We start from the raw sequence: 115,343 nt of genomic DNA, 5'->3' as shown, positions 1-115,343 counted from the left end.
TTCCTCGGATAGATAAGCATAGACATTAAATTTTGTACCTAAAACGCGAATTTTCTCTTTGGGTGTTTCTACAATGAACGGTGTATTATTCAAATGCTTTACTTCAAAGTAAGCTTCCCCTTGCAGTTTTACGTAACGCTCATGTTTGGAAAAAGCAACATTAAATTCCAATTTTGAATCGGCATTCATCCACACCATAGTCCCATCTGGGAGATGGATTTTATATTCACCACCTTTAGGTGTGATAACAGTTGATATTTCATTATTTGATTGCTCCTTATTATTTTCTAAAAAGACAATCGAACCATCCTTTTCTTTCATATAAGCAAGTGCACCCGCCTGTCGCTGTTCACCTACCTGTAAATCATCAAAAGTGTGTTCATTTCCTTTAGCATCTTTTATTACTGCCTGTTTGTTTTCTAAATGCGCATGTTCGTTTCCGTTATTAAAAGAGAAATATAACCAATAACCAATCAGCAGCATTGCCAAAACAGCAGCACAACTTGAGATAATTCGAATAAAATTGATTCGTTTAATAGGTGGGTTATTCTTTTCCTTAATAATGGTATACAGCTTGCGCCCGAGATCCTGCAATTCCTGTTCTGATAGTTCAGTTACTTCATTATCATTATAGGAAGTATACCACTGGTCGAGTTCGATCAGTTCTTCTTCAGAAATAGTTTTATCAAGAACTTTTTTTGAAAGTTCTTGAATTCGGTTTAAGGATAATTGGTCCTTCATATGATTTGGTACTTAGGCTTATTATACTACCTACCAATCGTAAAGACCTTATCCCCTACTTCAAAATTTTATTTTTTTTTAAAATCCAATACATGTAAGAATTTACGAGGGTTTTGCAAACATAAATCTGGCACTCTGGATGAAAAAATACCGCTAAATATTTAAGAAGATCAACAGTGCTTTTAATGTACCACTAGTACCCAAAACAGTACGAATACGCTTTCTTGCTTTCAACAATTGCGTTTCTACTGTTTTCTCAGAGATTTCCAGCTCTGTTGCTATTTCTTTTTGCGTATACCCACTTTCTACCCGTAGCCGGAAAATAAGTTGACATTTTTCCGGTAATACGCACACTGTCCTTTCTATAATTTCACTTAGAAATTTAGCGTCAAGTTCTTCCTCAATCGTAAAATCCAATTGATTCCTATATTTTGAAAGCCACTCGAGGTAGTTTTCCCGATGCTTACTACGTGCATAGTAATTTATAATTTCATACTTTACAGCTTTTGCCAAATAGGGCTGAAATGAGTCTAAGATCTGAACACTAGTTCTTCTTCTCCATAGATTAAAAAAAATAGTTTGAACGATCTCTTCTGCAATTTCATTGTCACGCGTACGATTTTTTGCCACTAAATAAATACTAGCCCAATATCTATTGTAGACTTCAGTATATGCCTTTTCAGAGCCTTCATTAATCAATTGGCAAAGTGAACAGTCGCTAATATCTTTCATTGGAATAAATTTTAAAGCAGTAAGTTGTTAACCTACTTAGGCAGATTTCATATTAAGTCAAATTGGACTGTCAAATTATAAAAAAAACCAATAAACATCAAGCGTATAATTGATATTTATTGGTTTTTCAAACATAGACATTAAATGTAAATCGGTTATTCAATAAAATCCAGTTCCGCTACAGTAAGGAGTTTTCCTCCTCCAGTTATTTCTGTCGATTCAACCGTGATGTATCGTGCTTGGATATTTTTAGAAAATCGATGTGTGCGCTTTGTAGGATCATTAATTAGATTTCCAAATTCAAATCGTTCAGCATCACTCCAATTCTTTCCGTCATTACTGACTCTCACCACGCCTTTCGCCATCATCCCTTTGCCGTGTTCTTTTTGTGGTGTATAACTAAATGCTGTTAAATTATACTGCTTTCCAAGATCTATCGAAATATGTTGTGAAGCGCCATTATCATTAGATTGCCAATACGTTTTTGGGTCTGCATCGAAAGCCAATTTCGCACCATGTTTAGCAATCTCACTGCTATTATCGATAAGTTGCCATTGTTTTTTAGCAATACCAATTGTTTCTTCTGCAACTGCACCGACCAATTTATCAGCATTAATTGCCACAGCTTTTATCTGCCCACCTTTTACAGCAATCGGCTGTGTATATACAGGTGACTGTGCTGTAGGTTGACTGCCATCTAACGTGTAGTGTATTTGAAAATTGGTGTTTAGATTTTTAAGAATATCCTCACCATGCGGTTTCCATCCAAACTCACTTTTTAAAGGAGCAATAGCAACCATACCATCTACACTGCGATTAAATACCAATTGCGGAGGTCTTCCGGGAGCATAATGAGCAGAGACATTGCTGATAACCGGAGTAGCCCTACTTTCTAACACACGAATGCGGAATTTATCTGATGTCACTTCCGGGAAACGAAGAATACGTTTGTACCCCACATTAGTCGCATGGGCGATCTCTTTCCATTGACCATCGATCCAAGCATCTAAAGCATGCTTTTCGATACGTTCACCATTTGTGCTTACAGCTTCCTGAATAACAAAGCGATTTATTTTCACAGGCTTTACAGTAGTGTAAATCAGTTCCGGATTTTTATCCGACAAGATACTAAAGGATTCCATATTGTCATCCAATGTTTCTTTGCTTCCTTTTGCTCCACGCAAAAGATTCTGACCGTAGGTTTCTTTAATACGGCTTCCTACTTCATGTAGTACCTTAACATCTTCAGGTGAAAATTTTCCATCTCTATTCGGTGGTATATTCAAAAGAAATGTAGAATTACCCCCGACCGATCGTTCATAAATATCAAAAACATCATCAGTACTTCTCACTTTCTGATGCGTATCGTCTCTATAAAACCATCCTTCTCGAATCGAAGTATTTGTTTCGGCCTGTTGGTAATGTAGGTATTTAGCTTTTAATACCTTCGCCCGACTTCCCAAATCTTCATCTGTAAGATCAAGAAAATTCTGAAGTCCTGCAGGATCGTCATGATATGGAATTACATTCCATTCCGTGCTTCTGGTATTTCCAGATTCATTCCCACACCATCGGATATCTTCTTTCCCAAAAATTACGGCCTCTGGGGCCAACTTTTTGATCAGTTCACGCCACGCATCGTAATTGTATTTTTGTCCACCCTTTGTTTTCGGGTGCGCACCGTCAAACCAAACCTCGTGTACAGGACCGTATTCCGTCAATAATTCAAACAGTTGGTTTAAGAAATATTCGTTGTAATCGTCTACTTTAAAATTGAACTTTGTTTTATTTTTAAATGGTCTTCCAGCTACTTCACGAGGAATTGTTCGTTGCGTGTATTCACTTAAATTGCCATAAAGTCCATCAGCACTTTCAATTTGAAAAAGATCTGCTGGAGATAAATAGACCCCCAGTTTTAATCCATACTTCTTACAGGAAGCTGTTAAATCTTTCAAGATATCACCTTTTCCTTCTCTGAATCCAGTAGACATAATACCATGTTTCGTATACCTACTTTGCCAAAGCACAAAACCATCATGATGCTTCACCGTTATGATTACTTTCTTCATACCGGCAGCCTTCATTGCCTCGCACCATTGGTCAGTATCTAGGTTTTTAAGATCAAAGATCTTCGGGTCTTCCATACCATTTCCCCATTCCATTTTAGTAAATGTATTGGGACCAACATGGATAAAAGCAATAAATTCATTTTTTAAAGCCTGGTATTGATTTGCTGTAGGCACAACATGAACGGCTTTCCTTAATATATCTTCAGGACTATCGGTACTCTTAATTTCGTACGTATTCTTAACAGGTATTTTCTTACTATTCACTTGCGCATGACCATATATAGAGGCAAACCCTAACATAGATGTCAATAGGATAGATTTATTCATAATTCTAATAATTTGATTAACATAGTTATTTAGATTTTGAATAATAGTACTGAGCATTATTCAATGTGCAATTTACTTTGTCCTACTGAAAAAGATGAATACAAAATTAACGTATACTAAGCCTATATTACCATTTTAAACTTAAACATCAGACACAAGGAAGCAATTCGTCGTAATACAATAGTTCAAAAAAAATCTGCTATTTCCATTTTATTTATACAATAAAATGGAAATAGCAGATTAACAACCAGAAATTGATCTATTTTGCTCCAAGCCCTGCTGCTATTGGCCAGCCAGGATTCTGGTAAATAACTGAATTCGCTACCGAACCATCTGTTGAGGCAAGTTGAAAATGCTGTACCGCGATTGGTGACAAATAGTGCGCTAAAGTAAACCGTACTCCGTTATAAGAAAGCATATTCCGGCGAATTTCATGAGGACGAAGATACATACCCAAACTCGGGTCAGATACAATAGCCTTTGGTTCATCGGCACCGTAAACGAGTTGCTCTGGTTTATACCAACTCTTCATAGGTCCCCATATTTTGAAACCTTCAAAATGATCAGCTTTGCTAACCAATTGATCCATCGAGCGCCAGCGCTTTAAATCCATCAAGCGTAATCCTTCAGCCATCAATTCATTTCTTCGTTCTCTTCTGATATTATATAAGGTCGGAGAAATCAGATTTCCAGCAGAATAAGCACCCCAATCCTTTACCTCCAATCCCATCTGAGTTGCCGCTATTGTTTTCTCAAAATCTACATCAACCATTGCCCGTTGACGGATCTTTTGCCAATAGTTTCTTGCAGTCGCATCGATGCTACCATTTTTTTCATAAGATGCTTCTATGTAATTGAGGTAAGCTTCGGTTGCACGGAAAGTAATACTTCCAGTAAATCCCATACCATTATTCGTCTGTTTTCCATCATATGAAATGCCTTTTCGAATGGTATAACCAGAAATATAACGTCGTTCTGCTGTCGTTTCGCCGATACTTGGATAAGGTTCAATGGGTGTACCATGCGTTCCTACCCCCAGATTTAAAAGAACATTTTTTTGTCCTGGTTCTTTTAAAAACAGGTTCAATCTACCATCTCTCTCCTTCCGGATATCGGCAATATAATCGTCGCCATGATATCCAGATCCTGCAGCATATATGGGTAATCCATTTTTCATAAGGAAACTTTCCACCAAGCTCCGCGTTAAACCAACCGCATAGTTACCAAGTTGCGCATACACAGGAACATTATGTGTTACAAGACTTTCACTGTACTGTCTCCATAAAAGAACTTCACTATATCCTGCCATATTTACTGCTCCAAACATCGAAAAGTAAGGGTTTTCGTTATTTGGTGATTCAATAATTCCAGTGTTGGGCACCAGATCAATTTGATCTGCCACCTGCTTAGAGGCATCCATAGCTAGAGAAAGAAAATAGTTAATTTCACCATCGATGCTTCCTGTTGGATAAGTATATGTTTGCGTATACGCTTTCGTTTTTCCTGGCCAATCAGCACCATCAGGAACAAATGCCGTTCCTTTGAAATATTTCAACCAAGTTCCTTCATTTAAAGCAACTCGAGATTTCAATAATAACGCCACATTTTTAGAGATACGTTGCTTCGCACCATCTATTGATGTGCTTTTCAATAATGTAATTGCCGAATCTAGATCCGAGATGATAAACCGGGCAACTTCGGTGCGTGGATCTCGCTTTGCTGCTTCGATCAAAATTTGTGGATCTTTATCATTCATTGCATTTCTAATAATCGGAAAATCACCTAATTCCTGTAATTTCTGAAAATAGATATATGCACGTAAAAAATAGATCTCACCAATGTAATGTTCAATATTTTGTTGATTTCCCACTATTGTTTTAGCCTTCCATTTTGGTAAGACGCTGTTCAGGAAAAAGTTCATCTGATAAATGTTCGAAAACTCCCAAGCACCACCCTCAGTATCCACTCTCCATTCACCGGGAAGATATCGCTTGTTTATATCTGGAGATATCATATTATCCGTTCCAGCATCAATTCCAAATGTGCCGAAACCCCAACCGGAGTGTGATGGAAGAATATTAGGATATTGTCCTATAGCATAACTTGCTAATTGCGATTCTTCATTAAGATATTTTTCTGGGATTATCTGCGAAGGGGGTGTAATATCGAGATAATCATTGCATCCTGCTACCATCCAAAGCGGTAGCACTAAAGTAAGATATTTTAGTAATTTCATGTTTTTTTGAATTAAAATGTAAGACTTAACCCTGCTGCCCACATTTTGGTAAGTGGGTAAACCGTACCACTGGAACCTCCATCTATGGTTTCAGGATCAAACATTGTCGCGACATTTGATTTTTGCCATAAATTTTCACCAGACAAATATATCCTTCCCTTTGAAATACCGATTTTCTTCAGCACATCAGCATTAACCGTATAACCGATCTGAATATTTTTAAGTCGGATATAAGCTGCATTCTGTAGGTACCGTGTTTGAACCTCCTGATTTTTATTCGTACCAAATATTGGACGCGCATAATAAGCATCAAGGTTTTCACCAAACATATTATCTCCAGTTCTAAAATAATCCATATGTTGGGTTAACCCTGTAGATGCCCAAATATTAGAGGTGGCACCCCAAAAATAATAACCCGGTTGCCATACATCACGTTTGATTACTCCCTGTAAGAACATACTGAAATCGAAATTTTTATAATCAGCCCCAAAATTGAACCCAAAGGCATATCTCGGTGTACTATTTCCGATTACTTTACGATCCCCAGGCTCCGATTCTGTCCAAGACCCAAAATCAATTTTACCATCATTGTTCAAATCTTTGTACATGATATCACCGGCTTCCCATTGACTTCCAATGACAGACTGTCCGCCGTTAGGTAAGCTATTTAAATGACTTTCCATTTCTTCCTTAGACTTGGCAATCCCTATGGTTTCATATCCCCATATTTCACCCAACTTCTGCCCTTCTCTATAGCCTCCGTTAAATGAACCAGTTAGATTTGGATACCTTGTAACCGTAGAAGTATAATCCGACAGTAAAAACTTAACATTATATCCAAAATTGTCCGCAATTTTGTCCCTCCATCCTAATGTTAATTCAAATCCATTCGTTTTTAAATCTGTATTATTCGCTTGAGGCACCGCAGTACCCAAAGTATTGGACAGTTGTGGTGCTGGCCCCACCATATTCAATGTTTTTCTCTGGAAAACATCAAATGAGCCAAATAACCGATTGCTTAATAAAGCAAAATCAACTCCCATATTTAACGTTTTAACCGTTTCCCATGTCAGATTTGCACTCACCAATCCTGCTGCAGATGCCGTATTTGGACGCTGATTATTAAGAAGCCAACTTCCGGATGCAATACCGACGGGCATTACAACATAAGTTGGGTACCAAACATTGGTATTTTGATTTCCTAGTTCACCGTATGAGGCCCTAAGTTTGATCATATCGATGTATGATCTTGTATTCTCCATAAAACTCTCCTTAGCAAGATTCCAGCCTGCAGAAAATGATGGAAAGAATCCCCATCTACTGTCTGCTCTGAATCGAGAAGATCCATCATAACGCATACTCGCTTCCAACAAATACTTAGAATCATAATCATAATTAAACCGGCTAAAAAATCCGGCCGATGCCCAATCCTGATACTGACCAGATACTGTAGGTGCCTTTGGCTGTCCACTTGGATCTGTGCCTGAAGTCAAATCAATGACAGGTTGTCCAATAATCATGATACCATCTCGAGAAGCATTTAGGTCACGATAAGCTGCGCTTTCGATTTGGAAACCAGCCATTCCTTTAAAGTTATGCAGGTTCCAATTACGGGTCAACTCAGTGTAGGCATTGATATTATAATAGTTTTCTTTATAAGCGTATTCCGCTACATAAGAAGAATTTTTATAAAGAATCGGATTTCCTGCGACATCATGGTTATAAAGTTGGTTTGAAAAAGTATTATCAAAACGGCTCGTAATCCTGTAAGTTGCAGTCCCGTAGGTTTTCCAGTCTTTAAGGGGTTCGAAAACAAGTTGCACCTGTTGTGTATTGATATCTTTAACGGTCTTATAATCTCCCCCTTCTAACATCCCCATTACCGGTGAGGGTGAATTATAAAGAAATCCATTTGGATCCTTATAAGGTAATGTAGGCCAGCCCTGACGGCCTAGATTGTCATAAAAAGAATTATTAAGATCCGTTGGCTTTTTAAAATCTTCACGAACAAGTCTTCCTATATAATTTAAGTTTAGTTTACTGGATATTTGCGAATTTATCCTTGCTGACATCGAATATCGCTTATAGACATCCGTATTAAGCGCCATTAAACCCTGTTGATCCAATAAATTGGCAGAGACGTAATAGGTTGTCTTATCGCTACCTCCCGCAAGACTTAGGTTATGCTCATGTCCAAAAGATTGATCTTTATACATCAGATCAAAGTAATCCACATTATCATTGCCCTTCATATATCCATCGGCCCATTGTGCAGGATTGGTAGGATTAGGAATAATACTCGTACTAATTTTACCTTCTTGAAATTGCTTGATTCGTTCCAGATGTTCTTGGTCAAAATGGGGGGCGCCGTTTCCGTTGACTTGTGCTTGATTAAAATAATTTGCAAATGAATAAGAGTCCATCGTTTTCAATGTTAATGCAGGCGTACTTATCCGTAAACTATTATTGTAAGAAGCTACAGGGCGACTCCCTTTTTGGCCAGACTTAGTTGTTACAAGTATAACACCAAACGCCGCTCTAGACCCATAGATGGAAGCGGTACTCGCATCCTTAAGGACAGTGACAGTTTCGATATCTTGTGGATTTAAAGCAGTCAATGATCCCTCCGCTCCGTCTATTAAAACTAAAGGAGCTGATGACGATTGTCCTATTGTACCACTTCCGCGAATATTTAAAGCGGGGTTACTTTCCAGAGAACCGTTATTTTGAGAAATATTCAATCCTGGAGCAAGGCCCTGCAGTGCCTGCAGTGCATTCTTAACAGGTCTATTTTCCAATGATTTTTTATCTACAACAGCCACCGATCCAGTCAAATTAGTTCGTTTTTGCTGCCCAAAGCCAACAACTACAACCTCATCAATCATATTATTCTCAGAAGATAATGTAACTGTAAATTGGGTTTCTTTACCAACAGCTATCTCCTGCTTGATGTAATTAATATAAGAAAATTGTAGAATCGTTTCTTGATTTGGTACGTTTAGCTTAAAAGCACCATTTATATCCGTTTGTGTTCCGATTGCAGTTCCTTTTGCCCTAACGCTCACTCCTTCCATAACAACACCTTGTTCATTACGTACTACCCCTTGAACCGATATATTATTTTGTGCTTGAACACTAATTGTTATGGCACAAAAAGCATTAAGTAAGGCTATTTGATGCCATTTCGGGACAGACAGCCGAGTTGCCCAGAGACAACATGTTATTAAATTCACTTTCATTATTGATTTGATATTTGGTTCAAAGCAAAAATAAAAGAGTATAGGTTCGTAAAAATGTAAGAAAGAATTAAAACGATGTAAAAACAGCTCATTACTAATGAGGAATAGGTTTAGAGAAAAGAACGAAATTCCAACTGCTCGATAGTAAATAAGGAAATCAAAAAAAACGATCAAGTAGAAATGCTACTTGATCGTTTTTAAAATTATATTTAAAATAGATTTTATTCATGGACTAAAAGTCAGAAAAATAGTACGATCTATTTTCCCCCTCTATAGCCTTTTTTTAATAAATACTCTTGGGATCTGTTTTCAATTGTTCTTTATCTGTTTTAATCATCAATGCTTTAATCTGCTCCGGATTTTGAATGGCTGTTGGATTAAATTGATTGCTATTCATATAATCCAGCGTAGAGATCAACAATTGCTTTGCCACAAAACGTTCATCCAATTTTTGAGATAGATCTATTGAAACCAACATTAATTTACCCTGACCAACTTTCGCTTCATAAGCCAATGCCAATTTACGGTTATTAGCAAAGTTATCCACCATCTGAATTACTGATTGACCACCTGACAATGAATCAACGATCATTGTTGTGGAATTGATATTCAGATCCCACCATTGCCAATTGGTATGCAAGTCTGTTGGAAATTTTTTAAACATCGCGTGATTAGGATCAACCAACATTCCCATTGTTCCCGCCTGTTTAGGAAAATGAACCGGGCTCCAGAATACAGGTACAAATTTTCCTTCTAGTCCTTTTATCTTTTTCCAATCCGGATTCAATAAGACCTTTTTCCCTTGATTCAGCAGTACAAATGCTTCATTCACATCTCTTGTGTAATGCACATCGCCATATGAAACTTTTTCTGATTCAGGATATACCCAGATATCCCATTTATTGGTATATGCAGTACCTTTCAGATCAACTTCCACAGACAATTTTGATGCCGTCGGTACTTCTCCCAAATCAAACTGCAACTGTCCAATGCCCGCATTGTATCCATTGGAAAGATTACCAACAACTGTTCCGCTTTTTAAAACTTTTTCTCCGTCTTTGATGCGCCATACGATTTCCTGGTTTTTAAGTATTTTGCCACCATAATTCGATACCGCAATCTGTGCTTCAAATCGCTCCGAGTTCATATACGTTGCCTTTGGAAAATGAAGTAAAGGAACAATCGGCGCATTAAACTGGCTGAAAGTCTTCGCATCAATCACACCCTTACTATCCCAGAAAGCATCAAGCAATCCAACCAAAGCCGTTCCCTGGCCAGGAAAATCATGCAGATCCAACAATTGAAAACCACTGATTCCACCTGTTTTAAGCGCTCTTTCTATTTCTTCTTTATATAAAATTGCTGCTAGTTTTCCTGAAGCAGACGTAAAAGAATCGGCTTGCCCCAACATCCCTTTCTTTTCCAGATCCTTTTTTACCGCCTTAAAATTGATTGGTTCCAATACACCCGTATATTTATCAATCTCTTTCAGATTAGGGTATACTGCGTATTGACCGATTTCATGGGTTACAATTGGAACTTGAAAATTCGCAACCGCTTTTTCATAATTTGTATTAAATGCCGGTGATTTCGAATTAAATACACCCTGTCCCCTTACCCAACCATCTTTCGTATATTGGGTAATCAGAAAATCGTCATTATATTCAGGTCGATCTCCATGCCCACTTTCAAACGTGTAAGATGTATTAGCATACAGATGCCTTTTATCAACCGATTTCAATGAATCGACCAACTTATTTAAGGTTTTCATATCACCCTGCAACTCATTACCCATACTCCACATCATAAAAGAAGGATGATTACCATATTCACGAATCATACGGCTTGCTTCCTGGTATAAAAATGAAGTCATTCCAGCATCTTGTCCGATCGTTAAAGACCATACCGGAAGCTCTACCTGCAAGTACATCCCGATTTCATCCGCAACATCAAATGCAGCCTTTGGCGGACACCAAGAATGAAATCTGATGTGGTTCAAACCCCATTCCTTTGCCGTCATAAAAACTTTCTCCCATCCCGCTTTATCCATCGGAGGATGTCCGGTTAAAGGAAAAATATTACATTCTAAAGTACCGCGCAGGAAAACAGGCATGCCATTCAATTCAAAAGCATTGCCCCTTGATGCAAATTCGCGCATACCAAAACGAACATTTTCCTTAGATTGATGTTTTTTGGTTTTCAAGAATACCTCGCAAGTATACAGATCAGGAGTAAACTCACTCCACGTCTTCACATCACCTTCAATCGGATATTCGTATTCCAGTTCTGTTACACCGGGATTCAAAACAAGTTTCTTGTTCGGGTATATTTCATTTTTAGCTTGCTGTCCAATCTGCACATTAAGGGTCCCCTTAATTGCCTTACTATCAAAATTATGTGCCTTAACCTTTACGCGAACTATTTTTCGAACTAAATCAGGAAAAACCTGTAAATCGGAAAGGTTAACCTGATCTAATGCCTGCAGACTAATTTCACCGATAACACCATTCCAAATAATCTGTGTATGATCGGTATAAGCATGTCCCATATTATCAGTACTGATATCAAAAAGCTTACGGTTGTCCACTTTGATTGTAATCTGTTGCTCTTTTCCCGCCTTTAAATAAGGTGTTATATCATAAAAATGAGGGGCAATTAGACTATTTTCCTCCAATTCTACCTTTTGACCATCTACCCAGACATTTGTTTTCCAGATTGTTCTTTCCAGTTTTAAGATCACCCTCTTCTTGTCCCAAGCCTTGGGTATAGCGATAGCTTTACTATACCAGGCAGAACCTAGATACGCATGTTTACGTGTCAAGTGTGACACTTGTGGTTTTTGAAGAGCGGGCTTTAGCGTATTTGCAGTTCCCAAACCAGCATCATCAGTCGTACCCGGTAAAAGCATGGACTGCTTAAAATATTGTGTCGGCCACCCCTGCTTCTCGCCAATATCCAAAGAATCCAATGCAACCGACCATTTGCCGGAAAGATCCAGTTTCTCCTGCGCATAACCAACAGCACCAAGGGTCAAGCCATTTAAAAGCAGACCATAGCGAAGAAAATTTTTAATTGTTATCATAGTTTTTGCTTATTCCTTATTCAACATCGTGTATTTAACACAATCACAAATTTAGCTAGCAGACAACGGTATAGACAATAGACAAAATGCTCAAAAACATGTAAAAAAAAAGGAAAGTTCATCTATCCGGTAGATGAACTTTCCTTTTGTTGATCATTTACAATCCTTCCTAAAAAATCATAAGGAAGTATAATAATGAATTTCACATTCTGCAATAAACACGTTACCAGATCAATTTAACTACATCAACCATTCTAGTCCGATCGTGCGACTCAATATTCATTTTCAATTTCCCACTTTCAACGACAAACGGAACAGATTTACCTGTCCGAAGCAATACAGCCTTTTTAGGAGACTGGTTTACATCCATTTCTACCGTCTTATGAAAATTGGGAAATACATGTACATAAGCATCTTTTCCTTTACGGGTAACGGGTTGATTAGACTTCTCTGGAAAATCACCACTAGTGGTCTCAAACACAGATTCAGCAGAATGTTTCATCCACGTAGCCATCGTCTTCCAAGCCTCAATAGCCTCTTTAGGTATGCTTCCATCAGCAGCAGGTCCAACATTAGCTAAATAATTACCATTCCACCCCCTCAAGATGATTAGCTTTTCGATTGCCTCATCGCCCGTCATCATCCTGTCACTGGTTGAATAACTCCACCAGCGCTGTGGCCAGCAAGGGTCACAGGTCTCAAACCAGCTATTGAATCTTTTTGTTGGCAATACACCCTCCGAATCAGCATAATCACCAACCTCTCCATTCCGACGGTTGATCACGATCCCCGGTTGAAGCGCCCGGACTTCATCATTAGTCATTTCCCCTGCACCACCATCAAACCAAAGCAGATCAATCTTTCCATAGTTTGAAAGCAATTCCTTAAGCTGTCCTCTCACCAGGTCCCGTTTCTTCGCCTTATGCTGTTCGGTCATTTGTGGCAATTTACCGATCTTTTCATACGAAGTATTCATGACCGATTTTCCACTATAATCCCAATTGATATAATCCTGATCGAAGTACCAATCTGGTGGAGAATAGTAAAACCCAATCTTCAAGCCTTTTTTTCGGCAAGCATCTACCACTTCCTGAACTAAATCCCGGCCCTTCATTTTTTGTTTTACACCTAGCTCACCATAATTGCTGGGCCATAAGGTATAGCCGTCATGATGTTTTGTCGTTAAAACGATATATTTAAAGCCTGCTTGAGCAACCAGATCGATCCAATCTTTAGGATTGAAATTCTTTGGATCCCATTGATCCGCTAAACCCCAATATTTTTTAGGAACCAGCTCACCATCTTCCCAAGATTTATTAGCATACATTCCCCAGGAGAGATCGATCCCGCCATGTACAGCTGCCAATCCAAAATGGATAAACAAACCGAGACCAGCAGCAGGAAACCATTGCGCATCGGGATGGCTATTAATCCTGACATCTTGTGCTCCTGAATAGCCCGCTGCATTCTGACCAAGGATGGTATGCTGTGCTTTAGCGGCATCTGTTTCCTGTCCGTAACTAGCATGTACCAAAGCTAGACAGAGGAATAAAATACTTTTTTTTATCATTTATTCATATTATATATCCAGACACACTGAAATTTTCATTATAAATCAATATTCCCACTACACATTTCTTCTGTAACCCAGCTCTGCACCACCGCTCACCGGTAAATTAACTCCCGTAATAAAGCGTGCTTTATCAGACAATAGAAATACGCAGGCATCAGCGATCACATCACCATCAGGACAGTAGCCCAATGCATGAATATCTTTCAAAAAATCAAAGACCTTATCGGGATCGGCCTGCTCCTGAGCCCATGTCTTAAGCATTGGCGTCATTACTGCTGCAGGAAGCACAGTATTAACCCTTACTCCATCTTTTGCATAGTCCAGCGCCATTGATTTAGTAAGCGCATTTATGGCACCTTTTGTCGCCGAATAAGCCGCATGATTTTCCTGTCCGATCTCTCCCACCAAACTCCCTGTATGTATGATACAGCCTTTCGACGCTTTTAAATGAGGATAACCATGACGTGTCGTCAACAAGATACTCTTGATATTCACATTCATCAAGAGATCCCACTCATCATCTGTTGTTGTATGCAAAGGTTTTGATGGGGAACCCAATCCGGCATTGTTATGAATAGCATCTAGCTTTCCAAAACGGGCTATTGTCTTTTCTACACTCTCCCGTACATCCTGGTCTTGAGACACATCACAGCAAATCCCCAGATGCTCACCACCTATTGTTTTTATCGTTTCCGCAACACTCAGCTCGTCCAATCCGATGACAGCCACATATGCCCCTGCAGCCACATACGCTTGTGTGCAGGCCAATCCAATCCCCGCTGTACCGCCGGTAATCAAGATTACTTTATCCTTCAATTCTTTCATTGAACTCGATCTTTTTTATAGCTATTTATTATTAAAAGCCCGTAAGCTTTTTCTTGTCAACTTTATGCCACAACCGTGATCACGATTATAATAATTTCTGTAAATTAACGCTTTTACCCGGTATTAGTTTTACTTCAATTGTACGCTCCTTATACTTAATCTTACATGTTGTACTGTACTTTGCTTTGACAAAAGCGGACTTCAATTTACCGCCCTGCCAATTCATATTCACTTCGACAGCTCCTCGTGCTTTTAAACCTGATACTTCACCTTCAGTCCAATCCTTAGGAAGTGCAGGTAACAATTCGATAAAATCTTCATGACTTTGCAAAAGCATTTCAGCCATTCCTGCGATCACACCAAAATTACCATCAATCTGAAAAGGAGGACAAGCATCAAACATATTATAATATGTCCCACCACCGCCATCATATTTTGTATTCATATCTCCCGTCGGTCTCAACTGTTTATTCAACATCGTCAATGCACGAGCACCATTATGCAACCTTGCCCACAGTGCAATTTTCCATGCATAGGTCCATCCCACACCATCATCACCTCGTTTTTCTAAAGATTTCTGTACCGCCTTAGCTAGCTCTGGTGTTTTATTCACCGTTATTTCATTACCCGGATAAAAGGCAAATAGATGTGACAAATGCCTGTGAGCAGGTTCAACTTCCTCAAATTCATGTGCCCATTCCATTAACCTGTCATCGCCTCCTATTGTTGGTCTTGCCAGTTTATCTTTAGCCGCCTCAACACTTTTTACAAAACCATCTTGTTCACCGCCTACTATTTTAGCCGATTTAAGTGTGTTATTAAAAAGATTGTAGATCACCTGTTGATCATGTGATGGCCCCATACTGATCTGTGCCACAGAACCGTCAGGAGCTTTAAATGAATTTTCAGGAGATGGAGAAGGACCAGAAACCAAAAAACCAGTTTTAGGATCAGCGACCAACCAGTCCAGATAAAATAGACAAGCCTCTTTTAAGATCGGATAAGCTTTGGTTAAAAAAGCTTTATCCTTTGTAAAAGCATAATGTTCCCAAATATGTTGCGCTATCCAGGCGCCACCACCAATGTGCATGCCCCAGCTCGCACTTTCTCCAGGAGAAGTATACCCCCATACATTTGTGATCGGGTGCAGGGCCCAACCCGACATTTGATATTGTGTTTTTGCAGTCTTTTGACCCGGTGCCACTAAAGAAGCAATCAGGTCCATCAATGGTCGATGCGATTCCGATAAGTTTGCCACTTCCGCCGGCCAATAATTCATCTGAACATTGATATCCGTATGGTAGTCACCATTCCACGGAGTCTGTATTTTATTAGCCCAGATTCCTTGCAGATTTGCCGGTAATCCACCATCTCGTGATGATGATAACAGGAGATATCGACCATACTGAAAATATAATGGATACAAAACCTGTTCATTCCCAGATTGCACATTACTAGCCATCAAGGTGTTTGTTGCTTGATCATTCTTTGCATTCCCCAATCGAAAGTCCACTCGGTTCATATAAGACGAGAAATCTTCTGTATGTCTCTTTTTCAGAAGCGGATATTTTTTAGACACAATCTTAGCCACGATTTGAGCATGCTCTTTTTCAAAATTTGGATTAACAAATGTTGGATATTCCTGCTTATAATTTGTCTTAGCCGTCACAATCAGAGTCAATGCATTTGCCCCAGTAATCTGGATCGCTTTACCTAATGCACTAATTTTTCCGCCTTCCAGCACCGGAGTGACCTGCGCAATATATTTCATTCCATCTCCTCCTCTACCGTTGTCCATCGTTCCTGACATCTGCAGCCTATTGTCAACCACACGTGTCTCGAACCTTTCCGGTCGATCCAGGTTCAGAGCAACCTGAATTGCTCCGGGACGATCCGCAGTCAAACGAATGACAATAGCCTGATCCGGATGACTAGCAAACACTTCCCTCGTAAACTTGACGCCATTCTGAATAAAAGTTGACCGCGTTATTCCGCTCATCAGATCCAGTTCGCGATAGTAGTTTTGATATGGTTTATCCGATCCAAAATCTAACCGCAGATCACCTAATGTCTGAAAACAACCAAAAGGCACGTTTGCCCCATTTCCGGATCCAGATCCCTTACCCTTCGTTATCTGTGTTTTATTCGTTAGCGCTGTCGCTTCTTTGTATTTTCCTTCAAAGAGCAATTGCCTAATTTTGTTGAGTGCGTTCGGTGCATCCGGATTATCGCCATCATCCATACTACCGCTCCATAACGTCATCTCGTTAAGCTGTATACGTTCATGGTTAACATCGCCAAATACCATAGCTCCAAGTGAACCATTACCTACAGGCAATGCTTTCAGCCATTCGGGATCACTTTCCCATCCATTTGCCGCATCTTTAACAAGTGCATTAGCCGGACTTTCATACCAAATTTTATTCCTTTTTGCATCCTGGGCTTTCAAAGTCGAAATACCAATACAAAAAATTAGTAAACAAGCAGCAAGTTGCTTTGTATTATTCATTGCAATTATAATTTATGAGTGTCGGTTTTAATTGGTAAAAATGAGCACATGACACTCTGTTTAATGATATATTATATAATTTCGTTTACATAAACGACATTAAAATCAAATAAATTTTTCGATAGCGAAAATTCTAAGATACAATATGCATTTTAATCCGTGTGGAAAACCTCTTCCATATCTGACCAAGTTGCACCCTTTGCTGCAGCATCCGGTAACGGAATCTGACAGGGATCCGTCTCTTTCCACCAGCGCTGTGTCTCTGGATCATCTCCCATTTTCTTCATATCCAATTCAAAATTATCACCTACATATTCAAAATAACTAAAGAGGTAGTTTTTCCCGTCTATTTTTTTTAAGTAAATGGAGTAATTCTGAATATTACATTCTTTTATCATTTTTAACACACTAGGCCATGCCGCTGCATGGAGCTTTTTATACTCCTCTATTTTCTCTTCCTTAAGTCCGGTTACAGATGCATACCTTTTCATCTTTTGAGATGAATTGGAGGCTTTACAGCCGACGAAGATTAATGAAACCATCACTACCCCGATTACAAATCGAAATAATACCTTTTTATTTAAATATTCCATATAATACCACAACAATTAATAACAATAGTCCCGATAATACCCTATAATTTCCAATACCTTTCCAAGCTTTTCCCCTAAGAGGTTCCAGTGGATTTTTCCAGTATAATTCCTTACTTTCGGCTGTATGTTGCACAGGAAAACGATAAGAAAATATGATTTGTATCAACACACAGATTATAAACAGGTAAAAGGCCATCACCATAAAGGGGATCTGGCCTATCCATGTTCCTGGTAAAAGCTTATTCGCGATAAAGACAATCACACCCAATGCAGAACCGATCCATAGTGTCCATTTCGAAGATGCCGCAGAAGCCTTCTTCCAAAAGATTCCTAAAAGAAATACACATGTTATCGGCGGTGCGATATGTGCAATTACATCGTTGATTCCATTAAATATACTTTCGTATTTATCTAACAAAGGAAGAAGAGCTAAAGAAAAAGCCATAGCTACTACTGCCGAGATTTTACCTGCAGTTATAAGCTGCTTATCTGTTGCATGTGGTCTCTTCTGCTTATAGATATCATAGCTGACCATAGTGGAAATAGAATTGAGTGCACCTGATATCTGACTCATTAAACCCGATAGCAAAGCTGCGACCAATACCCCGATCAAACCAGATGGCAACAATTGTGTAATCATCAACGTATAGATACCTTTTGAATTTACATTTCCGGCAACGTCAACACCTAAGCTTGTCAGATCCAACTGCCCCGTTTTAAATAAAGTGTAGGCAAATAATCCAGGAAGAACAAAAATAAAAACCGGCAAGATTTTAATAAACCCACAAAAAAGTGCTCCCACTCGGCCATGATTTTCATCCTTAGCACCGAGTACCCGTTGCACAATCGTCTGATCCGCACACCAGTACCAGATACCTAAAATGGGGTAACCTAAGATCACGGCATACCATGGCATACCACTGCTGTCCCCATGGGGACGCAACATCGATAATCGTTCAAGCTGACCTTCATCAACCAAAACATCCTTCATCGAAATCCATCCGCCCATCTTATCGTAAGCAGCAAAACTGATAATAAAAGCACCAGCCAAAAGAACAATAGTCTGGATAGATTCCGTTATAACCACTGCCCGTAAACCTCCGAGTATCGTATAGATGCCCGTGATAATACAGATGACGGTAATACTCAGATACATATCAAAACCGAAAAGTGTTTTGAGCACGATCCCTCCTGCCAACATCGAAAAGGCAATGTGAATCACAATTGCCGATACAATGGAGATCATCGTCAGCCATTCACGGCTTGCTTTATCATACCTACGTTCTAGGAAATCAGGTAAAGTTGAAACACCTGACTTCAGATAAAACGGCACAAAAAACAAAGCCAGCAGAATAAGCGTAAAAGCAGCCATCCACTCAAAATTACCATTCAACAACCCGGTATCAAATCCGCTCTGTGCGAGACTGACCAAATGCACAGTAGATATGTTCGTTGCAAAGAGTGCAAGTCCTATTGCCGGCCATTTCAACGATTTGCCCGCTAAAAAATAGTCACTGGCAGAACCTTTATTTTCGAGTTTCTGACTCACCCCTGCCCATATCCCTACCGCTAAGATGAGTAATATATAAATGATGGCAATACTTAAGTCTAACGATCCTAACATCAAATTATTAATTAAAGTAAATCACAACTACTTCCTACTTCCATAGGAGTTTTATACACGCCCCCTTCAATCTGTACAGGATGTACAAAATGGGATTTTAAATGCGGAATATGTTCTAAGAATAATGCTTCATGACCCATGGAAATATGATTAAAAAGCACCAGATGCTGATGCAATTGTCCCATATCGCCCACATGTGGCACTACCGGAATATTATATTTTCGACATAATAAACTTACACTGATAAATTCACTAACACCACCTACCCTGACAGCATCGACCTGCACAAATCCAGCGGCATTTAGCTGTAGATAATTCTTAAATACAATACGATTGGGGACATGTTCACCCATTGCAACCTTAATTGGCGCTATTGCATCTGTTAATGTCTTATGTGCTAAAATATCATCTGGATGTGTAGGCTCTTCAATCCAATATGGATTCATCGCTTTCAGTTCATCACAGATCGACAGTGCCTGCGGAAGTGTCCATTGCTGATTTGCATCCAACATAACTGTAGCGGCATCGCCGACTACCTCCCTTACAATATGAGCACGTTTAATATCACGGAGCGGGTCAGTACTTCCAACCTTCAGCTTCATCGCACTAAAACCATTATCTAAAGCCCTACGGCAATTCTCCCGCACTTGCTCATCCGAGTAGTTAAACCAGCCCACTGAAGTATCGTATCCCGTATAGCCACTATCAATGACACCCATACGGCTATCCTTCGTGGCCAAATTCGTTTCTAGCAAAGCAATCGCTTGCTGAGCGGTCAATTCATCTTCTAAATACGATAAATCAAGTGTATTCACAATCTCCTTAGCTGTCAGATCGGTCAACAATTTCCATAGCGGCACACCTCTGGTTTTTGCCCATAGATCGTAACAAGCATTGGTTACTGAAGCCAGTGCCAAATGCACAATTCCTTTATGGGGGCCCAACCATCTAAACTGCTGTTCATTGCTCAGCGCATTGAATATACGACCAAAGTCGGCCATCGTTTCTTCTATCCCTTTGCCCACTAAGCGTTCAGCATAAAAGGCCGCAGCCTGGCATACTAATTCATTACCAGCCCCAATAGTAAAGGCTAATCCAGTACCCACACGGCCTTTGTCATCCACTAATCGGGTTACGGCATAAGAATAAATTGGGTCTTTATGCACAGCATCACTTCCAGCTCCTGTATTCAAAGGAAAGCGTTTATCTTCGATATCAAATCTCGTTATCATCTATTTATTTAAACTGTTATTTTATTATTATATGTTTATTTCGTTAATGTCAATCTTGAACATATGAAAAGGGAGAGGGGACTCCTTTTAATCACCATTTTTAAACCTTTCAATACAACTAATTCATAATATATTTATTCAAAAATTCTTTTGTATACTGACAGCTCGGAATACTAATATGGATAAAGAGAACTTATTCATCCAAAAATCATAATAAGTGTAGTCCGTAAACACTGCTAGTTACCACGATGTGGCATTTTTTTATCATTGGTTATTTAATGATCATAAAATTAACGTAAATAAATACGTATGATTGACGGATTATTAATCAGTATTGATACTATATTAACATAAAATCTTACCAAAACCTTAAATCTTCCGTAAATTTATTCAAGCTAATTACCAGACTTCTTAACTGCTTAAAAAATGTAAATAAATAATAAGTGTTTATGAATTCAAGAAACTCTCAACAACTTAAACAAAAAATGTGGCACAGAATTTCTCCTGCACCACACACTAACCATCTTTGAAATTTCCTTACTCATTTGGGAGATCTTTATTCTAGCTTTCTTAAATCCTCCTTCATATAAAACCACCTGCTCCATTGCTTGGTTACTGTATCAAAAGTTTTATACCTATAGTACAGCAAAAATCGCTCTTTTTCCTTCGTGGGTACATACGTATTTAAGTAAACAAAATCCGGTTCATCTGCTGGTCGTGCCAGCTGTTGTACCATTAATCCTGCTTCACTTTCTTCATAAGCTCTTATATTGACTGAATTATTTTCATTTATCTTCAAGACAAGGGCATTACGTTTAATATTCGGTACAGTTGGTGCAGTCAGGTTCGTATTACCGATATAGATACGCACTTCATTCTTATTCAGTGGTAACATCTGTTTTGATGTAGAAGTCATGAGGACATTGTTAACCGTATTTCCAACTGTATCAATCTTATATCCTTTAAGACTATAAAAAGTCTTTTTCTTCGTTTGTGCATATCGGTTACTGGTCTGCACCCTGAACAACACATTTTTTTTCTTCTCATTCACAGTGTAGTGTGATACATTACTGATCTGTAACGGAATAAAATATATAGAATCAGGAGATAATTTCTCCATCTGTGATGCAGTCATAAAAACAGGAAGAGAAACATTCGGTTCTCCTTTTTTTAATATGACTTGATTGCTTCCCAACTTATAATACGCAGGATTCAAGATCTTAGCAAATTTCTGCTCATCTTGATCAAAGTTTGCTTTATTATAAATTGGCAAAAGCACATCATCAGGTTTGACATCAATAATGATATCCTGATCGATATCTTCACTACCACTGCTTGAAAATGAAATATTACGCACACTTTCTTTCTCCTCGAAAGAAAACTCCTCAGCATCTACATTATACTGGCCACTCACGATATAGATCATCTTTTGATAAAGCTCTTTGTCAAAAAATTCTTCTTTATTGCAGGATACCAGAGTCAGCAGGATTAACATCCCGCATAACAGTGTTTTTTCTTTAAGCTTGTTCATTATCTTAAAATTAATTTTTCAAATATTGGTTACCATCCCGGATTCTGATCAAAATCTTTTACCTTCCGCACTTCATTCTGAGAAACAGGGAGAAAGATCATTTTACGATCCACAACCCGCTCTCGCACAATACGGCTATTGACCGAAACACGCTGAAAATAGCCATTTAGCGGAGCTTCTATGTTCATTCCAACCACAGGTTCACGTTCACTATCTTCATATGTTGCCCATCGCCTTACATCATAGTAGCGTTTATTTTCAAATAAAAACTCGATCATCGACTCCCTTTCAATAAGTTCCTGAACCTTGGCCGCTGACGCCACCTCACCCGCACTAAGCCCAGGAAGGCCTGCACGGTACCGCACCTGGTTGAATGCGGCCTGGATTTTACCCTGATCTCTACCAACAGTATACGTATTTTCACCCAGTGTAATATTGTGCGATTGCGTAAGCTGATTGAGCGCTTCCGTATAGATCAACAAAATTTCAGCGTACCGTATAATGGCATATGACTTATCCATGACCACTCCGCCAGTTCCTTTCCAGGCATCGTCCGGATGAACATATTTTGTCAAAACATATCCTGTAAGCGGATAATCCTGGTTAGAAAGCGATGATGCTGTTTTTCCTGAGTTTCCACCAAGGAAATATTCAATGATCTGATTTTTGTACCGCGCTTCTGTGGTCGTATTCGCTTTCCACAGTCTACCTGAAAATCCGACATTGGCGTAAAAACGCATCTCGCGGTTGTGGTACATACTATCGACTTTATTCGGTCGCAATGTATAACCTGAAAACTGAATATCCCCACCTTTCCCCATCTTATTTTCCATATATGGAAACTCTTTACTGGAGTTGCTGATATCACGTCCATCGACCATGTAATAAGCATCGACCATCTTCTGCGATACCGCTAGACCGTTCCAGCCTCCCATCAGATCGACGTTAAAGGAATGCTTTGTCGTATTTCTTACTGCATCAGACATACGTGCCCAGATAAATTCCTTATTCCGAAAAGCTACTGTCTCTCCGGTAAACATATCATTGTATGATCTGAAAGGGTCAATATCTGCTGCACCATTAGGAAATGAAGAACCGGTCAGATTTCCATCTCCCGTATTTTGTGGCAATATTTTCGTGTCTGCTTCGCGCGGTACAGTATTCAACTGGTATGCACCCATTTCCATTACCCGCTGTGCGGCAGCGGCGGCAACCGCATATTTACGTTCATCATAGGTCTGCGAAACATAGTGGACCCCATCGGTACTTCTTGTCCAGCTTCCAAAATAAAGTTTTGCACCCTGAACCCCACCATTAAACATTGGACTGGCCTGCTGTAATCTGAGACGAGCAATCAAAGCATAAGCAGCACCCTTGCTTGGTCTTCCAAAAACATTGACAGCCAAAGCCTGAGGCATAAATTTAGCAGCCTCTTCCATCTCTGCACAGATATAGTCGACAGATTCGTCATAAGTAGCCCGCTGTGTATTATAATAGTCCGAAGGCTCATTATTCTCCATGACCTTGTCATCGACTAAGACAACAGGGCCGTAGTCCATTACTATTTTATAATAAGCATAAGCACGCATAAATCTGGTATAGCCGATAATATCCAGTTTCTCTAGATTGGTCAGATCTTTTGCTTTGTCCATATTGGCCAGAATTGTATTACATTTCCTGATAATTTGGTACATGCCCGTCCAGACCCCCAATCCTCTAGAATCCGTAGCAGAAACTTCGCCCAATACAAAACCGATTCCTTTAAATTCTCCGGTGCTAAATGTACAGATCCCTTCATCTGTGGCCATTGGTCCTGGAGTCCAGGGACCTGAAAGAATTTGGCCTTCATCCGGAAACATGGAAGCTGTCCCCCACATATAGCGTTCAATATAATCTTTACGGGTCCAGATAGAATCGAATTTCAATGTATCGTCAAAATGTTTCTCCACATTGAGGTAATCACATGAGGTTAAAGTAACTGTTGCAAGTAGTACTGAAAATAGTATACGTTTCATAAGTAATTGTAATTAGAGGTTAAAATAAAGCTGAAAAGAAAATCTGCGTGGAATTGGGTAAACCAGACCATTTCGGTCGGCCTGTTCTGGATCCCACATATCAACTTTGTCCCAAACAAAAAGATTAGAAGCCACAAGCGAAAAATCAATGGAATTAATACCGATGCTCTTATTCAAAAAAGGTGTAGCAAAATTATAGTTGACATTAACCTCCTGCAACCTTAAGTATTTAGAATTTCCTTTCCAGAAAGTAGACAATTGTGAGTTATTGGTGTTATTGCCATAGCTAAGGCGTGGAAAACGGGCATCCGGATTTTCAGTAGCAGGATCACCAGATATACTCGCCGGTGTCCAGCGATTAGCAGGATCTGCAACTGTAGTCAACACATTACCCAGTTTTTCTCCTTGAAATGGTATATAACCCACATCAAATCCCTTACCGACATGATAAAAATCAGTATTTCCTGTCCCTTTAAACAAAAGACCTATGGTCAATTTTTTATACATAAACTCACCTCCGAATCCGTACATAAGACGTGGATAATTGGAGTAAGAAATCGGCACGCGGTCATCCGTGTTGATTGTACCATCACCGTTCACATCCTTATATTTGATATCTCCGGGAAGGTATTTCCCAAATCCGGACTGATCGGCACTGTTGGCGATATCCAGATCATCTCTGAAAAGACCCATAGAAATATAACCGCGTTCGATGTTATGCGGATTGCCCGTAATTTTTTGGTAATCGTACAGTGGAAATGCCTCTTCCCAGTTCTGCACCTTATTTTTTGCAACTGTAAAATTACCCCTCACAGTAAAACTCATGTTTTCACTGACACGCTGGTTGTAACTGATACTTCCGTCAGAACCATAGCTTTTCATCCTGCCCACATTTCCGAAAGGCATCGCTATAAGCCCTACATATTCAGGAATCTGAACCCGTTGCTGGTAGATACCGTCACGCTGATCCTCAAAGAAATCGACCACAAAACTCAGACGGTCTCCAAACAATTTCCCTTCTATCCCTAGATCAAACTTTTTAGCCTTTTCCCAGGCCAGATTATCGGCACCGATCGAGCTTTCTGTAATACCTCCCGTACCGCCCCATCCAGCAATACTACCTTCATTTATGATTGTGAGGTATGGAAACCTGGTATTACTGATACGATCATTACCGACCATTCCATAAGAAGCTCTGATTTTAAAAAAATCTAGCCAAGGTAATTTTTCATCGACCCATTTGTAGGCAGTAGGAACCCAACCTCCCGATACAGAAGGAAAAAATCCGAACTGTTTTCCCGGTTCAAAATTTTCAGATCCCGTGTAGCCAAAATTACCGTCGATCATATAGGTGTCATCGAAGCTATAGGAAAGTCTGCTCGAAATTCCCTGGTAACGCTTAGGAATAGCCGCCATACCTGTAAGGTGTCCTGAAGCCTTATTATCACTCATGTAATAATAACCTAGTGCAGAAATACGATGCTTTTCCGCTATTTCAGTTGAATAAGTCAGATTACTTTCAAAGTGGTAATTACGTGCTTGGTAATTTTTTGTTTCACTGTAAGCTGTTCCCGATTTGGCAATCTTTTTGGTCAGCAACAGCTCACCATTGGCATTTCTTCCTGCGGCATAAAACATATCGGGCATGACCGAGCGTGTTTCAGCATGTTCCGTATTGTTCTGAAAAGCACCCTGGGCCCGGAATTTCAGTCCTTTTATAAAATAGGATGAAAAATCATGGTTAAAAGCAAGTGTATAATTCCCTCTATAGGTATTGATAGATGCCAAACCAGTATAATTCAACATCACATAAGGTGAATAAGCATCATCTGGGCCAAATGCTGGTAATTGACCTGATGAATATCGCGTTGGAATAGTAAGGGGTGTCAATTTAGATTGTGCACTCCAGAGAAAATCAGTATTGGCATTACCAGGTTGCGTGTTATTTGATAAAAATCCATCAGCTCCAAAATAAAGCGTGGATGCCTTACCCAAATTCATATCAATATTTGCACGATAATTATAAGTATTGTAGTGCACATCCTTAAAGTACTTACTGTCTGGCGCATTGCGATAAGCTGCAGATTCATTACTGGTACCCAGGCTCAAGAAATAACGGGCTAGATTACCACCACCACGGGCACTTGCATAAAGAGTATTTTGATTGGAATACTTTTTTAATATTTCATCACGCCAGTTGACATCCGGATACAGATCAGGATCCAGTCCATACTTAATCACATCGAGTTCAAGATCCGAATACAAAGGTGAATCACCTCTAGCCATTTTAGCCTCATTTGCTAGTTTAGCATAATCATAGGCGCGCAGATATTCTGGCATATTATGTAACTGGGAGATGGTAGTATTAGCCCTAACATTGATATTCATTTTATCCGAAACACCTCGCTTTGTAGTCACCAAAACCACTCCATTGGCACCACGAACACCATAAACAGCGGTAGCAGAAGCATCTTTCAGCACTGAGAAACTCTCAACGTCTGCAGGATCGATGGTGCTGAGATTCCCCTCAAGACCGTCAATGAGAACAAGTGCTCCTGAATTAGCTCCAAAAGTACCAATCCCTCTAATCCAAAATTCTGAAATATTTTTTCCTGGTTCACCGCTCTTCTGCATGGAAATTACACCAGGAACACGTCCGCCCAGCATATTGACCAAGTTGGTAGCAGGTGTCTGCAGCTCCTTGACATTTACGGTGGTAACTGCACCTGTTAGAGTTACTTTCCGTTGTGTAGCACCCAATCCGGTAACCACCACCTCTTCCAGTTCTGTATCCACGCCCAGTATAATGTTCAGATCTTTAACCGCATCGGAAACATAATGTTCTTTCTTTTTATAACCGATCATCGAAAAGATCACGATATCGCCCTTGCTTGCTTTTATGCTAAACTTTCCTTCGCGATCTGTACTGGTACCAACTGGTTTATCTTTCAGTATGACTGACACGCCCTGAAGTACAGCTTCATCGCTTGTTTTCACAAAACCGGAAACCGTTATTTGATCCTTTGCTGTTTGCGCTAACATTTGACCTACAAATGTCAGGAGAAATACATGCAATATTATTATTCGCTTCATCATATTCAGTTTAAAATTCTCTATTTAAATGACAGCTTTCTGATCACTCTGTTACCGCGATCCGCAACATATACATCATCATTTTTATCAACCGCAACTCCCCATGGATTATTCAATAAAGCTTCATCAGCAGAGCCGTCCACATATCCAGCTACGCCACCCTGCCCTACTACAGTTGTTACCATACCGTTACTGATTTTACGGATACAATGATTTCCTGCATCAGCAACATAGATATTTCCCTCACTGTCTACAGTCATTTGTCTTGGATTGTTAAATTCTGCATTTGTGGCTGGCCCATCATTGTAGCCGGCGACACCAGATGTACCTGCAATTAGTTTATGCTCGAGTGTTTTTATATTGAAAGAGTAAATGCAATGTCTTGGCTGATAGGCAACGTAAATCACATCTTGGTTATTAGGATCAAAAACATGATAAGAATCCATATCTACAAATAAGGGATCAGGAAGTACTCCGGCTGTTTTTGGTGAAGCCACTAACTCTCCCACTCGAGTCTTTGGATTAAACCTTACAAATTCACCTAACCAAGACCTGGTGTAGACATATCCATCCTCTTGATTAAAAGCTAATGAAAGCTTCCAATCGATAGGGGTAAAATTTTTATCCGCATCGGTCGGATTTAATATCTGCTGCTGTCTGCTTGACCACTGTAGCTCCGGGTCAAATTCATAATACCAGGAATTTGCGGCAGAGGGCACATAGATTTTTCCATTTGCGGGATTGATTGTTGGAACTTGAGGATCACCTTGCGCACTGTTAACCACTAAAAGCTTTTTGGAAATGTTTTTGTCTTCATTGAGCATAAAAATCAATTGGCCACTTCCATGCTGCGTACCAAAAAGGTTACCCTCTGTATCGGTGACTAAAAAAGCTAAACGATCGTTAAATTCCGTTTCTGCTAAATTTCCATCGATCATGGTTGTGGCTGTACCCCCGTATTTTCCTGCTACGGTTGTAATCGTGTAGGAAGAAGCATATTGGAAGGTTTCTTTAAAAGATTGACTCTTGCCGTCTACGTCAACTTTTACCGTGCAGATCTCTCCGGGAAGCTTTGGTACTACAACGTACAATTGCTCTCCATTTGTACCCACAATACTCGCCTTTTTTTCATTAAAATAGACTTTAATTTTTGAGGTGTCAGTTCCAAAGTTCTCACCGCTGATGATTACTTTTGTTGCATATCCTCCCGATTCGGGATAAAATTTAGCCAGTACAACTGGACGACTGGGATCATAATCTGATTCCTCTTCTTTATTCTTATCACAGGAGCTCCAGGTGAAGGCAAATGCAATAATGAACAACAACCTGATCGGCTGAAAATAACTTGGCATGCTCATTTGGTTAAATTTAAATTGGTTATAGAATTAATTTTTAGAAAATAGCATCCCCTTATAGCATAATCATAGATTATCTACTTACTTATACAAATACTCATTTCTAAGTCAGGATGATTTCCTAGCCTTTACCTCGACAAAAGCAATGGCTAATAAATAGACCTTACAAAAATTGGTGCAAGTGAAAAAAGTGACTTTTCATCTCAAATAATTTGGTTATCATGAATTGGTTTACAACACCTAAGTTACTGGACATAAGAGCTTAAAAGATGTATACATCTCTCAAAAAGATGTATATTACAGGTTTTTAAAGACATTAATACGGTCATAAGTAAGAAAAATTGTGAACACAAAAAAAGGCTATTCCTTTGGAGGAATAGCCTATTAAACTAAAATTGACACTGGTACGCTACCAGCCTGTATTTTGTGGTTTCAAGTTCGGATTAAGGGTTAATTGATTTACATTAAAAACATAAACCTAAGAAAAAAAGCACCAATAATTTCTTACTCATACTTAGCATAAATTCTCATAGTTAATTTCTCATTAGCTGATGCTTTAATTCTCATGTACTGAACAGGTTTACCAGGAACTTGAACACCTGTCATAAATGTATTTAAACTAATTTCTTGTTTATCACCATAACCTTTAACAATAATTTTCTCCCATTTCTTACCATCTGTAGAAATTTGAATTTCAACATCTTTCGAACCACCATAAATTCCCACTCCAGTCAACTCCCGAACTTGTTTCAAATCGATAGAAAGCCCATCTTTAGCAAACTTCCCAGCTTCAACATTAACCTCTTTTATCATATTACCATAGCTGGGCGAATCAAAAATTGAATATTTTTTTTCTTGTAGTATTTCTTGGATGGGTGAATCAAATTCCAATTCTATAATATCTACGATCGCATCCTTCTTTCTTAGTGAACTAAGCACATAATTATCAGATTGTTGTTTCCACAAAATAGGTTTACCATCTGACACATATCGAATTTTTTTCAACTTGCTTTTTGTTAGTTTCGAGAGTTTCAGTCCATTTTCAAAAGAATTAAAAAGATAAATAAATACTTTATTTCCTTTGTACACTGCACCATAATTTTTACTTGGCATCCACGGTCCGCCTTTGGTTCCATAGTAGTAGTCACCGTTCTGCTTAAGCCAATCTCCAATTTTCAAAAGCGTATCCTTTTGCGCATGATCATACTCTCCATCAAATTTTGCGCCCCAGCTCATAAGGACGTTACCATTTCCACTTGCAGCCATCAACATTTCTTGAATTAATACTTTTGTTGTTTTTATTTTATGATCTGGATCAAAACCCCAGCTACCATTAAGTGTCATTGCACTTTCCCATGGTCTATTCTGATACATCCCTATTCGTTGCTCGGGCGTATCAAAATCACCAGGAAGACTTGCGCGATTATTGATCACAATTTCTGGTTGCAACTCCCGTATCATGCGGGTTAACCGTTCAGAATCCCACATATCAGCTGTAAACATTCCTCCCCAATAAGTAGCATCGAACCAAAAGATATCAATCTTACCATATTTAGTGAGCAGCTCACGAACTACGTTAAATTGGTATTCAATATATTTTTTATGCTTCTTTCCTGCCGTCACCTTTTTCCCTGGTAGCGCTTCATAGAATGGTGGACCAGAAATAGACCGAGCTGTGCTCATATCTACAGGTTCATAATCCGGATGGTACCAATCCCGTTGAGAATAGTATAAACCCACCGGTAATTGAGCTTCATGGCATGCATCGACTAACTCTTTCAAATAATCACGTCCAAAGGGCGTATTAGTAATCTTGAAGTCTGAAAATTCAGTATCCCACATATGAAAACCATCATGATGCTTCACGACGATAGTAATGTACTTCATTCCCGACCGCTTTGCAATTTCCACCCACTCTCGAGCATTAAATTTCTCCAATTTGAATTTAGACGGCCATTCGATCTGCCATGCACTATCTGGATAATTACCATGACCATTGTCAGGCATTTTTCTATTATATACAATTGGCCAACTCATATCTTTCTTAACAAAGGAATTAAGTCCAAAATGCACAAACATACCATACCTGGCATTAGTAAACCATGCCATCTGGTTTGCTGTCGCAAAATTACTTTTATTCCACTCTTCCTCTGTAAATTTTTGATATACAAAATATTCTTTTTCATCATATCTCGGATCATTGTTCAATATTGACCATTGTCCTTGTACAGTTATACATACGAAAAGGCCTAAGGAGGTCATTAATAATTTTATTATTTTCTTCATCACTTTACTAAGTTTAACTTTAAAGGGTTATACAATGCACAATATTCGTATACAGTTTTTTCTAGGACCAATTCTATCATATATACTTATCAGTACTGAAAACGATTAACCTGCATACCAATTTGTTTAATAACTTTAGATAGTATCTTTTGTCTTCTAAAATATTATTGGAGTAAAGCTGATACCGTTTAAGCTTGCCTCTTTTCGCTTACCTTCAACCAAACTCACTTTAATATCATATATACCTGCCTTCTCAAAATTCATCCAACCAATAGGATGCTTAGCGTATATTGCTGACGAGTTTTGTTGATTTTGAATTTGAACACCTTCGTTATGTTCGACACGCCACACCACTTTTCCTGCACCACTATAACTTAAATCCACTTGGTAATAACCTGGCTTTAAAACCTCAACTTTCCAGATCGCACTGCCATTATTCTCCCATTCGGTGATTTGGTTAATATGTTTCCATTCACCGAATTTTTCCATCCATCCTTTCTTATACTGCTTACTTTGTTGCGCCGAGGCAAAATCGGTGGTCAGCTCAGTCATCATTCCTGGGTCTAGCCCCAGAACAGGATTTACATTCGCTTTACCATCCAGATCCAATTCGATAACAGAAACCAACTTATCTGCTCTTTCGTAAGGGATATGAACCACAGTCCATCCCCCATTCTGTACAGTTTTTAGTTTTTCTGATTGCCCCCCTTTCAATAACCTGCTCTTTTCAATCTTATTCTTTAAGCCCGGTAGATACAGTTTTCCGGTAGCTGGCCACTCATATACACACAGATAAAGTTTACTTCCCTGCTGAATCACATCCCCCCAAGGCAACGCATGTCTCCAAGGTGATCCTTCACCATTATACACAACCTGCGGATATCTTTTCAACCATTCTCCTGCAGCCTGTAAAGATTTTTGAGCAGGCTGTGGAACAGTACCTTTTCCATTAGGCCCTACATTAAGCATGTAGGTTCCTCCCCTAGCCACCGTCGATATTAAGCGTTCTAATATTTCATTTGGACTTTTCCAATTTTCATCGTACCAAGCGTATCCCCAAGCGTCATTCGTAACATCTACAGTCTCCCATAAGCCTTCCTCATTTTCTACAGGAATTTCCATATCTCCCAAGGTATTATAATCCCCAAGATCATGTCCAGCCCGTCCTGAAACAAATGCATTTGGTTGATTCTTACGAACTACAGCCACCAGTTCTTCTACAAATTCCTTTTTCATATTTCCAGGAGTATCAAACCAGACAAGCTCTATCGGCCCATAGTTCCTAGTGATTTCTTCTACCTGTGGTAAGCATTTATTTCGGAAATAGCTTTCATATGATGTAGGATCCAGACCATCATTCTTACCATACACCGTTCCATAAGGAGTAGTCCAATCTTGATTATGGGAATAATAAAAGCCAAAACCAAGTCCAGCATCCGCACAAGCTTTAGACAATTCCTTCATCGGATCTCTTTTAAAAGGAGTAGCTTTCACAATATTAAAATCACTTACTTTGGAATCGTACATAGCAAATCCATCATGATGTTTGGCAGTAATGATAATATATTTCATCCCTGCATCTTTGGCCAATTGCACTAATTTCTTGGCATCAAAATCGATTGGATTAAATTCTTTTGCCACAGGAACATATTTTTCAGTTGTAAGGTTGGCCATATTTTCATTCATCATCCATTCTCCGATTCCGTAATAGGTCTTCCCGTCCCACTTGTTTGCAAAGTGTGAATATAAACCCCAATGAACAAACATGGCGTACTTCCCTTCCCTAAAGCGTTTACCTTTTATAGAAATCGTTTGATCTATCTTTACTTTTTGATCACGCTCTCCCCACATTTTATCCATTTCTTGTGCATTCGAATTTATTGATAAAAATAATCCACCAATAATAATGGAAATAATGAGCTTCAACGAAAAACTTGCACTGCTTATTTTTTTAATCATATTTTAGAGGTTATATACCAAAGGTATCGTAAATGAGGCCCCTTCATTTAAGCAATATTAACCAATACTAACACTATGTTAACTCTGCTCCATATAATATATCATTATATTTTCCGCTTCTATAAATTCGCTGACAACGATATTAAAACGCTCTACATTAACAAGAAAGTTTGGAATGGGTAACGCTATATTTTTTACAATGACTAATCTTTTTTTTTGCTATATTTTAAAAATTATTCAACGTTAATTTCCTTCATTCCAATCAATCATTAAACATAACTTTCTAACACTTTTCCTCCAGTAACATTCCGTCGCGAAACATAAATAAGCAGATTTTCCGTCAATAACTACAACAACTGGCCGGTCAATTTTTATCATTACTGCTATAGTCAAATTATCAGTCGTTTACAATAATTTTTATGATCAGCTGGTGCAGCCCAATAATCCATTATTCTACCCCATTTTTATTTTGATATATGCAAGCTTAAAATATAACCCTATTTGAAATTTCCATAAGATCATTTCCAAACATACTGTATCTGTACAGTAATTATCCGTTGAAATCTTCTTTTGGTTTCTACAATTTTAAAGCTTTGCTGTTTCTGATTAACATGCTGATTCCCGAGCTCTTTCTATATTAAGTGAAGCTCTGCGTTAAAACTTATTAGTGATATTTTAAAAATATACCATGCCCAGAAAAAAAACTGTCCCAGAAAGCAGCTAACTTTCTGGGACAGTTCCTATTTCACATGCTCTCTTCAGTAATAAATTAAAAATCGATAACAGCCTTAATCAGATTTTGGTCTGGTTGATACAAAGTTTCAAAGTCATCAATAAGATGATCGAATGGAATACGGTGGGTAATGTATCCCTCCGTATCAATAAGTCCCGCTTGTAGCAATTGGATTACTTTCTTAAAGTCTTGAGCCCGGGCAGAGCGGCTTGCTTTTAATGTAATTTCTTTCCGATGAAAATTAGGGTCATCAAAGGTAACTGTACCTACAAATAATCCTACAAAAACAATCGTTCCCCCTTGAGCAATGAGGTTAAAGGAGTTTTCCATAGATACTTTACTACCCGTTGCATCAAACAGCATAGTCGGTAACTCTCCTTGAAAAGCATTTTTGATAGCATCTTCAGTATGATCTGACAATAAGATGGTTTCTACTTCAGGAAATTTATGCTTAATAAAATCCAGCCTGCCTTGCAACAAATCCACAACCGCAACTTTCACTCCCGACAAGCGTGCGATAGCAGCAACGCCCAATCCGATAGGGCCGGCACCGATCACCAGAACAGTGTCGTCGTGCAAGATCTGAGCACGGTCCACGGCATGAGCACCAATCGCCAGCGGTTCAACCAATGAAACCTGATCATCATCAAGTCCTTCTGTGAGATGTACATTAGCAGCTTTATAGGTAATGTATTCCTGCATTGCACCGTCCTCATGAACGCCCAATACGGTTAACGTACTTCCACAATTAGTTTTTCCCTTGCGCACAGCCTGATCTTCTACCAGATTACGATAAGGCTCAACTGTGCACTTATCTCCAACCTTAAGTCCTTTCACTTCACTTCCTAATGCGATAATCTCGGCAGATACTTCGTGCCCTAAAATACGAGGATAAGTAAAAAAAGGTTGCTTGCCTTTGTAGGCATGCAGATCGGTACCACAGATCGACACTTTCTTTATCTTCAACAATACATCATCAGGTTTAAGATCTGATGGCTTTTCTTTGGTAATATATTCGAACCGGCCTGGTTCATGCAATATAATTGCTTTCATGTTTTTCTTTTATAATCTATAAATTAGACAATCTAAATCTGAACGTTAAAAATTAACAGTCGCCCCACCATCAATGGGCAATAAAACTCCGGTAATATAACGTGCTGCTGGAGAGGAAAGGAAAACAGCGGCATTCCCCACATCTTCAGGTTTTCCAAACCCTTCCATAGCAATCCGATTGACAATCTTTTCTTTTCGTTGCGGATCATCGCCTATAGCTTTAAAAAACATCGGACTTTCTATCCATCCCGGAACTAACGTATTGACCCGAACATTATATTTCGAAAATTCAGTGACCAGATTTTGCATCAAACCAGTCAAAGCAGTTTTAGAAGTGCCGTAGGCCGATACACGATCCATACCAAACATTCCGGTCATAGAGCCAATAAATAAAATAACACCATCTTTTCTTTCTACCATTTTAGCAGCACACGACCTGCTTAGGCTAAATACACTGATCACATTGGTCTGAATAATTTTTTCAAATTCAGCATCAGATGTATCCAATGCATATTTTTTTAAATGAACACCTGCATTGTTGACCAAAATATCAATTTGTCCTACTGCAGATTCTATACGATCTATCAATCCAGGAATAGCTTCTGTAATGGCTAGATCAAATACAAAATAATGAACATCCCCACCTAATTCGAGTTGTGCCTGTTGTAGCGTTTCTTCTCGACGGCCTACAATGACCACTCTCGCACCCGCCTCCAACATTGCTTTTGCTATTCCAAATCCAATACCTGTTCCGCCACCTGTTATTAAGGCTGTCTTGCCTTTTAATGAAAATGCTGTTAACATAATTGTATTATTTTAATTAATTTAAATTCTTCTAAAACTTATATCATAATCAGTTTCCAACGCCAATTTCACTGACAATGGCTTCTCCCACAGATTCTACAATCTCAAATTTCACATAACGCGTTTTTACTGAAGCAAAATCCGATATCTTTAAATTGGTGTTTTTCTGCCACTTCCCTTCCGTTATCTTTTTAAAGTTTTGACCATCCAAACTTGTGGAGATCATATATTTAGTTATTATCCCATTATAACCTAACCAGCGTGCCGGTAGATAATACAGCTTCCTTATATCTTTGGCTGTTCCCAGATCAAGGACAAGGGAACGGGATTTATGAGGAGCAAATTCCCAATAAGTCTGAAAAGGAGAAAACCCGCCGTTATCAGGAATCTCGTCACTACATCCATCGATCATCACGTTTGCAGTGGTCTGGGTCAGCAGTTCTGCGATCGGCGAGCCATCATTTGCTGGAGGTGCTGGCTGGGTGACTGCTTTACCAGCAGTAGCGGTAATTGCCACAGGTAAAATGTAACTATTCACGGTTTCGGGCTGTGCCGGTAGCGGTAAACGGGAGGTATCCGGTTTCCATCTTTTTCCAATTTCGACCAAGCGATCGACTACCTCTTTATCAAAAAGACCCTTACGATTAGGCGCTATATTGAGCATGAAATTGCAATATAGCGGTTCAAGACGCTGTAGCTTATCCAGCGTATAGTCCAGACTTTTGACATTCTTAGGTGAATCTTCATGCCAAAACCAGCCGTTGGTCATCGTCAAAGCCATCTGCGAAGCAAACACATTATTTCCAGGAGGAAATACCCCTTTTGGTCCTTCATAATAAATCAAATCCGTTTGAAAATTACTGTTGCCATTATGTTCAGATATAAGGCAATTGGGTTGTAATTTTTTAACATGATCATAGATGCGTTGATAAGAAATAAGGGTATGACCCATTTTCCAATTCCATCCATCGAAGATAATTTGCGGGATCTCTCCATAATTTGTTAAGAGCTCCGTGAGTTGATTCAGTATTAACTGCTCTTCTTTCAGCCCTCCGTTTTCAACACCATTGTGACGGTCCCAAATGGAAAAATATAAACAAGGCTTTATACCCCGACTACGAAATGCATCCACATATTCTTTTACAACATCTTTTTTGTAGGGACTACTTGCGACATCATAATCCGTATACTTAGAGTCCCATAGACAAAATCCGTCATGATGTTTTGTGGTTAAAATAGCATACTTCATACCTGCAGCTTTACATGCATCAGCCCATTGATTGCAGTCAAGCTCGGTCGGATTAAATTTCTTAGGATCGTGATTGGGGGAAGCCCATTCTTCATCGGTAAATGTTCCCATATTAAAATGCATCATAACCCCAAATCTCAGATCGACAAAATCTGACTGTAAAGTATACAAACTCTTATTTTCTTGTCCCTGAACATTACCCGACAGCATCGAGATTGTACTTAACAAAAGTCCTAACTTTCCAATCTTCAACTTGGAGTAAAGTCTTTTTTTTCCTATTGATGCCATATTAAAAATAATTATACACTTAAGATTTTATTCTGGTTTATATGATCACTAAGTTAAAGGCTTAAAAAATTAAAAACCAATTGGCAATTCACCAATTTATACGCTATATTAGCATATTTAAAAAACCAAACTTTAATATAGCAGCAATAGAGCATTGCTTCGAGATCATATTAAAGGTAGCTAGATATTATGAAACCAGTTCCAGCTAAAATATTAGAAGGTAAAGAAAATGATGTGTTTGACACCAAAATCGTCAACTCGCCTTATTTCTCAACGCTATTTCATTTTCATGAAGAATGTCAGATAAATTATGTCGTTAAAAGTGAGGGCACCAGAATGATCGGTGACAGCATTGAAAGTTTTAGCCAAGATGATCTCATTTTGGTAGGTTCTAACATTCCTCATGTCTGGCACAATAGTAAAGAGTATTTCATCGCTTCAGAGAATGAAAATCAAGCTAAATCTGTGACCCTATTTTTTCATCCGGATAAGATTATTAAGATTATTTCCCAATTCGGAAACGTCAAAACACTTGCTGATTTTTTTCAGCTGAGTAAACGATGTATGCGCTTTAAAGGTAAAACCAAATTGCAGATAAAAACTCTATTGATCCAATTAGCAGATGAAGTTGACGTACTCACCCGTTTGAACCTCTTGACTAAAATACTGCAGATACTGAGTGAGACTAAAGAATACGACTTACTCACTGGAGCAGGTTATACCAATACCTATCAGCTGAAGGACAATGACCGTATGGATATTATTTTGAAGCATATTTTCAATAATTTTGCTAAAGAGATTCATCTGGAAGACGTGTCGGAAATGATCTATATGAATAAGCAATCTTTCTGCCGTTATTTCAAAAGTAGAACGCAAAAAACCTTCGTAGAATTTGTCAATGAAGTACGTGTCGGACATGCCTGCAAACTGCTGACACAGGAAGATTACCGGGTAAACAATCTGGCGTACGATTGCGGTTTCAATAGTCTTTCAAATTTCAACAAGTTTTTCAAAAAATTCAAAGGATTAACACCTCGGGAATACCGAGGTAAATATATGTCCTCATCAGTAAGAGGCCATAACCTGTAAACTAAAATAGCCCCCTGAAAATAATATCAGGGGGCTTTTCATGGTCATATCGAACATGAAGGTTTAGGGATTACGGCGTGTAATCATCATTTTGTTTCAGTTGTTTATTTTTATCCAATTCATCCTGCGCAAAAGGTAAAACATTATTCTTCTCACCGAATTTCAATTGTACCCCGCCCGGATTTTTAATTTTAGAAAGAACAGTTTCCATTTGATTACGACGTTTAAGATCGTAATAACGGTGTCCTTCCAAGGCCAATTCTATCCGTCTCTCATGCAAGATAAAATCACGTAACTTGTCTTTGGTATTGTACACGGCCTCATTTACCTTCGGCATACCGACACTTTTTCTTTCCCGGATTTCATTCAACGCTTTGTAGATACTTTGGTCAGGACCGCTCACTTCATTTTTAGCCTCGGCATACATCAGTAAAACATCGGCATAACGGGTATGGATGATGTTCTGATCCGTCAGCGGTGTCTTCGTTCTGTTGAACGGCAACATCGACAGATCTACATATTTTTTCTGAACATAAGTCGTCAATAACGGATCTGACTCTTCAAATACTGATCCATCCGGATTAATATATTCTTCAGTCGGCACTTTGATCGTAAATTTTAAACGCGGATCACGATTGCTGTAGGGGTCTGATGCCACATAACCTGAGCCCATTTCATTAATCATTTTACCATTGGACATTTCATAAGCATCGACCAGATTTTGGTAAGGTGCTATACTGCCATACCAGCCGACTTCGACCAATAAACCCTCACCACCCTGTGGATTGTTGGGTGCCGAATATTTCGTTGAAAATATAATTTCTGGATTGTCCTTTTGCGTAGGTGTGAAAAAGAGATTCTGGTACCCACCTTGATAGATCTGAAATTTACCCCCTGTAATGATGTCATTCGCTGTACTTGCTGCCAAAGGCCAATTTTGCTGATAAAGATACACGCGGGTTTTTAAGGCCTGCGCACTCCCTTTTACGGCATGGCCATCTGTATATGCTAAATTGGGCAGATTGGTGATGGCATAATCAAGTTCACTGTGAATAAACTTCAGCACATCTTCTTTCGAACTCTGGACGATTTTACTTTCATCCACAGTCTTTGGCTCAGTCTCATACAGGATCACCCCGCCAAATGCCTGTACCAGGTCGAAGTAAAACATCGCCCTGATAAATCTAACCTCAGCCTTATACACTGCTTTTTGAGCATCGCTACTTGGCGCCTTATCAATATTATCTAAGAAAAAATTACATCCCGCAATCCCTTCGTAAGGTGTATTATAAAATGTGCCGGTGACGTTAGTCGAGTTGACGATACCCTGGGTCAAATCTCCAAAGCCATAAAAACTATGGCGATCCAGTGCATTATCCGAATAGGTATCCAACCATAATTTACCCTGGCCATAAAAACCAGACTGCAATCTTCTATATACGCCCGCTACAGCCAACTTCACATCTGTATCGGAAGTCCAAAAGGCTCCTCCGTCAATAGCTGTAGTCGGATCTTTATCCAGAAAGTCTTTGTTACAAGAGCTAAGCATACCGATCACGAAAACTGCGATCAAAGATATGCTGGTATATTTTGCTTTCATTGTTGCTATTTTTATATCAATATTCGTTTTTTTATTATCTCAAGAGGTTAGATTAGTATTTAATCTTGATTCCTGCTGTATACATCTTAAGCTGCGGGAATTGCGCAAATCTTCCAGAACCCGATCTTTCCGGATCATTACCTTCGTATTTTGTCCAGGTGATCAAATTGTCGCCCGATACATACACCGTAATTCCTTTAGCCGCTATACGTTTGGTAATGGACTCAGGAAAAGTATAAGATAGGTATAGATTTTTCAACCGTAAGTAAGATGCATCTTGCAAGAAGTAGGTTGACGGGTATCCCGATACGCCGGCATAACCTGACAGGTACACTGCCGGAACGGTGTTACTCGGATTGGTCGGTGTCCATGCATCCAAAAATCTCGTCGGTGGTGCTGATCCCTGCATAAAAGGATCGTAACCCCATTGGCTAACCTGCACCTTTTGTCCTTGTACGCCCTGAAAGAATGCACTTAGATTAAATCCTTTCCAACCTGCATAGACATTGAAAGAATAACTGTAATCCGGGAATCTACTGATCCGGATGCGATCTTCTGGACCGATACTTCCATTACCGTCCACATCTCGCATCTTCAGGTCACCAGGTTTAACTGCACCAGAATTTGGCTGTTTCGGTGAATTGTCGATATCAGCCTGACTCTGAAAGATGCCGATCCAATCGTATAGGAAGAAATTATTATAAGGCTGACCAATTTCAATCGTTCCTAAAGTCTCGGCCAATCTATTAGTCACTTTATTGCGGTAACGGTTGAAGATCACATTAGCACCGTAATTGAATTCACCTATCTGATTCTGATGTCTCAGCTCAATTTCTATTCCTTTATTCACCATAGCCCCTGCATTGATGATCGGAGGCATTAAACCCATACTAGCCGGAACATCCGTTCTTGTTTCCAGGATATCCGTCGTATTTTTATTGTACCAGTCGATGGTTGCACCAAAGAGCCCTTTGTAAATATCAACATCTAAACCAATGTCGGTAATCGCTGTTTTCTCCCAGCGTAAATTATTCTCAACAAGACGCCTCTTCATAACACCAGCTTCTAGATCTGCGAATGTATAGGTTGTACTGGAAAGGATATTCTGGTAAGGATAATAATCGAGATTCCCATCTCTTGTTATTTCCTGATTTCCCAACGCACCATAAGAAGCACGCAGTTTCAGATTATCCAGCCAAGTTGCATTATTTTTAATAAAATCTTCTTCTGAGATGCGCCAAGCGGCAGACCCTCCACCAAATGTTCCCCATCTATATTTTGGTCCTACCCGCGAGGTTCCATCATAACGAATATTACCTTCCAAGAAATACTTTCCTTTGTAGTCATAGTTTGCCCTTCCAAAAAAAGACTTGAGCGCCCATTCAAAAGAACTACCATTCAAGGTTTGATCTTTAGGAGAACTTCCGTCCAGTTCCATAAGAACATTGTTAGGAAAACTATAGCGTCCGCCTCCTATTGTAGTACTTCTATTATCCTGCTGTTCATATCCTCCCAACACACTGATATTATGATCTTCAGCTATCGTCTTTACATAGTTTAATGTCGAGTAAAATGTTTTGGTAATATTACGGTCAGACGATTGTCTAAGCCCATTAAAAGTTGGATTACCATTTCCCGACTGCTCATATTCGCCTTTATCGTTGGGATGAAAGGCGTAGGCAGGGCTACCAAACTGGCGCTGTTTATATTCCTGATTATAAAACGTAAACGCTGCCTTTGAAGACCATTTCAATCCTTCCATAAGGTCGACATCCACAAACGCCTGCGCATTGACATTGTAATTTTTGGTCAGCTGTGCACCTGTATTGTACACTTCCTCTGGCGTACGGTTAGTCCCGCCTGTACTCATATAATCGCGACCGGCCGATCTACCGCTACCATCTGGTAACCAAGGCGAAAATGTAGGTGCAGCCGCATAGGCCAATAATAACAGGTCATCGTTGGTCAACCAGGGCGCTTTAAAATCCTGATAGGAAAAGTTGACATTAGTACCTACTTTTATCCTTTTGTGAACCTGGTTGGTATAATCTGTTAGACCATTATATCTTTTATAAAGATATCCTTTGGTAATACTATTCTGATCCAGATAATTGAGAGAGATATTGTGCGTACTCTTCTCACTTCCACCGTTAACACTGAGATTGTGATTCTGAATAGGACCTTTTCCGAGTACATGATCTAACCAGTCAAAGTTTGGATATTCGGCGCTATTGGGATTATTTTTATAACTATCGATCTGCGCCTGCGTGTATACCGCTGGCTGTCCGCTTCTGGCTCTTGCCGAATTGTACATCTCCATATAGGTCACCGAATTGGTGATCAGATCTGGGTATTTGGTCGCTTCACTGGTCCCCCAGTTTCCTGTATATTCAATATTACTGGTTCCGAGCTTACCTTTTTTTGTGGTAACTAAAATAACGCCATTAGCTGCTCTTGCTCCATATATAGAAGCGGAAGATGCATCTTTAAGAACAGTTACATTTTCAATATCCTGTGGTGATAAGTTGGACATCGATCCAACAACTCCATCAATAAGTACGAGCGGGTTGGGTGACGCTCCGCTCGACCCAAGCCCCCTTATCCGCATGCTCCCATTGTCCCTGCCAGGCTCACCGGTAGGTTGTACCACATCAAGTCCGGCGATGCGTCCCTGCAATAGGTTTTGGACATTAGGAACCGGACGCTCAGTGATGGTCTTGCCCGATACACTAGCCACAGACCCGGAAAGGTTGACTTTTTTCTGGGTACCGTATCCTACAACCACAACTTCGTCGATCTGCTCACTACCTTCCTGCAAAGTGATACTGTACGTTTTTGCATCCCCGATCACCACATCCTGAGGCTCATAACCAACAGAGGTAATATGCAAAACATCTTTTGCGGTAGCATTGACACTAAAGCGCCCTTGTTCATCAGTTTTAACCGTTTGATTAGTTCTCTTAACCTGAACAGTGACACCAGGAAGAACTGTACCCCGCGCATCTTTAACCGTTCCAGTGATGGAGACCTGCTGTTGATAAGTTGTTGCATATGCAGCATGAACAGGAAGATACAGCGTGCTTAAAAAGAACGGTACTACCAAAGGTATGGTAGTCTTTTTTAGAAATACCTGCATGCGATATGCACCAGGAATTATAGGTTTGAATAAATACATAGGTAAATTGGTTTATAATGTAACTGGTTTGTTACCCTAAAATTATTAAACTAATCTATCCCAAATACACGTTATATTACCCGATTTGCATGCATTATTAACATCTTTAAAAAAACTTAAGTTTAGTAAGGATTATAAAATTCTTACCATAACAAAAGCCTCTCAAAAATTATCTGAGAGGCTTTTTTGTAGACCTAAAGATTTTCTCTATCCGTATGAAGATCTAATCTATTTCATAAAACACAATCAACAGCACGTGGCTTACTTTCAGTAGCAATAGCAACAACATGCTTTTAATAATCAACTATTTGATCACAATAATTTGTTTATTTTGGTTCCTATGAACACTCAAAGAAAAAGAATCTTTAGCTTCATTGCGTTTTAAAATTCGTTGTAGGTCGGCTAGATGATCTACCTTTTCATCTTGACACCCTATAATCACATCCCCTATTCGCAATCCGTTTTTATATGTTGCACTACCTTCATCTACCTTGAGTACCAATACACCAGCTATGGACGCTAGGCCAGCTGCAGATTGCTCACCTAAGCTTTCAATAGATTTGAGCGTTGCTCCTTTCCACATATAAATATCTTTCTTAGCATCTGCTATCGTTTCTGCTACCTTAGGGATTTGGGGTCCTTTGACTAACGCTTTAAGTCGAGGATTACGAACTCCCATATGTAGCATGTCAAAATTTTCAAAGCCTTCAAGTTTAGGAACATCCAACCTGAAGTCACCCGTAGCCACATCTTTAAATTTAGCTAAGATCACCTTTCCATTGCTTTCTATTCCTTTTGATTGATCGTCTAACAATGTCTGACTGCTCGTGTAGTAATTATTATCAACCGTATCTCCCCAAAATTTAACCTGGATATCTTGATGAGCCGTCATAACCACGTTATTTCTGAATACATCATGGCTATTTTTAAACCAGACATGCGGATGAAAACCATTGTTGATCATCACATTGTTATATACTTTTCGATAAAACCCTTCTCTAAGTTTGAGGCCACCGCTCAAACAAATATTATTATAGATCTTGTAGTTCGTCGAGCCATCATCCAGATCAATATCCCAACCGTGATCACACTGAAATCTGTTGTCATGTAAAAGTGTGGTCTTCACCGCATCTAACGTTACCCAATTAGGATGTAACGCTACTAGTCGATCCATTTCTTGGCGGTCAGGGTGCCAAAACCGGTCTCTTCCCCAAGAATTAAATGCACCATGATCACTCGTTTCAAGTACAGTATGAAATACATCATTATAAGCAATTTCATGGCCACCCCAATTTCCATCGCCAACATTTATTCCTGATCTAGGAACTTCATATATGGTATTGTGCAGTACTTTGATCGACGAGGCCATTGCGATCTGAACTCCAGCAACCTGTTTTTCGATCGTTCCTATTTTACGAATCAAGTTATCACTAGCCTCACAATTCATCGGATAATCCTCCGATTTAGGACCTGGAATCGTATCCATTTCATTTGCCGTTACAAAATTTTCATAACGAAAAGACGGCGATCTTACTGCATCAGGATTTCCTACAAAATTGATTGCGCCAGCACCTATGCGTTCAATCAAATTATTTGAGATTTTCACATCCCGATTATAATTACTGACAAAAATGGCATTACCACCTAAGTCAACAAATTCCGATCCTTTGATCTCACAACGCTCCGCTCCTTCGATTTTAACTGCTCCTTGCCGATAAATAGTCCAATCACTTCTCAGTAAAGGCTCGGAAGTCTTCATAAAAGTAGGCGCCGTGTAGACAAAGCGAATACCTGCTACATGTACATCATGCACATGTTGTGTTAAACTCCCCTGAATGGTTAAGATATTCTCCAACTGTGGTGCCTCTAATTGCAGGTTATTAGGATTTACTCCTGTGGCAGGATAATAATATAATGTACCAGAACTTTCATCCAGATACCACTCATTAACTGCATCCAACTCCTCAAAAACATTCTCGACAAAACGATAGGTATCGTGCATAGCACTAGGTCTATTATTCTGTTTCCCCCCTTCCAGTTTCAGTTTTCCTTCAGCATCCTTACCTACAACACGATAATGAAACCCACCCCATCGGCCGATATGCAACGCATGTACATAAGCACCTACAGGATTTTTCCAGCTCTTCACACGTTCTGGACTAATTGCATCAGTGGCATACCCATTGAACGGAAGTATTGCTGGATCATAATTTGGATATCTTGCACGAATGAGCTGCTTTCCATTTGCAAATAGGCTTTGGAAATTTATGCCTTTTGGTACCTGAGTTTGCCAGATACCGTTAGCACCTTTTGTCCAAGATAGCTTAAGTGGTACAGCCCCACTCCAAGTAACACTTCCCCCATCAATCGCTTTAATCGTAAATGGTGCATCTGCTGTACCAGACAATTCAGTTCCAACGATAAGTGGTTTGTTAATATAATATTCACCTTTGCTAATCAGCACCTCAACCGCTCCTTTATAGCCAGTTTTCTTCAATTTAGCAACACTTTCAAGCGCTGCAGAAGGACTTGCATAAGGCTTATCTACAGTTCCTGGATTGCTATCTTTACCCGTCTTGGCAATATAGATTTTTTTAGGCACAGCAGACTGAGCAATAGCGGTACTCCCCTTCCAAACGATACTAATTAGCAGTATTACCAATATTCGAGGAAAATACGTTAGAACATAATTCATAAGATGAAAAATTTATTAAATTGATTATTTTATAATAAGTTATAGTTTTTAGCTTATGGTAGTTAAAAATTGGACTACCTTCTCAATTGGCGTAAAATAGCATTAATACACGTTTCATTAAAAACAGGTGCTCCCAAACGCCATTCCATTAATTCTTCAGAAGCTTCTTTTGTATATCCAATAGGCTGTTCTCTCGAAAAACAGACTGTAAAACATTGGATCCTATTTTTTTTAAAACAAACAAAATCCTTCGTACATCTCCATTCTTCTTATCCATAAGATTTATGATGATCAATTACTACATCAGGTTAGCAACACGATTAAAGTTTTCGAAACCAATTTAACAAAATTTACACAAAGTATAATTAACTAGTTTTTCCAAACTATAAATGGATCTGGCATCGTATTTCAGATCGCTACTCATCACAATATAATAAACAAAGAGGAACAACAGTTTTCAGTATAAATAACAAGCCTATCAAGCAAGTGAAGCCTGAAATTGTTATAATAGAATGCTTTACTTTGCATTTGGTTTGTTGCCCTAAAATTATTGAATTAATAGCTTCGTAATACATCTTAAATTATCCGATTTGCATGTATTATTAACATTGTTTAGGAATTAAAATGCTTTTAGCAATAAACTTCTAAAAAAATACCCTTCAGTTCATAAAGAGGGCTTTCATCTAAACTATATCATATTCTTTTTACTTATTTACACCAATATGAGGCCTGTCGCATTACTGGTACTTGTTAAAACTTACATCCTTTTTTAATATCACGAGCCAACCCATATTAAAAAGGATGACTCGTACCTACCAAAGTAGCATCTTATACGTATGCATTATGAAAAATTTCAAGGTATAAAGTTTACCTCCTTCTGGCCTAACCACTCCGAAGAAGGAATCAGGAATATCCCTGATTTCGTATCCAACAGCTGTTGCTAATAATCTGTAAATACCTCGCCTATGAGTTCGTAGATACCTGGCCAGTTTTTATCGGAAGATTGCATTTCAAAATGTTTCCCGTGAATTTGATACAAAATTCAATAGAATTCCGCTATAAAACAGAAAATCCTAATTCCCCCTAGTACTAAACTGTTGAGACTATATATCTATTGTTGATTAACAGTTTTAAAATTTCATAAATAATAAAAAAAATTTATTAAAGAAAAAATATTTTGATTTTAAATAATTTTAACTTATCTTTGTGATAGAATCAAGCATGATTGTGATTAAGAAAAATAGTGGGCTATTCCTACTTTATCTGTTTACTCCTTTCAATTGCTAATTTTTGTTATTCATAAAAAGTGAGCAGTACTCTAAGAGCTTGACTCCAATCAACCTTCAAATTACACACATCCTTTTTCTTTCTAGCAGATCGATTAACTTCTGTAAGTCATATTTTATGTCTTTTACAGGTGTTCAGAATTAAATAATTTATAATAAAAACAATAATATAATGCAACAAGGAACAGTAAAATTCTTCAACGTTACCAAAGGTTTCGGTTTTATCACACCAGCAAACGGTGGTCAGGATGTATTTGTACATTCAACAGGTTTAATGGATGATATCCGCGAAAACGAAAACGTTACTTACGAAGTAGAAAACGGTCAAAAAGGTGTTAACGCATTTAATGTGCGCATAGCAAGATAAAAGAATTCGGGAATTATCTTAATTCTCGGTATTTTGATGTAGTAATTAGCATCTGTGCTAATTAACTACATTTTTTTAATGTACCTCTCCCATCTTAAAGCAGTTTCATCAACCACGACAAGAATGGTATTTATCATGTACTTGTGATTAATTTCCAAAAGAATATACTTGTATTAATTACTTCAACAGATCAAATCCCATATTGAACAAATGAGGAACTTCATTTATCGATCTACACTACTATTTTTCAATTGTACATATTTTAAGGATTATGATCACTATGATGATTTGCAATGAAAAATATAATTACTAACAAACTAAACTATAAATTTATTAATAACATATCATTTTTAGATCATGTACTTCAACCACCTTCCTATGGGTGGCAAGATGCTACAGGAAAACTTATTAAGCCTAGTAACAAAGAAATCATTACTGAATTCTTTAGGAGACTTAACATCTTTAAGGACCGTAGAAATTGGCTTCCTTTTTTCAGCTGGTTCAAGATTGCCTGCCTTATTCCCTTTTTCTTTATTTTTTTAACGAATTATCTGACATGGTGGACAGTTCTAGCGGCCTTTGTATACAGTATGATCATTATGGGAACCCATGGAACTATCTGGCACCACCGCTACTGTACACATGGAGCCTATAAGTTTAAAAATAATTTTTGGCGATTTATTACCCAAAATCTCACGATCAGTGTTATTCCGGAAGAGATATATGTCATATCACATCATGTACATCATGCAAAATCAGATCAGCCGGGTGACCCTTATAATGCCCAGGCCGGATTTCTTTATTGTTTTCTGGCGGATGTTAATCATCAGCCGATCTCAAAGAACCTGAATGAGCAGGATTATAATAGAGTTAAATCCCTGATGTTACATACAGGTGTACCGGCGAACTCTTATCATCAATATAAAAAATGGGGTTCATATGTATCTCCTGTTTATGCTATAGTAGCATCATTATTAAACTGGGTATTTTGGTATGCTACTTTTTTTCTAATAGGTGGTCATGCACTTGCATGCAGCCTCTTTGGTGCGGCAGCTTTCTGGGGAATCGGTGTACGTACTTTTAATTATGAAGGACATGCCAAGGGAGAAGATAAGCAACGGGAAGGAACAGATTTCAGTGTGAATGACAAATCGATCAACCAAGTATGGCCCGGAATTGTTGCGGGAGAATGGCATAACAATCACCATTTATTTCCTAAAAGTGCACGCAGTGGTTTCAAACCTCATCAGGTAGATCTCGCATGGTACTATATCAAACTATTACATAAAATGGGAGCTATCTCCAGCTATAGAGATGACAAGAAATTGTTTTACAAACGTTATCACAATCCCTATCTGGAAGCTAAATCAAATAAAAAAAATAAAGATATTATTGCATAAACTGTCATCATAAAATAGCGTACAAATTATTATCGCTTTTGTTTTCGGAAATATTATTGTATTGTAGAATTCAATCCAGATAGTTATTCATAGAATGAAAATTAATGTAAGAACGCCTAACTTTAATTAATAAGTTAGGCGTTCTTACATTAATTATTTATGCTCATTTAATGTTGATGTCCATAGTGTTTTCCTTCCTCATTACCTTTCTCTCCCTGGGCTACGTCGACAGTAAAATCTGCTGTGTGTACTTGTCCGTCAATTTTAAACTGTGCCCACATCCGGTACAATCCCGCTTTTTTAATATTGGTTTGCGCATATATCGGAAAGCGCTTGTCTGATACCGGATGAATATGAAGAAAATCTTTATCTTTTGCTCCGATCATAACAATATGAGCCGTTGCTCCCAAATAATTTTGAAAATCACTTTCCTTTAATTTCTTGCCATTCTTTTCTACTGAAAATTGCAGATCTTGTGTTTGATTTGTTTTTAAATCAGAAGCGTTAATTAAAGTTACCGTATATCCAGCTGTTGTTGCTATTGCTTTTGGATTCAATTCAAAAGTGCTGGCACCCGCGGTACCTGTTACTTCTAGTTTCTTCATCGCAACTTCTCCAGCCAATCCCTTAGGTTTATAATCTGTAAACAGCAGGTATTTGCCTGCAGCAGGAAATGTTTCTTTCACAGTATAACTACCATCCTGCTGTTCTACGGGATGAATATGATCAAACCAGGATAAATCTTCACTTACTACCAAGAGGTGCATTTTCATTTCATGAACTTCCTCTAATCCTACATTTTTCTCATTCTCCTTTATTGAGATAGAAAGTGCTGTGGGTTTTCCAGCTTCTATAGGCTGCGGTGAAGCTAAAATGCTGACCGCTAACTTAGCCGCATCCTCCTTATGAATAGGCTGTAATTCCATACCGCATTTGGTACATTTTTCACCTTTATGTCCTGTTACTTCAGGGTGCATCGTACAGGCATAAGTATGTTCGTGATTGTGAGTTGAGTCTTGTTGTGCTGTCATGGTTTCTGTTTTACTATTTCCGGGATTGTTACAAGCTGCGACTGTTGTCATGGCCGTCAACCCTAAAAATATAATTTTAAAATTTTTCATATATGCATAGTGTTTGTAGATTAAATCTTGAAATCTACCTTTTTGTTTTCCATCCAACTTAAATATCTACTATCGAAAGGACAATACAAAGATGAGCAAAAGTTGAGCTTGCTATTTTACGGTATTTTGTGTTTGATTTGTAAAATTTACTGATTCCACTTTTGGTCCCACCCTATAGCATTTCTCTGCATCCTATGCGCCATCACTGCAAACTGTATTAACTGAAGATTAAATTAGGGCTATTTGGCACGATTTTCAACGTACTTAAATTCAACAAATTAATATGATGAAACTTATTCTATTAACAGGTATCTCTCTTTTTACACTCAGTTTTAGTGCATGCGCGCAACAAAATGGAGCAAAAAAGGAAAGTACGGCTATATACACTGATAGTCTGGAACATGATCATGAGCTCGGATTAACTCCTCAACAGGAAGAAAAAATTAATGCGATAAATAAAAGTACAGCGTCTAAGTTTGAAGCAATAGGTCGCAATTCATCTTTATCTGGCTATCAAAAGGGACAAAAGAAACGTGAGCTTGCATTGCAACATAAGAAAGAAATTTTTAACGTATTAACTGCAGAACAACAAAAAACCTGGTTGGAAAAATATGGTGATGAACGAGCTTCCATTAAGGATAATGTGACAGATCAGGCAGATCAGGCATTAAAAAAGCTGGAAGACCGTTATGATGCCGACAAAAAATCCATTGAGGATGACCATTCATTAAGTAAAAGCGAAAAGAAAATACGTCTCGAGAAGTTAAAAGTCAACTATAAAAATGAAAAAGAAAAGTTAAAAGAAGCGAAAGAGAAAGCGACAACGAGTGGTTTGCTTCAAGGAAGATAATGGCACAGGAAGATAGTAATAAGACCTACATCCAAGCGCCATCAATCAATTTCATTCGCAATTCATAGACTTATAAAAGCTAACTTATTTCATTAAAACGGTTTGCTCTTCTAAATGTTCCCATATCATTAAAACGGACACCATGTGCTTTCATAATTTCATATGCTTTTTTACGGGCGATATGCCTTACATAGAAAGATTCATTAACGACAAAATGATGAATACCATGTGTCCATCCAAAAAAGAAACAGAAAATCTGAAATGGATAAGTCCACCAAACGGTTAATATCTGTGTCTGTTCGATTACGTTTCCTTTCTCTACATCTCCAAAATAATGTAAATTTGAAGTGATAAAATGGAGGCAGAACTGACGTAATAAATTTGGTAATAGAATAATATAGATGATAGGATTGCACCAACTTAATATTGATTTAATCACTATTGGGAAAACAAAGCCAATATCAAATTTTCGATTTAAAAAGTCAAGTAATAAATCTGCACAAAAAAAATATAAGAGGATATGTGAAACGATGGTCAGTGGAATTAATCCAAAGACACCGCAAAGCTTAAGTTTATGAGCAGTTTCAAATTTCAAATTCCCATTGTCTACTTCACGTTTGATATCGGAAAACAATCCTCTTACGCGAAGTAAATTTCCTAAAACCAAATCGGGGGTAAATAATAGGCGTTTCAATGTCCATTTTTCACCATTAGTGACACCTCTTTCTTCGACATCATGTAAGGTTCCCGAAAAACGATGGTGATGTAGATGCAAGGTACGCCTAAACCAAGGATTTAAAGTAAGGGGTCGTAAAATCCATACAGAAAATAACATCAGATTATGAATAGCTTTATTACCTTTAAAATACATATAATGAATTAAATCATGTTCCAATTCATGCAAGACTCCAAATAAAAATGCATTTACAACGATTAAAATCCATGCTGGAACAACATCAATATACCACAGATATCCCATGAGTAGACTGAAGCCCACACAGAGCAAAAAAATACTGAGTCCGATTGCATTTTGATATTTTAGCAAAGGGTATTTACATTTTAATGCTTTGTAAGATTCTATTATCTCTTTTCTAATTTTACTTGTCCGTTCCTGATGCGTCACTATTTTCTTTCTTAAAATTTCCTTGCAAGTTACCTAATCTTGGACAAATAAATGGTTTTAAGCTCAAAAGCAAACACAGAGCTGACATACGCTGATGTTTAAAAGACTCTAACATTAACTTTGAAATGTTTCTTTTCCATGAGCTGCACTTAAGGTAAAACAAACTGCAGTTTCAATTTTTCATTTCACAACGAAAAAACACTGTGAATAACTTAAGCCATTAAATAATTTAATATGTTCCGGATGTTAATAAATTTTGTTTTAATCCATATTTTCAGTTACAGGATGATAATCGTCCTATAACTGAAAATAGAATTATGCATATTATTTATAATCTAACCAAGCTGTCGCTTCGCAATTCTGATCACTTACAAAACGGATCCATCTTGCCTGGAAGTCCTTCGGAAAATCAAATTTGAGTGTCTGTCCATTTTTCACCGATAGTGTTTTATAAGCCATCCAATTACCATCTCCGCCAGGATCAACCTCCAACGTTATGTTTACGGTTCCCTTTTCATTATGGGATAATATTAATGATTTCTTATCGTAAAAACCAATCAGGTAAGGATCTGAAGAAGTTCCTTTTTGAACGGCAGTTTTGTACCAAGGACCGCCATGCCCAGTTGGTTTACCCAACTTCCAAAGATCATCAATGGCACCTGCCCATACCGCAGCTTTTTTATCAGTTGAAACAAAGATGTGCTCTGAATTGGATTTTGCTTTTTCCAGATCTAACCCCGTCATGATCAGCATACCGCGATAAGAAGCGTAATCATTGATTTTCAGATTGTGTGATGATACAGGACGTATTTTTGCATATCCATCTGCATTTTCAGCAGGAAGTTCATAAAATGTACCGTGCAAATTAAACAAATCGCGCTCGGTTGCAACTTCTCTACAGATCCGCAAAGCTCCATCATTGGTCAATGATGTAAATGAATCGTCTCCTAACGGCAGTCTCCAACGGCGTCCTTTGTCATCGACTATCAAAGCCGATGATGGTTCAATATTGACAACCTGCTGTGGGATGCTGTACTTTGTTTCGATTAACTGTTCCGTTTTTGCATCCGATTTTGGAACTAAATTGAATTTATCATCCATTTCATAATAGCCGACTTTCTCCTTCTGTCCCTTATGATTATAATCGTATGCTAATAAGCCTAAACTTCTGCGATTTTGCCCCAAACTGTACAAAAGACCACCGGAAAACTCTCCATCTGTAGATATACCTGTAAATATTTTATCCGCTTTTGTTTCACGCTTATCTACATCGTGATAGGTAAAATGCACACTTAACTGAGCATCTTTGTCTGATTTGAGACGAATCCACTCGCCCTGCTCTTTTGAGGAGAAAGATTTATGAAGCGTTTCACCTGCCTTTAAAAGGTACTCTCCTATTTTTGACCATTTACCATCCCCTTTCAGATCGACCTCTGCCGTCAATACAATGGCTTTCTCACTGTGGTTGTGCATCCATGATGAACGATTGTTCCAGCCGGCGAACAACATCGGATCGGAATACACGCCAGCTTTTACATCGTCCTGTTGCCATACTGAACCTTCTGAGGCGTTTGGTCCTAAATGATCAATCGTACTGCGATCGGTAAACCAAAGATTGGAATGTGACTGCCCAGGTCCTTCCAAGTTTCCCTTTGCTTTTCTTTTATTTAAAAATTCCTTTTGCGCAGAATCGTCGGTACCAAAGACAAGTTTATCGTTCCATCTTGTGAAATCACCAATTACTTTTAGATAAGCTGACTTAGGACGTATTCCTGCTGTCGTGTTATTAGTAAATGTCGCCGGGAATAACCAGAACATACCGTGCATAGTCATAATATAGTCGTTCTGTCCTTCTTTTCCCACATTACGAATACGAGGCCACTCGGTATTCCAACCATGAGCACCATCGTAACTACGGCTTGCTTTTGGTAATCTAAAAAAGGTCCATTGTCCCGCACCTCTTACACCTAGCAAAATAGATTTATGGTCCCAACCTGTTGCCCATATAGCATCTGTCTGTGGATTTGCATTTCCTTCCACACCTCCAGGACCTGTCACTTCAACGAACTGATTTCGACGGATAACTTTCCAATTAGTTCCATCCCATTCAGATAAACTTCCAGAAGGTGTATCAAATTGTGTAAGCGCCTTATCTCCATATTCGCCATTATTACTATAAACCAATACGCCTTGCCCAGAATACAATCCTTTTCCGTGATACCCGGGTAAGTTTGCTGTTGGGACATTGCGCCTGTCAGAGGGTTTTAGATTGGTATCTGAATAGAGCCATTTCACATTTAAGCTCTTTACATCGACCTCGTAAAATCCTTCCTCCATAGTACCGTAGAAGATCTTATTGGCAGGATCTGTCAAGTGACGTGCGTTTCCTGTAAGCCTTCCAGGCATTTCTTTATTTGGGATAACCCGTACTTCACCTGTTCCGCTGATGGCATAGGGGCCAATAAAAAGTTGCTTGCTTTCTTTATGGATCATGCGATTGGCAGGAGTACCGCCAATGCTTTCTTTACGAACATTCTGATTGAGGTTGGCATCAATTTCATACAATTTATCTGAAGATCCGTGCGGTAAATGAGGCCCATAAGTAATCGCCCAAAGCTTACCAGCCCATGGCATAACAGCTCCAGTACCAGCCTCCCCTTCCTCGTTATACATCGCCAAATGTGGATAAATACCACTTACAGATTTATAGCTTTGTTTTTGTTGCGCATGTGCATTTTGATAAACCAGTGCACCTGAAAAGATTAAAGCAAAAGTTACCTTATTCTTCCAAGAAACAATTCGATTTTTCGTTAATTCAGTCATAGAGAGATTCATGTATTAAAGTGGCTTATAATAAAAGTTTTTAATTCTTATATTTGGTTTGTACTAATCAGGATATAACGCATGGAACGATCATCCTACGAGCAAAATTAATTAAGATTATCCTGATTAAGGAAGCCATTTCTGTACAAACAAAAACCATTATTAACAACAACTTAATATCCTTATTACCAATAAATTAATCATGAGTAAAAACAACTTTGGACAAGACAAAATTGGTAATGACTTCAGATTGTTGGAGCTTTGTTGTCAAGAGGTTGCTTCCAAATTTGGAAAGACGAAAAGTGAACTATGGAAGAATAGTGATTATGTTCAATTGAGTGCACAGCTGAGGCGGGAAACGAAAGTACTGATAAGTGAAAACACGTTAAAAAGAATCTTTGGAAAACTCAAAACGACTGAACGTTATTATCCACAAAAAGCGACAAGAGACGCTCTTGCTGCATTTGTCGGATTCCGGGATTGGCAGGAGTTTGAGAAAGTCCAAAATGCTAAAGAAACTTTCGAACCTTTGGAAGTTGCCGATAATAGAATAGCTCCTGAAACGAAAACAAATGAAATAAGTCCATCAAAAAAAACAGGTGTTAATCGTCTCTTTATTTTTGCGTGTTTAGTTGCTCTCGTACTGCTGACTGCTGTTTGGACATGGTGGCCAAGAAGTGAAAAAAATCCAGCTGTTTATTTGAAATGTCTGAATCCGGAGGGCCATACCCCACACTCGGCAATATTTAAACTTATACCAAAAGACGATGCACATCTCCGTTTATCAGACTACGAAATTGAATTTAAAGATGGAAAACGGGGCCGGTCTAGATTTTCAGACAGCACTTTAACACATTACTACGAATTACCTGGAGTTTATTTTCCTATACTATATTATAAAAATAGAATAATCGATACAGCAAGAGTTTTTTTAGCTACTGATGGTTGGGAGGCTACTGCTCAGATCCAATATGACACCACCCGTGTTTATCCAATTTTATTACCCAAAAGTATTAATCGGCAGATTCCCCCTAACCTTAGTATTCACCAAATATTAACCGCTGGAGTTGATACCGTACGTACTTTTTTCACACATTATGCAAACATGCAACCAACAGCAATATCTGGCGATAATATGATGCTGGAGGCTTTCATTACAACTTCTAAAGAAAGACCCGGAGTAAGGTGTTCTCAGGTGGATATTACGTTATATGGAGAAAAAGACCGGCACGAATTATCACTTATGAAACCCGAATGTACGGCATGGAGCTCATACAAGTTTTCGGAGAAGTATAAAAGTGGCAAATCTGAAGATTTACGGGCCTTAGGACATAATCTTTCTAATGGAGGACATATTAAGCTCACTATTATCAACAAAGTGGTTACGCTATATATTGAAGGTCAAAAAGTATTTCAAACCCATTATGAAAACTCAATCGGCAATATCTTAGGTGCCAATCTTATGTTTTCCGGAATAGGTAAATTTTCTAATTTCAAAATGGAAAGTCTGCCTTAGGTAATATACGATGCTATAAAAAAACATCATCAAAGAAGACCCATAGTAGTCGCTATGTCCCTTCTTTAATGATGTCAATTCCTTTGGTTAGATAAAATATGTTATTACAACCCTAGATTTACTTTTAGTTTTTGCAGTACATCAACGTCAGTATCTTTGACACGACCTTCACGATTTGGACCTACGTTTAGAATCAAAATATTATCCTGGGCAGTTGCTTTATGATATAGATCGGCTAGTTCTGCAACAGGACGAGGCGTATTATCATCCGTATGGTAAAACCATCTTTTTCCCAAAACTACTGTTGTTTCGAACGGCATATAATAAACCTGCCCTTGGTTAACAAATAATTTTGGATCTGGATCTTTAGGAAGATAGGAATCCCCTAAGCGGAAATCACTCGGAAAATAACGGATCGGGAAGTACTCCTGCTGGTCATTTGGAAGTACAGGATGCTGGTCAACATTTTTTGGAGAACCGATGGTCCAATTAACTCCTACTTGACATTGCGGCGCACGCTCTTTTACATTTGAATAAAGTTGCTGAATAGGCCAACGGTAATTTTCTTTTTCCCAACCTCCATCTAACCACAACTCGACTACTTTAGTATGTTTCTGCGCCAGCTCCAGTAGTTCATTGATTTGGTTCAGCATATATTTATTGTAGGCAAAGTCTGCTTTAACATTCTTTACATCTCCATTTTCTTTCCGGTCCCATAGTGAATAATAAAGTCCTAAACGGATACCTTGTTCCTCACACTCTTTAGCTATAGCTGCTACAACATTTGTTTTATTACCAGAATTGGCAACATCATACTCCGTATATTTACTATCCCAAAGACAGAAACCATCATGATGTTTGGCAACTAGGATAATATATTTCATTCCCGAATTTTTGGCTGTAGCTACCCACTGCTTCGCGTCGATTGTGGTCGGACTGTAAGAGGAGGCTGGTTTTGATCCATCTGTCCATTCCTCATTATGAAAAGTATTGATACCAAAATGCACGAACATGCCATATTTACGCTTGATTTGCTCCAGCTGATATTTGCTAGGCTGTGCAGATGATGCCGGCACATGTACCTTTGATTGCCCAAAGGTATAGGAACCTATCGCTAAAAGCATCATAACGAGGATGTTTTTCTTATTGATCATAATTTATTTTGAATGCTAAATTTTAAATCGTTTATAATTTCTACTTGAGCGTAAGAAAATTTGTAACATTATGGCAGATACCATCAATCATTTTTTTATCTCAGGCAATCATTGATAATCAGGATAAAGTTAGTCGGATAGAAAACAACTAAATGAAACTATATTAACCCGATATAATGCTATATTATCCGATCTTCAATAATACAGGCTACAGGGAATTTTAAAATCATGATATTTCTATGTTTCTTCATTTATACATCAGTTTGGTCGGCCTTTTGCTATATTAAAGTAACTATAAAATCACATCAAATGTATATTCTAAAAAGCATGATTGTGTCCGGATTTTTCCTTTTGACACTTAACAGCTGTAATCAACCAACTTCCAAAACCCAAGCCCCGGCAGCACCGTCCGAAACGGCACCAACATTAACCATTGATGGCAATTATGTTACTGCCGAATATGATAAAAGAGCGGAGGGATTTGACTGGGTTGGTGTTACTATTAAAAGCGAGCAGGATAGCAGTATCACGATACAGGTAAGATCTCGTGCTGACAAGAAAAAACCAACTTGTACACTTGATGCGAAAGCAACGAAAACAAAAGATAATACATACAGAGCAACTTTAGAAGGGAAAGCAGTATTATTTGCATTTGATGCAACTAGTTTGACGATTACACCAGAAAATCCTGCTGAAGCAGCAGTATTAAATTTCTACTGTTCAGGTGGAGGATCTTTAGCTGGAACATACAAGAAAAATGCTGAAGCACTGGATCCAACGCAAATAGATAAAACCTCCTATCAAAAAACTTTAAGTCTTCAAGGTATCACCTTCTATATTGAAAGTATCAAGAAAGCTGGAAAAGAACAATTAAGTATTACTCCTGCCGGTCTTAGTGTTGACAACCAAATCGTAACTCATGATATCACTGGAGAGACAGTTTTAAATGCAGAAATAGAAGATATGAATAGCGATGGATATCCAGAATTACTTATTTATACGCAATCTCATGGCAGTGGAAGTTATGGAAATGTAATTGGCTATTCCGTTAATAACGGTAAATCGATGAGTCCAATATTCTTTCCCTCAGTATCTGAAAACGCTAAGATAAATCAAGGTTATCAAGGGCATGATGAGTTCGCTATGGTAGAAACATCTCTGGCACAGCGTTTCCCGATATATAAAGATGGTGATACAAACGCAAAACCAACAGGTAAAACACGTCAAATCGAGTATGAACTAAAAGATGGAGAGGCTTCCCGAAAATTGGTAGTCAAGAAGGTTAGCGAATTTTAATTTTTTTTCATTTAGACGTAGTTTGGTCGGCCTTTTGCTATACTAAAGCAACTATAAAATCACTTCAAATGTATATTCTAAAAAGCATGATTGTGTCCGGATTTTTCCTTTTGACACTCAGCAGCTGTAATCAACCAACTTCCAAAACCCAAGCGCCGGCAGCAGCGACTGAAACGGCTCCTGCATTAACCATAGACGGTAATTATGTAACTGCTGAATATGATAAAAGAAGAGAGGGATTTGACTGGGTTGGTGTCACGATTAAAAGCGAACAGGACAGCAGTATCACGATACAGGTGAGATCTCGTGCTGACAAGAAAAAACCGACTTGTACACTTGATAAAAATGCAACCAAAATTAAAGAGGGAGTTTATCAGGCCTCACTTCAAGGAAAGAATGTATTATTTACTTTCGATGGTACTTCTTTAACGATAGCACCAGAAAAATCTGAAGATGATGGAGTTTTAAATTATTACTGCTCGGGTGGCGGATCGCTAGCAGGCACTTATAAAAGGATTGCTGGAGCATTAGATGCGACACAGGTTGATAGTCTTAAGTAAGATAACGACTATAAAAAGAGAGCGGGCTGGAATTATTTCAGCCCGCTTTACTTTTTATAGTCGTTATCCTTCGGTATACAGTTCATAAAATACAATAGTTGCCTTAATATTGTTTCTACAAAATAAACAACCCACACATTTACATTCAATCACCATTGTCTAAATATTTTACAAACTGGATCCTATTCTTATTAACGTATTTTAAGATCTGTCTTAACATCACTTTTACTCATATTATGAATACCTAGTGACAGATCATCTCCTGCTGTCGCTGTATTATTTTTGATCACCACATGCTGGCAGTTATCCAATACGATAGCTGGAACAGTCTGGTTTGAATCTACAGCTAAAGGAAAATTAGAAGTACTAACTGCTATCCGATTTCTTTCAAATTGAAGACCATCAACACTTTTTGCCCGTAACACATAAGGAGAAAAAACCTTAAAGTCATTGTCAAGAATGTTTATATTACGGTGAACATAATGTCCTTTTAGCTGCGCTTTGTTTTCAGGAAGGATGGCGATTGCATAATTAAATCCAGGTAGATTGTAGCCACATTCAACAAATGAATTATTTTTAATGGTCACATCGCTAACAGCCCCTGACTCAAACCAGCTGTTCACATCTCCTGCGATCAAAATACCGTGCATCCCTGTCCGGTAAAATATATTACCTTCAATATGTACCTTACGTGGAGTTGTTACCAATATCCCCCTTGCATTAGTCCGTTCAAATCGACTGTTACGAATATCGACTTCGGGCGTCCATGTTAAGTTTTCAACGGCATCACCAATTTTTGTATTTGTAGGTATACTACCATTCAATTTCAATCGAATTTTAGTTAAAGATAATGTTTCAATACCTGTAACCGTTAACTCTCCCAATGGTTGTATAGCCTCTCTACTCACAATACTAATCGTATCATGAAGTGTAAAAGCATCAAAGCCGTAAGATTGATGATGTTTAAATTCGACTATTAATTCTTTCGGAGATAAAATTTCAGCGATCTGTAGATACGTTCCGTGAACATTGATCGGATCATCATGCAGGCCTTTAAAATGACAGTTGGAAACTTTGATCTTCCCTTTGCAACCCGAAAACTGCATCCCGTCAGCAAAAGCAGCAATAGACCTTCCTTTAACGGGCACGACTTTTACTTGTTCATAATCCAGATTTTCGGAAAACTGAGAGGTAATACCAATGCCATGCATATAGTTCATGGTGAGATTAAAGAGTTTGATGTTTTTAGACCTATAGATAAATCCCCCAACTTCGTCCCGAACAGTATTACGCATACTTAATATACTCCCAACTTTATAATCAGCCTTTAGTTCCCCCTCAAAACGCAAGATATTGGATGCTATTTCTTTTACTCTGGCCTTGGCTAATGGTTCATATTTACTATAAAGACTTATCCCCTGTGCCGTATCTACCATCATCGTGTGTAAATGGTCTCCGGGTGTCCAACTCTCCCCATACCAAAATAACTTATCATTCTTGAGCGTGTAGGTCGATGTGGGATTTACTTGAGCGACCAGATATCCTGCACCTACTTCTTGTATAGTCATTTCGGACATCGTAGGTCGTTCAAAGGTAATAGTCAGATCCTGCAAACGAATATTACTGCTCCTGATAATCGAAAATGTGGTCATCTTACCATGAAATACAAATTCAGCGCCATTTCCTTCTACCACCAGATCATGCATATCTTCTATTAACATTCCGATATGTTTGGTTTTATCTGGCCATTCTGTTTCTGAAGAACTATTGGTAATGTATAGTTTTCTTTGCGCAGCTTTCTCTGGCCAAAAATCATAACGTCCCGATTGTAAGACAAGTTTCTTCGCTTTTTTATCTTTACACTGCTTTAACACCTGTTGCATCGCAGCAGATACATCTACAAATGTATTGGGCTGTATTCCATGCTCATTTGCTTGAATTGTCTGCGCAAGTGCTCCATGACCAACCGTTACAAAGCATACCATCAAAAAAAGAATCGCCTGGCCCAATATTTTATTCATATACATCATTAAATGTTAAAATTTAAAAAAAGAGCCCACATATTCAATAGAACATGTGGAACTCTCACCTACCTATCACTTATTATTTATACCGATCTTCTAATCTAGTGTATATTGATAGTCTTTAGCAACTTTCAATTTCTGTATCGCTGGATGCTGTCCTTTAATACTATCTACGTTGTCTTCTAAAAAAATATCTTCTGTTGAAGGGCCAAAACCTTTAATACGTAAGGTCAAGACATTGCTATTAAGTTGCTCTTTATATCTGGTAAGTCCTAATATCCATGGAGCACCATCATTATAACAATCAGTAAACGGCTCCGAACCAATGTAAGCTGTTGCCACATCTCCATAGAAGCTTACTTCAAGACGTAATTCATCTTTAATACGAGCTAAATCAGCTACACTTAATTCAAAAACACCATACCTTTCTTCCGCGGCATACTCTACCGGTTTTGTTTTATTGGATACCTTCTCACTTGGTTTTTGATCTGCATTTAACCATGTATCGTCTGTATTCCAAATGGTACGAACTCCATTTTTATATAATATTTCCACTTCAGCAACAACTGTAGGGTCACTATCTACGGATTCAAAAAGAATCTTATTTTTTCCTGAAACAACATTGCCAGTTACAACTGCCTTAAAATAATCACCTAATGATTGGGACGGAATTTCTTTGTCGTTCCAGAAGAGCTTTACTTTTTTATCCGAACTAAACCTGATCGTTGCTTCTGCAATAGCTGATAATGAAGTTGCATCAAATACCTTTCCTATTGTTTTTCCAATCTTCGGATGTACCCATGAAGCATAGTGCATAGGCCTTAATGCCAAGTAGGATGCTTGTGGTGTATTTTCTTTTTGACTCTGGTAAGTTGCATCGGTAAATCCTTTACCATCTCTTACCTTATAAAGCGCAGCCTGCTGTACAGGACTCTCTGCTGTAATATTAATTTTATTTCCATCGACGACCAATGATGATGATGTAATGGCTACAAAATCTTTTTGATGTTGCTGTCCTTTCCAGATGTAATCTGACTCTTCTTGGGTCAATGTCACCAATCTGATCTGTTGTGCATCGTTTTTGGTTATTGTTACCATTGATTCCTTTCCTGCAATCACATTGGAAACAAAGTACCCGTTTTTCTCTTTCGTTATCTTCGCTCCTTTGGCAGTGACAGTTTTAATGCCAGCCTTATCAATCAGGTATTCGGTTGCAATTGCATCATCTTCAAAGAAGAAATAACTCGTCACTTTATCTTCATGATGAGTCGTAATTGGCTGTGCGGTACCATACTTTAAAGTCACGCCGTTCATATCCAGATTAAATGGCCATAGGAAATAAGATTTGTTAACAATCGAAATCGGTTTGCGCGGAAAAGTCAACTCTTCATTTTTAAGTTTTAACTTAAATTGTACTTGATCGAATTCCGGTCTGTCGTATCGGTACAAATAATTAGAAACAAACAGGTAACCGGACTGTCCGTCAGATCTGACTGCCCATTGCAAGTTTTCTTTATTTTTATTACTTACTGGGAGATAGGCTAACATAGGGGCTAGCTTCGAACCAAATTCATTCATAAAGTAATTGAGCTTCTTGGTTTCTTTCATGACGACCCCCAATGTTCCAAACTCGCGGATGGGAGCCTGATAGTCATAGCCAAAATAAGGACCATTTCCATACGTATTCTTTTCCCCTCTCGGGTTCGTCCCGCCGACATACATATAATAACCCATCAGGTTTACACCCGTACCTAATCGTAGATTAATATTTTCACCAGCCATACCTTCAGGAACAATAGCTCTTCTGTAATAAAATGATGGAGCTCCAACTCCAATTTCACAGGTAAAAAAGGGCGAATCACTCTTAGAACCATCAAAAGACTCTACTCCACCTTCTACTTTTATAATATCCGTACCTATATTATCCGATAACCGATTATAGGTAAAATACTCAAAATTTGTAGCCGGTGTCATTTTCCCATTATTGGTTACCCAAGGTGTTTCTATATAAAAACCCGCATAAGGAACAATCTCTCCTTTAGGATATTCACTGTCCATCCAGTGCGTCATTGTATACAACGGTACATCAAACCCAATATCCACAGCTAATTTTTTTAAATTCATCAGATGTGAGACTACCAGTCCTTTTTTCACAAACTCATTTTCTAACTGTACTGCCATAATAGGGCCTCCATTTTTATAAAATAGTCCTTTGACCTGTTTATAAACACTTTGATACCACTTACGCGAATAATTTAAATAAAGGGGATCATTGCTTCTGGTAACCAAGACTTTGTTGTTAACAATCCAATCGGGTAAAGCGCCATGCTGGATTTCTGCATTACAATAAGGGCCCATCCTAAGATGTACGGTCATACCAAGTTCCGCACATAGCAGAATAAATTTTCTCAGATCATGATTTCCGGACCAATTTTCTTGACCTTCTATTTCTTCATGTAAGCTCCACATCACATAGGTGGAAACTATATTTACTCCAGAAGCTTTCATTTTCAATAAGGCATTGCGCCAATAACGGTGATCCATACGGACATAATGGAACTCCCCCATTACGGGTAATGTTGGCTTCCCTCCTTGCTCCATATAGATGTTGTTCACTCTTATCTCTTGACCTTTAGGTCCGACAGGTTCTTTATTTAAATAATTTAAAGGGGCAACATTAATTTTCTTTAAATCCATTTCATATTGAGCCTTTGCACTATGACAAAGGAACATTGAAGCTACAGCAACATACAAATACTTCATATTTTTCATTTAAAAGGTATTATTTCATCAAAGTATTTCCACCACCCTTCAAGGTCAGCTCTACTTTTGCATTATTTTTCCAAGCTCCTCTGGTGAAATCGGGAATATCGACACTATTAGATCTATTTTTAACGGACTGTTCACTCAAAGGTGCAATGACACTCCATAGAGCCGCATCGTATACGTCCTGATCCAAGGCTAGACCATTGCGGAGACAATCAATTAAACGCCAATCCATCAAAAAGTCCATGCCGCCATGACCACCAACTTTCTTGGCCATTTCTCCTACTTTCAGTACAATCTCTGGTGTATATTGTTGTTCCAATTTTTTCATTTCTGCTTCTGAAACCCAATCGTGTCCAAAGGCAATCTTTCCTGGCTCTGGCCATTTCTGTGCGAAACCCTTCGTTCCGCTTACCACGTGAATTCTTGAATAGGGTCTTGGACTCGAGACATCATGCTGCAACATAATGGTTCGACCTTTATGTGTCCGGATGGTTGTTGTATTCATATTGCCACGAAAACTCTTACCGTTAAACTGCTGATAAAAGGAATCTTTATTTGCAAGTTCCTTTGCCTTTGCAGCCATACTGAAATCATTGGAAGACATAGAAGTCAAATAATCAAATTGATCACCGCGATTGATATCCATAATCTGACTAACTGGTCCAAGTCCATGTGTTGGGTATAGATTTCCATTTCGGAGATTTTCTTTTAAACGCCACATGTCGTAGTAAGAATTCTTATCAAAATTACTATCCAATAAATCATGGATATATGCTCCCTCTCCATGTAGTATCTCTCCAAAAACTCCTTGTCTAGCCATATTAAGTGTCATCAACTCAAAAAAATCATAACAGCAGTTTTCAAGCATCATACAATGCTTCTTTGTTGCTTCTGAAGTTTCAACCAGTTGCCAGCATTCTTCCACAGTCGTTGCAATTGGTACTTCGACAGCAACATGTTTACCCGCTTTCATAGCATATACAGCCATCGGGGTGTGTAGATGCCATGGTGTACAGATATATATGAGATCAATATCGGGTCGGTCGCAAAGTTTTTTCCATTCGTCTTCTTTATCTGCATAAATTGTAGGAGCTTCACCACTGACTTGTTTAGACGTCCGTTCTGCGACATCACGACGAATATCGCTAATTGCTTTAATCTCAACACCTGCAATATGATTAATACGATAAACAGCAGAAGCTCCTCTATTTCCCACTCCAATAAAGCCGATACGTACTTTATCTAACTTCGGTGCAGCATATCCAGACATGTTAAACTTTTGTTTAGCATTATTTACGCTACAGGTAGATGTCTCATCTAATAATATTGAAGTATTAGCAATGCCCCCATTGCTTATTAAACTTAAACTGGATAAGCCCGCTATTTTTAAAAAATCTCTTCTTTTTGAATTCATAATACTAGTCTAAAAATATTCATACTAATAGTGAAGTTATGTAACTCCAAATCTGCGTTAATAACATGCTATTTTTTAAGGCTATACTGACTGTTAAAAATAACCATCAGTATAGCCTTATTACTGTCTTCCTATTTATTAAAAGTTACGACATTGACTGTCCAATCTCTTGTTGCACCATTAGCTGCGGTGACACGATACTTGAGTGGCTTAGTCGCATCGGAAGGATCCCCTGGTTTATCTGTACCTTCCAATGCTGTCATCGTTGCAGCTGTGGAAATGGTATAATAAAACCAAAGTGCACTTTGTTTCACTAATGCCTTTTCTTCGGCATTAAAGTCAGCATTGTCTCCCGTTTCAGCAGCAGGTACGGTGACGGTCAAATTTATTGTAGAAGTTGCATCATCGATCTGACTGGAGACATTAAGTCCCTTCATAATGATAATTGGTTCTCCATTTATTTTCTTTATCCTACTTTTAAAACGATGCTCTGCATTTACCACACTGATGGAATTACCATCAAACAACGGATATTCCGGAAGATCTTTCTTCAGGCATGACGATAAAAATATACACAATAACACGATTAGGATCGGTGTTATATAGGTCTTGTTATTTTTCATAAAAGTGTATTTTTAGTTATTTATAATGCGCTCGTTAATCTTATGTACTTCCTATTCTCATAAGATATCCGCACTAGCATGAATACTACCAGTTTGGATTTTGAGGTGCAAAATTTGGATTATTATCAATAAAAGATTGCGGTATTGGAAACAGGTACCGACGCTCGGGTTTAAATATTCGCTGATTATAAGCATTGTTAAAAGGTCCAGTTACAATTGCAAAGGATTTACGGTCTTTTGAAATATCCATCACTCGAATTGGCTCTGTCAACTCTTGAATGGTACCTCCTGAGGGGTTACCGTTATTTGCATTAGCGCCGAAACGCCCCCATCTCAGAAGACTGTAGTAATAATCATTTTCACCAACAAGATCTACCCTTCTTTCAATTTTATAATCTTTCCACGCATCTTTTATGTTTCCTGCAGTTGAAGCTGGCAACTGACCATGTATAACTCTGGTTTTATTAAAATTCAGAGTCGCATTTACAACGTCATTTTTCAATAAATAAGCTTCTGCAAGATTTAGTATTACCCTTCCTAAACGCATCGATACATAATGATAATCCGTAGTTACGGTATTCAAGAATGAAGGAGATACGTTGGTGTACATCCCTTTACGCCAATACATATTGCTGGAAGTAGCACCCCAGTCTCCTCCATTAATGCTAATCCAACGGCCGGAATTACCTCGCATAGTCATGGTCATAGTTTGTCCATAAAATGCACTGGAATCACTTAAAATAGAGACCTGCCAGCGTGCATCTCTATTTTCATTGTTTAATGTCCACATGGTTTCACTGCTACTTGCTTTTATTTTCCCTTGCACTAGGACATTTTCATCTGGTGCTTTTGGCACTTTATCAAATGGAAAATCTTTACGGCTGTGCGGAATCATCACACTGACTCCTTCATTTACAGCAGCTTTATATTGAGAGGTCTCATTCCAAGGCAAAGCCTTAGTAGGATCTACTTTATCGATGGTAAGGTAGGCATCAGCTAGATTCTGTGCTGGAAAATGCTCCGGCCAACACTCAAACGGTACAGGTTTATTAAATAAGGGTGAACCTTCAAATTTCTTAATTTTATCAATAGAAATATTAGGCATGCTCAGCTGCATCGGTGTACTTTGAATAATCGTATTAATGGCCTTTTTGTAAACTGCAAAGATAATCTCTGGAGATGTACTTTTGTTTTGATTGAACATACTCTCATAATCGGTTTCTAATGCATACCCCCCCTCATTAATCACAAGATTTGCATTCTTGATCACTTTTTCAAGCAATGGATCATTGGCACTTACAGTGACGGCATTGGGATAATTTTTATAGGCCAATGCCTGTAAACATACTTCTGTCAAAAATGCGGCTGCTGTATATTTATTTGCTCTACCCGCTATTTTGCTCGTCGGAAGATCTTGGATCGCCTCCTCGAGATCTTTAATGATATAGTTATAAGACTCGGTCGGTGAAGCTGTGGTCGGTAATAGGAGTTCATCCTTCTCCGTTAAGACTTTGTCTATCCATACGATTCGTCCAATTTTACGTGCAACATCGTAATAACTCATCGCTCTTAAAAACTTACCTTCAGCAATCAGGGCTTTTTTATCTGTATCAGCGATACCTGTAGATTCAGCAACTTTTTGGATGATCATATTACAACGACGTACCTGCGCCCAATTGTCAAAACCGGCATTATACGTATTACTTATAATTTCACGGAAGACCTGAAATGCTCCGCTTGCTGTTCCATCATTGGCGAGTGTATTTGAGGTATAAACATCTTGTCCAGGCCCACTATTATAGCGCTCCATAATACCGTAAGATCCAAAGATAAAGGTCTCGGCATTGGCTTTTGAGCTCCAAATAATTTCCTCACTAATCCGGTCATAGGGCTCGACATCCAGTACATCTTTACAGGAAGCCATCAAGACCAAACTGCTCAAAGCGAATACATGTATATATTTATTTTTCATGAGAATATAATTTGTTTTAATAATGAGTGGTAGCTCTTTATTATATTATTGAGCTCGTTTCACTCAGTTTTAACGGTAATGAAGCTAGCATGAGCATATTCATTGCTGTTTGTAAGTGTATGCTCATGCTGTTTTTACAAATAATTTATTAACGGTTAAAAAGTTGCATTTATACCAATGGCAATTGTTCGTTGTATCGGATACTGATAATTACTGGTGTCAGATTCAGGATCAATAAAGAATTTTTTACTGTTCGAAAATGTGAGCAGATTGGTTCCTGATAAAAACATCTTTAATTGTTGAAAAGGTATATTTTTCAAGATACTTTGCTTAAAGTCATATCCAAGTTGGATATACTTCAATCGTAAATATCTCGACTGTAAGAGATAAAAATCACTGGTCTGCAGATTGTTTCTACTATTGACACTTGGAGCGGTAACAGCTCTTGGCAATAGTGGATCGGAATTATCCGGGCGCCAGTAATCGGCTTGGAAAGCATAAGGAAACCGGCTGACGATAGCAATATCTCCCTGCAGTACTGGACCAAGATTTCGATCCCGGCTACCTGCTCCCTGAATAACAGTACTTAAAGAAAATCCTTTATAACCTAAATCTACCGTAACACCATAATTTGTGCGTGGAAATGTACTGCTTCCTATCCGTCTATAATCGTCGCTATTGATCTGACCGTCGCCATTGGCATCGTTGTACTGAAGATCACCCGCAGCAAAACCTGCTCCTGCAATATGTGCACCCAGCAACAGATCACTATTATTGGTATAAAATCCAAGATTTTGGTACCCTGTACCATAAAAACTTCCCGGGATACCGGATCTACGTGTATAAGGATTTTTCAAATTGGCTTCACTTTCATCCGGTGTTCGGGCCCATAAAGAATTGGAATAGGTAAAATTAAATCCTACTTTGTAGCTAAAACCCTGGATCTTATCATTCCAATTGATATTGAAATCATACCCTTCGGTACGGTACTCCGCATCTTCAAAATTAATTCGTGGTAAACCAATCCCCAATGTTTGAGAAAAACGAGGGTCTCCAACAACAAAGCCAGTCCGCTGTGTATAATAAAAATCAAAAGAACCATTCAACTTATTGTTCAGTGTTCCAAATTCTAAAGCAATATTGCGGCTATTGATCTTCTGCCACGAATAAGTTGAATTTGGTAAATTTGCTGGCTCAGAAGTGCCCTGAACCAGATTACCGTTGATAACCCAAGCAGTAGGATTAATAGAGTAGGCTGATACGTATTGGAAAGCGCTGATATTGTTTCCACTTGAAAAATCTTTTTTATCTCCTAAAACACCAAATGAACCTCTCAATTTCAAGAAATCAATGATATGGTTATCTTTGAGCGATTGCATAAAGGGCTCATCGGATAGGATATAGTTTCCAGAAACGGCATAGAAACTACCCCATTGGCTTTTGGGAGGAAAAAGGTAATCTCCATCCCGACGAAAGGATAATTCCACCGAGTAACGGGATTTAAAACCATACATTAAACGACCTAAAAAAGCGGCACGAGATTCTTCACCTTCACTGGCACTCACACTCTGATCTGTTGCTGGTCCAGCAACCATCTGATCATAAATAATCTGATAATTTACACGGCTTCCGCGTACATTGGAATTATCACTTTGCTGTTGTTCATAAACGCCCGTGAAATCTATTTCATGGTCTCCAAATTGTTTCTTATATAAGACATACCCCTGTAGCGTTAACATACCGCCTTCTCCCTGACCAACTGTCAAACTTGGGGCATTAGCATTGACGGGGACCTTACTCCCGATCAGATAACCCGGAGCGAGATAACTCCACATTTTACGGGTATTGTAATACGTATTATACGTACCGTTAAACTTGAATTTCAGTCCGTCTAAAAAGTGAGCGGCATATTCCAATCCAAGATTGACATTAATAATTTTCGATTTCCCCTTATTATAGCCCGATTTTGGATCAAGTTCGCGAAACGGATTATCCGGATGCGTAGAAGGAAGTCCAAATTCATTCATAGCCAAAGCATTTGTCGGCGTATTTTGAATGTGCGAGTAAATGGTGGAGTAAGCTCCACTGGGATCATCAAATCCTACATTTCCCTGTGCCGGAACTGAATTATTTTCAATATACCCATCAAAACCCGTCGTTGCGGTTAAATTTAGCTTTTCAAATGTACTGGTGGTATTCAAACGATAGGTGATGCGTTTGTTGTAGTTTTTATCTGTTTTTAAGATAGATCCCTGATCGTAATAAGAAACACCTGCATAATATTTCAATAATTTGGTACCCGAGGTCACTGAAAGATCATGTCGTTTCTCAGCTGCAAAATCTTTCATGGTCAATTTTTGCCAATCGGTATTGGGAAAATTTAGCGGATCGGATCCTGTACGGTATTTTTCCAGATCTTCCTCTGAAATAAATCGATTTCCAGTTTCATCCAAGTATAATCTGTTGATCGTAGAAGCGCGTTCATAAGAGCTGACGCGTTTTGGAAATAAAGTGGGCTGTGAGAAAATATGATTGTAGGAATAACTGACACTCATTTTTCCTTCTTTCCCTTTTTTAGTACGCACGACGACTACCCCATTTGCGGCTGAAACACCATAAAGAGCAGTCGCTGCTGCATCTTTTAGAATAGAAAGATCTTCGATATCGTTGGGATTGAGATTTGAGAAATCGTTCGACGAACGGATGACATCATCGATAACATACAATGGAGTCAAACCGCCTCGGATTGAGATGCTACTTTTAGCTCCCGGAGCGCCGCTACTTGCTGTTACAATAACTCCTGGAAGTCGACCTGCTATTCCATCATTGATAGACTGGACAGGAAGAGATGATACATTGGACATATCCAAGGTAGCAATCGAACTTGTTGTTTTTCTTTTCGTTGTTGTACCGTAAGCCTGTACCACAACTTCATCCAACTGGGATACATCATGAACCATTGTTACAGTCAAAAAACTATCTGAAGAAACAATCTCCTGTGCAACAAAACCAAGTGTTTTCACAATCAATATTCCGCCCGACTTTATCATTCTTAATGAAAAGTTCCCATCTTGATCGGTAGTGGTACCATTAGTCGTACCCTTTTCAATAATCGAAACGCCTTGCAAAATTTCGCCATCTACACTGACCACTTTTCCCTTGACAACTGTCTGAATAGCTACAGTTTCTTTCCTTGGAAAGATAATAATCATACGATCTTCAATGTTAAAATCTAAACCATAGTCCTCTGTCAGAGATTCTAAAGCCTGTTTAACATTAACGTCTTTTAGATATACATCTTTCTTCGATAACGACTCTATAAGTTCAACATTATAGAAAATATCATATCCTGCCTGCTTTTTGATTTCCTTGAGGACAGTTTTCATATCTGCATTCTTAAGATGTAGATTGATACTTTGGGAATATCCTTTTGCATAAACGGAGAATGAACATAGAAGTGAAATGACAACTGTTAGTTTCATTATTATCAAATGCTTACGTTTCCTTATTGTAAGATTAAACATACCTCGCAATAAGCAATACAAATACTTGTATTGAATTTTTAAATTCATACTTTTGTGGTGTTAGGTTAGTTAGAAAATTTTGTATTACCCTAATTATTATCCGACAGTATGCCAGTACTGTCGGAATCTTTTTTTTAAGTGTACTTTTTTGCCATCTTGTTTAATTTTCAAATTTTATAATTGATCCTGTTTTAATCATTCTTAGATTTCCTGTTTTAACGATTATATTAAGTGCTTTATCCAATTGATAATTTCTGGGAATTGTTCCGCTAAAGGTTAAATTTGGCAATGTTTCTAAATCTACATCTAGATCATACCAGCGTACAAAATCTTTCATTACCTCTTTAAGTGGTGCATTTTCATAAACAAAAAAGCCATTTTTCCAACCAAGTATTTCCTCTTCGCTATCAAGCTTATCTTGCTTTAACATTTTAGAACTCCTATCAATTATGATCTGCTCGCCGGGCTTTAAAACATATTCTTTTTGAGGAATGATGCCCACTAAGTTTTGAACGGATACCTTACCTTGAAACAATGAAGTTTTCGAATGTGGATCATCTGCATAATTACTAACATTAAACTTCGTTCCATAAACTTTAATGCGTTGATCCCGGGTATTAACAATGAAGGGTTTATTTTTATTGGTTTCTATATCAAAAAAACCTTCTCCTTGAAGCTCTACCTCACGTCGGTCTTTTGAGTATACGAGTGGAAATTTAAGTTCGGATGCTGAGTTAAGAACAACAGAGCTTCCATCGGCCAAGAAAATACGCGATTGCTTACCTTTTGCTGTTCTGATGGTCTGAAAAATTGGTTTATCTTCTGTGTAAATACTACTATCTGTCAACTGTACATGAATATCACCCATACTATCCTGAAGAATTGTGGTACCGTGTTGCTCAAATAATGTAACATTGGAGTTTCCATCAAGATTGATAGCTTTACCGTCACTGGTAAACAATACACTCTTTTGATCTAGCTTACTTATCATCAAAGGGGTATCTTTCTTTTGAAAATATATCAAAATGCTAATCGCAGATAAAACCAAAACAGAAGCCGCTACTGCAAGTCTAAGTATCGTGTTACGCTTTCTCTGTGGAATTTCTTTTTGGAAAAAATTTTGAATAAAGTATTCGTCTGTTTCCTGAATTGCCAATTGCGCATTCCTATTGAATTCAGAAGGAATGCCCTTGTCATCATTCAAATCTTCAGAAATCAATTTCTTGATAATTTTTTTATTATCTTCTTGCTGCAAACAGTCCATCAGCAAGCGTACCTCTTCCTCTGTACACTCTTTCGCGAGATATTTTTTAAATAGAGCTATAATTTCGGTTTCTTTCACAACTTGGTCGGTCTTACTTTTACTCCTATATACGTAAGCTAAAGAAAAACCAACTATGCAAAATCAAAAAATTTATTATAAAAAAGAAATCAACTAATATTCAATCATAGTAAAAAATAAAACCATGGCTCCATAATAACTCCAGTTCCAATTGGATTTGATAATTCGAGACGCTTTGACAATATGATTATTAATAGTTGCTGTAGAAATATTAAGCAGCTGAGCTACTTCATCATAACTGCGTCCCTCAAGCTTACAAAGAACATAGACTTCCCGACATCGTTCCGGCATAATATCTAATATATCGCGAAGATGTTTTTCCATATCCTTATAAGAAAGCTCTTGTTCGATATCATTGGCATAATGATTAACGGATAAAGCGATTAACTGATCTGTTTTGGTCTTATCAGATGCTATCTTACGGAAGAAATCATAAACTGCACTTTGAGTAATGGCGTATAAATATGATTTAAAACTTTTGTCCGTATTTATTTTTGATCTATTTTGCCAAACTTTGACAAAAACATCCTGAAGGATATCTTGAGCAAAATCAGAAGATTTAACCAATTTCAATATACCCCCGAATACTTTAATTCTATAAGCATAATAAAGGGTTTCAAAGGATTTTTCATTTCCTTGTGCCAATTGCTTGAGCAAAACGATCTCCTCATCAACATTCATAACGTTAATATAATTTATGCTAAATGTTTATAATTAAAATTCTAAATCGAAAAATTATGGTTTATCTGCTTCATAATTCTTGGTCAAAAATTATGTCCTTTCTAGAATACTTAGATAATAATCATTTCGAAAGTAATGCTTCCATTTAAAAATTCATGACACGATTTTACCATTTACCAATGCTATATTAGCATTACCTATATTTCCACTAAGTAAATATGAATCTGCAATACTAATTCAAAATTTGTGACAAAAAAAAGGTCGATTAAAAGAGCATTAAACTTTTAATCGACCTTTACTAATATATGCTGTATTTCTTTATTTAAACACAGATTCCAGCACTTCCCCTGTCCACGCTAAGGGCTTTTTAAGTCCAAACAAATGCAAAATCATAGCTGCCGTATTTACCGTATTGTTAGGTTCTTCAATTTTTAATCCTTTCTTAATTTTTGGTCCTGTAACTCCCCATGGTACGATCATCTCATCGACAGATACACCACCATGTCCATATTCAATACCACCATGATCTGATAAGAACATAAAATTGGTGCTCTCATATAAACCTTCTTTTTTCATTTTCTCTAAAAATATGCCTATTTGCACGTCCGCTTCTTCAATCGATTTGATGTATTCTGGAGACATCCATTTATGACTATGCCCGGCGTGATCGGTATGTACTGAGTAAAGGAATACAAGGGTTGGATCTTTCTTATTTTTCACAATAAAATTAAATGCTTTATCGTAATTTTCAATATAGGCATCATCTTTTAAGTAGCTAACTTCATCAAAATTTTTCTGATTATGCGGGTAGAAGAGATTGATCCAGTTATAGTAAAAGGCAGTTTTAACATTTGGCATTTGTTCTTTGACAACGGTAAATACAGAAGGGTAATAGCCCTGAGCATCTTTTACCACTGCCGGTAACTTAAATTTATCGATCTGCCAGCCATTATCTACTACTCCGTGCTGTTCTGGCCCACTTCCAGTAAGATGACTGGTCCAATTTGGAAGGGTTACGGAAGGCATGACCACCCTAGTAGTCATCGATAATGCTCCTTCTGCCATTAAAGCATCAAGATTTGGTGTATGTGCCTGCTTGAATCCTTCGACAGAAATTCCGTCCAATGCGATCATTACTATTCGTTTACTTTTAGGTCCACCAGCTAGCGCTGTACAAACAGTGGTCAAAATCAACAATAAATTAATTGCGATAATTTTTTTCATTTTCATCATAAATATTTGGTTCTCTAATTACCTTAATTGCCATTAATTGTAGTTCTTCCCATTATTAAATCATTGCACTTAAAGATGTAAATAGCATACAAAAAAAACAACATGGATTAATTTCAAATTTATAAACAAAAATTTAATATAAGTAAACTTTAATGTAAATTTTACATTAATAAACAGTCAATTACATATTAAAAAACATAAAATGTTTAGCAAAACTAAATACAACATATATCTATTGACGTATTACAACGTGCTCCACTGATTTAAATTTCGTTATCAAATAGGTTAATATATGATAATTTTTAATCGAGATATCCATTTTGACATATCATAAATGGATGATACGTCAAAAGGCCTTCCGAATGGGAAGGCCTTTTATAACACGTTGATATATATTATTCGACATCTTCAACAAGCGACAGCTTAGAAAGCATAATATTAGGTCCTTTCGTTCCTTTTATCTTAAGCTTTAAGTTACCATCGTTAGAATCTTCTCGCATAACGTGAAGTTTGACCCATCTGCCTTCTTTATCATGGCGGGTGAGTGTATAGTCACGTCCTTCGAAATTGATATCTGCTTCACGTCCATTACTATTCCAGTCATGGAAAAACAGATATAGAGAACCGATCATGCCTTGTGGTACTTTTAGGTCTACCTCTATTTCCTTTCCCTGCCAAGCGGCACTTGTTTCGTCCTTCCAAACACCATCTGCTTTAACAGTATAGGTTGTCCCCTTTTTACTCTCACTCTGATCTAGATCTTTAGTCCAGTCAATATTTTGATTGATTTTCTTAGACAATTTACCTGCTTCTACATATAAAACTGCCTTTGAAAATTCAGAGGGTACAGCTGTCTTTAAGGGCTCGATATAAGTAAACGTTTTACGTAACAAAGAAGCATCACGACCGTAACTAGGATCAAAATCATCTGAAGCTGCGTAAGCTAATAAGCTTGAACGAAGTTGCTGACTTACAATATTTTTTTCATCTTGTATATTAAAACCTGTCACCAATAACTTTCCATTACCCACTTTCATTTCAAATATAGATGCCAATTTATTATTTCTATGAAAATCATCTACAGGCTGTGCCAATGGTCTGTATGAGCCTGGAAAGTCATTGATATAAAATGCTCTTGCTCCACCATAAATATGTTGCCACTGCCAGTCACTATGTGAATCTGTAGGAAAACTTTTGAATGCAGGGTGCTTATCTCTTACTATCATACCAATGGTATTTTTCCCTTGCCCCGGGAAGAACGTTAACGACCAGTACAATGGATAATAACTGATGATATCGGAGGTCTCTAAGTTTCCAAGATCGGAAGCATCCAGTAATACCGTTCCTCCATTTCTAAGGACTTCTTCAGTTTTTGCATCAAACCTATTTGCAACATAGACCTTTTTCGTTTCCTCTTTTTTAACTGTAGGATATACCCATATTTGCCATTCATTTTTATTGGCTCTATTTTCCAAACCAACTTCGACAGTCAATTTACCTGCTTTTTGAACCGCAGATAAATTGCTTTTAATTTCACCAACTAGATCTGAAGTGCCTCTAGCAAATGTTCTTTTTGCAAAGGTACCTTTTGCAATTACGCGGCTCTCTTCATCTTTGATACTCCAGTAGATACCATCCTGTATATCGGTTGATCCATAATGTGCCAGTTGCACTTTGGCTAGAAATGGTTCTTCGGCCTTCCATACAAATTTGGGCACACGCAAGAGGGTAACAGTGGTATCATTATGCATTCTAAATTTCTCGGGTGTTGTGATTCCCTTACTATCGTAAAATACGTCTAACCAGCCTATCAGTGCTTCGCCTTGACCTTGATAATCCTGCATACTTAACAACTGTATACCCGCTGCAGATGGTGTTCTTAGGAAAGATTCGATTTCATGTTTATACATGATTTGATTCAATGCTCCTGATGCCTGAACAAATTCTTCATTCTGCTCCTCAATATTGTTCTTGCGTGCCTGCTCTCTGAATTCTTCAAAATTGCGCGCTTTTAATACTCCGGTATATTTTTTTATCTCATCCCATTTCGGGTATACGGGCCACTGCCCAATTTCATGTGCAATGACAGGTATTTTTGACTGACTGTATACTTTTTCAAAATCCCAATCAGTGTGCGCTCCGAGTATACCTCTCGTGCCACCAAGCTTATCAATATAATGTGTCGCGATGAACTGATCCATATCCGTGATCTTACGTGCGGATGAAACTGCGTACAATCTTCTGTTGTCATTTTCCTTATATGGTTTTAACCATGACTCCATCACATCGAAATTTGAATTACCCAACTCATTACCGATAGACATCGTTGCAAAAGAGGCATGATTACCATAAGATGCAAACATACGGTAAATCTCTTTTTGTGTAAAGGCATCTGCTGAAGGATTACTGCCCAGCCCTTGTGGTCTACCTTTTGTATTCATCTCTTCACGACCTGGGTTATCTGCCGCCATCCACCAGTCTAACCATATCACTTCAGGTTGCAGATATAAACCGAGGCGATCTGCCGCCTGAAATGCGGCTTCAGGAGGACACCAAGAATGAAAACGAACATGATTTAAACCATAATCTTTGTATATTTTAAAAATACGTTCCCATTCTTCGACGTGCATTGCGGGATATCCTGTCAGAGGGAAATGGACACAATCTAGGTTTCCGCGAAAGAAAACAGGTTTCCCATTTATCATTATTTTTGACTTAGAAGCTGTAATCTCACGAAAGCCTATTTCCATTTCCTTCGTGTCCAACACATTGTTTTTCTTATCTAGAACTTGAATAGAAAGCGTGTACAAATTTGGATTCATATCATCCCATAATTTCACTAAATCTGGCATCTGCTCTTCTATATCCAATACTTGTCGTGCACCTCGTACGTCAATATTCTTTTTTGTCTCAAAGACTTTATCCTTCGTCTTACGATCTGATAATTTGATAGATAGCGAAAGATTTCTACGCTTCCCGCCTTCATTTACGAGAGTATCTTTTATCTGAAGTTTTTTTGGAGAGATCTTCGTAAATATTTGTGGATTTTGAAATCTTGTCGCATTTTTAGCAATCAATTCTACCTGACCAACCATTCCATTCCAGATACTTTGTGTATATTCCGTATAGACGTGACCTTTATCGCCTATATTATGGATCATATCGTTATTGACACGTACTGTCAATCGGTGCTTTCCTGGTGATATATATCCAAGGTCATGAAGATGTGCAGAACTTAACGCATCGTAAGTTGCAATTTCTTTATCATCAATAAAAACCTTAGACTCCCACATAACACGTTCTAAGTTTAAATACAAACGTTTATCTTTCCAATTCGCAGGTACAACAAAGTCCATTTGATACCATGCGGGACCGTAATATTTATAAGCTCGGGTCAAGATCCCAAAATCTGAACCCGTAGTTTTTTCACCATACCTGGCCTGATCGGTTGTCCCCGGAATAGTAATACGTTTATCTAAATCTTGTTTTTGCCAAACTTGCGCCAGCCCTACATTCTTTTCATCCAACCGGAAATGCCATACCCCATCCAATTTCTGATGTTCCTGAGCTGTAGTAGAAAAATGTAGCGAAAATAGGAACAGAAAAATCCCTAGGTATTGTTTTATCATAATAATCAGTGAATATAAATTAAACTCTTATTACAAATGTAACCAAGTATTGAAATCTAATAAATGGATAAAAATATGATTATCATGCAATATATTATGAATGTCTATCCTCAGTAATATTACTTTCTATTTCTCTGATATCATTTCTGATATACAAAAAAACAGCCCCAAAATGTTTCAATTTTTGGGGCTGCTTTTTTGTATAAAAGATAATCTAATATTATGCGGAATGATTTAATCTAAATATACGATGAAACTAAAAAATTATTTATTCTTTAAAACAATACTCATCTTCCCTCCTTTTACCAAGTCTTGAAACGGCAACTCCTGACCAGACAAGATCTTTCCATTCAATTGGATCTGATCCAGATATATCCTACTTGTATCTTGATTTTTAACTTCGATCTCAAATTTATTTTTGCGTAGTGTTTTAGGCAACGAGATGGTTATACGATCAAAAAGAGGAGCCCCAACTTGAAAAGATGGGTTTTCACCGGTTAAGCTTCTTACATCAAACAACCCCATGCTTGACATGACGTACCAGGCCCCCAATTGTCCCTGATCTTCATCTTGTCCAAAACCGTAACCGTGTATTGCTTCTGTACCATAGAATTCATTACAGATTGCACGTACCCACTTCTGACTCAGGTCTGGTCGTCCTGAGAAATAAAACAACCAGGAAATATGTAAATTAGGTTGATTACCATGATTATAGAGGCTTTCAATCCCCGCAAAAGCATCAATATGTGCACCTCCTCCAAAGATATTCTTTTGCGAAATTGTAAAGATGCTATCCAAACGTCGATTAAACAAATCTTCGCCGACAAGTTTTACTAACTCCTGCGGTACGTGTGGAACGTAAAAAGTGTATTGCCAAGCATTTCCTTCCTGAAAACCGCGCCATGATTCATAGGGATTAAAATTTTGAATGAATCTCCCTTCACTATCCTTAGGTCTCATAAATTTGGTTGCAGGATCATACAATGTCCGCCATGCATCTGATAATTTATTGAGCACACTGTAGTCCGACTCATGTTTCAAAGACTTGGCAAATTGTGCTGCTGCTGCTGCTGAAAAGGCATACTCTAAAGTATGCGAAGCACCAAATGGAGACCCATTCGTTAAGAGCTCTGGATTACCTGTTTCATCTTTTATATAAGGGGAGTATCCCTTATCGACAAAAACCCCTACATCCAGTTTGCCTGCACCCGGAAGCCGATCTTTAGATTCTATTTCATTTTTTCTAACTGCCTGATAGGCTAAGTCAACATCATAATTTCTGATTCCAACATTATATGCGGCAGCGATTGCCAAACCAGTAAAATTAGTACCCACACCTGACACATATTTACTATTAGCAATACCATCTCCTAACCAACCTGCATCTTTATATACAAGCAATTGACTTTGGATCCAATCATTATAATAATCAGGATATGCAATAGACCATAATTGTGTCAGATTCCAAAAAGCTCCCCAGATTGCATCAGTATTATAATGATGATGTACCGGAATACCTTTCCCATTTAAAGGAATCTGTCCGATACTACCGTCATTCTTAGGATATGCACCATTGACATCACTGGCTAAGCCTCTTCCCAATAAGGCATGATAAAGCGCTGTATAGAACTTAGTCCGGTCTTCAATTTTACCTCCTTCAACAAGAACACGCCCCAATTCGGCATCCCAAATCTGAATCGCATTCTTCTTAGCTTCTTCAAAATTTAACTTTTTAGCTTCCTGAAGCAGGTTCAATTTAGCATTTTCAATCGAAGTATAGGATAGACCTGTCTTTAGTTCAATCGCTTCCCCTTTTTTGGTCTTAAAGCGTAAATAGAGACCTGCTCCTTTACCTTTTATCGTTTTTTTATCCGCAAAAATTTCTGAATCTAGAAAGGTACCATAAGCGACAGGCAATTTATCAATCTCAGCAAAAAAATACATTTTTATATCGGCTCCTTTTTGATATTTCTGTACATAAAGCGGACTTGTTATCACATAACCCCATACATGTTTCTGATCATAAGTAACCTCAGCATCAATGACAGGACCGCTTTCCCCCATGACATGACCAATATCAAAAATTACATTTGCTGAATCAGTTGAAGGAAATGTATATTTATGAAAACCTACCCTTTTTGTGGCCGTTAATTCTGCCTGAACACCATAATCTTTTAATTTTACACGATAATATCCTGATGTGGCAAATTCATCTACTTTATCAAAAGAAGAAAGGTAACCACTATGGGGCATATCCACTTTACCAGCATTGGTTTTTATTTCCCCAACTGTTGGTGCAAAGACAACTCCACCGATTTGAAATTCATGAAAATGAGGAAATCCTGCAATTGAATGATGTCTATCATCATAACCAACAGCCTCCCAACCGGAGCGGTTTCCATAACTACCATCTGTACTAGGTGCTAATTTAGCCATTCCAAAAGGCACTGCCGCTGGAGTATAAAAAAAATACCGACTATGAACCGAACCTATATTGGGTTTAACATATTGGGTTAAATGTTGTTTTTGCTGTGCGTAAGAGCATGTAATAAAGATCAATACTCCACAGCAATACATGATTATATTTTTTATCATCTTTATTTATAAGGTTTACACGCAAACTTATAAAATAAATTTCAAATGTATAGACATAGATTAAAATTAAAGATCAAAAAATAAAGCATTAAAAAATAAAAACAGATATGAATAATTGTAAAATTATGAATACCAAACAATTTAAAGCAGGATAATTTGGAATTAAAGATTGTTTTTTCATACTTTTGAATGTATATACATAAGAATAAACCAAAATTTAATCCGTTATGAAAAGATGCATACCGATCCTTACTTTCGCGCTACTGCTAGCAGGCTGCACATCGAAACAGAAAAGTCAAGATATTGAACTTGCAAAAACTATTTTAGCTGATCAAAAATTAGCTTTTGTTGACAGCCTAGCGAGACAGGTCATTAAAGAGGGGTTCAATGCTGGAAGCGGCTACTCGCAAATATGGGCGCGCGACTTGAATACTTTTATCGAAACCGCACTAGAAGAACGTACTAAAGAGGAGGTAAGAGGAGCTATCTTAGTATTCTTTAAGATGCAACAAAAGAACGGCGAAATGGTTGATGGTTACGTCTTGAAAAAAGACTTCACCTGGCACGATGATACTCCTTATTATTCGGAGAACGACCCTGAACATGTGGGCTTTAAAAATACCGTAGAGACTGATCAAGAAACCTCGCTTATTCAACTTCTGGGCAAATACATTACAAAAACAAAAGATCATAGTATCCTTGAAGAAAACATCGGTGGTATACTTGTAAAGGACCGCATTCAACTGATGCTGGATTATTTACATCGTGAGCGATACAATAAAGAATATAAACTCTTGTGGGGAGCAATGACCGCAGACTGGGGAGATGTCCAACCACATGATGATTTTGGTTGTGACTGGAATAATCTATCCAATGAAGCGATTGATGTTTACGACAATGCCATGTACATCATTGCTCTTAAAACACTTATTGATATTATGCCCGACGCAAAAAAAATAAACGAATGGAAAAGTCTGAAAAAGGAAATTGAGATCAACACCATGAAACACCTTTGGGATAAAAAACAACAAAAATTCATTCCCCATATTTATCCTAAAGATTCGCCACTGCCTGAAGGATTTGATGAGAATAAAATTCATTATCACGGTGGAACAGCCATAGCTATTGAATCGGGACTTTTAAGTAAAGAAGAAATTAAAACAGTCAATGATCAAATGTTGGAAAATGTACGTCTATCTGGCATGCCAAGTATCGGCCTTACACTATATCCAACCTATCCTGAAGGATTTTTCAAAGGCTGGATGTCAAAACCTTACGCCTATCAAAATGGTGGAGACTGGACCTGGTTTGGTGGTAGAATGATACAACAATTAGTATTAAACGGCTATCCAAAAGAAGCCTATGAAGAGATTCAACCGATGATAAACCGAGTGGTCAAAAATAAAGGATTTTACGAATGGTATGGAAAAAATGATGTTCCTAGTGGTTCTGGTAAATTCAAAGGCTCTGCCGGAGTTTTAAGCAAAGCGATTCTATTAATGAACGATTGGGCTAAAGAAACTTTAGATAAAAACTAAAAACTTTCTTACAAATGAATCTGGATAATTAATTATCCAGATTCATTTTATATACTAATAATCGCGTCTACTTTCTACGGTATACGTAAAACTCTCAGCACGATAATATCCAAGATTGTATTCAATAGGCCTTCCTGATTGATCAAAGACAAATCTCTTCCTTGACAAAATAGGTGCACCAATAGCTATTTCAAGCTTGTCGGCGATAAATTTATTAGCTGCCATCGCATCCAGTTCTTCCTGAGACAGATCGGCTACAATATGAAAATCGGCTTCTAATATTTCATAAAGCGGACGTTTAAAATCTTCATCTCCGGTCAAACCAATACGCGGATGGAAGTAAGAGATAAAATAAACAAACGGATCGTCTTTTTTACCTCGCAAACGTTCTAATTTAAGTAACTTCAAATCTTCTGGTACATCAAAAAATTGTGAAACTGCTTTATCAGGAATTTCCCAACTAACATGAAGTTCAAAATTTTTCACCTCGAGACCCCGATTTTTCATCTCTTGCGAGAAACTTAACCAATTTTTAGACTTTGAACTAAATTTAGCACTTGCTACCTTGGTACCTATCCCCTTCTTTCTGATTAACAGCTCTTCGTAAACCAACTTATTGATTGCCAGCCGTAATGTTGAACGTGAAATTGCCAAGCGCTTAGCCAGTTCAATTTCATTTGGCAATAATTTCCCATCAATATATTCCGGTTGCTTGATCAGTTCGCGCAACAAATTCTCGGCCTGTATATGTAATGGTATCGGACTTTTATGGTCTATTTTAAGATTCATCATATTTATTACTTAGGCTAAAGTAAGATTTTTTGCATTATTAAAAAAATAAATATATGTTTGTATGTATATACATACTAATTATAAAACCTTAATATGAATAAATTTTTCATCCTTATTCTATGTATCGTGTCGCTAGGGGGGCTACTTTTCGGATTTGATATGGCCGTTATAGCAGGAGCATTACCTTTAGTAAAGCAATTTTTTGGATTAACACCAAATCAAGAGGGCATATTTGTCAGTTCAGCTTTAATTGGCTGTATAGTGGGCGTGATTTTTACAGGTAGCTTTAGCGATAAGTACGGCCGCAAGCCTGCGCTTATCGTTGCATCTATTCTCTTTTTAGTATCAGCAATAGGCTGTGGACTAAGCACGAGCTATATAATGCTTATTCTTTTTCGTGGACTTGGTGGCATCGGTGTCGGCATTGCTTCTATCGTTGTTCCGCTATACATTGCAGAGATATCCCCAAGTCAATTTCGAGGCCGGGCAGTGACTTCATATCAACTGGCAATCACTTTTGGTATTCTGATCGCTTATATTAGTAATTATCTGATTATTCAACATCTTTCTTCACAAACTCATGGACAGTGGCGGACTATGTTCTTAGTTGGTGCAATACCTGCAATATTACTTTCTATTGGAGCATACTTTGTTCCAGAAAGCCCACGTTGGTTACTAAAAGTTGGAAGAAATGCTGAGGTAGCTGAAATAAGTGCTAAACTTAATCTCCAAAATTTACAAGATAGCCCACCTGAGACAAAAGGAAAACTAAAAGACCTTTTTTCTCCGGTTTACAGAAAAGCATTCTTACTGGGTTTACTCCTACCGCTATTCTCACAACTTAGTGGTATTAATGCCATTGTTTACTATGGTCCGACGATTCTTCTGGATTCGGGCATTTCGATGAGCAATTCCTATCATGCGCAATTGTTCTTTGGTCTTGCAAACGTACTTTTCACATGCTTTGCAATATGGAAAGTGGATAACTGGGGACGAAGACCTCTATATGTATTTGGAACATTGGGGGCTACCCTCAGCTTAATTGTGACCGGGTTTCTATTTGCAACAAATCAAGAGATTAACAATACGGCTTTAATCATTTCGATACTTTCATTTATGTTTTTCTTTGCCTTTTCTATTGGTCCTTTAAAATTTGTAGTTGCTTCAGAGATTTTCCCAAATTCGATCCGAGCGCGCGCCATGGGTATCAGTATCTTGGTTATGTGGATTTCAGATGCCATTATCGGTCAATTGACCCCCATCATCCTAGATGCTTGGGGAGCTCGCTACACCTTTTGGCTATTTGCATTCTTCTGCGCTATTGCTTTTATAACCGTACTCCTATTTTTACCTGAAACTAAGGGTAAACCCTTGGAAGAAATAGAGATATATTGGAAAGATAAAGCCCGTAAATAAGTTAGCTATACATTCAACAGATTTCAATAAAATAATTAAATATGCATACCACTAAAGACTCAGCAATAGGCCAGTACAATATTATGCCCGCTTTCCCTGCTACAGGTGAAATCTCAAGCTCATTTCAAAAATTAGTTCGTGTACTGCACGACAATAATATACGTATCATCGATGGTTTTGTTGGTGTAGATTGGAAATTTGTCATTGGAGAGATTTCAAAAGAATTTAAAAATTACGATATTAAACCACGTTTCATCGCTATTGATGAGGCACTTTTATCAGAAGAGATTATTAATAATCAGGTAGCACCTTATCTTGGTGGTAATGATCCCTTATTTGGAAAAAAATCCCCTCTTCCATTATCTTCTTATTTTAACGCTGAAAAATCAGCGAAATTCCATGATATGCTCGTAAATAACCAAGAGTATATCATCTTTTACGGACCTGGAGCAGCTCTTTTAGATAATGAAGCTTCTATCATGTATGTTGATTTGCCTAAAAGTGTTCTAATTCAGCGCATGAGAGCTGGAAAAGCATGGAACTTAGGATGCAGCAATTCAAAAGATCCAAAACAGATTTACAAACGATATTATTTTGTGGATTGGCAAGCGTTAAATAGCCACAAAAATTCAATTCTATCTCGGATAGAAATCATGGCAGATCAGCAATCTGACAACACATTACCTTGGATAAAGGGATCTGATTTAAGACAGACCTTGCATCAAATGTCTGTCAATTATTTTAGAGTAAAACCTACATTTGAATCTGGTGTTTGGGGTGGACAATGGATGAAAGATCATCTAACAGGGATAGATCAAAGTGCAAAAAACTACGCCTGGTCCTTCGAGATGATTGTTCCGGAAAATGGCTTGTCATTAAAATTTAATGATCTACTTCTGGAAATTTCATTTGATCAATTGATGTTCACTGAAAGCAAAAATGTCCTAGGCTTGGCTGAACCAAGATTTGGTGTAGATTTCCCAATTAGATTTAATTTCTTAGATACTTTTGATGGAGGAAATTTATCAATACAGTGTCACCCTAGCCCGAAGTATGCAAAGTCACAATTTGGAGAAAACTTTACCCAAGATGAAACCTATTACATTGTAGACAGAAAAGGAGATGCACAGGTATATCTAGGTTTTCAAGATGATATCAATAAAGATGAATTTCAAAGTGCTTTAGAACATAGTTTTAAAACCGGAGAAGCCATTGAGGTAGATCAATATATTCAAAAATTTGAATCTAAAAAGCATGAGTTATACTTGATACCGCATGGTACAGTGCATTCATCTGGTATCGATAATTTAGTTTTAGAAATTAGTGCGACTCCATACAATTTCACCTTTAAAATGTATGATTGGGTAAGACCGGATTTGGATGGCAAACCACGTCCTTTAAATATCGACCGTGCTTTTGACAATCTTAATTTTGAAAGAAAAGGACAAGTGGTCAACGATACCTTAATTGCGAAACCTGTTTCCCACAAAATTGATAATCAAGCAACTAAAGTTCATTTACCTACACATGAAGATCATTTTTATGATGTCGTACGCTATGACTTTGACCAAGAGGTAACGATTGAAACAAAAAATCAGTGTCATATTCTGATGCTTGTTGAAGGGGAGGCTGTGGAATTAACAACTTCAAATGGTATGAGGGAAGTTTTTAATTATGTTGAGACATTTGCCATTCCAGCTGCAACAGGATCATATACACTTCGTAACCTTGGAAAACAGCCGGCAAAAGTGATCCAGTCATACGTTAAAGATTCAAAATGCAACCAATTTTAAACTAAACATTTAAAAATATGAAAAACTTATTTTTTGCAATAGCTTCCTCTGCCCTTTTATTTTCCTGCAATCCAAGCGGAAGCAAAGGAACACAAAACAGTTGGCAGGCCGACATGAAAAAAGACAGTAGTTTTCAACTAGTCAAAGATATGGCAACCAATACCATAAAATCCGGTTTCAATGCTGGAGATGGATATGGAGAGGTATGGATCAGAGATTACAATACCTTTATCAATTTAGCTACACAAGTGCATCCTCATGAGCAAATCAAAGATCAATTGCTTATATTTCTGAAACTACAGGGGCCTGATGGGAATATTGCAGATGGCTTTGTTAAAAAAGCGAGCTTAAAAAATGGCACATCTGAGTACTATACGATAACAAATGTATTAGCTCCAGATTATGCGGGGCATAAAAATACAGTAGAAACAGATCAGGAAACTTCTTTGATTCAGGCTATTTACAAGTATGTGAACGCATCACAGGATACATCTTTCTTATCGGCCAAGGTGGGTAATAGTATCGTTAAAGACAAAATGGAAAATGCCCTCCAGTTTTTAATGAATGAACGATACAATAAAACTTATGGTTTACTTTGGGGCGCAACCACGGTTGATTGGGGTGATGTACAACCTGAACATGATTGGGGTGTCCATTTAGATGAAAATTCTCATATTGCATTAGACATTTATGATAATGCAATGTTTCTAATTGCATTGGATAACTATATGGAACTTGTTCCTGAAAAAGCATCCCAGTGGAAACCCATTCGCGATGAAATCGCTGCCAATACAATGAAGCATCTTTGGGATGAGAAAAATCAAAAATTTATCCCCCATATTTACATCAACGGATCACCATTTTCTTCAGATTTCGATGAGAATCAGATCTACTATCATGGTGGTACTGCTATTGCTATCGAAGCCAATTTACTGAGTAAGGAGCAAATAAAAACAGCCTTAGATAAGATGGTCAAAAATGTGAAAGATTCCGGTGCCGCTACAATCGGCTTGACGATCTATCCGACTTACCCTGCAGGTTCATTCAAAAATAAAGGTATGTATCCATATGGATATCAAAACGGTGGGGATTGGACTTGGTTTGGTGGCCGTATGATACAACAGTTGGTGAAAAATGGTTACGAAAAGGAGGCATATGAACAAATGAAACCGATGTTGGATCGCGTAATAAAAAATAAAGGCTTTTATGAGTGGTACACAAAGGATAATAAACCTGAAGGATCAGGCACCTTTAGAGGTGAAGCTGGCGTATTGTTTGATGCGATTTCACTATTAGAAAAATCACAGGGCTAATGATTTTTAGGAACTAAAACAGTCATAGATCCTAAGAGCAGAAAAATTACTTCTTAAAGTAACGCAATATGATTTAAAAGAGGTGTAATCAAAATGGTTACACCTCTTTTGCCTTTTTCAGATTAAATAAGGTCTTTTATTTAATATCAAATTTTAATTCGAGCACGTTTGCACCTTTAAATTTGTTTGCATAGCCTGGATCAAGTAAATCGACGCGTTCAATCGTAGCTTTTACTCCAGGCTCTATTTTACGCAAGGAATAAATTAATTTTTTAGTTTTTCCCTTATTTTCATAGCCCAACGTAAAAAATGCCTTTAGGCCTGTCATCTCATATTTACCATTAACTTTAGTTCCATCAGCATAATCCGTTTCGCGTGGTTGAAAAATAGCACCTCCATTTGTCTCCGTATTTGCATTTGCGATTAATTTATCTCCTATTAAAAATGCCTTGTATTCACCGGCTGTTGCCTGATTCTTTACAAAATTATCTTGAATTTCTATTCCTTTTTCATCGTAAACTTTTAAATCTATTTTGTAGGCGAGCTCAGCATCTAAATTAATCGCACCCTTTGTTAGAGAGTTTCCTGATGCATCAAAGTTTACAGTAATCACGGCACCCTCTTTCGCGGTAGTAACACCGTGAAAATGGTCCCCATGACCTGCTCCCTTGGTTTCCAAAAGCTCAGTAAACTGGAGAGATGCCCTTACTTCTTCACCTGCAACAGGGACATGCTCATCTTTCTTACAAGAGCTGACTCCAATTAATAACCCTACTGACGCCAATAATACTACAGCAATACGTTTGATAAATTTCATTTTCATGATTAGATTTTGATTTAAGTAAAACAATTCCAAGTCGCCATATACGCAACTATGTTGCAAATATAATAAATAATATTACAAATGCAACTATGTTGCTTTATAGAGGGGGGGGGGGGGGGGGTATTATTTGATAACCTTTATTCAGCCAATAAATCCCTTAAAATCAACAAGCACTTCATATTATATAATAGCCATTCCGTAGCCCACTCAGTCTGCAGGATGGTTTATAAAAATCATCACAAATAAGTAAAAGCACTTTATTGTTTCCCATATAAAAAACAATTATATTTAAGTTATATTTTAACCTCATATAATGTCGTATGGAAGACATGATACTTTACAATCGGTTACAGTTTGCTTTCACCATTACCTTTCATTACCTGTTTCCGCAATTAACGATGGGCCTCTCCCTGATGATCGTTTACTTCAAATGGAAATTCTTACGAACCAAAATTGAAGATTACAATCATGCTGCAAAATTCTGGATGAAAATATTCGCTTTGAACTTCACCATGGGTGTCGTCACGGGTATTCCAATGGAATTTCAATTTGGTACGAACTGGGCAAAATTTTCCGAATTAACGGGTGGTATTATCGGACAAACATTAGCCATGGAGGGCATGTTCTCTTTCTTTCTTGAATCGTCCTTTCTTGGGATGTTTCTTTTTGGAGAAAAATTACTTGGACACAAACTCCATTTCCTCTCTGGATTAATGGTATTTATCGGTTCTTGGGCGAGCGGTTTTCTCATCATTGCAACCCATTCCTGGATGCAGTATCCAGTAGGATATGAAATATTAGAAAATGGAAAATTTGTATTAAATAATTTTACAGCGCTTTTTAATAATCCATGGCTATGGCCTTCCTATTTACATAATCAGGCAGGTTCTCTGATTACGAGCTCATTCTTTATAGCGTCCATAGGTGCTTTTTACTTATTGAGTAATAAACACAACAAATTTGGAAAAATGTTCGTTAAAACTGGTGTCATTTTCGGTGTTATATCCTCTATTATAGTTGCTTTTCCAACAGGTGATATGGCTGCTAAGAATGTTGTCAAATATCAACCGGTCACCTTTGCGGCTATGGAAGGTATTTTTAAGACCGAAAAAGGGGGATCAGAAATCGTACTTATTGGTCAGCCAGATATGCAAAATAAAAAATTAGATAACAAAATTGCTGTTCCAAATGTCCTTAGCTTTCTTACCTATCAACGTTGGGATGCAGAGATTAAGGGTTTGAATGAATTTGACGAATCCATACATCCTACCAATGTACCTGGACTGTATTATGGTTATCATATCATGGCGGGCCTAGGTACCATTTTTATTGCAATAATGGTAGCGGCCACGTTTTTACTTTGGAAAAACAAATTATTTCAGACAAAATGGTTGCTTTGGATCATCATGTTTATGATTCCTTTCCCCTACATCGCTAATACTGCCGGATGGTATACAGCTGAACTAGGAAGACAACCCTGGCTTGTGTACAACCTGATGCGCATGGTAGATGGTGTTTCTCCAACCGTTTCTTCTGGCAATGCCCTATTTACCCTACTAGGGTTTGTTGGACTATATATTTTATTAGGATTATTATTTTTAATGCTTGTGTTAAAAATAATAAGAAAAGGTCCTGAGCCTCAAATCTCCTTAACGTAATTGATCATGGAAATATTTTGGTTTATTGTATTAATGGTCATGCTGGTAATCTATGTTATTCTAGATGGTTATGACTTTGGAGCAGGAATTGTTCATCTCTTTTTTGCAAAGACAGAAGAAGAAAGAAAAGCAGTAACAAATTCTATCGGACCTTTTTGGGATGCTAATGAGGTATGGCTCATCGCTTCGGGTGGGGTCTTATTTTTTGCCTTCCCAACTTTATATGCTTCAGCTTTCAGTGGCTTCTATTTACCCTTGATGCTTGTTCTCTGGTTGCTTATCTTTCGAGCAATAAGTTTAGAATTAAGAGGCCAGGTACATAACCGCATGTGGGAAGCACTGTGGGACAAGGCTTTTGGTTTAGCCAGTCTCCTGCTTGCTTTATTCTTTGGAGCGGCTTTAGGTAATGTTGTCCGGGGAGTAAATCTTGGTATGGTTGAAAATGGTGTCTCTACACAGGAACCACATTATTTCTTTCTGGCACTTTGGAACCCAACATTTGATCCACTGGCAGAACATCAAGGTATCATTGACTGGTTCACCATACTATTAGGCCTAGTCGCAGTTGTTACACTGACTATCCACGGCGCTAACTGGATTATATTAAAAACTTCTAGCTCTTTAAGCCAGCGATTAAAAGATGTCATATTTAAGCTCAACTTTGTCTTATTATTTTTAGTAATTTTATCCGCTTTTGTGTGGCACTATGTAAAACCAATTTCACTACATAATTTTGAAACTTATTACTGGCTTTGGATTTTCCCGATCATTGCTTCTATCGGACTAGTTGGGCAGTTTCAAATTAAAAAATTCAAAAAAGACTTATCAGGATTTATATTTTCCTCTCTATTTATCTTCGGAAGTTTCGGCTCTACTATAGCATCTATGTTCCCAATCTTACTTCCATCTACAAATACTGTAAACCCATCTTTAACGGTGCAAAACGTAGCCGCACACGAGTATGGATTATCTGTTGGACTGGGCTGGTTTTCTGTCGCCGCTGTATTGGTTATTGTTTATTTCATTATCCAATTTAAAGTGTTTAAAGGTAAACTGGATGATGTTGGTTATGGAGATCACTAATTGAGATTAGTTTTTTAATACAAAGGAGCTATTAGAGCAATTTCTTATTTAGGAATTCTAATTACAGCGGATTTAAAAGCCCTGTGATATTCCAATCCAAAAGCGATGATACTACATCTTGTAAAATCAACTACGGGACAAAGAAAAGCGGGGTGACTTTCGTCACCCCGCTTTTCAATAAACATAAACACATGAAATTTAGTTCTTACCATTGTCTTTTGCCCACCAAAGTCTTTTACCCCAAGCTTGGTCAACGACTCCAGCTGCTGCAGCCTCCGTATTGACCTTATTGTATAGGTATTCATTATTGGGATAAGGCAATCGCCATGGTTGATCTGAATGTTTTCCTTTAAATATTGAATTTAAAGAAGGATAATTAGTAGAAGGAATTCCAGTTCTTCTGTAGAGTGCCCAACCCTCGTAATTCTCTTTAAATAGGGCGACCCACATATCCCACCATATTCTCTCTTTTGTATCATTAAATGCACCTTTATCAGCTAAATATGTTTTTGCATCAGCTTCAGAAACGCCATTATCTTCCATGGAAATCATGACTGCTTTATTATAAGCATCTTTTGCACTAATCCCTACATTATAGCCTAACATTGCTGCCTCGGCTAATATATAATAGGTTTCGCTTGACCGGTAAAATGGTGTATATCCAGCGGCATCATTAATATAATGCTCACCAATCCAAGAAACAGATCTGAGTGGACTAGGCGATGTTGTTAATCCATTTTTATAACCCTCGTAAGTGCCAGAGTTAGTTTTTTGCGCTATTGAAGCAATTCTCGGATCTTTTACGTCTTTTAAATAATCGATAAAAATATCAAACATGCCCCAGTTGTCTATGCGCTTTTCATTGATTCCTGTTTTATACCAAGGTTCCATATAAGGCAAAGTTCCTTGATAATATAAATAACAATTTTCGGCATTAGTTTCTAAAACTGGATATTTATCTTTACTTCCTGCAATTTCTTCAATCGTTGATTTAGCGAGCGCAGGTGCTACTGATGATATCCGCATAGCCATGCGAAGTCGCAACGAATTACAAAATTTTTGCCATTTTAGCATGTCGCCATTATAGATAATGTCATAATCAGCAACATCATCAGTACCTACCCCAGCAGACATTTCGTCCGAGATCTTTTTTAAATCAGCTAATACAGCAGGAAAAACATCTTCTTGTTTATCATACTTAGGTTTTAGGAGACTGCCATCTTCCGGTCTCCCTTTAAGAGACTCAGAATAAGGAATGTCCCCCCATCCATCTAAAAGATAGGACCACATATAGTTTTGCCAAATACGTGCTATAGTTCTAGTATTCTTAAAACCTTCTGCCCGATCTGCTGTTTTCTTTAACATATCATCCATCTGCGTTATATTATAATAACAAGCAGCCCAACGATTACCAAAGGTATTATTTCCGGGCACTAATGATGTCATGTAATCAGGATACTGAATTTTGACAATATATCCTGCAAAAGTCCCATAGCCATCCACGTCACCTCCAAATTGCTCTCCTGCATTTCTAAGTACATTGATCAACATATTTTGAGGAGGAACATTCGGTAGTGCATCTGGATCTGTATTAATTTTCTCAAAATCTTTTGTGCAACTTGCTAGACAAACTACCGCGAGTATCGAAGCAAATTTTATATTAAATAGTATTTTTTTCATTTTTTTGATTCTTTAATTCAATTGAAGTACTCGTCATTTACCTTGTGTAGACTTAGAATGTAATTCCTAATTTTAAACCAATGCTTCTAGAATTTGGAACGGTAGCTTGTTCAAAGCCAACTCCTCTTGAATCACTGGACACACCACCCGATTCAGGATCCAATCGCATCGTATTTGATTTATCTACCCAAAGTAAAGCCAGATTAGACCCGATTACAGATAGATTTGCCCGCTTAATTCCCTTGATTCTACTGATTAAATGTTGAGGCAAACTATAAGTAAAATAAGCTTCTTTTAATTTCAAAAAAGAACCGTCGAAAACATACATTTGATCAATACCACCTCCTTCGTACCAGCTTTGGGCATCAGTTTCTATCGTATTTTCTATCCATCCACCCTTACCATCAGACATGGCAAAGCGTTCGTTTGTCATCATATCCCTTCCTGCAATAATTGCACGTTCCCGTACCCCATTGGCGGCTGTAATCTCTGCTACACCCGTTGTATAACCATGTGACATCGTTTGTGACCATATATCACCACCTTTGCGAAAATCCAACATAAAACCAAAACTGAAATTCTTATAGTTAAAATCATTACGTAAGCTTGCTAAGAAGTCTGGCACAACGCTACCAATATTCTGACCTGCTTTTGGTAGCACAACCCCAGTATCGGTAACTTTAATTGCTCCCTTCATTGCACCATCTTCCACGCGATCATATCCAGCTCCCACCAACGTTCCCCAAGGCTGACCTTCTTTTGCCATATTAGCAATTCCCCAAGTCCATCCAATTTGATAATCTCTTAATTCCAAAGCTGGAGATAATTCTAAAACTTTACTTTTATCTTTTGAGAAGTTTGCTGTCGCAGTCCAGTTCAAACCAGTTTCTTTCTTAAGGATATCACCTCGCAATTGAAGCTCCACACCGTTACTTTGAATGTCACCGGCATTCAAAAACATTTTTGTAAAACCTACCGTATTAGATGTACTTACTGCAAGCAATTGCTTTCTAGCATTTTTATGATAATAGGTAAAATCTGCATGCAATCGATTATTAAACAGCGCTATTTCGGCTCCGGTTTCCCAAGTTGTGATTTTTTCAGGCTCTAAGTTTTCAATTGCATAAGTCATGCTTTTATACATCTGAGCTAAATCCTTAAAACCATCAGGCTGTGCATAATAATAATTTGTATTACGATACGGATCTGTTGCATTTCCCACACCAGAAATATTCAATCTCAGTTTTAAATAAGATAGAACATCGCTCTTGAGATTAGCAAATGAAGTTGTTGGGATCCAGCTCATACTTACCGATGGATAAAAAAATGATTTTGTCAATGTTGATGACCAATCATTTCTGGCTGTAGCATCAATATATAATTGATCTTTCCAACCAACTGAGGCTTGTCCATAAATAGAATTAGAGCGATTATGTGCATGATCCATATCCACTTCTGCAGGACCAATTTTATTGGTAATCGTATAAACACCTAGCACATTAAGTCCTGTCGCACCTAATTCATTCATACTCATTTTATAATCGCGGTAATTTACTCCAGCAGTACCCAACACACTAAAATCACCATATTGTTTATTAAAATTTGCTAAAAAATCAACATTGAGTTCTGTTCTATCATTTTTATTTTCGTTAAAACTTCCATTCAAATGATCGAAATTAAAATAGTTTCGTTCAAACCTTTGCGAATTAACATAATCTAGACCAACTCTTCCCTCCAATTTTAAGAAGTCAAAAGGCTCATAATAAAGTGAACTTTTTCCAAACACACGATTTATCAATAATGAATTAATAGATTCATTCATCGTGAAATACGGATTCATGTGATAATTCGAATTCCAATTGTAATAGGTATAATTACCTTGAGCATCACGTTGATCCCAATTTTTTTTCAGATCTTTCATATCGACCTGTCTACCAAACCAAATCAATCCATTCATAGGATTTGCACCATCATAACCTTGCATGATCAAATTATCACTTTCAGTCCGCGTATAATTAGACATGATATCAAAAGAAACTTTTTCGCTTATTTTATAATCATTATTCAATTGTGCTGTATACTTCTTTTGATCTGTATTTGGCACAGTTCCCTTTTGATCACGGAAAGACAGAGCTGCACGAGTTGAAGATCTATCCGTCTTTGACAGTAAGGAAAGGTTATGATTTTGAGAAAAACCTGTTTGAAAAAAATCTCTAATATTGTTTTTATGAGAGATCCAAGGAGTTGCTTGTCTTACACCATCAACGACAGGGCTATTGAATTGCGGTAGCATTAAACCAGCATCCAAACGTGGTCCCCATGATTCATCAAATCCATCATTCACCCCGCCCCCTGCACCATCAACATACGAAAAAGCATTCTTAAGAGCATATTCTTGATAAGTTAACCCACTCTTACTAAGTAAATGACTATACTCGTCTCCTCTTGAACCCTGGCCATATGAATTTTGGTATTTGGGAATCGTTGATGCTCTATCGATACTAAAATTAGCATCGTAAGAGATTTGTACACCGTTATTAGCTCGTTTTCCCGATTTGGTTGTAATCATAATAACACCTTTACCAGCCCGCATTCCGTATAAGGCGGCCGACCCCCCCTTTAGAACCGTTATACTTTCAATATCTTCCGGATTGATGTCATTTAGACCCGAACCATAATCCACACCTCCATAGGTATTATCTCCACTTCTTTGCGTGTTATTTGTCATAGGCACACCATCAATAACAATTAATGGTTGTTGATCGGGCTGTAAGGAAGTATTACCTCTAATCGCTATGCGTGCAGAAGAACCCACTGCTCCACCAAATTGATTCACCTGTACTCCAGCAACCTTACCCGTTAAAGCCCCGGTTACACTTAATTGTCCTGCATCGGTCAATTCTTTGGCCTTTACTTCTTGTACCGCATACCCCAAAGACTTTTTATCTCTTGTAATACCCATGGCTGTCACCACCACTTCATCCAAACTTTCCGTATTTGAGGCTAAGGTAATAGAGACATTTGTTTGATTTGTAAGGTTAATTTGCTTTCGTTCATAACCGATAGCCGAAATATTTAAGATGCCGGCTTGTCTATATGAAATGGAAAAATCACCATTTGGCCCAGTTTGTGTTCCTGTACCGTCCTGTAAGGAAATGGAAACCCCTGGGATTGGTTTTCCATCTTGACCGACCACCCTACCTTTCAGTACGGTCTGTGCATAAATAGCCGAACTGACCAGCAAGTTAGCCGCTAGAAATGTAATAGCTGTTTTCTTCATAAAATAGTGATTCAAATGTTAGTTTATCCTGTCTATGTAATAACTAAGTTATCAATAGTAACCTTTGAATCTTAACCTTATCTTAACAAAGATGAGCAGTTTTTTAACATTAAATGTTAAATATTAGTACAGTTCTACAGCAGCATTATCCAAAAAGATACATTTTTATTAAATTCCAGTAAAAACAGTATTTTTGTAATTATCCGTATATTCTTTCGGATTGCACCCTCTTACTTGTTTAAAAACACGATTAAAATTAGTGATGCTATTAAAACCACAATTATAGGCAATATAGGACACACTCTCTAAATCACCTTCATTTAAATGATTACAGACTTCCTTTATACGAATGCGATTTAAGTAAGATACGAAAGTCACTCCACAATGCTTTTTAAAATACCGACAGAAGGCCTGCGGGGTTAAGTTTGCATAGTTAGCAACATCTTCTAAACTCAGTTCCTTTTTAAAATTCTCCTTTATATAATTGCATATTAAACTAATTCGACTTACACCACTTGGCCCATCCTGATTAAATTCAATTCTTTCTATACAAAGCGGATCTGTTTCTTTAGAAATCATAGCTAAAGAGCGTAACAAATAAAAGAACTGCATTAATTTATCGAGCTCATCAGCACTCTTTAATTGCACGACTCTTTCAGAAATTTGACTAAAATAAGCTTCTGGCACTTTAAATCCACGAGAATTACTGTTAATAAAATGATTCAGAGACTCAAACTCACCTAATGAAAACAAGGACTTCAACTTACCGTGCGGATCAAAGAAAATAGAAATTGATCTTGATTCATTAAATAAACCATCTTGGGACATCGATTTAAATACATGAGGCTGATTTGCGCCCAAAAAGAATATATCATTTTCTTTAAAAGGATGCAAAGTATCTTCAACAACCAAAACGCCCTGACCTTTTTTTATCCACATCAATTGTGCTTCCTGATGCTTATGCAAATGTGGATAAAATGAATCCATTACATCTTCTTGTATCGTTAAGCTTTGTCCTTGCGTTGTCGGCACATTAAATTGGAGAGTTTTCATAGCATGTTAAGAATTAAACTTTACAAAAATTTATTACTTGGTTGATCTAAATATAACAACTAGATTTTAATAAAGAAAAATATGATGTAAACATGGAACAAATAGTACTTTGCATTTTTGGATAATTCTGAGACTAAAAAACAATGCTGAAGAATCTTTTTTCTATTAAAAGAATAATATAACAACTCTAACAGCTTAAAATCAATTTCTGTAACTATTTCTAATAAAAATTACTAAAAATATTCAGATATAATTTTTTAATTTCTCTTAAATTATACAACAGTTATTGTAACAACTATGTAAAATCTAAAAGATCATATTTTTGATCAAAAAGTTACAGCATCAATTTATACATTTCAGAAAAGTAGATGAGAACAATGAAAACCTTAATAATTTTAATGGTATTGATTTACAATAAAAAGTCAAGAGGTAGTATATCTTGCTAAGAAGACAAATAATGTTTATGTCCTTATAACATGAAAAATGCATAATTTTTTCAACAAATAACAATTCTATACCAAGAATAGATAACAATGCAATAAAAAAATGCTAAAATAAGATTTAAGATCTCCAACCAATAAACATCAATCCTAAATATCTACACTTTAGGATACAAATAACCATTATGATAATTTGCTGCCAAATACTTATTCGCTTCTTTATCTGAGAACTGACGTTTGTCCTTATCCCAGTATAATTTTTTCCCTGTTCTGTATGCAATATTCCCCATTTGAGATAAAACGGCAATATGTGCACCGGCTTCAACAGGTGCTTTCAGAATACTTCTATTTCGTGTAAGAATTGCTTCCACAAAGTTGTCCATATGCCTTTCCAAACCATTATCTTTTGATTTTTGAAATGGCACCGCAGCCATCCGATCCCCTTCTGGCAATACTTCCCACCCCTGTCTATTCAGTACTAAAGTACCATTGTTTCCTATAAAAGCCACACCATGACCTTTGTTATAAGGTCCACCATCAATACCTATTGCATGTTCCCACTGCACATTAAACCCATCAAACTCATATAAAGTTGTCAAGGTATCTGGTGTCTCCTCAACATCATCGGGGTAAGCAAATTTTCCTCCTGCGGCCATGATCGAGCGTGGATCCGAAACTTTCATACCGATCAACGCAAAATCCAACATGTGTACTCCCCAATCTGTCATCAGACCACCTGCATAATCCCAAAACCACCGAAAATTAAAATGAAAACGATTTGCATTGAACGGTCTCTTGGTTGCAGGTCCTAACCATCTATCATAATGCACTCCTGCCGGAATTGCTGAATCCGGGACAATTGGAACATCCTTCTTCCAACCTAAGTAGGCCCATACTTTAACCATTCTTACCTTACCGAGACTACCAGCATGTAGAAATTTCATAGCATCCTCAAAATGCTGTTGACTACGTTGCCACTGCCCTACTTGAACAATAGCATTATACTTTTGAGCGGCGGCTACCATAAGCTCGCACTCTTTGATCGAATTGCCAATCGGCTTTTCTACATAGACATGTTTCCCCGCGGCAACGGCATCCACCATCATTAAACAATGCCAATGATCAGGAGTTCCTATAATCACAGCATCAACATTATTATCTGCTAATAATTGCTTATAATCAATATATGTCTTAACGTTTATATCACGCTTTTTCAATTCGGAAACACGGCTATTTAGAACATTTTCATCTACATCGCAAAGTGCAGTGCATACTACATTTGTATTTTTTAATATTGCGGTCAAATTGGACCATCCCATCCCATTTACGCCGATTACACCAATGCGTATTTTTTTTGAATCTGCCAATACCTTTGTCCCTTTAAAAAATAATGCAGATGCCGCTAATAATGTAGAGCTTTTAATAAATTTTTGTCTATTCATCATAATGTAGGCGTTGATTGCCATAACAAAAGTTTACCAATAAAGAGCCTCAAAAATTAAAATGAATAATTTAACATTAAAGGATCAGGATATGATAAATCAATTGATTTCAGGTTTATATTTAGTTTACTCTTCCTAAGATATAAAAAATAAAAGGAGACACAAACAGACTAAGCGAGAGCCCTTTTATAAATTTCCGACATATTTCCAGCAACTTTTCTATACAAAAGACTCTTAATCTACCTCTGAGCAAATACTATATTATTTTTCAACAAAAAAAGCCGTGCTTAGTGGCACGGCTTTAACTGCGTTATATATTAAATAAGTTACATTAAAATCTATCAATATATTTAAAAACGGTAACTTGCGCCTAGTGCAAAAATGCCTTTAAATCCATAACCGGCTTCAAGAAAACCACCCCAATCTTTACCAATTCGCAAACCCAATGGATTTACCTGAAAAGCAAAGATTATATCATTGGTAGTGGTCTTTTCATGATCTGTTCTATCACTACCGTTAGCCAATATTGCTCCAGAAGCAACTGTACCATAAAAATCAATTATTCCTCGTTTCACATATGAATATTTAGCAGTAGGCAACACCATGTAGAAATTACTCTTTCTATAGGTAATCTCATTTGTGCTCTTGTTTTTCATATCTGAAGAAGCATTAGCATAGCTTAGATCAGCTCCTATCGAAAATCGATTACTCAGCGCATAGCGATATCCCGCCGACAGCATACCAAATGCTTTTTCATTTGAACTTTCGCTTCCCGATATTGCGCTGACAAAAGTATTTGTAAAGACATCTGCTATCACCAATGGAGTCGCATCGCTATAGTCAATTCTGATTTCATGTTTCTTAGACTCTTGAGCCTGAGTTTTAAAAACAAACCCTACTACAGCAGCAATCGCTATAAAAATTGATTTTTTCATTGAATTTCTATTCTATTTTATTAAATATGGAACAAATATAGAAGAACTATACCTTTTATTTTTGTGAAAATCCATTATATTATCGGAAAAATCAATCAACTTCGATACTTGCGCTTCATCAAATAAACAGTATATAAACCTCTAATAAAAACATACGTTTTATAGAAAACTTTCTAAAGAAAAAATTCACAAGCTACGTTACCTAAAAAAAACATGATTAAAAAAAGCGCTAAAGCAGGAAATTTGCCTTAGCGCTTTCAACCTGTGTATAAAAGTAGATTATTCTACCACATACCAAGTATATCCATTTGCTGGTATTTTAACCGTCAATTCTACCGTGTAATCACGTTTCAATTGGTAAGTCGTTAAACTTCCTTCTTGTTCTCGGATTTTTGCTGTTATGGACAATCCGGTATAATAAAGCGGTACCTGAATTTTACGCACGATTTCTTTATCTGTAGGGTTAAAAAATAATGCAAAAGCTTTCTCTTTTTCATCAGGATTCACATGCATCATTCCGTCCCAGTCCCGAGCATCAGGTTTACGTAAATGGATGATATCACTGTTCAATATATTGCGATAACGCTTATACCATTTAATCACATCGACAACCATTTCTTTCGTTTTTGGTGTATCGTAAAGACGAGGCCCTCGGTAACATGCTTGCACACCTGCGCCATAATTTTGGATCATATGCATCTTATATTCATGAAGGTGGTCATTCAATGGCTCTAAAGTCGCATCTTTTCCTCCTCCCTGATATTCTACTAAGGGCACAAAACTCCATAAAGAAGAGGGAATTCTATCCCATGTACAATCATAATTTAACTGACGTGCATGCATGAGCTGACGATCGCGAGGTAAAGACCAATTAGCCTCTCTGTAGCCAATTCCCACTTTATTAGATCCGTTCAAAAAGTAAAAATCGGGTACATTCATATATATTCCTTGGGAAGACATCCAGTGATAAAGTTCAGTAACCTTATGAAATTGTTTCCATTGTGAATCTGCTAGACCCTCGTGATGTGCATGCGTAGTCGAAGCACAGAAATCTCCTGGATAAGAACCATCATGCTCAAAACATTTCATTCCTGTCTTTTCAAAAAAGTATTTTATTTTCTCAAAATATTCATACCCCCAATCACTAGCAAGACATGGGGAACTTCCAAAGCGCATACCTCCACGTTTACCTGTCTCGGGATTAATCACATCGACCTCATCACTGATCCATCTGCTGGCTAAAAGGGAATAACATCCCATATCAATGCCTTTACTACGTGCATAATCAACAAACCCCTTAAATTTCGCGATGTTTGCATCGGAGATATCTTCCGCATTTAACCCCGAACCAAAGCTAAGTATAATCATCTCATAACCTGTCGAATCGCACTGATCTATGGCTCTATGTACCACTTCAGGATCAGTGGATGTTAAATGCATAAAGATAGGATTCTCGCTAGTCCATGGCGCTATAGTCCGATACATCTTACGCGTAAACAATCCTTTACGCTCCCGATCATCACTATCAAATGGCATTTCATAAACAGTGAATGATTGGAAAGTACCTTTACTTTCTAAGCTGTAATTCGGACCAAGCTTAGGTGATACATCCAATACACAAGGGGTCTCCAGGAGATAATTACGTTGCGAGGTGTAAGCAGGATCTGTCACCCATTTTTCTGTAATATCGGTTGTTTTCTCAGTAAAGGCCCCTCCTGCGGCGAAATCACTCTCAACATGAATATTGGGTAATCTAAAAACTGAAGGATCACCATCTCCGGGTGACTCGGGTTCTGAGAATGCCAAATATTCCAATTGAAAGAAGTCAATATTGATTGGTAATGTAGATTCATTAATCACTTCCATTCTTTTACTAATTACCGGAATATGATCATAGATGCTAAAATAAAGCTTCACTTTCACCTCCTTCAACTCTCGTTCACCACGAAGGGTAAATACAAGTTGCTGACCTGATATTGGTTCTTTATTAAGTGCCCAGCGATTGCGGGCCCATTTGATTCGTTCTTCCAGTGGTTTTATTTCGAAATCTTCTACCATAAACGATTCCGGTAATGTTGTCATTTTATCTAACCACTCATTCTTAAGATATCCCCTTTCTTCTTGACCATTTAAACCGCCGATATTCCATTTTTTACCGTCAATCTGTATCGTTCCCTCACTGCTTACTGCCCTGATCAAGCTTTCCCCTAACATACGGTTCGTAATATCTACAGTCGCCAAATTAGGGAAAATCCGAAAAGTTCGTGACACCATCGCATTTGCTATTATGATATTTTTACCATCTGCCGAAGTGTAAATTCCAGCTTTAGATTTCTGAGGAGTAATTAACCAATCAAATGCCGTCTTGTCTGATGACAATTGTTTCATTAGTGGCAATGCTTTGATTTTCGCAGCAAGTTTCTTACTGATTCTAGCATCCATATTAGCACCAGGGCCCACTGTGCCAACGTCAACAAGTTGGGGTTTTATAGTTTTATAATCAATCTTCGGTGCAATCCAAACGGCGTGATCACCACTAGGACCATCATCAGTTGTTTCGGCCACAAGTTCAAGATACATCACGTCTTTTAAAGGAACGTCAATCTGCTGAGGACGATCTCCTCCTTTAATTACTGAACTTACAAAAATAGGTTTACCATCACCTTTCAAAGTAAATTTTACGGAACCTTTTTCTAAGACAGGATTACTTTTTGTGACACCGACAAACTGTTTCTGTCCTTGCTTTTCAATGAAATGCAATTTGGTACCGTCGACTAATGGTATAATGGTCAAAGATTTATCTTTAACATCAATTGTAGATTCAGCTATACCTACTTGAGCAACAAAACGCGTTGCATTTTTTTCCAACTTAATCTTGATAATACTTTTCGCTTGCACTCCAAGCACATCATCATAAACTGTCCCATTAATCGTTACAGGTTCGCCTGTAACTGATCTTCCCTTCTGCAAAATACCATACTCCTGCCAAGCATGAGATAGATCCAGATCTTTCAACTTGATAGATTCTTGTGCAAACAGAGATTGCCCTATTAAAAGCCCTGCACTGATCAATAATATAGTTTTTAACATATTTTAAGATTCCTCTTTTTTAAGGACAGTGAGACATACAACTGATCACTGCCTTTGTAAATAATATTAGGTTATAAATTCAATTTTTAATCAATAAAATTAAAGTTCCACTGTCCCCTCGCATTCTTGGCAATATTTACCAAGTGTTCCTTATTTACTAAATTGAATAGAGGTGACATTAGTTTAAGATTATAAAGGTTTATAAATGCTAAACTTAGATAATTTTGATTACATCCGCAATATAATAGCATTAAATATAATCTTAAAGTTGTATATCGACTTTCAATCAATTCAAAACCTCCATTATTCATAATTATGATCTAAAACCAACTTTCTTTATAATATTTACATTATTTTTGTTAATTACATTGATCTATTCTTATTATTTATGAATTTAATTTACAAGGGTAAAACCAAAGATGTCTACAGTCTAGAACAAAATCAAGTACTATTGAAATTTAAAGACGACGTAACTGGTGAAAATGGTGTATTTGATCCTGGAGCAAATACTGTTGGGCTAACCATTGATGGTGCTGGAAAATCAGGTCTTAAAATGACCCAGTTCTTCTTCGAGCGTTTAGCTGAGCAGGGTATTGCAACACATTATGTCTCCGCTGATTTAGATGAGGTTAGTATGGTGGTTAAAGAAGCGACTCCATTTGGGAAAGGATTGGAAGTCATTTGTAGATACCGTGCTGTAGGTAGTTTCTTGAGAAGATACGCTGCTTATTGCCAAGAAGGTGATGCGCTAGATGCTTTTGTGGAAGTAACGATTAAAGATGACGAAAGAGGCGATCCTACAATTTCGGATGATGCTTTGGAATTATTAGGTATTTTATCAAAAGCAGATTATCAAGAATTAAAATCTTTAACAAAAAAAATCTGTGGAATCATAAAAACAGAATTGGCAAAGAAAGATTTAGAACTTTACGATATCAAATTGGAATTCGGAAGAGATAAAGCTACGGGAGATCTATTATTAATCGACGAGATTTCAGGTGGAAATATGCGCGTATACAAAAATGGAAGCTATATTGACCCTTTAGATTTAGAAAAAGACTTTTTAGGAGCTTAATAGCCTACAGTCAATAGTATAAGGGCTACCATTATCTCAGGTAGCCCTTTATTATTAGCCGTTAATTCCAACCGCCGCCAAGGGCTCGATACAATTGAACCACAGCATACAATTTTTGATTTTGATCTGCTATATTTTTCAATTCTGCACGTAAGAGATTTTGCTCTGCTGTTAGTACATCGGTATAATTGGTGTTCTGGTGGTTCAGAAACAATTCTTTATTAAATGCAACGGCCTGCGTTAATGCTTCAAGTTGTTTTTTGCGGGATTTCATTTTTTTGATTGCCGTATCATATTCAAAAAGCGCATTAGAAACTTCCTGGCTGGCTACCAATAGAGATTTCTCGAATTGATACAACGCCTGTTGCTGTCTTGCTTGAGCAGTTGACAGCCTTGCTTTATTAACACCTTTATTGAAAATAGGCTGTGCAATCCCCCCTGCTATAGAACCAAATAAACTAGCACTCGAAAACCACTGATTCCAACCAAGATTTGAAAAACCTCCAGCAGCTGTTATAGATAATGCAGGATAGAAATATGTACGTGCTATATTCGTTTCCTCAAATGCCGATCTAAAATTAAATTCTGCCATTTGAACATCAGGACGGTGCGCGAGCAATTGTGCGGGAATTCCAGGATTTAAATCATAATTCACCTGTTGTTGCATTAGAGACTGTCTGAGGATGGCACCAGGATGTCGGCCTACTAAAAAACTAAGCCTATTTTCAGTTTCTTTAATCTTTTGCTCAATATCCGGCACATCTAGTTCTGCTTCATAATAGTTTGCTTTACTCTGTACTACCGCTACGCCATTAAGCATTGCATTTTCAAAAAGTTCCGCTATTGCGGCCGCATCTTCAGCACGGTTCTCAGCCGTTTTTTTAATTATCATCAACTGTTGATCCAGAGCCAGTAATTCGTAATAATCTGAGGCAATATTGGCAATTAACTGTGTTTGTACCGCACGCTTTGCGGCATCAGTCGCTAAAAGCTGTGACAACGCAACACGTTTAGCACTTCCAAGTTTATCCCAGATATCAATTTCCCAATCCGTATATAATCGCATATCATATTGGGTATTATTACGCGGATAACCAAAACTCTGAAAAGCGGGCATCTGTTGTGTATTGGCAGAGATACTAGCTTCTAATGAAGGCAAAAATGCCGCTTTTTTTAATCGCACATTTACCTGCGCCTCCGTAATCCGCTCAACTGCAATTTTGATGTCTATATTCGCTTGTAACCCCTCTGTGATCAATTGCTGCAACATAGTATCTGTAAACATATCACACCATTTCACAGTAGCTATATTGATCGTGTCATGAGCTATATTCTTCACATAACCTGAATCAAGAGCACTATAAGTAGGTGACCGAAAGCTGTCTTTAACTTTATTTTCCGGCACACTATAGGGACGGGTTACGTGACAAGAACTCCAGGTCAAAAGTCCCAGTATTGACATGAATGCCAATCTATATGATTTTTTTTTCAATTGACTATAATAATGTATCATATCTTAATTTTTAAATTTTCACACTAGCCTTTTTATGTTTGATCAATATGAAGCTAGCGTAAGACTATATGCGCTAAGCACGAAAATTTTATTTATTTTATTAAGCGACCGAATATGTCGAAATCTAGCATGTTAATGTTCATCTTCTAATATACGAGGTGTATGTCTTGGCTCCTTTACACCAAATAGTTTTTCCTGTAATGCCTGGAAAACAATAAATAAAATAGGAATAACAAACACACCAAATACAGTCCCGATCAACATCCCTCCTACAGCCGCAGTTCCGATAGATTTATTACTCAATGCACCAGCACCAGTAGCTAACATCAATGGAATCAATCCGAAAATAAATGCAAAGGAAGTCATTAAAATAGGTCGTAACCTTGATTTTGCGCCATAGATTGCGGACTGCACCAAAGTTCTTCCGCTCAATCGATGCAAAAGTGCAAACTCCACAATAAGAATCGCATTTTTAGCCAATAAACCGATCAACATGATGAGACTGATCTGTAAGAATATGTTATTATCTACCGAAAATAACTTCGCAAAAATAAAAGCTCCTGCTAAACCGATTGGCAATGATAAAAGAACGGAAAGTGGCAGGATGTAACTCTTATATTGAGCGCTTAAAAGGAAATAGATAAAAAGAAGACACAGTGAAAATATTAATACTGTTTGACTACCGCTAGACAGCTCTTCGCGGGTCAAACCCGAAAACTCATAGGTATAGCCACGGTCTAAGGTTTGAGCTGCTGTCTCCTCTATCGCTTTAATAGCATCTCCAGAGCTATATCCTTCATTCGGTATCCCTGTTATGGTACTTGAAGTAAATAAGTTAAAACGTTGAATAAATTCAGGTCCATACGTCTTCTTCAAAGTAACAAATTCAGATATCGGTGCCATATTGCCTTTAAAAGTTCGCACATAAATCTTATTAATATCTTCTTCTTTTGCTCTATAATCAGCTCCTGCCTGCATCATGACACGATATTGCTTTCCAAAGCGATTAAGGTCAGAGGCGTAGATACCTCCAAAATATCCCTGAAGTGTCGTCAGTACCGTATTAACACTTACACCTGCGGCCTTACATTGGGCTACGTTGACATTAATTTCTAACTCAGGAAAACCAATATTAAAAGAACTCGTAGCATAATTGATTTCAGGGCGTTGATTTAAAGCACCAATGAACGTATCGATATTTTTATTAAACTGTAGATAATTTCCACCTGTTTTATCTTGTAGCTGCAACTCAAAACCATTACTATTACCAAAACCCTGCAATGTCGGTGCAGCAAAGAAAATAATATTTGCTTCTTTGATATGAGCAGTTTTTTGAAATAACTTCTGTACAACAGCTGCGGCACTTTGCTCTTTTCCGGCACGTTCTTTCCAGGGTTTTAACCGAATGAACAATGCTCCATAGGAACCTCCAGTACCGTGCAATAAGTCCATGCCTGAGAGTGTAGAAGATAATTCAACTTCCGGTATACTGCGCGCAATACTGTCGACTTCAAATGCAATCTTTTCCGTACGTTCTAGAGTAGATGCCGGCGGTAAAACAACATTTCCATAGATAGCACCACCATCTTCATTAGGGACAAAACCTGTCGGTGTTGTTTTTACCAAGAAATAACATACCAGCGCAAATGTTGCAATACCTGCAAATGAAATCCATTTATAACGGATTAAAAGGCGTACGACACCAATATATTTATTGGTTACTACTTCAAAAGCCACATTAAAACTGGCAAAAAACTTTGGCAAGAAACCCTTTGGCTTTTCAACATCTGCTACATGGGGTTTTAACAGTAAAGCACATAGAGCGGGACTTAATGTTAACGCATTTATTGCTGAAATAATAATGGCCACTGCCAATGTCAGTCCAAACTGTTTGTAAAATACTCCAGCAGATCCTGTAATGAAAGTGACTGGTACAAAAACCGCCGACATAATCAAAGTAATTGAAATAATGGCACCACTGATTTCGCTCATGGCATGCAATGTAGCTTTCTTGGCCGATTTAGCCCCTTGATCTAATTTTGCATGTACTGCTTCGACCACCACAATAGCATCATCAACCACAATGCCTATGGCCAACACCAGTGCAAACAAAGTAAGGAGGTTGATGGTGAAACCAAAAAGCTTTAAAAAGAAAAACGTTCCTATAATGGCTACCGGTACTGCGATCGCTGGAATCAAAGTCGAACGCAGATCCTGTAAAAAGAGAAAGACCACTAAAAAAACCAATATAAATGCTTCAATAATTGTATAAATAACCTTCTCAACCGAAGCATCCAAAAAATCATTTGCATTCAAGAAAGTATGATATTCCACTCCTGGAGGAAAATCCTTTGACGCTTCTTTTAAAATATTTTCACAAGCAATGATCAAATCTCGTGCATTAGATCCCGAAATCTGGCTAATGGCACCTCCGGAAGAAAGCTTTCCCTGCGTAATTAGCGATGTCGTATAATCCAGGGCGCCAAATTCAATATCTGCGACCTCCTTTAAACGTAAGTAATCGCCCGCAACACCACTTTTCAAGATAATATTTTCAAATTGTTCAGGATCTTCGAGGCGCCCCGTATATTTCAATGCATATTGTAATGATTGACGGCTATTTTCACCTATTTTTCCCGGTGCAGCTTCAATATTTTGTTCCCTTAATGCTGCCATAATGTCTTCAGGTATAAGACCATGAGTGGCCATAACATCCGGTTTCAACCAAATACGCATCGAGTATTCCTGATCACTATAAATCTCTGTAGCACCAACACCCTCAACCCTTTTCATCTGAGGCATAATATTTATACGCAGGTAGTTATCGAGAAACTTCCTATCGTATTTTCCATCTTTACTGTAAAGCAAAAAACTAAAAGCCGTGCTGCTCAACTGCTTGCTTGTTGTAATTCCTGCTTTAATAACTTCCGCTGGTAGCAAGCTAGTAGCTTTACTGACCCGATTCTGTACATTCACTGCGGCCATATCTGCATTAGTTCCCTGTTTAAAAAAGATGGTAATAGTTGCAGTACCATTATTACTACCCGTAGAAGTCATGTAAGTCATATTCTCTACACCATTAATCTGTTCCTCCAAGGGTATAATCACACTTTTCATTACAACATTCGCGTTTGCTCCTTGATAAGAGGCTGTTACAACAACTGTCGGAGGTGCAATTTCTGGATATTGTGAAATAGGAAGTGACATCAGTCCCAGGATTCCCAGCATCACAATTATTATCGATATTACCGTCGATAGAACGGGATTTTCTATAAATTTTTTCAGCATTTCTTCTCTATTATTTTGTGGATACAGGGTTAGGTTGAATTTGCATACCATCTTTTAGGTTTCCAATTCCTTCAGTGATAATCATATCACCAGGCGCAAGCCCATATTGCACCACATAGTGTTGTTCTGTTGCTATCGGCAATACCTTTATTTCGGTAAGGTGTACGGTATTTTTAGCTTCTACCGTATAGACATAGTGATTTCCCTGCATTTCAAAAACCGCTTTTTTAGGAACCTTCACTGCTTCATCAATTGTGGTCGGGAGCTGTAAAGTTGCGCTCGCTCCGCTCCATAATAAACCATCAGGATTTGGAAATAATGCTCTAAAATTTGCAGATCCGGTTTCTAAACTTATGACCCCGCTCAGACTCTGAATTTTTCCTTTAGACCCGTAATCTTTTCCATCAGCAGTCCGTAAATTAACTTGAGGTATATTACTTAACTTCTCAGCCATGCTCTTACCTGGATATTGATTTAGAAAGCTATTAAGCTGTTTCTGACTCAAAGAAAAATGCGCATATACTTCCTTCGTATTCGCAATTGTGGTCAAAGCAGTTTCAGAAGTACTACTGACTAGACTGCCCTTTTTAAGTGGCAACCGTCCTACTATACCTGATATTGGGCTAACAATCTGTGTAAATGCCAGTTGTGATTGTGCATCTGACAATGCTGCTTTTGCCTGATTAAGTTCAGCCTTTTTAACCCTTTCTACATTCTTCGCTGTCGTCAGTTCAAATGAATTTACGATTTTCTTGTCCACAAGAGACTGCGTTCTCAACACTTGAATACTAGCCGTTTCCAGGGCTGCTTCCACTGCTAATACTGCCGCTTTTCGTTGATTCACATCTTGCACGAATCGATTGGCATCTATTTTAAATAGCTTTTGCCCAGTGTGCACAAGACTGCCTTCTTCGATAAAGACTTCCTCTATATAACCATCTACTTTTGAACGAATCTCTACTGTCTGCAATCCTTCTAACGTCGTTGGATACTCTACCGACAGAGTCGCTTTTTCAGATTTTAGTGTAAGTACAGGATAGGCAATTATTTCACTTGTTGCTGTTTCTTTCTTTGAATCGCAGGAGACCATTCCCGAGACGAGAAATAACAATAGATATAAGTGCATTTTTTTCATGATAATAATTTAGTAATGAAACAATAAGTAATAAACTAGGCATGAGCTTTTGCCTGAGATTCCATACATATTATCGTTAAAAGACTAGACATAGGAATCCCGCTCCCCGCTCAAACCTGTATTTAGCTTGGGGATATTTTTACTCTTTTCTAGTGATAAAAACTAGATTTTAATCTTTATAGTAGTGAAATTACCTCTTCAGTATATTCCAATAGGGAACAACAGTTGTAAAGGCAAGAAATGCTGACTGAGCAATCTTTTTCGGACGGTGTATTTCTGGTGTATCTATCCACATAAAAATAATTATTACAATTCTTACTTAGCATTTACCAAATTTGATAATCAGAAGAAGTAGACTTACAGGTATCGATTTTGATAAGTGTGACAAAAGTAGTAATTTTGAATAATAAAACAACCAAATACTTGTTTTATTATTTTATGACGACAAACCGAATTTTAATGTTACTGAAAATGCGAGGTCCGTTAACGGCACTCGACATTGCCCATGAATTAAAAATAACCAAAGAAGGTGTTAGGCAACAGCTGGTTAAATTTATGGATGAAGGCTTGATTGAAGTAGAGACAGAATCAAAGGGAGTCGGGCGGCCACAAAAATATTTCAATATTTCAGAACTCGGAAACAGCAAATTTCCGGATACCCATGCAGAGTTAACGGTGAAATTATTGACAATAATTAAAGAGTCAATAGGGACAGAAGCTTTACAGACGATCATTGAAGTCAATGAAGCAACAGGAAAAAAAAGATATCACGAAGAGATCGACCCTTTACCCAATCTAAAGTCTAAGATTGAAAGATTAGTCTCCATTCGTACCCGGGAGGGCTACATGGCAGATTATACTGAAGATGACGAGGGATATCTGCTAGTAGAAAATCATTGTCCTATTTGTGCAGCGGCTAAAGTCTGCCAAGGATTTTGTGCTTCAGAACTTCAGATTTTTCAATCCGTCTTAGGCGAATCCGTTTCCGTACAACGTACCGATCATATCATAGCGGGCGCGAGACGTTGCGCATACCGTATCGTATCTTCTGCAAAAGGTTTCGAATAGCATTATACAGAAAATCCTCCCAAATTAAATGAGAGGATTTTCTGTATAAATAGGAATTAAATAATATCGGTGACTGAATGACTTCATCCAAGCCAAAGCAAATCAATATGCTCTAAAGCGTATAGATTAAACCCTTATTTATAACATTTTATCAAAACGGTCGGCATTCATCACTTTATTCCAAGCTTTTACAAAAGCATCCACAAATGACTTTTCATTGCCGGACTCGGCATACACTTCTGCAACAGCCCGGAGTTCAGCGTGCGAACCAAATACCAGATCAGCACGTGTCGCAGTCCACTTCGGTTGACCCGATTTACGGCAAGTACCTAAATACAATTCTTTCGTTTCATCCATTGGTTTCCATTGCGTTGCCATATCTAAAAGATTTACGAAAAAATCATTGGTCAGCTGTCCTGGACGTGAGGTAAATACACCGTGTTTAGATTCATCAAAATTAATATCAAGTACACGAAGACCTCCAGTTAGAACAGTCATTTCAGGAACTGAAAGATTTAATAATTGTGCTTTATCGATCAATAATTCTTCGGTAGATACTGCTTTGTTTTTTAATTTACGATAATTTCTAAATGCATCTGCTAGTGGTTCTAAGAAGGCAATCGACTCTACATCAGTTTGGTCTTGAGTAGCATCTGTACGTCCCGAAATAAAAGGAACTTCCACATCGTAACCCGCCTGGTGTGCCGCTTTTTCAATAGCAGCCGCACCCGATAAAACAATCAGATCAGCAATTGAAACTTTTTTCCCTCCAAACTGTGCATTATTAAACCGTGTTTGAATGTCTGTTAATATTGTTAATACCTTATTTAATTGTATCGGTTTATTGACCTCCCATGCATTCATCGGAGCTAATCGGATCCGAGCTCCATTTCCTCCTCCCCGTTTATCCGAATTACGAAAAGTTGAGGCCGAAGCCCATGCTGTAGATACCAGTTCCGAAATTGATAGACTTGTATTTAAAATCTGTGCTTTTAGAGATTGAATATCTGTCTCATCAATCTCAGCATAATCAACCTTAGAAAGTGGATCCTGCCATATAAACTCCTCATGAGGCACATCTGCACCTAAATAACGCGAACGAGGTCCCATATCACGGTGCGTTAATTTGAACCAGGCACGAGCAAATGCATCAGCAAACTCTTGTGGATTATCCTTGAAGCGACGTGATATTTTTTCGTATTCAGGATCAAAACGCAAAGACAGATCTGTGGTCAGCATAGTCGGTTTTAATCTTTTATTCGGATCGTGCGCGTGCGGAATAATATCACCAGCATCTTTAGCTACCCACTGATGAGCTCCAGCAGGACTTTTTGTTAACTCCCATTCAAAATCAAACAAGTTTTCAAAAAACAGATTTGTCCACTCTGTAGGTCTACTTGTCCAGGTCACTTCCAGACCTGAAGTAATGGTATCGCCACCTCTTCCTGTACCAAAAGAATTTTCCCACCCGAGTCCTTGAGATTCTAAACCAGCAGATTCAGGTTCCTTACCAACATGATCAGCAGAAGCAGCTCCATGCGTTTTACCAAACGTATGTCCACCGGCAATCAATGCGACCGTTTCTTCATCATCCATGGCCATACGTCCAAAAGTATCCCGAATATCTTTTGCTGCCGCAATAGGATCAGGATTACCATCAGGTCCTTCCGGATTTACATAAATTAAACCCATTTGAACTGCTGCCAATGGGTTTTCTAAATTTCGGCTATGAATCTTACCATCAGCGTCATCGTCAGACACCAATACGCCATGTCCTTCCTTTACTCCCTCAGATCCATCTGCATAACGAACGTCGCCACCAAGCCATGTTTTCTCTGAGCCCCAATATACATCCTGATCTGCTTCCCAAACATCCTCACGTCCTCCTGCAAAACCCAAAGTTTTAAAGCCCATTGATTCCAAAGCCATATTCCCGGTTAAAATCAATAAGTCTGCCCAAGAAATCTTACGTCCATATTTTTGTTTTATAGGCCATAACAATCGTCTTGCTTTATCTAAGCTCACGTTATCTGGCCAGCTATTTAAAGGTGCGAAACGTTGCTGTCCACGACCTGCCCCCCCACGTCCATCACCAACACGGTAAGTCCCTGCACTATGCCAAGCCATACGAATAAATAATGGTCCATAATGACCAAAATCTGCAGGCCACCAATCTTGAGATTGTGTCATTAATTCCTTTAAATCATTTTTTATTGCATCCAGATCCAAACTTTCAAATTCTCTTTTATAATCAAAATCCAAACCCATAGGATCAGACTTTACATCATGTTGACGCAATAAATTAACTTTTAACTGGTTTGGCCACCAATCTTGATTTGTTGTACCTCCACCAGCAACAGCTTTACGCAATGTTCCATTATGAAATGGACACTTATTAATGTCATTGAATTCGTTTTCCATGGGTTTCTAATTTTTCAAAAAATTAACGTTCTATTTTGGTTATCTCAACTAACTAAATTTAAACAAAAAAAAATATCAAATGAAATTTATCTGATCTTTAAACCTTCCTAATAAATTAAGATTCAGTGAAGTATAATTACCAGAAATACAATTGTTGGAAAATCCCATAAATAGATAAACTTTTTATTTTTCTTTAATAAAAAAGAAGATAATTTTTTGCACGAACATCATTATTCCTGAAAGAAACTGCTGTACAACAATTTAAAATAAAAATAGATAGTTTCTAATAAGTAGCAATAATTACATCATAAGATAAATGATTGAATTTTATTTCGTATATTAACCCTATAATTATATACTATTTTTAAAATAAATCTAACAAACACGTTAAAGCTTATATTTCACATGGTTTGTGAGAATCAAAAAAGGATTCACGTCACGATTTATAAAGGATTCACGATCATATACCATTTATTTAATGATTAGAAAGTTTTGATACACCGAGGTACAACAAAAAGTTAGTTACCTATAAATAACCAGTATTATGAATAAAGAAGAAAACCGAAAGCCAAAATTAAGATTAAAAAAAGAAATTCAGGATAAACTTGAGGCTGAGAACATTACTCTAGAAGAATTCTTCGAGCAAAAGGAAAAGGAAAAAAATGACCGATTCACTCAAGAGCTTCAAGATTATCGTTTAAAATATCCTGAGCCTCCACAAATAGTGGCTGAAATTGAATTGACTGAAAATATTCAAAACTTAGGCTATAAAAGACAGTTTTTTAACCGTAATGATGCTAATTTTTTGGTCAAAGAGATAGAAAACTGGGAAAATGAAAATAGCTATATGGAAATAGAACCCTTCACCGGTGATCAAAAAGAAAAAATGATTCAGACTTATATCACTACTGGCATACGATATGATTTTAAAAACATCGGCATTACATTATATTATGCTCCGATATTCTACCAAAACAATTACGATAATGGTAGATCCTTGTTGAATTATGGCACTTCATTATATAAATATGATCATTTCAAAAAAGAATTTTCAATCGCTGATAACGATGATTTTCACGATATAACTTTTTCGTAAGTGAGCAGTTAAATATCTCAATTCTCAGATCTTTACCATATGTACAACAGCAAAAAAGAGCTAAATCAGATGGACATGAATTAGCTCTTTTTACTTTGACCTTTAAGCTGACTATAACTTTAGGCAAACTCACTACAAAGATAGTAGCGGTATTAGTTCTTAATATTTAAAGGAAGTTATGTTCTCTTAAAAATACCTATTTTTTTATACCACTAGATCACAGGTGTTGCTCCTTCAAACTCTGTCAATTCATATCTATTTTTATAACTGAGATCCTGCAAACAATTTATTTTCTTATCCTGATCATAAAATATTTTAAATGTTCGCGTCTCTTTATTAATTAAAGTAAGAGACATTTGAATCATATTTTGTCAGCTTCATCAGTATGCTTGAACTAATTCT

67 protein-coding genes (1 of these 67 cut by a window edge) are annotated in these 115,343 nt (G+C 37.8%); 16 read left to right on the top strand and 51 right to left on the bottom strand.

Annotated features, from left to right (window positions below; genetic code table 11):
* The 21 genes from FHR29_RS01260 to FHR29_RS01160 form a co-directional block, all read right to left on the bottom strand.
* A protein-coding gene (locus tag FHR29_RS01260) for a FecR family protein (RefSeq protein WP_183911904.1) crosses the window boundary here: on the bottom strand, positions 1–741 show its 5' portion. It extends 381 nt beyond the left edge of the window; 741 of the gene's 1,122 nt are visible here — the first part of the coding sequence; it begins with the start codon at positions 739–741; its stop codon lies beyond the left edge, outside the window.
* 153 nt (positions 742–894) lie between these two features.
* A complete protein-coding gene (locus tag FHR29_RS01255; protein ID WP_183911902.1) occupies positions 895–1,473 on the bottom strand; it encodes an RNA polymerase sigma factor in 579 nt (192 codons plus the stop codon).
* 155 nt (positions 1,474–1,628) lie between these two features.
* A complete protein-coding gene (locus FHR29_RS01250; protein ID WP_183911900.1) occupies positions 1,629–3,869 on the bottom strand; it encodes an alpha-L-fucosidase in 2,241 nt (746 codons plus the stop codon).
* A gap of 259 nt (positions 3,870–4,128) precedes the next feature.
* The gene (locus tag FHR29_RS01245) at positions 4,129–6,105 is read right to left on the bottom strand and encodes a RagB/SusD family nutrient uptake outer membrane protein (RefSeq protein ID WP_183911899.1); all 1,977 of its coding nucleotides are present in this window, start codon (positions 6,103–6,105) and stop codon (positions 4,129–4,131) included.
* Positions 6,106–6,116: 11 nt separating this feature from the next.
* Positions 6,117–9,344: a TonB-dependent receptor gene (locus FHR29_RS01240; protein ID WP_221197779.1), complete on the bottom strand. Its 3,228-nt coding sequence runs from the start codon at positions 9,342–9,344 to the stop codon at positions 6,117–6,119.
* Between the two features lie 283 nt (positions 9,345–9,627).
* Positions 9,628–12,426 (bottom strand): sugar-binding domain-containing protein, encoded by a 2,799-nt coding sequence (locus FHR29_RS01235; protein ID WP_221197778.1) that lies wholly within the window; start codon positions 12,424–12,426, stop codon positions 9,628–9,630.
* 223 nt (positions 12,427–12,649) lie between these two features.
* Positions 12,650–13,996 (bottom strand): alpha-L-fucosidase, encoded by a 1,347-nt coding sequence (locus FHR29_RS01230; RefSeq protein WP_183911896.1) that lies wholly within the window; start codon positions 13,994–13,996, stop codon positions 12,650–12,652.
* Positions 13,997–14,053: 57 nt separating this feature from the next.
* On the bottom strand, positions 14,054–14,824 hold the full coding sequence (locus FHR29_RS01225) for an SDR family NAD(P)-dependent oxidoreductase (protein WP_183911894.1): 771 nt from the start codon (positions 14,822–14,824) through the stop codon (positions 14,054–14,056).
* Between the two features lie 85 nt (positions 14,825–14,909).
* Positions 14,910–17,333 carry a glycosyl hydrolase family 95 catalytic domain-containing protein gene (locus FHR29_RS01220; RefSeq protein WP_183911891.1) on the bottom strand — a complete coding sequence of 808 codons (2,424 nt, stop codon included), beginning with the start codon at positions 17,331–17,333 and terminating at the stop codon, positions 14,910–14,912.
* Between the two features lie 152 nt (positions 17,334–17,485).
* A complete protein-coding gene (locus FHR29_RS01215) occupies positions 17,486–17,926 on the bottom strand; it encodes an L-rhamnose mutarotase (protein WP_260291447.1) in 441 nt (146 codons plus the stop codon).
* Positions 17,910–19,550 (bottom strand): sodium:solute symporter, encoded by a 1,641-nt coding sequence (locus FHR29_RS01210; RefSeq protein WP_183911889.1) that lies wholly within the window; start codon positions 19,548–19,550, stop codon positions 17,910–17,912. Before FHR29_RS01210 ends, FHR29_RS01215 begins: the two co-directional genes overlap by 17 nt.
* 11 nt (positions 19,551–19,561) lie before the next feature.
* The gene (locus FHR29_RS01205; protein WP_183911887.1) at positions 19,562–20,782 is read right to left on the bottom strand and encodes an enolase C-terminal domain-like protein; all 1,221 of its coding nucleotides are present in this window, start codon (positions 20,780–20,782) and stop codon (positions 19,562–19,564) included.
* Between the two features lie 556 nt (positions 20,783–21,338).
* Positions 21,339–22,313, bottom strand: a complete 975-nt coding sequence (locus tag FHR29_RS01200) for a DUF1735 domain-containing protein (protein ID WP_183911885.1) — start codon at positions 22,311–22,313, stop codon at positions 21,339–21,341.
* Positions 22,314–22,342: 29 nt separating this feature from the next.
* Positions 22,343–24,328 (bottom strand): RagB/SusD family nutrient uptake outer membrane protein, encoded by a 1,986-nt coding sequence (locus FHR29_RS01195; protein WP_183911884.1) that lies wholly within the window; start codon positions 24,326–24,328, stop codon positions 22,343–22,345.
* A 12-nt stretch (positions 24,329–24,340) separates the two neighbouring features.
* Positions 24,341–27,424 carry a TonB-dependent receptor gene (locus FHR29_RS01190; protein WP_260291446.1) on the bottom strand — a complete coding sequence of 1,028 codons (3,084 nt, stop codon included), beginning with the start codon at positions 27,422–27,424 and terminating at the stop codon, positions 24,341–24,343.
* A gap of 17 nt (positions 27,425–27,441) precedes the next feature.
* Entirely contained in the window at positions 27,442–28,773 is a 1,332-nt protein-coding gene (locus FHR29_RS01185; RefSeq protein ID WP_183911882.1) for an IPT/TIG domain-containing protein, read from the bottom strand.
* A gap of 507 nt (positions 28,774–29,280) precedes the next feature.
* Positions 29,281–31,062, bottom strand: a complete 1,782-nt coding sequence (locus tag FHR29_RS01180; protein ID WP_183911881.1) for an alpha-L-fucosidase — start codon at positions 31,060–31,062, stop codon at positions 29,281–29,283.
* A gap of 156 nt (positions 31,063–31,218) precedes the next feature.
* Positions 31,219–33,021, bottom strand: coding sequence for an alpha-L-fucosidase (locus tag FHR29_RS01175; RefSeq protein ID WP_183911880.1), 1,803 nt, complete (start codon positions 33,019–33,021; stop codon positions 31,219–31,221).
* 769 nt (positions 33,022–33,790) lie between these two features.
* Complete coding sequence (locus FHR29_RS01170; RefSeq protein WP_183911879.1) at positions 33,791–34,807, bottom strand: zinc-binding alcohol dehydrogenase family protein; 1,017 nt, start codon at positions 34,805–34,807, stop codon at positions 33,791–33,793.
* 45 nt (positions 34,808–34,852) lie between these two features.
* On the bottom strand, positions 34,853–35,611 hold the full coding sequence (locus tag FHR29_RS01165) for an SDR family NAD(P)-dependent oxidoreductase (protein ID WP_183911878.1): 759 nt from the start codon (positions 35,609–35,611) through the stop codon (positions 34,853–34,855).
* Between the two features lie 49 nt (positions 35,612–35,660).
* Positions 35,661–37,148 carry an alpha-L-fucosidase gene (locus tag FHR29_RS01160; RefSeq protein WP_183911877.1) on the bottom strand — a complete coding sequence of 496 codons (1,488 nt, stop codon included), beginning with the start codon at positions 37,146–37,148 and terminating at the stop codon, positions 35,661–35,663.
* A 189-nt stretch (positions 37,149–37,337) separates the two neighbouring features.
* Here FHR29_RS01160 and FHR29_RS01155 point away from each other — a divergent pair, with 189 nt between their 5' ends.
* Positions 37,338–38,237 carry an AraC family transcriptional regulator gene (locus tag FHR29_RS01155; protein ID WP_132770242.1) on the top strand — a complete coding sequence of 300 codons (900 nt, stop codon included), beginning with the start codon at positions 37,338–37,340 and terminating at the stop codon, positions 38,235–38,237.
* Between the two features lie 70 nt (positions 38,238–38,307).
* Here FHR29_RS01155 and FHR29_RS01150 read toward each other — a convergent pair whose 3' ends face one another.
* From FHR29_RS01150 to FHR29_RS01140, 3 genes are all read right to left on the bottom strand, one after another.
* Positions 38,308–39,837 carry a RagB/SusD family nutrient uptake outer membrane protein gene (locus FHR29_RS01150; protein ID WP_183911876.1) on the bottom strand — a complete coding sequence of 510 codons (1,530 nt, stop codon included), beginning with the start codon at positions 39,835–39,837 and terminating at the stop codon, positions 38,308–38,310.
* A 52-nt stretch (positions 39,838–39,889) separates the two neighbouring features.
* Positions 39,890–43,012, bottom strand: coding sequence for a TonB-dependent receptor (locus FHR29_RS01145; RefSeq protein WP_221197777.1), 3,123 nt, complete (start codon positions 43,010–43,012; stop codon positions 39,890–39,892).
* Between the two features lie 304 nt (positions 43,013–43,316).
* Positions 43,317–45,707: a PDZ domain-containing protein gene (locus FHR29_RS01140; RefSeq protein ID WP_183911875.1), complete on the bottom strand. Its 2,391-nt coding sequence runs from the start codon at positions 45,705–45,707 to the stop codon at positions 43,317–43,319.
* A 1,458-nt stretch (positions 45,708–47,165) separates the two neighbouring features.
* Between FHR29_RS01140 and FHR29_RS01135 the strand changes: the two genes are divergently transcribed.
* Together FHR29_RS01135 and FHR29_RS01130 are read left to right on the top strand one after the other, a co-directional pair.
* Positions 47,166–47,360 (top strand): cold-shock protein, encoded by a 195-nt coding sequence (locus FHR29_RS01135; protein WP_021189194.1) that lies wholly within the window; start codon positions 47,166–47,168, stop codon positions 47,358–47,360.
* 293 nt (positions 47,361–47,653) lie between these two features.
* Complete coding sequence (locus FHR29_RS01130; RefSeq protein WP_221197776.1) at positions 47,654–48,760, top strand: fatty acid desaturase; 1,107 nt, start codon at positions 47,654–47,656, stop codon at positions 48,758–48,760.
* A 167-nt stretch (positions 48,761–48,927) separates the two neighbouring features.
* On the opposite strand, the gene FHR29_RS01125 is transcribed toward FHR29_RS01130, so the two are convergent.
* Complete coding sequence (locus tag FHR29_RS01125; protein ID WP_221197775.1) at positions 48,928–49,881, bottom strand: heavy metal-binding domain-containing protein; 954 nt, start codon at positions 49,879–49,881, stop codon at positions 48,928–48,930.
* Between the two features lie 283 nt (positions 49,882–50,164).
* Between FHR29_RS01125 and FHR29_RS01120 the strand changes: the two genes are divergently transcribed.
* Positions 50,165–50,731 (top strand): hypothetical protein, encoded by a 567-nt coding sequence (locus tag FHR29_RS01120; protein WP_183911874.1) that lies wholly within the window; start codon positions 50,165–50,167, stop codon positions 50,729–50,731.
* Positions 50,732–50,810: 79 nt separating this feature from the next.
* Here FHR29_RS01120 and FHR29_RS01115 read toward each other — a convergent pair whose 3' ends face one another.
* Positions 50,811–51,776: a fatty acid desaturase gene (locus FHR29_RS01115; protein ID WP_183911873.1), complete on the bottom strand. Its 966-nt coding sequence runs from the start codon at positions 51,774–51,776 to the stop codon at positions 50,811–50,813.
* 402 nt (positions 51,777–52,178) lie between these two features.
* Complete coding sequence (locus FHR29_RS01110) at positions 52,179–54,677, bottom strand: hypothetical protein (protein ID WP_221197774.1); 2,499 nt, start codon at positions 54,675–54,677, stop codon at positions 52,179–52,181.
* Positions 54,678–54,879: 202 nt separating this feature from the next.
* On the opposite strand from FHR29_RS01110, the gene FHR29_RS01105 reads away from it, so the two are divergent.
* Positions 54,880–56,193: a hypothetical protein gene (locus tag FHR29_RS01105; RefSeq protein ID WP_183911872.1), complete on the top strand. Its 1,314-nt coding sequence runs from the start codon at positions 54,880–54,882 to the stop codon at positions 56,191–56,193.
* Positions 56,194–56,297: 104 nt separating this feature from the next.
* Here FHR29_RS01105 and FHR29_RS01100 read toward each other — a convergent pair whose 3' ends face one another.
* Complete coding sequence (locus FHR29_RS01100) at positions 56,298–57,347, bottom strand: alpha-L-fucosidase (protein WP_221197773.1); 1,050 nt, start codon at positions 57,345–57,347, stop codon at positions 56,298–56,300.
* A gap of 309 nt (positions 57,348–57,656) precedes the next feature.
* On the opposite strand from FHR29_RS01100, the gene FHR29_RS01095 reads away from it, so the two are divergent.
* Positions 57,657–58,643: a PliI family lysozyme inhibitor of I-type lysozyme gene (locus FHR29_RS01095; protein ID WP_183911871.1), complete on the top strand. Its 987-nt coding sequence runs from the start codon at positions 57,657–57,659 to the stop codon at positions 58,641–58,643.
* A gap of 68 nt (positions 58,644–58,711) precedes the next feature.
* Positions 58,712–59,203, top strand: a complete 492-nt coding sequence (locus FHR29_RS01090; RefSeq protein ID WP_183911870.1) for a hypothetical protein — start codon at positions 58,712–58,714, stop codon at positions 59,201–59,203.
* 191 nt (positions 59,204–59,394) lie between these two features.
* On the opposite strand, the gene FHR29_RS01085 is transcribed toward FHR29_RS01090, so the two are convergent.
* From FHR29_RS01085 to FHR29_RS01035, 11 genes are all read right to left on the bottom strand, one after another.
* Positions 59,395–61,224 carry a right-handed parallel beta-helix repeat-containing protein gene (locus FHR29_RS01085; RefSeq protein WP_183911869.1) on the bottom strand — a complete coding sequence of 610 codons (1,830 nt, stop codon included), beginning with the start codon at positions 61,222–61,224 and terminating at the stop codon, positions 59,395–59,397.
* Between the two features lie 99 nt (positions 61,225–61,323).
* A complete protein-coding gene (locus FHR29_RS01080) occupies positions 61,324–63,990 on the bottom strand; it encodes a beta-galactosidase (RefSeq protein WP_183911868.1) in 2,667 nt (888 codons plus the stop codon).
* 19 nt (positions 63,991–64,009) lie between these two features.
* Positions 64,010–65,410: a Gfo/Idh/MocA family protein gene (locus tag FHR29_RS01075; RefSeq protein WP_183911867.1), complete on the bottom strand. Its 1,401-nt coding sequence runs from the start codon at positions 65,408–65,410 to the stop codon at positions 64,010–64,012.
* A 131-nt stretch (positions 65,411–65,541) separates the two neighbouring features.
* Positions 65,542–66,033, bottom strand: a complete 492-nt coding sequence (locus FHR29_RS01070; protein ID WP_183911866.1) for a DUF5018-related domain-containing protein — start codon at positions 66,031–66,033, stop codon at positions 65,542–65,544.
* Positions 66,034–66,118: 85 nt separating this feature from the next.
* Entirely contained in the window at positions 66,119–68,005 is a 1,887-nt protein-coding gene (locus tag FHR29_RS01065; RefSeq protein WP_183911865.1) for a RagB/SusD family nutrient uptake outer membrane protein, read from the bottom strand.
* 155 nt (positions 68,006–68,160) lie between these two features.
* Entirely contained in the window at positions 68,161–71,487 is a 3,327-nt protein-coding gene (locus tag FHR29_RS01060) for a SusC/RagA family TonB-linked outer membrane protein (RefSeq protein WP_183911864.1), read from the bottom strand.
* A gap of 202 nt (positions 71,488–71,689) precedes the next feature.
* The gene (locus tag FHR29_RS26740) at positions 71,690–72,871 is read right to left on the bottom strand and encodes a FecR domain-containing protein (protein ID WP_183911863.1); all 1,182 of its coding nucleotides are present in this window, start codon (positions 72,869–72,871) and stop codon (positions 71,690–71,692) included.
* A gap of 93 nt (positions 72,872–72,964) precedes the next feature.
* Positions 72,965–73,552, bottom strand: a complete 588-nt coding sequence (locus FHR29_RS01050) for an RNA polymerase sigma factor (RefSeq protein ID WP_183911862.1) — start codon at positions 73,550–73,552, stop codon at positions 72,965–72,967.
* Positions 73,553–73,870: 318 nt separating this feature from the next.
* Entirely contained in the window at positions 73,871–74,785 is a 915-nt protein-coding gene (locus tag FHR29_RS01045; protein WP_183911861.1) for an alkaline phosphatase family protein, read from the bottom strand.
* 395 nt (positions 74,786–75,180) lie between these two features.
* Positions 75,181–78,414, bottom strand: coding sequence for a sugar-binding domain-containing protein (locus FHR29_RS01040; RefSeq protein ID WP_183911860.1), 3,234 nt, complete (start codon positions 78,412–78,414; stop codon positions 75,181–75,183).
* Positions 78,415–78,678: 264 nt separating this feature from the next.
* Positions 78,679–81,009: a GH92 family glycosyl hydrolase gene (locus tag FHR29_RS01035; RefSeq protein ID WP_183911859.1), complete on the bottom strand. Its 2,331-nt coding sequence runs from the start codon at positions 81,007–81,009 to the stop codon at positions 78,679–78,681.
* Positions 81,010–81,236: 227 nt separating this feature from the next.
* Here FHR29_RS01035 and FHR29_RS01030 point away from each other — a divergent pair, with 227 nt between their 5' ends.
* Positions 81,237–82,547: a hypothetical protein gene (locus FHR29_RS01030; RefSeq protein ID WP_183911858.1), complete on the top strand. Its 1,311-nt coding sequence runs from the start codon at positions 81,237–81,239 to the stop codon at positions 82,545–82,547.
* 54 nt (positions 82,548–82,601) lie between these two features.
* On the opposite strand, the gene FHR29_RS01025 is transcribed toward FHR29_RS01030, so the two are convergent.
* Positions 82,602–83,339 carry a GntR family transcriptional regulator gene (locus tag FHR29_RS01025; protein ID WP_231576925.1) on the bottom strand — a complete coding sequence of 246 codons (738 nt, stop codon included), beginning with the start codon at positions 83,337–83,339 and terminating at the stop codon, positions 82,602–82,604.
* Between the two features lie 93 nt (positions 83,340–83,432).
* Between FHR29_RS01025 and FHR29_RS01020 the strand changes: the two genes are divergently transcribed.
* From FHR29_RS01020 to FHR29_RS01010, 3 genes are read left to right on the top strand one after another with little or no spacing between them, the layout of a single operon-like run.
* Entirely contained in the window at positions 83,433–84,755 is a 1,323-nt protein-coding gene (locus FHR29_RS01020) for a sugar porter family MFS transporter (RefSeq protein WP_183911857.1), read from the top strand.
* Positions 84,756–84,796: 41 nt separating this feature from the next.
* Positions 84,797–86,548, top strand: coding sequence for a class I mannose-6-phosphate isomerase (locus FHR29_RS01015; RefSeq protein WP_183911856.1), 1,752 nt, complete (start codon positions 84,797–84,799; stop codon positions 86,546–86,548).
* Positions 86,549–86,565: 17 nt separating this feature from the next.
* The gene (locus FHR29_RS01010; protein WP_183911855.1) at positions 86,566–87,861 is read left to right on the top strand and encodes an amylo-alpha-1,6-glucosidase; all 1,296 of its coding nucleotides are present in this window, start codon (positions 86,566–86,568) and stop codon (positions 87,859–87,861) included.
* A gap of 136 nt (positions 87,862–87,997) precedes the next feature.
* Here FHR29_RS01010 and FHR29_RS01005 read toward each other — a convergent pair whose 3' ends face one another.
* Positions 87,998–88,684, bottom strand: coding sequence for a hypothetical protein (locus tag FHR29_RS01005; protein WP_183911854.1), 687 nt, complete (start codon positions 88,682–88,684; stop codon positions 87,998–88,000).
* Between the two features lie 320 nt (positions 88,685–89,004).
* Here FHR29_RS01005 and FHR29_RS01000 point away from each other — a divergent pair, with 320 nt between their 5' ends.
* Together FHR29_RS01000 and cydB are read left to right on the top strand one after the other, a co-directional pair.
* On the top strand, positions 89,005–90,342 hold the full coding sequence (locus FHR29_RS01000; RefSeq protein ID WP_183911853.1) for a cytochrome ubiquinol oxidase subunit I: 1,338 nt from the start codon (positions 89,005–89,007) through the stop codon (positions 90,340–90,342).
* Positions 90,343–90,348: 6 nt separating this feature from the next.
* Complete coding sequence (gene cydB / locus FHR29_RS00995) at positions 90,349–91,425, top strand: cytochrome d ubiquinol oxidase subunit II (protein ID WP_183911852.1); 1,077 nt, start codon at positions 90,349–90,351, stop codon at positions 91,423–91,425.
* A 198-nt stretch (positions 91,426–91,623) separates the two neighbouring features.
* Here cydB and FHR29_RS00990 read toward each other — a convergent pair whose 3' ends face one another.
* The 6 genes from FHR29_RS00990 to FHR29_RS00965 form a co-directional block, all read right to left on the bottom strand.
* Positions 91,624–93,105, bottom strand: a complete 1,482-nt coding sequence (locus tag FHR29_RS00990) for a SusD/RagB family nutrient-binding outer membrane lipoprotein (RefSeq protein ID WP_183911851.1) — start codon at positions 93,103–93,105, stop codon at positions 91,624–91,626.
* 52 nt (positions 93,106–93,157) lie between these two features.
* Positions 93,158–96,385 (bottom strand): SusC/RagA family TonB-linked outer membrane protein, encoded by a 3,228-nt coding sequence (locus FHR29_RS00985; RefSeq protein ID WP_183911850.1) that lies wholly within the window; start codon positions 96,383–96,385, stop codon positions 93,158–93,160.
* Between the two features lie 168 nt (positions 96,386–96,553).
* Positions 96,554–97,438, bottom strand: a complete 885-nt coding sequence (locus tag FHR29_RS00980) for an AraC family transcriptional regulator (protein ID WP_183911849.1) — start codon at positions 97,436–97,438, stop codon at positions 96,554–96,556.
* Between the two features lie 598 nt (positions 97,439–98,036).
* Positions 98,037–99,323, bottom strand: a complete 1,287-nt coding sequence (locus tag FHR29_RS00975) for a Gfo/Idh/MocA family protein (protein WP_183911848.1) — start codon at positions 99,321–99,323, stop codon at positions 98,037–98,039.
* A gap of 347 nt (positions 99,324–99,670) precedes the next feature.
* Entirely contained in the window at positions 99,671–100,255 is a 585-nt protein-coding gene (locus FHR29_RS00970; RefSeq protein ID WP_183911847.1) for a hypothetical protein, read from the bottom strand.
* Between the two features lie 279 nt (positions 100,256–100,534).
* Positions 100,535–103,345, bottom strand: a complete 2,811-nt coding sequence (locus FHR29_RS00965) for an NPCBM/NEW2 domain-containing protein (protein ID WP_183911846.1) — start codon at positions 103,343–103,345, stop codon at positions 100,535–100,537.
* 388 nt (positions 103,346–103,733) lie between these two features.
* Here FHR29_RS00965 and FHR29_RS00960 point away from each other — a divergent pair, with 388 nt between their 5' ends.
* Complete coding sequence (locus tag FHR29_RS00960) at positions 103,734–104,420, top strand: phosphoribosylaminoimidazolesuccinocarboxamide synthase (protein WP_183911845.1); 687 nt, start codon at positions 103,734–103,736, stop codon at positions 104,418–104,420.
* Positions 104,421–104,481: 61 nt separating this feature from the next.
* On the opposite strand, the gene FHR29_RS00955 is transcribed toward FHR29_RS00960, so the two are convergent.
* The 3 genes from FHR29_RS00955 to FHR29_RS00945 all read right to left on the bottom strand — a co-directional run bounded on the left by FHR29_RS00955 (position 104,482) and on the right by FHR29_RS00945 (position 110,356).
* On the bottom strand, positions 104,482–105,933 hold the full coding sequence (locus FHR29_RS00955; protein WP_260291399.1) for an efflux transporter outer membrane subunit: 1,452 nt from the start codon (positions 105,931–105,933) through the stop codon (positions 104,482–104,484).
* Between the two features lie 132 nt (positions 105,934–106,065).
* On the bottom strand, positions 106,066–109,221 hold the full coding sequence (locus tag FHR29_RS00950) for an efflux RND transporter permease subunit (protein WP_183911844.1): 3,156 nt from the start codon (positions 109,219–109,221) through the stop codon (positions 106,066–106,068).
* A 10-nt stretch (positions 109,222–109,231) separates the two neighbouring features.
* Positions 109,232–110,356: an efflux RND transporter periplasmic adaptor subunit gene (locus tag FHR29_RS00945; protein WP_183911843.1), complete on the bottom strand. Its 1,125-nt coding sequence runs from the start codon at positions 110,354–110,356 to the stop codon at positions 109,232–109,234.
* Positions 110,357–110,815: 459 nt separating this feature from the next.
* Here FHR29_RS00945 and FHR29_RS00940 point away from each other — a divergent pair, with 459 nt between their 5' ends.
* Positions 110,816–111,424 carry a metalloregulator ArsR/SmtB family transcription factor gene (locus FHR29_RS00940; RefSeq protein WP_232789420.1) on the top strand — a complete coding sequence of 203 codons (609 nt, stop codon included), beginning with the start codon at positions 110,816–110,818 and terminating at the stop codon, positions 111,422–111,424.
* 138 nt (positions 111,425–111,562) lie between these two features.
* Here FHR29_RS00940 and katG read toward each other — a convergent pair whose 3' ends face one another.
* Positions 111,563–113,845, bottom strand: a complete 2,283-nt coding sequence (katG, locus tag FHR29_RS00935; RefSeq protein ID WP_183911842.1) for a catalase/peroxidase HPI — start codon at positions 113,843–113,845, stop codon at positions 111,563–111,565.
* 544 nt (positions 113,846–114,389) lie between these two features.
* Here katG and FHR29_RS00930 point away from each other — a divergent pair.
* Positions 114,390–114,941 carry a hypothetical protein gene (locus FHR29_RS00930; protein WP_132841928.1) on the top strand — a complete coding sequence of 184 codons (552 nt, stop codon included), beginning with the start codon at positions 114,390–114,392 and terminating at the stop codon, positions 114,939–114,941.
* The last annotated feature ends 402 nt before the right edge of the window (positions 114,942–115,343 follow it).

Source organism: Sphingobacterium sp. JUb56 (genome assembly GCF_014191365.1).
In the GTDB taxonomy this organism is placed as follows: domain Bacteria; phylum Bacteroidota; class Bacteroidia; order Sphingobacteriales; family Sphingobacteriaceae; genus Sphingobacterium; species Sphingobacterium anhuiense.
This window is presented reverse-complemented; position numbering and strand designations above follow the sequence as displayed.

What these genes read in the sequence shown, in the direction of transcription:
- FHR29_RS01120 (WP_183911874.1), top strand. Translation starts at nt 50,165, where the DNA reads ATGATGAAACTTATTCTATTAACAGGTATCTCTCTTTTTACACTCAGT.
- FHR29_RS01010 (WP_183911855.1), top strand. Translation starts at nt 86,566, where the DNA reads ATGAAAAACTTATTTTTTGCAATAGCTTCCTCTGCCCTTTTATTTTCC.
- FHR29_RS01180 (WP_183911881.1), bottom strand. Translation starts at nt 31,062, where the DNA reads ATGAAGAAAATAATAAAATTATTAATGACCTCCTTAGGCCTTTTCGTA.
- FHR29_RS01250 (WP_183911900.1), bottom strand. Translation starts at nt 3,869, where the DNA reads ATGAATAAATCTATCCTATTGACATCTATGTTAGGGTTTGCCTCTATA.
- FHR29_RS01140 (WP_183911875.1), bottom strand. Translation starts at nt 45,707, where the DNA reads ATGAATTATGTTCTAACGTATTTTCCTCGAATATTGGTAATACTGCTA.
- FHR29_RS00950 (WP_183911844.1), bottom strand. Translation starts at nt 109,221, where the DNA reads ATGCTGAAAAAATTTATAGAAAATCCCGTTCTATCGACGGTAATATCG.
- FHR29_RS01150 (WP_183911876.1), bottom strand. Translation starts at nt 39,837, where the DNA reads ATGAAAGCAAAATATACCAGCATATCTTTGATCGCAGTTTTCGTGATC.
- FHR29_RS01090 (WP_183911870.1), top strand. Translation starts at nt 58,712, where the DNA reads ATGTATATTCTAAAAAGCATGATTGTGTCCGGATTTTTCCTTTTGACA.
- FHR29_RS01005 (WP_183911854.1), bottom strand. Translation starts at nt 88,684, where the DNA reads ATGAAAATGAAATTTATCAAACGTATTGCTGTAGTATTATTGGCGTCA.
- FHR29_RS01100 (WP_221197773.1), bottom strand. Translation starts at nt 57,347, where the DNA reads ATGATCAATAAGAAAAACATCCTCGTTATGATGCTTTTAGCGATAGGT.
- katG (WP_183911842.1), bottom strand. Translation starts at nt 113,845, where the DNA reads ATGGAAAACGAATTCAATGACATTAATAAGTGTCCATTTCATAATGGA.
- FHR29_RS01205 (WP_183911887.1), bottom strand. Translation starts at nt 20,782, where the DNA reads ATGATAACGAGATTTGATATCGAAGATAAACGCTTTCCTTTGAATACA.
- FHR29_RS01160 (WP_183911877.1), bottom strand. Translation starts at nt 37,148, where the DNA reads ATGGCATCAATAGGAAAAAAAAGACTTTACTCCAAGTTGAAGATTGGA.
- FHR29_RS01170 (WP_183911879.1), bottom strand. Translation starts at nt 34,807, where the DNA reads ATGAAAGCAATTATATTGCATGAACCAGGCCGGTTCGAATATATTACC.
- FHR29_RS01030 (WP_183911858.1), top strand. Translation starts at nt 81,237, where the DNA reads ATGAAAAGATGCATACCGATCCTTACTTTCGCGCTACTGCTAGCAGGC.
- FHR29_RS01080 (WP_183911868.1), bottom strand. Translation starts at nt 63,990, where the DNA reads ATGAAGTATTTGTATGTTGCTGTAGCTTCAATGTTCCTTTGTCATAGT.
- FHR29_RS01000 (WP_183911853.1), top strand. Translation starts at nt 89,005, where the DNA reads ATGGAAGACATGATACTTTACAATCGGTTACAGTTTGCTTTCACCATT.
- FHR29_RS01220 (WP_183911891.1), bottom strand. Translation starts at nt 17,333, where the DNA reads ATGAATAATACAAAGCAACTTGCTGCTTGTTTACTAATTTTTTGTATT.
- cydB (WP_183911852.1), top strand. Translation starts at nt 90,349, where the DNA reads ATGGAAATATTTTGGTTTATTGTATTAATGGTCATGCTGGTAATCTAT.
- FHR29_RS01240 (WP_221197779.1), bottom strand. Translation starts at nt 9,344, where the DNA reads ATGAAAGTGAATTTAATAACATGTTGTCTCTGGGCAACTCGGCTGTCT.
- FHR29_RS01200 (WP_183911885.1), bottom strand. Translation starts at nt 22,313, where the DNA reads ATGAACAAGCTTAAAGAAAAAACACTGTTATGCGGGATGTTAATCCTG.
- FHR29_RS01110 (WP_221197774.1), bottom strand. Translation starts at nt 54,677, where the DNA reads ATGACTGAATTAACGAAAAATCGAATTGTTTCTTGGAAGAATAAGGTA.
- FHR29_RS00965 (WP_183911846.1), bottom strand. Translation starts at nt 103,345, where the DNA reads ATGTTAAAAACTATATTATTGATCAGTGCAGGGCTTTTAATAGGGCAA.
- FHR29_RS01050 (WP_183911862.1), bottom strand. Translation starts at nt 73,552, where the DNA reads ATGAATGTTGATGAGGAGATCGTTTTGCTCAAGCAATTGGCACAAGGA.
- FHR29_RS01245 (WP_183911899.1), bottom strand. Translation starts at nt 6,105, where the DNA reads ATGAAATTACTAAAATATCTTACTTTAGTGCTACCGCTTTGGATGGTA.
- FHR29_RS01145 (WP_221197777.1), bottom strand. Translation starts at nt 43,012, where the DNA reads ATGTATTTATTCAAACCTATAATTCCTGGTGCATATCGCATGCAGGTA.
- FHR29_RS01215 (WP_260291447.1), bottom strand. Translation starts at nt 17,926, where the DNA reads ATGGAATATTTAAATAAAAAGGTATTATTTCGATTTGTAATCGGGGTA.
- FHR29_RS01195 (WP_183911884.1), bottom strand. Translation starts at nt 24,328, where the DNA reads ATGAAACGTATACTATTTTCAGTACTACTTGCAACAGTTACTTTAACC.
- FHR29_RS01225 (WP_183911894.1), bottom strand. Translation starts at nt 14,824, where the DNA reads ATGAAAGAATTGAAGGATAAAGTAATCTTGATTACCGGCGGTACAGCG.
- FHR29_RS00940 (WP_232789420.1), top strand. Translation starts at nt 110,816, where the DNA reads ATGTTACTGAAAATGCGAGGTCCGTTAACGGCACTCGACATTGCCCAT.
- FHR29_RS01065 (WP_183911865.1), bottom strand. Translation starts at nt 68,005, where the DNA reads ATGAAAAATAAATATATACATGTATTCGCTTTGAGCAGTTTGGTCTTG.
- FHR29_RS00955 (WP_260291399.1), bottom strand. Translation starts at nt 105,933, where the DNA reads ATGATACATTATTATAGTCAATTGAAAAAAAAATCATATAGATTGGCA.
- FHR29_RS01070 (WP_183911866.1), bottom strand. Translation starts at nt 66,033, where the DNA reads ATGAAAAATAACAAGACCTATATAACACCGATCCTAATCGTGTTATTG.
- FHR29_RS01185 (WP_183911882.1), bottom strand. Translation starts at nt 28,773, where the DNA reads ATGCCAAGTTATTTTCAGCCGATCAGGTTGTTGTTCATTATTGCATTT.
- FHR29_RS00990 (WP_183911851.1), bottom strand. Translation starts at nt 93,105, where the DNA reads ATGAAAAAAATACTATTTAATATAAAATTTGCTTCGATACTCGCGGTA.
- FHR29_RS01035 (WP_183911859.1), bottom strand. Translation starts at nt 81,009, where the DNA reads ATGATAAAAAATATAATCATGTATTGCTGTGGAGTATTGATCTTTATT.
- FHR29_RS00985 (WP_183911850.1), bottom strand. Translation starts at nt 96,385, where the DNA reads ATGAAGAAAACAGCTATTACATTTCTAGCGGCTAACTTGCTGGTCAGT.
- FHR29_RS01075 (WP_183911867.1), bottom strand. Translation starts at nt 65,410, where the DNA reads ATGAATTCAAAAAGAAGAGATTTTTTAAAAATAGCGGGCTTATCCAGT.
- FHR29_RS01060 (WP_183911864.1), bottom strand. Translation starts at nt 71,487, where the DNA reads ATGAAACTAACAGTTGTCATTTCACTTCTATGTTCATTCTCCGTTTAT.
- FHR29_RS01045 (WP_183911861.1), bottom strand. Translation starts at nt 74,785, where the DNA reads ATGATGAAAATGAAAAAAATTATCGCAATTAATTTATTGTTGATTTTG.
- FHR29_RS00930 (WP_132841928.1), top strand. Translation starts at nt 114,390, where the DNA reads ATGAATAAAGAAGAAAACCGAAAGCCAAAATTAAGATTAAAAAAAGAA.
- FHR29_RS01165 (WP_183911878.1), bottom strand. Translation starts at nt 35,611, where the DNA reads ATGTTAACAGCATTTTCATTAAAAGGCAAGACAGCCTTAATAACAGGT.
- FHR29_RS01085 (WP_183911869.1), bottom strand. Translation starts at nt 61,224, where the DNA reads ATGAATAAAATATTGGGCCAGGCGATTCTTTTTTTGATGGTATGCTTT.
- FHR29_RS01095 (WP_183911871.1), top strand. Translation starts at nt 57,657, where the DNA reads ATGTATATTCTAAAAAGCATGATTGTGTCCGGATTTTTCCTTTTGACA.
- FHR29_RS00960 (WP_183911845.1), top strand. Translation starts at nt 103,734, where the DNA reads ATGAATTTAATTTACAAGGGTAAAACCAAAGATGTCTACAGTCTAGAA.
- FHR29_RS01125 (WP_221197775.1), bottom strand. Translation starts at nt 49,881, where the DNA reads ATGAAAAATTTTAAAATTATATTTTTAGGGTTGACGGCCATGACAACA.
- FHR29_RS01210 (WP_183911889.1), bottom strand. Translation starts at nt 19,550, where the DNA reads ATGTTAGGATCGTTAGACTTAAGTATTGCCATCATTTATATATTACTC.
- FHR29_RS01190 (WP_260291446.1), bottom strand. Translation starts at nt 27,424, where the DNA reads ATGATGAAGCGAATAATAATATTGCATGTATTTCTCCTGACATTTGTA.
- FHR29_RS01105 (WP_183911872.1), top strand. Translation starts at nt 54,880, where the DNA reads ATGAGTAAAAACAACTTTGGACAAGACAAAATTGGTAATGACTTCAGA.
- FHR29_RS00970 (WP_183911847.1), bottom strand. Translation starts at nt 100,255, where the DNA reads ATGAAAAAATCAATTTTTATAGCGATTGCTGCTGTAGTAGGGTTTGTT.
- FHR29_RS01235 (WP_221197778.1), bottom strand. Translation starts at nt 12,426, where the DNA reads ATGATAACAATTAAAAATTTTCTTCGCTATGGTCTGCTTTTAAATGGC.
- FHR29_RS01135 (WP_021189194.1), top strand. Translation starts at nt 47,166, where the DNA reads ATGCAACAAGGAACAGTAAAATTCTTCAACGTTACCAAAGGTTTCGGT.
- FHR29_RS01020 (WP_183911857.1), top strand. Translation starts at nt 83,433, where the DNA reads ATGAATAAATTTTTCATCCTTATTCTATGTATCGTGTCGCTAGGGGGG.
- FHR29_RS01175 (WP_183911880.1), bottom strand. Translation starts at nt 33,021, where the DNA reads ATGATTAAAAAAATAAGCAGTGCAAGTTTTTCGTTGAAGCTCATTATT.
- FHR29_RS01230 (WP_183911896.1), bottom strand. Translation starts at nt 13,996, where the DNA reads ATGATAAAAAAAAGTATTTTATTCCTCTGTCTAGCTTTGGTACATGCT.
- FHR29_RS01025 (WP_231576925.1), bottom strand. Translation starts at nt 83,339, where the DNA reads ATGATGAATCTTAAAATAGACCATAAAAGTCCGATACCATTACATATA.
- FHR29_RS00975 (WP_183911848.1), bottom strand. Translation starts at nt 99,323, where the DNA reads ATGATGAATAGACAAAAATTTATTAAAAGCTCTACATTATTAGCGGCA.
- FHR29_RS01015 (WP_183911856.1), top strand. Translation starts at nt 84,797, where the DNA reads ATGCATACCACTAAAGACTCAGCAATAGGCCAGTACAATATTATGCCC.
- FHR29_RS01255 (WP_183911902.1), bottom strand. Translation starts at nt 1,473, where the DNA reads ATGAAAGATATTAGCGACTGTTCACTTTGCCAATTGATTAATGAAGGC.
- FHR29_RS01155 (WP_132770242.1), top strand. Translation starts at nt 37,338, where the DNA reads ATGAAACCAGTTCCAGCTAAAATATTAGAAGGTAAAGAAAATGATGTG.
- FHR29_RS01040 (WP_183911860.1), bottom strand. Translation starts at nt 78,414, where the DNA reads ATGATAAAACAATACCTAGGGATTTTTCTGTTCCTATTTTCGCTACAT.
- FHR29_RS00980 (WP_183911849.1), bottom strand. Translation starts at nt 97,438, where the DNA reads ATGAAAACTCTCCAATTTAATGTGCCGACAACGCAAGGACAAAGCTTA.
- FHR29_RS01130 (WP_221197776.1), top strand. Translation starts at nt 47,654, where the DNA reads ATGAAAAATATAATTACTAACAAACTAAACTATAAATTTATTAATAAC.
- FHR29_RS00945 (WP_183911843.1), bottom strand. Translation starts at nt 110,356, where the DNA reads ATGAAAAAAATGCACTTATATCTATTGTTATTTCTCGTCTCGGGAATG.